Source organism: Ruicaihuangia caeni (assembly GCF_029952955.1).
Lineage (GTDB): Bacteria > Actinomycetota > Actinomycetes > Actinomycetales > Microbacteriaceae > Ruicaihuangia > Ruicaihuangia caeni.
Genome location: NZ_JASATX010000003.1, coordinates 341774 through 455769 on the forward strand (window position 1 = coordinate 341774; position 113996 = coordinate 455769).

Sequence of the window (113996 nt, forward strand, 5' to 3'; positions counted from 1 at the left end):
TGACAAGACTCCCGAAGACAACTACGGCGCGAATGCGATTCAGGTCCTCGAGGGTCTTGAAGCGGTACGCAAGCGCCCCGGAATGTACATCGGTTCCACCGGACCGCGTGGCCTGCATCACCTCGTATATGAGATCGTCGACAACTCCGTCGACGAAGCACTCGCCGGGTACTGCGACACCATCGATGTGACCATTCTCGCCGACGGGGGAGTGCGCGTCGATGACAACGGGCGCGGCATCCCGGTCGACATGCATCCCGTCGAGAAGAAGTCCACCGTCGAGGTGGTGCTCACCATCCTGCACGCCGGCGGAAAGTTCGGCGGCGGCGGATACGCCGTGTCGGGCGGCCTCCACGGCGTCGGCAGTTCCGTGGTGAACGCGCTGTCGCGTCAACTCGATGTGGAGGTGAAGCGGCAGGGATTCGTCTGGCGGCAGGAATTCCGAGACGGAGTGCCACAGGCGCCGCTCGCACAGGGCGAGCCCTCCGAGGAGACCGGCACCAGTATCACCTTCTGGCCGAACGGCGAGATCTTCGAGACGACCGAGTTCGACTACGAGACGCTCCGAACCCGCTTCCAGCAGATGGCCTTCCTGAACAAGGGGCTCCGCATCAACCTGACCGACAAGCGAGTCGAGTCGGATGCCGATGAGCCGCGCCGCGAGGAGTTCCTCTACGAAAACGGCCTCGTCGACTACGTCACCCACCTGAACTCGACCCGCAAGGTCGAGGTCGTGCACCCCGACATCATCTCGTTCGAGATGGAGGACAAGGAGCGCCGCATCGCACTGGAGGTCGCGATGCAGTGGACCACCTCATATCAGGAGAGCGTGCACACCTTCGCGAACACCATCAACACGCATGAGGGCGGCACGCACGAGGAGGGCTTCCGCGCGGCGCTCACCACGCTGGTGAACAAGTACGCGCGCGAGAAGGGCATCCTCAAGGAGAAGGACGAGAACCTCTCCGGCGACGACGTGCGTGAAGGACTCACCGCCGTGATCTCCGTCAAGCTCGGCGAACCGCAGTTCGAGGGCCAGACGAAGACCAAGCTCGGGAACACCGAAGCGAAGTCGTACGTGCAGCGCATCACCGGCGACCAGCTCGGCGACTGGTTCGATCGCAATCCGGTGCAGGCCAAGGAAGTGATCCGCAAGGCGTTGCAGGCCGCCGCCGCGCGAATCGCCGCCCGTAAGGCGCGCGAGCAGACCAGGCGAAAGGGCTTGCTCGAGGGCGGCGGCATGCCGGGCAAATTGAAGGACTGCCAGTCGAAGGATCCCTCGATCAGTGAGATCTTCATCGTGGAGGGCGACTCGGCCGGCGGTTCGGCCGTCCAGGGCCGCGACCCCGAGACCCAGGCGATCCTGCCGCTTCGCGGCAAGATCCTGAACGTCGAGAAGGCACGCCTCGACCGTGCCCTCAACAACGCTGAGATCCAAGCGATGATCACCGCCTTCGGAACGGGCATCGGCGAGGACTTCGACGGCAACAAGGTTCGCTACCACAAGATCGTGCTGATGGCCGATGCCGACGTCGATGGCCAGCACATCACGACCCTGCTGCTCACGCTGCTCTTCCGGTACATGCGCCCGCTCATCGAGCTCGGCTACGTCTACCTGGCGCAGCCTCCGCTGTACCGCTTGAAGTGGTCGAACTCCGATCACGAATACGTGTACAGCGACCGCGAGCGCGACGCGTTGCTCGCGGAGGGCCTCGCCTCCGGCAAGCGGATCCCGAAGGACAACGGCATCCAGCGGTACAAGGGTCTCGGTGAGATGGACTACCGCGAGCTGTGGGAGACCACGATGAACCCCGACACCCGCACGCTGCTGCAGGTGACGCTCGACGACGCGGCAGCGGCCGACGCGATCTTCGCCACCCTCATGGGCGAAGACGTCGAGTCGCGCCGCCAGTTCATCCAGCAGAACGCGAAGGACGTGCGCTTCCTCGACATCTGAGGCAGCCGATCCCAGACCTGCGTTCTGGGCGACTGAACAGCGCGACAACGAAGGAAAGCAATGGCAGAAGAGAACGAGTCGATCGGCGAGCAGCCCGCAGGCGGCCGCGTCAACCAGGTCGACCTCCAGCTCGAGATGCAGCGCAGCTACCTCGACTACGCCATGAGCGTGATCGTCGGCCGAGCGCTGCCCGAGGTTCGTGACGGCCTCAAGCCCGTGCACCGTCGCGTCATCTATGCCATGTATGACGGCGGGTACCGCCCCGACAAGGCCTTCTCGAAGTGCGCCCGCGTCGTCGGCGATGTCATGGGCCAGTTCCACCCGCACGGCGACAGTGCCATCTACGACGCGCTCGTGCGGCTCGTGCAGCCCTGGAGCCTTCGCTATCCGCTCGCGCTCGGGCAGGGCAACTTCGGTTCACCGGGCAACGACGGTGCCGCCGCTCCCCGGTACACCGAGACGAAGATGGCTCCGCTCGCGCTCGAGATGGTGCGCGACATCGACGAGGAGACCGTCGACTTCCAGGACAACTACGACGGTCGCACCCAGGAGCCGACGGTGCTGCCGGCGCGGTTCCCGAACCTCCTGGTGAACGGCTCGGTCGGCATCGCCGTCGGCATGGCGACGAACATTCCACCGCATAACCTGCGCGAAGTCGCTGACGGAGCGCTCTGGGCGCTCGCGAACCCCGAGGCGAGCCGTGAGGAACTGCTGGAAGCGCTCATGCAGCGCATCAAGGGCCCCGACTTCCCGACCGGCGCGCAGATCCTCGGCGTCAAGGGCATCCGAGACGCCTATGTGACCGGTCGCGGATCCATCACCATGCGAGCGGTCGTGACCGTCGAGGAGATCCAGGGACGCACGTGCCTGGTCGTCTCGGAACTGCCGTACCAGGTGAACCCCGACAACCTGGCCATCAAGATCGCCGACCTCGTGAAGGACGGCAAGCTCACCGGCATCGCCGACATCCGTGACGAGACGTCGGGACGCACCGGTCAGCGTCTCGTGATCGTGCTCAAGCGCGACGCGGTCGCGAAGGTCGTGCTGAACAACCTCTACAAGCACACCCAGCTGCAGGAGAACTTCGGCGCGAACATGCTCGCGATCGTCGACGGCGTGCCGCGCACGCTCTCGCTCGACGGCTTCATCAGCGCCTGGGTCGACCACCAGATCGACGTCATCGTGCGTCGCACCCGTTTCAGGCTCAACAAGGCCGAGGCCGAGGCGCACATCCAGCGCGGCTACCTGAAGGCGCTCGACCTGCTCGATGAGGTGATCGCGCTCATCCGCCGCTCCGCCGACGTCGAAGCGGCTCGTGAAGGCCTCAAGGACCTGCTCGACATCGACGATCTCCAGGCCAATGCGATCCTGTCGATGCAGCTGCGACGACTCGCAGCGCTCGAACGGCAGAAGATCATCGACTACGCGGCCGAGCTCGAGCGCCAGATCGCCGAATACCAGGCGATTCTCGCCGATCCCGCCCAGCAGCGCGCGATCGTGAGCGAAGAGCTCACCGAGATCGTCGACAAGTACGGCGACGACCGTCGCACCGAGATCATGTACGGCTACGACGGCGACATGGACATCGAAGATCTCATCCCCGAAGAGGAGATGGTGATCACCGTGACGCGTGACGGCTACGTCAAGCGCACGCGCAGTGACAACTACCGCAGCCAGCACCGCGGTGGAAGAGGCGTGCGCGGCGCCCAGCTGCGGGCGGATGACGTCGTCGAGCACTTCTTCGTGACCACGACGCACCACTGGTTGCTGTTCTTCACCACCAAGGGCCGCGTGTACCGCGCGAAGGCGTACGAACTGCAGGAAGGCGGTCGCGACGCGAAGGGCCAGCACGTCGCCAACCTGCTCGCGCTGCAACCCGATGAGGAGATCGCCCAGATCCTCGACATCCCGGACTACGAAGCGGCGAAGTACCTCGCGCTCGCGACCCGTCAGGGACTCGTCAAGAAGACAGCCCTCGCCGAGTACGACACCAACCGCTCCGGCGGCATCATCGCGATCAACCTGCGCGAAGGCGACGAGCTGGTGTCGGCCATGCTCATCGACGAGGACAGTGATGTGCTGCTCGTCTCGCGGAAGGGCATGTCGCTGCGCTTCACGGCGACCGATGAGGCGCTGCGGCCAATGGGTCGCGCCACCTCTGGCGTGATCGGCATGCACTTCCGAGCCGGCGACGAATTGCTCAGCGCCTCGGTCGTGACCGATGACGGGTTCGTCTTCGTCGTCACTGAAGGGGGCTACGCCAAGCGCACCGCCGTCGACCAGTACCGCGTGCAGAACCGTGGCGGGCTGGGCATCAAGGTCGCCAAACTCAGCGACGATCGCGGCGATCTCGCCGGCGCGTTGATCGTCGATGAGGACGACGAGACCCTGGTCGTGCTTGCCAGCGGCAAGGTGGTACGCTCTGCCGTGGCCGAGGTACCGGCCAAGGGTCGCGACACGATGGGCGTGGTGTTCGCGCGGTTCGCTGATGATGACAAGATCATTGCGATCGCGAAGAACAGCGAGCGCAACCTCGTGGACCGCGATGAGGAGAACGACACAGCATCCGATGGTGCTCCGGCATCCGCCGAAGAAGCGCCCGGGAAGGACACCGCGATAGATGAGTAGCGTCGCCGAAAAGCTCCAGCGGAAGGCGCCGCGTCAGGCCGGCACCAAGCAGGTGCGGTTGAAGCTCGTGTACGTCGACTTCTGGTCGGTCGTGAAGATCTCGTTCCTGGTGGCTGTCTGCGCCGGCATCGTGCTGGTCGTCGCCGCCGTGCTCGTGTGGATCGTGCTGCAGTCTACGCATGTGTTCGACAGCATCGACAGCCTGCTGCGCGATGTGCTCGGCAACAACGAGTTCACGGTGATGGAGATGTTCGGGCTCGGGCAGGTGGCGCTGTTCGCGATCATCATCGCCGCGCTCAACGTCGTCGTCGGTACGGCGCTCGGGGCGATCAGCGCGCTGCTGTACAACCTCATCGCGAGGGTCACCGGCGGCATCCTGGTCGGCTTCACCAACAGCTGACGCGATTACAGGAACGCGGCCCGCATACGGTACAGTTTTATGCGGTTCGGGGGTTATAGCTCAGGTGGTTAGAGCGCTTCGCTGATAACGAAGAGGTCCCAGGTTCGAGTCCTGGTAACCCCACAAATTTCCCTCAAGGGAGCGCAAGCTCTCCGCCCGAGGGGCCTTAGCTCAATTGGTAGAGCACCTGCTTTGCAAGCAGGGGGTTAGGGGTTCAAGTCCCCTAGGCTCCACATTTTCTTCGCCGGTCACGATGCCCCGATCGCCTCGATGTGACCGATGACGGTGCGTCGATCGTCGGTCACCCAGCCTTTCGTCGAGGCATAGTCGATCATGCGCTCGAACGCGGACCGCCATTCGGCGTCGTCTCGAGCATCGCCAACCGCGTGTCGGATGTATGCGATCTCGATGGCCGCGTGATCAGAGTCGGTACGATGGCCCGCGCGCGCGGCTCGCAATTGGTCATCGAGCGACTCACCGACGCTGGATTCGATCGAGAAGCGCTTCAAGTCGCCCACATCCTCGATGGCCACACCTTCGTGCGTCACAACTACTCTCAAGATGCCCGCCTTCATGAGTCAGTCGTCGCGATCTGGGCGGACACCGCCACCAAGGTCGCGTCAGATTGTTGCACTCTGTCCTTTACACCTTCAATTGTGCGGTATAGGTTCTCAATTGTTTAGCAATAACGGAATTGTTGAACACCAAGGTTCGCACCATTACCTGCACAACGGAGTCGAAAATGAAAGCATCCCTCGCACCCCTGCGGAGGCTAGGCACCGGCGCAGCAGCGCTGCTGGCCGCTGGTCTCCTCCTCGCAGGGTGCTCGACAACAGCGCCAGCCGCCCCGGAGGAGACTCCCGGGGACCAGACCGATCAGGACTTCGGTGAACTCTCGATCCAGCTCTCCTGGGTCAAGATCGTCGAGTTCGCCGGAGAGTATTTCGCAGACGATCGAGGCTATTTCGAGGACGCCGGCTTCTCGTCGGTGAACCTCATTGCCGGGCCCGCGCCCACAGCGGCCATCGTCGCGTCGGGCCAGGCCATGGTCGGCATCAGTGACCCCACGCGCATCGCTCCAGCGATTGCAAACGAGGGCGCGCCCGTGAAGATCATCGCAAACCAGTACCAGAAGAGCCCGTTCACGATCATGTCGCTCGCCGACAAGGCGAACATCACGAAGCCCGAAGACCTCATCGGGAAGCGTATCGGCATCCAGACGGGCAACGAACCGCTGTTCTACGCGCTGCTCGACGCGAATGACATCGACCATGACGATGTGACGATCGTCCCGGTGGAGTACGACCCTTCACCGCTCACCACCGGCGACGTGGACGGATTCTTGGCGTACGTCACCAACGAGGCGGTCATCCTCGAATCGCAGGGGTACGACGTGGCGAACCTTCTCTACGCGGACAACGGCCTGCCTGTGGTCGCGAAGAGCATCGTCGTGTCGCAGGATTCGATAGACAACAACCGCGATGCGCTCAAGGCGTTCTTGTACGCCTCGATCCTAGGGTGGAAGGACTCGATCGCCGACCCAGACGAATCGGCGCGCTTGTCAACGGACGTGTACGGTGCGGACCTCAATCTCGACTATGACCTCGAGCGCGAGCAGGCTGCGGTAGCCGCGCGCGATCTGTTGACCTCGGGCGAGGCGAAGGAGCTCGGACTGTTCAACATGAGCGAGAAGCGCATGAACGACGTGGTCAAGCTCATCAACGACATCGGGGTCTCGATCACCGCCGACGAGTTGTTCGACATGTCGCTGCTCAACGAGGTGTACCAGGAGCACCCGGAACTGCTCGACTGATCTGAAGGCGGATGAAGAGGTTTGGACACCATGAGAACCACCCGTGAAGGCGCTGTCGACAGCAGCGCCTTCACGGCATCCGGGCTCACTTTGAATGGCCTGGGAAAGACATTCACCACACGCAAGCGAGAGGTCACGGCACTCGCCGAGGTGAACCTCCATACGGATCAGGGAACGTTCCTCTCGTTGCTCGGACCCTCCGGGTGCGGAAAGTCAACGATCCTGCGGATCCTTGCCGGACTCGAGAAGCCTTCGGGCGGAACCGCCCTCGTCGACGGCAAGACGCCGACGCAGTTGCGGGCCGAGCATAAGCTCGGAGTCGCCTTTCAGGACTCCGCACTGCTTCCGTGGCGCACCGTCGAATCCAACATCAGATTGCCGTTTGAGGTGGCGGGGGTGCGGCCCGACACCGCCTACATTCATGAGCTCATTGAGCTCGTCGGTCTGAGTGGGTTCGAGAAAGCGCGCCCATCCCAGCTCTCTGGAGGAATGAGGCAGCGAGTCTCCATCGCTCGCTCGCTCGTCATGAGGCCGTCGGTTCTGCTGCTCGATGAACCGTTCGGTGCACTCGACGACATGACGAGACAGCGCCTCAACCTCGAACTGCTTCGCATCTGGGGCGAGAAACCGGCGACAACTCTCATGGTCACTCACGGGATCTCGGAGGCGATCTTCCTGTCGGATCGGGTCGCGGTCATGTCTGCGAGGCCCGGCCGCATCATCGAAGTGATCGACGTCGACTTGCCCTCGCCTCGCACCCCTGAGGTCATGCGAACGCCCGAGTTCCATGCGCTGCACGACCGCGCGTCAGACTTGCTGTTCGGGGCTCACGGCGCGGCTGTCGAGGAAGACCGTTGACACTCATTCAGCAGAAGCCGCAGCGTACTGACGCCCCGCGTCGTCCTCTGCTCGCTGGCGTGCTCGGCCTCGGCATCGTCATGGCGGTGTGGTGGATCGCTGCAGAGACGATCTTCGCAGGAGTCGGAGTGACTCCTCAGGGCACAGGAGGCAGCATCCCGAACCCGTATGAGGTCGTGATGGCCCTAGTCGAGGGTGGCTTCGGTTACTTCGGTCGCCACTTGTCGGTCACCATTACCGAGGCGCTCATCGGGTTCGCGTGGGGAGTCGGCATTGCGCTGGCGCTGGCCTCGCTTGTGGTGGTCTTCCCCCGACTCGAGCGATCGGTGATGCAAGTCGCGATCATCAGCTACTGCATTCCCATCGTGGCGATCGGACCGATCGTGCGCATCATCAGCGGCGCACCGGCACCGGGTGAACCGTCGGGCACTGCGGTCTTTCTCGGTGCCATGCTCGTCATCTTCACGACACTGATCGGCAGTCTTCTCGGGCTCCGCGCAGCCGATCGAGCGAGCCTCGAACTCGTATCCGTGTACGGAGGAGGCCGGTTCAAGCAGTTCGTGAAAGTTCGTGCGATCGCTGCGCTGCCCGGCATTCTCAATGCGCTCAAGATCGCGATGCCGCTTGCATTTCTCGGGGCCATCATCGGCGAGTATCTGGGCGGGGTGGACGTCGGCATCGGTCCTGCGCTCGTCAACGCACAGCAGGGGCTTCTTGCGCCGCGGGCGTGGGCTCTCGCCGTCGTCACCGGTGCGGTATCTGGCATCGGCTTCGCGATCATCGCGGTGCTGTCGAGGCTTGTGACCCCCTGGACGCGCGGAGAGACAGGAGCGAAGAGTTGACCACTACGCACAGCATCCTGGTGTCGCGTCCTCGCGCTCGACGCTCGAGTATGAGGCGCGTCGCCTCCGCGGTCGGCCGTTCGGTGCGCACCGCCATCGTCTCGATTGCGGCCGTGCTGCTGCTCTGGTGGGCCGCGCTTGTGGTTCTTCGCGTGCCACCATTCGTTGGAAAGGGCCCCATCGACGTCTGGAACTTCTTGTTCTCGGGAACCACTGCGGCGGCGAACCAGCAGCTCGTCTGGCGTGCGCTCGGTGAGACGATGCTCGATGCCCTTGTCGGCTTCTCTGTCGGTCTCGGCGCCGCACTGGTGTTGGCGTCGGTCTTCCTCGTGTTCAGACCGGTGGAGCAAGCGCTCATGCCGATCATGCTCATCCTGCAGTCGATTCCTCTCATCGCCCTGGCGCCCATCATCATCCTGATCTTCGGCCGGGAGATGCTGACGGTTGCTGTCATGGGCGGCCTGGTCGTGGTGTTCCCTGCCTTGGTGACGATCGTCTTCGGCCTGCGTTCGACGTCGAAGTACATGATCGAACTCATCGACGTGTATGGGGGAAGCACGCGTGACGTGCTCTTCAGAGTGGCGATTCCCAGTGCGGTCCCGGCTCTGTTCGCTGCGGTACGGATCGCGATCCCCGGCGCCATCACTGGAGCTCTCGTGACTGAATGGCTCGCGACCGGCAGTGGGATCGGCCGTGCCATCATCGCGGCCGTCGCTCAGGCCAAAATGAGCGAAGTGTGGACGCTCGCGGCCGTGATCACACTCGTGTCGATAGTCCTCTATATGACCGTCGCAACGATCGAGTCGGCTGTGCTCACACGGTTCGGCATCGAGCGCGTTGAGATGTAGCGCCCTTCGGCCCCAACACTTCGGCGTTAAACGGATGCCGCCGGCCCCGCGCAGTGCGAGCCGGCGGCATCCGTGTGGGTTTGGCCCGGACGGCGCTCAGTATGTCGGGGGCGCACTGGCGAAGAGGATGACGCACTCCGACCGGCTTCGGTTGGTGAAACGGTGCGGCACCGAGGGGTCGAACGACAGACAGTCGCCTTCCCACAACTGCATGATCTCTCCGTCGAGGTCGACCTCGATTGCGCCCTGCTCGATGATCATCGCGGTCTCGGCAGTCTCATACACGATGAGTTCGTCGCCGGTCGAGCCAGCCGGCGCGATCGTCGATCGAATCACCTGCAACTGGCTGAATTCCCGCGGTGTGAGGAGCGCCTCATCCCAGTCTCCGCCGGAGTGCACCAGTCGAGGGGCCTCGTTCTTGCGCACGAGACGGCTGCTTGTCTTGGGCTCCAGCAGGCTGCCTATCGTGCGGCCGAGCGCTTGTGCGATGCGCATCAGGCTCGCGATCGACGGACTGGTAGCACCGCGCTCGACCTGGGAGAGGAAGCTCACTGATACGCCGCTCGTCCCGGCGAGCTCGCGTAGCGAAAGACCTCGTTTCTTCCGGAGTTCACGGATCAGCCGGCCGAGCTCTTCTTCGTCGAACTGGGAGGCGACTGTAGCAGGAGCCTCCACCACCACCTGGGCGGTTGCGTCGTGCTTCACGATGTCTTGCTCCTATCCGTCGAGCGCGAAAGGGTGCGCTCCGGTGAGGGGCTTCCAGCTCGCGGTCACTTCGTCCACCCGGGCGGCGACACGCGAGGTGTCGGTGGTCAACACCTCACCATTCTTGACTACTTCCTTCCCTCCTACCACGACTGTGGCGATCGCCTCGGGAAGCATGGAGTAGACCACATTCTGTGTCACGGTTCGGCGAGGCCGCAGCGACAGCGCCTGCAAGTCGAGGCCGACAAGATCCGCGTAGTGCCCGGGAGCGAGCCGCCCGACCGGAAGTCGGAGGATTCGACCGCCGGCCGACGTCCCCATGCGGATCGCATCCACCGCAGTCACTGCCGTGGCATCGCGAGTCGAAGCCTTTGCGAGCAGGGCCGCCATGCGCATCTCCTCGAAGATCGATTGGCGGCTGTTCGCGCCGCCGGCATCCGTTCCGAGGCACACAGGGATTCCGAGTTCGATCATCCGCGTCAGCGGCGCGATGCCTCCCGCGAGGAACGCGTTCGTGGACGGGTTGTGTACGACAGCGGCGCCGGATTGCTGAAGCAGCTGCAGGTCGTCCTCGTCGATGCGTACGGCGTGAACCGCCAGCGTGTGCTCGGCCAGCGCTCCGACGTCTTGCAGACGGCCGATCGGCGAGAGACCGAATCGCTGATGCGAGACGTCGACCTCACCTTGGCTGTCAGCGGCGTGCACGTGCATGGGTGCGCCGAACTCGCGCGCCAAATCGATGCCGAGGCGCAGCATGTCAGCACTCGCACCCAGGACTGAGTGAGGTGCCGGCTGCACGTGCGTGTACGGATCAGACTCGGTCGCCGCACGCAGCTCCCTGAAATTCCGTTCGTAGAGCCCCGGGCTCTCGCGGTATCTCACCGGGCCCGGGTCGGCGTCGAACATGCACCTCGCGAACACGAGCCGCAGCCCGACGCGCTTGGCAGCCTCGATGACGGTCCACGCGTTGTCGTTGGCGCCGTCGTGCAGATAGAAGTACTCGACAGCGGTCGTGATGCCCATTCGCAGCATCTCGGACAGGTCATACTCGACGCCGACGGCGATGGCCTCGGAGGTCAGGCCCGCCGCGGTCGGGTGCACGAGCCTCCCCATCCAGTCACCGAATGGCAAGTCGTCGCCGAACCCACGCAGCAGGGCCTGGAATGTGTGTCCGTGACCGTTGACGCCCCCGGGCATGAGGATGCGGTCGCGCCAGTGCTCGACGTCGACGCCCGGGTTCCGCTCAATGAGCGGGCCGGCGGCTCCGGCATCCACGATGAGATCGCCGGCGATTGCGATGGCGCCGTCGGCGATCCAGTCGTCGTCGATGAATGCGAGATCGGCCCTGATGATCCGGGAAGCGCTCATGGTCAGCTCGAAGCGCCGGTCAGCAGCGCGTCGACAGCGTCCTGGTCTGACTCGAAGAACTGCAGTCGGGCGAACTTCCCCTCGACGATGTCGGTCATGATGACGCGCGTCCACTCCAGCCGCTTGCCGCCCGCCTCAGCCGACGCGGTCGCGTACGTGACGACCCGGTCATCGCTGGCGAAGAGGTCGATCGGGCTGAGTCGAAAGGTTCCGTCGGTGAGTCGGCGCATGGTTGCTCCGAACTGCCCGACACCGTCGAGACCGCGGTAGGTGCCGGATGCCTCGTGAGAGCCCGGCACGATGAGTTCTGCGTCATCGGCGTAGAACGGCATCGTCGCCGGCGGTCCCCCCTGCGTCATCGCGTCGAAGTACTCGCGCAGCACTGCGAGGTTCTGTTGGGCTCGTTCCGACATGATCATGCTCCTTCTGCGGGCGTGCGCCGCACATAGTTTCCTGTACCGGGCTCTGCCACGACCGCGTGGTCGCGGACGACCTCGATGCCGCGGACGAAGACGTGGCGCGCCCAGCCTCGAAGCGGCTCGTCACCGGGCAACGAGTAGTCGGAGTTGGTGCCCAGCCACTCGGGGTCGGCTGTGCGCTCCGAGCTGAGGTCGACCAGTGCGAGGTCGGCATCGAGCCCAGGTGCGATGTCGCCCTTGATACTGCTCAGCCCGAGCAGCTCGGCGGGGCGCCTGGACGTGAGCTCGGCGATGCGTTCGAGCGGCAGGCCTCGCTCAAGGTGTCCGTGCGTGATGAGGGAGGGCATGATCGTCGGCGACCCGGGGAATCCTGCGCTCGCGGTCCAGATCGTGCCTTCTTTCGTCGACCGCTTGCGGCTCACATGGTCTGAGGCAACCGTGTCGACGACACCGTCGCTGACCGCCTGCCACAGCGCATCGCGGTGCTCAGCCTTGCGCAGTGGTGGGTTGACCTTGCCGAGGATACGGCCGGCGTAGTCGCGCGTATGGGTCAGGTAGTGGGGGCAAGTCTCAACCGCGAGCGAGAGGTCGGGGAACTCGGCGCGACTGTGCTTGATCTGCTCGATCGAATCACTGGTGCTGATGTGCACCAGGTAGACCCGCGTGCCGAGCGATTGCGCGAAGTAGGCGACGCGTCGCACCGCCTCGGCCTCGGCGAACGGCGGACGTGCATCGTCCCAGGCTGCGAGATCGGTGCGGCCTTCGGCCTGCAGGCGGTCGCGGAGCGCCCACACGATCTCGGGGTTCTCCGCGTGCACGAACAGCAGCGCGTTGTTGGCTGCCACGGTGGCGAAGATCTCGAACATCTTGCCGTCGTCGGTGCCCTCCACGCCGAGGTACTTACCCTCGTCGCCACGGAAGCTCATGAAGTACTTATAGGCGTGGATGCCGAACTCCTCCTTGAGCTTCGGCAGTTCCTGCAGGTGCTCCTTGCTCATGAGCGTGAGGTGGAGTCCGAAGTCGATCTTCGCGGTTCGGCCCGCCGCTTCGAGGTGCTCGGCGACCGTCGGCGCGTACTCGCCGGCGTCGGCGAGGATGTTGAAGATCGTGGTCACCCCGCCGAGCGCTGCCGCGCCCGTCTCGGTCTCGTACTCCTGCAGGCCGTTTCCCGCTCCGAGATGGCTGTGAAGGTCGATCACCCCAGGGAAGATGTGGAGCCCAGTTGCGTCGACGGTCATGGCATCCTGGTCTGCCGGAGCCTGGTCGACGACCTCGCGGATCATCCCGTCATTGACGACGATGTCGGCGATTCTCGGCGGCTGACCGGGGCGCACAACGGTGCCTCCCCGGATCACGAGGTTCGCGGGCGTGCGCGTCGAGTTCATTCGTAGTGACCTTCCGTGCTGTCGTGGTGGACGCTCATTGCCAGTCGAAGAGCGAAAGCGGGCGATCGTCGATGATGGCTTCGACCACGTCGAGCCCGATCGAGTCAGCGCCGGTCTCATCGCCGTCGGCAGCGCCGCGCAACTGAGCGATGCATTCGCTCGGCCTGTAGATAGGGAAGTCGCTGCCGAAGAGCACTCGTGATTCCACGCCGTAGTCGATGAGCCCGCGAAGTATTGTGCGGAGCTGAGCCGGTCTGCCGTACCGGGCGGAGAGATCCGTCCAGACGTTGGGATTCTTGAACATGACCGCTGTCGTCTCGTGCGCCCATGGCTGACCCGCGTGCGCGATGATGATGCGGGTATCGCGGAACTCGCGCGCGACACGGTCGAGCAGCACCGGTTGTGCGAACTCGAGGTAGCCGCTGCGAAGGAATACCCCGCCCTGGTGAAATGTGATCGTCATGCCGTGGTCTGCGGCCTCGCGGTACACCCGCATCGCTTCGTCGCTGTGCGGGTGAAACCCCTGGTACGGGGGCGAGAGTTTGATGCCCTTGAGTCCGAGATCCGTCGCGGCGTATCGCACCTTGTCGACTGCCTTCGGATCGTTCGGATCGACACTGCCGAACCCGATCAGCCGGGAGGGGTCGGTGCTCACATGCTCAGCGATGAACTCGTTCGGGATGTCGAGATCGATCTCGCACGCGACCAGCCCGAGTACGACGGCAGCATCGACGCCGGCCTCGTCCATGGCGGCGAGGTGCGCTTCAGGGGAGCCGTCGGCGCTCGGGTGCGCGTGCACATTTTCGTCGAGCTCGGGACCCCATACCGGCCCCAAGTGCTCCGGCAGCCACACGTGGCTGTGCCAGTCGACTCTCATCGCTGTGCTCGAAGGCTGTTCAGGTAGGCGAGGGCGGCTGACTCGTCGAGCAGGTCAGCGTACTTGCTCCCCATGTCGAAGAGCGACGTGTTGTGCACCGTGTCAGTGCGGTCATAGACAGCGTCTTGCAACACCCCGACCTTGAAACCGTATGAGAACGCGTCGACCGCGGAGGCTCGGACGCAACCGCTCGTGGTGCAACCCGCCAGCAGCACGGTGTCGATCCGACGCTCGATGAGGTGCGTCACGAGCGGGGTGGCGAAGAACGAACTGGGGTGGTCTTTGGCGATCGGGATGTCGCCACCTTGCGGCGCTGCCTCGGCCACGAATTCGTAGGCCTCGGCGTTTGGCGAGGCCAGTGTCGGCGACTTGCCCTTGAACCCGCCGGCAGTAGTCTCGGTCTTCGGTGCGACATGCGGGAAGAAGATCGGAACGCCCGCCTCACGAGCGACGGGCAGGGTCGCCACAATACTGTCGATCGCGCGCCACCCTCGATCGCCCGCCGCGGTCGGGTACTCCTTCATAGCCTCTTCGATCGGCACTCTGCGGTGACCGACCGTTCGGTATTGCACGTCGATCACGAGGATCGCGGGGCGTTCCCCGAGCCCGGCCGTGCGACCGAAGCCCGCGCGCTCGTAGAGATCGACGTCTTCCTGCGGGACCGTGGCGCCCCACGCGTGACCGGATGTCGCAACCATAGTGGTGACGGTAGGGAAGCAGGGCGAGGTTGTCAACCAATACCGGCATAAATTACACCTCTACTGAACTATTGCTCCGTGAGTGCAGCAGGGTTCGCGCGACCCCATCCGAACGCGGTGATCGCCACCGGCGCCTCGTCGGCGGATGCGGGCAGCAGCACCGCCGACTGGGTCGCGGTGGCCACGGCGTCGCCGTTCGGCGTGCGCAGCTCGAGTATTGCGACGGCCCGGTCGCCGTGCACTCGCGCGGTGAGGCGTTGCTCGAGCCAGCCGTTCGGCGCGATTCCGCGCAGCGATAGTTGCAAGGAGATCGTCGCCACTCTGAACGGCCTGGAAGCAGCAGGCACGACCGCGGGGCCGATGAGGTCGGCCGCGATGGCGAACCAAGCGGCATCCAGTGTTCCGTCGTCGGCGACCCACTCGTCCGTGCGCGGCCTGATCCAGGAACGCAGGGGGCCCTCGGGTCCCGCCGCCTCGGCAGTGTTGTTCACGGGTGATCCGCCCGAACGCGGCATTATGTCGGCAGACCAGTCGCGCTCGGAGCGCCAGTCGACCACCGCACTGAGGTCGCCGGTCGAAGCGAGCGAGGGCTCTTGCTGCGGAGCGAAGGCCGAGGCGCCGGTCGACTCCGCGATCTTGAACGATGCCTTCGGTGACCAACTCACCAGCATGGTGACGCAGGGACGTGGCTGCAGCACGGTCGAGTAGGACGTCGCGCTGCGGCGACCTCGATGTACCAGCGCGTGGTCGAGGACTGCGGGGCCTTCGCTGAGCGGTCGCAGAAAGTTCGCCTGAATGGAGGCAGGGAGCCAGTCATCGCCGACGGTACGGCGCTGCAGCTCCCGCAATGCGGCGGCCACCACCGCGCCGCCGAAGACATGGCCGATGGTCCAGTCTGCGCTGAACTCGAGGTCGGACTCCATCGCTCCCCGTTCGTGAACTGTGACCGGTCGATGCTTGCGGTACACGGAATAGTGTGCAGTAATATTGGAAATCGATGAAGTAACACTTCACTGACTTCACCCCGCAAGGAGGCGGAAATGAAGTTCGACTACCTGTTCACCATGGATAACCCTGGCAACAAGTATCGCTACGGCGAGTTGCTCGACATGGCGACAGAGCAGATCGTTCATCTCGACGAGTCCGGGTTCGGCACGCTCTGGCAGGGCGAGCACCACTTCGGTGGCGAAGGCTTCGAGATCAATCCCAATCCGATCATCGCGGGCACGTGGGCCGCCGCGCTCACCAAGAACCTGCGGATCGGGACCGGCGCGGTGACACCGCCGTTCTGGCACCCGATCCGCCTCGCAGAGGACCTCGCCCTCCTTGACCAGCTCAGCAAGGGCCGGCTCGATGTCGGTGTTGCGCGGGGCATTCAGGCGCGCGAAGCCACCAACTTCAACGTCAACGGCGACAAGCGCAATGAAGAGCGCAACTGGCGGTTCTTCCTCGAGACGATGGACATCGTCAAGAAGGCCTGGACGATGGAGGGCTTCAAGCACGAGGGCGAGTTCTACAAGTTCCCGCATCCTGGCGTTCCTGACAGCGCCACCTGGTACCCGCGCAATCCGCTGTGGCGCAGCGAGGGCGGCGAGTACATCGGCATGTCGATCATCCCGAAGCCCTACCAGAAGCCGTACCCGGCCATGTGGAATCTGCTCGACAAGACACCCGGCTTCATCACCAGTGCGCACGAGCGCATGAACGTCATCACCTGGCTCCGCTCCCGCGAAGGGCTGCGAGAAGTCATGGACGCGTACCAGGGGGCGCTCTCGGAGACCCTGGGTAGGCCGGCGGGGCGCGGCGAGGGGATCTCGCTCATGCGAATGGTCTATGTCGCCGAGACCGACCAACAGGCTGAGGCCGAGGCCCGAGAGCACATCGAAGCGCTCTACAACTATGTCGGCGGCGTGCGTCCACGCGATATTTTCGCGAACCCGGGCGAGAAGCTCACCGACGAGGAGCAGACCGGTTCGTGGTGGGACTTCCTCTATCCACGAGAGCATCTCTTCATCGGCTCGCCCGAAACCGTGCGTGAGCAGATTCGGCACCTGCGTGATGAGTACGGGGTCGAGCGCGTGGTGCTGTGGTCCTGGATCCCCGGCCTCACACAGGACCAGGTCATGCGTTCGAACCGACTGTTCGCCTCCGAGGTGCTGCCGCACTTCCCGGAGCCGGTTCAGGATGCCGTGCGCCCCGTCACGCCTGAGGGTTTCGGCCCGCTGACCGGAGACTGACATGCGCCGAGTCATCAGGGTCGAGCAGGGGCCCCAATACGACGACAGCTACCCGCTGTCGCAGGGCATCGAGACCGAGAACTTCGTGTTTGCGAACGGCATGGCGTTCGACAACGAGACTCGCACGCGCATGGCCGAGGCTGAATCGATCGCAGATGAGACCCGCATCGTGCTCGAAAGCCTCTCGGCCGTTCTTGCCGACGCGGGCTGCACGATCGAAGACGTGGTGAAGACCACCGTCTACCTGTCAGAGCGCGAGTACTACGACGAGATGAATTCGGTCTACACGCAGTACTGGAAGCCCGGTGAGTTTCCCACTCGCGCCACCGTCTACGTGGGCATCGGCAGCCAGTGCCGCGTCGAGATCGACGCGATCGCAGTGAAGCGAGGACGCTCATGAAGACTGAAACACTGCTCGCGACCGACCTGATCGACGGCAGACTCGAGGCGGGTCACGGGGAACGGATGCCCGTCACCTCGCCCGAGACCGGGGCCACCATCGCCGAGGTGGCGCTCGCCGATGCGGCGCGGGTCGATGAAGCTGTCGCCGCGGCCGCGCGAGCCTTCGACAACTGGGCGGCCACACCCGCGACAGCAAGGGGTCGGCTGCTGTATCGCCTCTCCGTGCTGCTCGACCGCGACCGCGACGAGATCGCCCAGGTGATCTCACGCGACAATGGCAAGTCACTCGCAGATGCAGACGCTGAGATCTCTCGAGCCCGAGAGCACATCGAGGCGGCAGCAGCGGCGCCCGGGCACCTCGTCGGAGAGGCGGTCATCGACATCCTCCCGTCGCTCGACTCTCAACTGGTGCGCGAGCCGATCGGTCCCTGCGCAATCATCTCGCCATTCAACTTCCCGATCATGACGGGGTCGATCTACTGGTCGTGGGCGGTGGCGTGCGGGAATACTGTCGTGATCAAGCCCTCTGAGCAGGCTCCTCTCGCCGCAACAAGGCTCGGCGAACTCATCATCGAGGCCGGTTTTCCGCCTGGAGTCATCAACATCGTGCACGGGGGACGCGAAGCCGTCGAAGCCCTCTGTGACTCGCCTTCGATCGCCGCGCTCTCGCTCGTCGGCTCGTCAGCAACGGCGCAAGCCGTCTATGAGCGGGCGAGTCGCACCGGCAAACGGGTACAGGTCGCTGGCGGCGCTCGCAACCCCGTCGTCGTGATGGATGACGCGCCACTTGAGCAGACCGTCGATGCGCTCGTGAACGCCGCGTTCGTGATGGCGGGGCAACGCTGCCTCTCGGCGAGCATCGTCATCGCCGTCAAGGGCGTGCGCGAGAACCTGGTGCCCCTGCTGGCCGAGCGAGCAAAGGGCCTGGTCGTGGGTGGCGGCACCATGCCCGGAGTACAGGTGACACCGCTCATCTCGCGCGCGGCTGTGGAGGCGATGACGTCAGCGGTCGAACGCGCCGAGACCGACGGCAACGATGTGCTCGTCGATGGCCGTACCGAGATTCAGCCGGACGGCGCGTTCACCTTTGGACCCACGATCATCGACCGTGTCGACCCAGGCAGCGGACTTCTCTCGAACGAGTCGTTCGGCCCGATGATCTCGATCGTCGAGGCTGATGACCTCGACAGCGCCATCGAGATCGTGAACTCAAGCCCGTTCGGGAACGCAGCGTGCATCTTCACTTCCAGCGGCGCGGCGGCTCGCGAGTTCTCCAAGCGGGCGGATGTCGGGAACATCGGCGTCAACGTCGGCGTCGCCGCGCCGACGGCTCACGTTGGTTTCGGCGGCCGCCGCAAGTCATTCAGCGGCACCATCCACTCGCAAGGACGTCACGCGATCGAGTTCTTCACCGACATCAAGTCGGTGTCGACGAAGTGGTTCTGATGGAAGCGCTGACGGCTCGGGAGCGCGAACTGATCGAGACGCCGCTGCGCCTCGGTCCGGTCGAGGTGAAGAACCGCGTGTTCGTCGCCCCGCACACGACGAACTTCGGTGTCGCAGGTGAGAACCTCGTCACCGCGCGGCACTTGGATTACCACGGCGCGCGGGCGCGCGGGGGCGCAGGGCTGATCATCACCGAAGGCATCCGAGTGCATCCGACGAGCCTTCGCAAGCTCGGCATCCATGCCTATTCCGACGAAGCGCTACCCGGGCTCACGGCGCTCGCCGAGACCGTGCACAACGGTGGAGCACGCCTTTTCGGCCAGCTGCTGCACACGGGCCGTCACTCCGGTGATGAGCTCGCCGGGTCGTGGGGACCGGAACCGACGCCATGGACGCTCGGTGCGCCCGTGCCGCACGTGATGAACGAATTCGATATCGACGCGGTCATCGCCGGCTTCGCGGCCGCCGCCGACCGGCTGATCCGGGCGGGCTTCGACGGCATGGAAGTGCACCTGGGCCACGGGCACCTGCTGCACCAGTTCCTCTCGCCGATCACGAACCATCGCACCGACGGCTACGGCGGCAGTCTTGCGGCCCGCGTTCGGCTCGCACGTGAGGTGATCGCCGCGGTGCGTGAGACGGTCGCCGGCCGCGCCGCACTCGGAGTGCGCCTCAGCGCCGACGAGTTCATGGATGGCGGGCTCCACCCCGACGAGATGGTCGACATCGTGCGCGCACTGCAGGGCGACGGACCGTTCGATTTCCTTCACGTCAGTCATGCCGCGTACATCGGTACCTCGTCGCTGGCAACTCAGATGGCCGACATGAGCTATGGAGTGATGCCGTTTATCCACCTGCCTGAGCGCTTCAAGCGAGAGTTCCCTGACACGCCCGTGCTCGCGATCTGTCGTATCGACACACTGAAGAACGGTGCCGCCATCCTTGAGGCACAGGGTGCTGACATGGTCGGGTTCGCCCGCGGCCACATCGCGGAGCCGCGACTCACCGAGCTGTCGCTCTCGGCTGGCATGGCTGGTGCGGCGCCGCCCCGAAGCTGCATCGCCTGCAACCAGGGCTGCAATGCGAATCTCGAAGCGATTCAGCCGATCACCTGCACGGTGAATCCAGCGGTGGGCCGAGAACGCGAGTGGGCCGTCGCCTCTGCTGCAACGGCGACGCGCAAGCGAGTCTTGGTCATCGGTGCCGGCCCTGCCGGTATCGAGGCGACCGTCGCAATGGCATCCAAGGGACACGATGTGCAACTCGTCGATGAGCGGGACGAGGTCGGCGGTCAATTGCTGGACCTCGTGCGGCTGGATGGACGCGACGGCTTCCAAACCCTTCTCGCGGAGCTCAAGCAGTCGCTCGATGGGTCGGGCGTCGTGCCGGAACTCGGCGTGACGCTGTCTGCGTCGGACGTCGCTATACGCGATCCTGAGGCTGTCGTGCTCGCGACCGGCGCGCGTCATGAGCGGTCACCGATTGCGCTGAGGTCGGTGACGCCTGTGCTGGACCCCGAGCAGGCGCTGAGCGACCCCACGATCGCAGGCCGGAACGTCATCGTCTACGACGAGCTCGGACTCTGGGAGGCCAGTGGGCTCGCGATGCACCTCGCGCGGCGCGGAGCTGAGGTCGAACTCGTCACGCCGCTCGCCGGCTTTGCGCCTCGGGTCACTGTGTACTCGCGTCTTGCGCTCGGCGACCAGCTCGTCAACGCCGGCGTCGCGGTCATTGTGCAGCACATCCTCGAGTTCGACGACGGTGTTCCCGTGGTCGCATCGGCGACCGCGCGCACTCGCAGAGCGCGAACGGATGCCGATTCCATCGTGCATGTGCGACCCCGCCGATCGGCTGATGGGCTCATCGAGCGACTGGCGGCCGGCGGCTGGGGTGGCGAACTCTTCGTCGTGGGCGATGCCTTCGCGCCGCGCACGGCGCAGGAAGCGGTAGCCGAAGGACGCGGCGTCGGGCTGACCCTCGGTGTGATCGAGCCCGCTGTAGCAACCGGCATCAGGATGCGCCCCGCCTATCGCTACGGGCGCATCAGGGAGGCGGTGTGATCGTGATGAGCTCTTCGACAGCGACCTGGGCTGACGAGTCAGCACGCCCTGTGGCGCTCGTGACCGGGGGATCGGGTGGCATAGGGAGGGTCATCCTGCAAGAGCTGCTCGACGCCGACTGGAACGTCGCACTGGCGGGTACGGATCAGACCAAGATCACCGCAGCAGCCTTGGACGTCAGCGACGAGCACCGGGATCGCGTGAGTGCGCACGTCGTGAATGTGCGCGAGCAAGCGTCGTGCGAGACACTGGCCGCCGAGGTGGGCGAGCGGCACGGCAGACTCGACGCTCTTGTCAACAACGCCGGCGTGATGGTGAGAAAGAACGCGCTCGACACGTCGGTCGACGACTGGGATTACGTGCTCTCGACGAACCTCACCGGCGCGTTCCTCATGTCGAAGGCCTGCTATCCGCTGCTCAAAGAGTCGCGCAATGGCTCCATCGTCTCGATCTCTTCGACGCACGCCATTCTGGCGGCCCACGGATCGATCGCCTACTCAGTGAGCAAGGCGGGGATCTCGCATCTCACCCGGCTGCTCGCCCTCGAGTGGGCTGGTGTCGGTATCCGCGTCAATGCGGTGGGACCGACCGTCGTCCCCTCGCCCATGACCGACGATGTGCTGGCCGATCCGGCGTATCGTCAGCGCAAGTTCGCGGCGATCCCACTCGGCCGACCGATCGAGCCGGAGCACGTCGCCGCAGCGGTCTCCTATCTGATCTCGCCTGCTGCCGGATCGACGACCGGCCAGACACTCATCATCGACGGCGGCGAAAGTCTCGCCTGAATCGCCCAAGGAAGGACCACGGCAATGGCACATCTCTACACTGCACACGCGAACGTCTCGGGCGGTCGGGAAGGGCACGGCAGGACCGACGACGGTCGGCTCGACGTCAAACTCGCACGGCCCGGCGCTATGGGCGGTGAGAACGTTGGCACCAACCCGGAGCAGCTGTTCGCAGTCGGATACGGCGCGTGCTTCGAAGGTGCCCTCGCCACGGTCGCGCGCCGGCGGAAGGTGAAGCTGGGCCAGACCTCGGTCATCTCCATGGTGTCGCTGCATTCCGTGGAAGACGGCTCCTTCCGCATCGAGGCGGCGCTCGACATCGAGGTGCCCGACGTCGACGACGACAACCTCGTGATCGACCTCGTGCGTGAAGCCGACATGGTGTGCCCATACTCGAACGCGCTACGGGGCAATGTCGACGTCGCGATCAGCGCCAACGGTCTCTGGGTGAAGGGTCCCCGCGAGTTCGGCGAAAGGTCTGCGTGAAGGCGATGTCTGCCGAATTGACCGAGAGCCAAGCAGCTCTTCGGCGTGCGTTCACTTCGTACCCGCGGGGCGTGGTGGCGGTTGCAGCGAACGTGGATGGGGAGCCGACCGGCATGGCGGTGAGCGCTTTCCTCTCGCTCTCGCTCGACCCACCACTGATGGTCATCTGCATCGATCGCGGGTCATCGACGTGGCCGAAGCTTGCAACGGCATCCGAGCTCGGTATCTCAGTGCTCTCGGAGGAGCAGGCGTGGCTCGGTCGCCAGCTCGCGGGTCCAGCCAAAGAAAGGTTCGTCGGGGCCGACTTCCGAGAGGCGCCCAGCGGCGCACTGCTCGCGGGCGGTGCTGTGGCGTGCTTCACGGCGCGCATTCGCGAGACACACCCTGGCGGCGACCACACCATGGTGGTGCTCGATGTCGTCGACTACGACGCCGATCCCGAGATACCGCCCTTGCTCTGGCACCGGGGAAAGTTCGCCGCGGTGGCAGCGACCGCGCACCGTGCGAGCCCCGCCGCGGCTGCCTCCTAGCGTTCTGGAGTTACCGGTGGCCGGGACGGGAAGGCCAGCGTGGCATCATGGGCCGGTGGATATCCGAGTCGCGGCATACGGCGTGATCGTCGATGACGGCGGCCGTGTGCTGCTGTCGCACTGGAACGAGCACGGCCGGTCGGGGTGGAGCATGCCCGGCGGCGGACTCGAGCCGGGGGAGGACCCTGCGGCCGCGGCGGTGCGAGAGATATTCGAGGAGACCGGATACAACGCTGAGCTCGGCCACTTGCTGGGCATCGACTCGCATGTGGTGCCCGCCGCGAACCGCAGTAAGCGCACCGACGTGCCACTGCACGCGATCAGGATCGTCTACCGCGCCAGGGTCGTCGGCGGCAAGCTCACGAACGAGGTCGGCGGCAGCTCGGATGAGGCGAAGTGGTTCTCTCTGAAGGAGATCGGCTCGCTTCAGCGAGTAGGCCTTGTCGACATCGCGCTGAGGATGGCGGGACTCCGACCGTGACTCTCACGCGGGACTCCGCGTAGAGGCGGAGCTCGAAAGATCAGGACGCGCGCATCTCGTGAACGCGCAGCGTCGGCCGCGCGAACGCGTCAGACTGTCGCGGAAGCCTCGGTCGCCGTAGCACCCAGTTCTTCGGCCTCGACCCAGAGCTCGTCGTCAGCGCGCAGCGTCTGCCACACGGCGTAACCGACGCCGGCGGCGGCCAGGATGCCAAGGGCGATGCCGAAGAAGGCCAGCACACCCTTTCCGCGCTTCTGCTTGCCGCGGAGTGCGGCGGCCCGGAACTTCGGATCCTTCGCCACCTCGATCACCGCGAGCGCCGAACCGAGCGCACCTGACACAGCGGAGCCGAAGCCCTGCTTCGCGCCCCGGCGCGCACCGTCTGCCACAGTGCGGCCCGCGGCGATGCCCGTCGCGATCACCGGCCTGACGCGGTGATCGTACGCTTCGCGCACACGCGGAGTCACTTCTTCCTGCGTCAGCTTGCCGAGCTGGCGGCTCGCCTCACGAACGACGACGTTCGCGTGATCAAGCACCTCGCGTTGTTCGCGCCACAGCGACTCGGCCTTGCCCTGGAGCTTCTTGAGTTCGCGACTGCGCTTGCGGGAAATTGCCATGTCGACCTCCGTGGAACCGTGCCGTGGACTTACCCATCGTGGCACGATTCACTCTTCCGGCAAACAGTCCGCACTGGGCGCGGGCTGTGAGCTCCCAGTCGGCGCTATGGAACAATCGAGGCATGCATACCGCCGTTGCGACGATCCACACCAACCACGGTGACATCAAGGTCAACCTCTACGGGAACCATGCACCCAAGACGGTGCAGAACTTCGTGGGCCTCGCCACGGGCACCATCGAGTGGACGCACCCCGCCACGGGCGCCAAGACCACCGAACCGCTCTACAACGGCGTGATCTTCCACCGCATCATCAAGGACTTCATGCTGCAGGGCGGCGACCCGCTCGGGCAGGGCATCGGTGGGCCTGGGTACCAGTTCGATGACGAGATCCACCCCGAGCTCGACTTCAGCAAGCCGTATGTGCTCGCCATGGCGAACGCCGGCGTGCAGTTCGGGCGCGGCACCAACGGCTCGCAGTTCTTCATCACGACCGTTCCGACGCCGTGGCTGCAGGGCAAGCACACCATCTTCGGTGTGGTCGCCGACGACGAGTCGAAGAAGGTCGTCGACGAGATCGAGGGTGTTGCGACCGACGGTCGAGACAAGCCGCTCGAAGACGTCGTGATCTCGAGCATCACCGTCACCGAGGTCTGAGTGAGCGCGGCGACGCCTGAGGCGTCGGCGAACTACTGCTACCGGCATCCGGATCGGCAGAGCTGGATTCTCTGCCAGCGCTGCGGGCGCACCATCTGCACCGAGTGCCAGACACCCGCAGCCGTAGGGGTTCACTGCCCCGAGTGCATCGCGGAGGCTCGGCGCACGACACCCAAGCCGCGACGTCGGGTCTCGGTGCTGCTGCGGCCCGATTCGGGACGACCCGTCGTGACGTGGACCATCATGGCGATCACGGCACTGGTGTACCTGCTGCAGGCTGTGGTGCCCGCCGTCACCCAGTACCTCATCTACTACCCGCCGTTCACACCGTGGGCGCCGTGGACCATGCTGACCGCGATCATCGCGCACTCGAGCTTCGTGCACCTCGCGGTCAACATGCTCACGCTCTTCCTGTTCGGCCCGATGATCGAGCATCTGCTCGGCCGATGGCGCTTCCTTGTGCTCTACCTGCTCGCAGGGTTCGGTGGATCGGTGGCGGTGCTGTGGCTCGCACCGCACACCGGCGTGCTGGGAGCCTCAGGAGCGATCTTCGGATTGCTGGGCGCGTTCTTCGTGATTCAACGCGGCCTCGGAGGCAACACGGCACAGTTGGTGGTCGTGATCGCACTGAACCTGGGCCTCGGGTTCTTCGTGCCGCGCATCTCGTGGCAGGCGCACCTCGGCGGCCTCATCATCGGCGCACTCGTGGCGTTCATCTACATGCGCACGCGCGAGCGATCGAAGCGAGGAGTGCAACTCGCCCTGCTCGTGTCGACCGGGGCGCTGCTGGTCGCTGCCACGGTCGCACGGTTCGTGATGGCCATCTCGTTCGGGATCTGAGCGGGCCGAGCGGTTCAAAGAATTGCTCGAGCACTGCCGAGCCGCCTCGCGAAGTTATCCACAGGTGATTCCACAGTGGGGATAATTACAGGCGTGTAAGTCCGCCCCCATACTGGGCACAGCTGTCATCGCGGACGGCCGCCTCTGTGGAGAAGCGGGTGCGGAGCGGCTAGCGCCACCTCGTGGTCATGAGGAATCCGATGAACATGATTCCGAAGCCCACGAGGATGTTCCAGTTCCCGATCGCGTCGATGGGGAACCGCGTGTCGCTCACGTAGAAGACGATGATCCAGATCAGCCCCAGCAGCATGAAGCCGAACATGAGGGGCTTGAACCACACCGGATTGGGCGCGGGTTCGCCCGGCTGGCGGTCTTCGCGACGGTCGGCGTCAGAGCGAGCGTTGGAACGGGCCATGCGCGAGAGTCTAGCGTGACCGGCGCAAACGACTCTGGAACCCGAGCAGCCGTCGGTGCCCCTCGAGCACCGGTACGGCGCCTCACGCTTGGTGCACTCCCTACAATCGGAGGGTGAGCAGGCATCCGGGTTCGAGCGATCGCCTGCAGTCTCGGCAACCGCTCGAACAACGGGTGGGCGCCAGCGGCACCCGAGGCGGGAGCGGTGACCGCCGCACCACGCTCTTGGGCGTACTGGGCGAGCTTCTGGTGACGGCAGGGGTGCTGGTACTGCTGTTCATCGCTTGGCAGCTCTGGTTCAACGACGTGATCGCGACGTCGACGCAGACGGATGCCGCGGCATCCCTCAGCGAGACTTGGCTCGAGCGCACCGCCCCCGAGTCACCAGCGCCGGACGGGTCAGCAGGGGCGACCCCGCAGCTCACACACGAACCGGTCGTCATGGCCACCCCCGAACGCAACGAGACCTGGGGTGTGCTGTTCGTTCCGCGCTGGGGCGCTGACTACGCACGGCCCGTCGCCGAGGGCACAGCGCTCCGTCCCGTGCTGAACGAGATCGGCATCGGTCACTACGTGGAAACGCAGTTGCCCGGCGAGGTCGGCAATGTCGCGCTCGCGGCGCATCGCAACGCCTACGGCGCCCCCTTCGGCGGCGTGCCTGATCTTCGGGTCGGCGACGCGATCGTGCTGCAGACCGCCGACGGCTGGTACACCTACCGATTCCGGAACCTCGAGTATGTGAAGCCGAGTGGAGTCGGCGTACTGAATCCGGTACCGCAATCCCCACGAGCGGCCGGTGCGGATGAGCGGTACATCACCCTCACCACCTGCAACCCGCTGTACTCAGTCGCGGAGCGCGTGGCAGCCTACGGCGTCTTCGAATCGTTCCACCCGACGGCGGGCGGTCCTCCGGCATCCCTGGCCGCGCCAGAGGAGCCGGCGGCATCAGGCCCGAGCGCTGCGGCGTCGGCGGCATCCTTCTCGCCCGGTTCCGTCTCTGCTCACTCAGGAGGTCGCTGATGTACGCTGCGCTGTGGCGGTCGCTGCCCGGACCCGTCTGGTTGCGCCTGCTGATCCTGATTGTGCTCGTCGCCGCGGTGCTCACCGCGCTGGCGCTGTGGGTGTTCCCCTGGATCGATAGCCTCATCGCCCCCCTGGAAGTGACGGTCGAAGAATGACCCGAGTACTCGTCATCGACAACTACGACAGCTTCGTCTACACCCTGAACGGCTACCTGCTCGAACTGGGTGCGCAGACCGATGTCGTGCGCAATGACGACTTCGAAGCGGATGCCGCAGGCGATCGCATCGCCGAGTACGACGCCGTGCTGCTCTCACCCGGGCCGGGCACGCCCGCGGCTGCGGGAGTCTCAGTTCCGGTGGTGCATGCCGCTCTTGAGGCCGGAAAGCCGCTCCTGGGCGTGTGCTTGGGTCACCAGGCCATCGCCGAGGCGCTGGGTGCGACCGTGACGCACGCGGAGGAGCTCATGCACGGCAAGACCTCGACCGTCACGCACGAGGACAACTCGTTCTTCGAAGGTGTGCCCCAGCCGTTCACCGCCACCCGGTACCACTCCCTCGCGGTCGTGGACGGCACCGTGCCCGACGCGCTGCGCGTGACCGCGCGCACCGAGGGTGGCGTGATCATGGCGCTGGAGCACCGCCATGCTCCCGTATACGGCGTGCAGTTCCACCCTGAGTCGGTGCTGACCGAGGGCGGGTACCGCATGCTGGGCAACTGGCTCGAGATCGCCGGACTCGATGGCGCCAGCGCACGGGCTGAAGGCCTCAGCCCGTTGGTCAGTCACGAGGGCGAAGAAGACCGTAGAGCCTGAGCGATACTGCGGCTTCCTGAGCGGCGCAGATGCTGCCGTCAGCTCGGCCGGCGCAGTCGCTCAGCCGGCGCAGTACCGCAGCGCGACCTCGGACTTCTGAGGCTGGTCGCCCGGCGCGAGGCTCTGGCCCGACACGGTCTGCCCTGAGCATCCCATGTCGGGTTCGAGGCGCACGCGAAGCCCGAGCGAGTTCTGCAGCGTCCTGGTGGCCTCGCTGACATTCATGCCGGTGACGTCGGGCACCTTCACCATGCCGTTGCTCACCACGAGGTTCACGGTGTCGCCCTCACGCGCTCGCTGACCGCCGACCGGGTCGCTGCTGAGCACCACACCGGCGGGCACGGATGCCGAGTACTCCGACGTCGAGGTTCCAGGCACAAGCTTCGCCGCTTCGATCGCCTGGATCGCCGCTTCCTCACCGAGCCTCTCCACGTGGGGCACGTCAACCGGCGCCCGGCCGATCGAGACGTATACGCCCACGAGGGAGTCGGGTGCGACTCGGACATCGGCCTCGGGGTCGGTGCGGATGACCTCGCCCTCGGGAACGGTGTCGCTCACCTCGCCGAACCGTTGCGCGCGCAGGTGCTGCTCGTGCAGCACGTCGACGGCGTCGTCGTACTGCTGGCCGGTCACGTCGGGCACGGCCGCTGAGATCGCGCCGGTCAGGGAGGTGGGGGCGAGGTTGAACGTCCAGTACAGCACGGCGGCGATGATCACCGCCATGACGGTGATGCCGCCCCAGATCCATGCGACCGGCGGCCGCGATTGCGACCGCGGCGGGCGATCCTCGTTGACCGTGAGCTGCCGCAGCGTGCTCTCGGAGGCCGCCGTCGCGTTCGGGTGCACGCCGAAGAGCGTTGCGCCTGCATCGCCGGAGATATCGATGCGACGAGTCGGCACCTTGCCGGCCGCGACTGCTTCGACATCCTCGCGGAACTCGGCCGCGCTCTGGAAGCGGTCGAACCGGTCTTTCGCCAGCGCGTGTAACACGACCGAGTCGAGGGCGGGGGAGACGCTCGCGTTGTAGAGACTCGGGGCCTTCGGCGTCTCGCTCACGTGCTGGTACGCGACCGCGACAGCGCTCTCGCCCTGGAACGGCGGCCGGCCCGCGAGCATCTCGAACAGTACGACACCCGCCGAATACAGATCGGTGCGGGCGTCGACGTTCTCGCCTCGCGCCTGCTCGGGCGAGAAGTACTGCGCTGTGCCGACGATGGCGCTGGTCTGGGCGAGGGTCGATGACGTCTCGGTCACGGCGCGGGCGATGCCGAAGTCGGCGACCTTCACCTGGCCGCTCGGCGTCACCATGATGTTGCCGGGCTTGATGTCGCGGTGCACGACGCCGGCGCGGTGCGAGTACTCGAGCGCGGTCAGCACTCCCTTGATGATGCGCATTGCATCGTCGGGATGCATCGGCCCGTCGGCGATGATGTCCCGGAGCAGACGACCGTCGACGTACTCCATCACGATGAACGGCACATACCGTTCGATCCCGCGGTCGTCGGTTGTGGTCTCTTCGCCCGCGTCGTACACGCGCACGATCGTGGGGTGTGCCATGCGCGCCGCAGCCTGCGCCTCGCGCCGGAACCGCACCCGGAACGACGGGTCTTCGGCGAGTTCGGGCTTGAGCAGCTTGATGGCGACTTGCCGGCCGAGGCGTGTGTCGGTGCCGATGTGCACTTCGGCCATGCCGCCGCGACCGATGAGATCGCCGACCTGGTACCGTCCGGCGAGTTGGCGGATCACTGTGGTGTCGCCGTCCGCCATGCCTGTCCTGCCCCTACGTGATGCTCGGCGTGATCGCCTCGAATGCGTTGCAAGTGTAATCGAGGCGGGGCTTCGAACTCCTCAAGAGCCACTTCGGACGAGACGCGTCATCCGTGCCGCCAGATGTGGCGGTCAGCCGCCGGTGCCGGCGCCGGGCGTTCCCTCGGTCGGAGGGGCAGCCACGGTGAACGTGGTGGCTGGCGAGCTGGGCGAAGTCTGGTCGCCGCACTTCGCGATGTACGAGATCGAGATGTCGCCCGTGTAGTCCGAGGCGATCCGGAAGACCGTCTGGGTGGCGTCGGCGCCCGGAGTCCCATTCGCGAACGTTCCACCACTGGAGGCGGTCAGGATATAGCCCGATAGCGGGGCGCCCGCGGGGCAGCCATCATAGGTGGCCCACCGAACCGTGACCTCGTCTCCGGGGGCAGGTGCGTCCGGGCCGGACTCGACGGTTGGCGCAGCCGGCCGCTTGGTCGGCGCCGGGGGCGGCGGGATCTCGTCGTAGAACGTGACGTTGATGACCGTGCCGACCTGCACGTTGTTGCCGTATGGGCTGACCTCGTACGAGAGGCCGACTTCGCCCGGGCTCGGGGCGACTCGGCCGATGCTCGGCGCGAAGCCCATCCCCAGTTCATTGAGGCGCGCGGCGACCTGCTCCTGCGTCAGGCCGAGGAGTTCATCGCGCAGAACGGCCGCTGTCTGGCTCGTAGGCGGTGGGCTGCTCGGAGGCTCCGATGTCGTCGGCGGAGTGGTTGGCGCGCTGCTTGTTGTGGAAGGGCCAGGGTTTTCGTCCGCCCCCCGGTTCAGCAGCGCGAAGATCGTGCCCGCGAGCACGATCGCCAGCAGTGCGATGAGTGCGATGAGCGGCCAGGTCCATGGATTGCGCTTGCGCTGCTCCTCGACCGGCGTCGTGTCGGTGCGGTCGAGCACCTGGGTGGCGCCAAGCACCTGGGTCGGAGCATCGCCGCCCGCCGCGGTGGGAATGGCGCCGGTGCCGAGGATGCCGGGCACGGCCACTGCCGCGCCGGCTACGTCGCCGCGACGCAGGGCCTGCGCTGCTCGCGCGAGATGCGCAGCGGATGCGGGCCGGTCCTCGGGCTTCTTGGCAATGGACGAGTAGACCAGGTTGCGTACCGGTTCGGCGACCGTGGAGGGGAGCTCTGGCGGCGCTTCGTTGATCTGCGCCATCGCGATCGCGACCTGCGACTCGCCCGTGAAGGGCCGCCGGCCGGCGAGCGCCTCGTAAGCGACGATGCCCAGTGAGTAGATGTCGGTCGACGGCGTCGCCGGCTGCCCGCTCGCTTGCTCCGGCGCGAGGTACTGCACGGTGCCCATGACCTGGCCGGTCGCGGTGAGCGGAACCTGGTCGGCGATCCGCGCGATGCCGAAGTCGGTGATCTTCACTCGGCCTTCGGGCGTGATGAGCAGGTTTCCCGGCTTGATGTCGCGGTGCACGAGACCGGCGCTGTGCGCGGCGTGCAGGGCGTTGGCGGTCTGAGCGACGATGTCGAGCACGCGGTCGCTCGAGAGCACCCGTTCACGCTCGATGATGGCGCTGAGGGCTTCGCCGGGCACCAGCTCCATCACAAGGTAGGCGCTGCCCTCCTCTTCGCCGTAGTCGTAGACGTTGGCGATGCCCTCGTGGTTCACGAGCGCAGCGTGACGGGCTTCGGCGCGGAACCGCTCGAGGAAGCCGGGGTCGCCCATGTACTCGTCTTTGAGGATCTTGATGGCGACCGTTCGACCGATGATGAGGTCGGTTGCCTCCCACACCTCGCCCATGCCGCCGATGGCGACGCGTGACGACAGTTGGTACCTGCCACCGAACGTGAGCCCGCTCGTGGGTCTCATCTACTCAGCACCGCCTCAAGCACTCGCTTAGCGATCGGGGCGGCGATCTGGTTGCCGAACGCGTTCTGCCCGCGCCCCCCACCGTTCTCCACCACGACCGCGACCGCAACCTTCGGGTCGTCGGCCGGTGCGAATCCGGTGAACCACAGCGTGTAGGGTTCCCCCTCCCCGTTCTCTGCAGTCCCCGTCTTACCGGCCACGTCGACTCCGTCTATTCTGGCATTGCTCGCGGCTCCATTGCTGACGCCGGCGACCATCATCTGCTTCACCAGTTCCGCTGTCTGCGCGGTCACCGGCTGGCTGTACACCTCGGCGCTCGGTCCCTTGATCTCGCTCAGGTCGGGCGCGTTGATCGATTCGACGAGCGTCGGCACCATCAGTGTGCCGCCGTTTGCGATCGCAGCGCTGATCATGGCGATCTGGAGGGGTGTGACCCTGTCGTCGCCTTGACCGAACGACGACAGCATGAGGTGGGCCTGGTCCATGTCGCTCGGGTAGACGCTGGCGGTGGTCGACATGGGGATCTCGAGGCTCTCACCGAAGCCGAACGCCTTGGCGTAGTCCGAGATGGTGGCCTCGCCGAGTTGCGCCCCTACCTGGGCGAAGGGGATGTTGCAGCTGAGCCGCAACGCATCCGCAAGGCTCACGGTCTCGCCGCCACCGCACAGGCTTCCGCCGGCGTTCGTCACGATCGACGACGACTGCGGCAGCTGGAGCTGCGGCGGGTTCGGGATCTGCGTTTCGGGAGCGAATTCGCCGCTGTCGATCGCAGCCGCCGCCATGAGCACCTTGAAGACCGAACCCGGGTGGTAGAGGTTGCCGCCGATCGTGCGGTTGTACAGCGGGTTCGCCGGATCGGCGTTGAGGGCCTGATAGGTCTGAATGACGGCGGACGTGTCGTGCTGCGCCAGCGCGTTCGGGTCGTAGCTCGGCTTCGACACCATCGCGAGAATGGCGCCGCTGGACGGCTCGATCGCGATGATCGCACCGGACTGATCGCCCAGCGCATCCCAAGCCGCCTGTTGCACCACGGGATCGATGGTCGTCTCAACCGAGGCGCCCTTAGGGTTCTGTCCGGTGAAGATCGCGGTGATCTGGTCGAGGAACTGCGCGTTCGAGGTGCCCGTGAGGTAGTCGTTCAGGGCGCCTTCCAGACCGGAGTTGCCCTGGTTGAGCGTGAAGTAGCCGGTGATGGGCGCGTACAGCTCGGGCGATGGGTACACGCGCTGGAATTTGTACTGGCTGTCATCGGGCACCGACTGAGCGATGGGCGTGCCGTCGACGAGGATCGGCCCGCGTTCGGCCGAGTAGCTCGAGTAGAGCGTACGGGCGTTCCGAGGGTCGTTGCGGAGCTCGTCGGCCTGCACGACCTGGATGATCGTCGTCGATGTGAACAGTGCGAGGAACATGATGAGCACAGCGATGCTCAGGCGGCGCAGTTCACGGGTCATGGGCTCACCACCACTCTCGGTTGGTTTCGCACGGTGTCGGACAGCCGCAGCAGCAGAGCCGCGATCACCCAGTTCGCCAACAGCGACGAACCGCCGGCGGCGAGGAACGGCGTGGTCAACCCGGTCAGCGGAATCACTCGCGTGACGCCCCCGATCACGATGAATACCTGCAGCGCGATCACGAACGAGAGACCCACTGCGAGCAGCCGGCCGAAGTCGTCCTGCCCGTTGAACCCGATGCGGAAGCCTCGCGACACGAGAATCAGCATGAGGGCGAGAATCGCGAAGACGCCGGCGAGCCCGAGCTCCTCACCGAGCGCGGCGAAGATGTAGTCGCTCTTCGCCAGCGGCGTGAGGTCTGGTCGGCCGAGGCCCCAGCCGTTCCCGAGCAACCCGCCGGAGGCCATGCCAAAGAGCCCCTGAACGAGCTGGTAGCTGCCGCCGACCGAGTCGTACACCGCGGGGTTGAAGGCATCGAGCCAGGCGTTGAAGCGCCCGTTCACGTACCCGAGGGTCTGGCTGGCGACGACGGCGCCGCCGATGAAGAGCACGAGTCCGAGGATGATCCAGCCGACGCGCGCCGTCGCCACGTAGAGCATCACTAGGAACAGTCCGAAGTAGAGCAGCGACGTGCCGAGGTCTCGCTGGAAGACGAGCACCGCCATCGCGGCGGCCCAGATCACCAGGATCGGGCCGAGGTCACGCATCCTTGGGAATCGGATGCCGAGCACTTTCTTGCCGACGAGCGAGAGGGTGTCGCGTGCCGTGACGAGGTAGCCGGCGAAGAACACCGCGAGGGCGATCTTCGCCAGTTCGCCGGGCTGGAATGAGGCGACGCCGATGTTGATCCAGACCCGTGCGCCGTTCACTTCGCGACCGATTCCGGGCAGCAGCGGCAGCAGCAGCAGCACGATGCCGATGAACATCGCGATATAGCGATAGCGCTGCAGCACGCGGTGATTGCGGAACGCGATGACCACCGCGATGGCCGCCGCGATCGCGATCGCGGTCCAGACGATCTGCCTCACGCCGTCGCTCGCCCACCCGGTCGTGCCGCTATAGAGGTCGAGGCGGTAGATCATGCCGATGCCGATGCCGTTCAGCGTCGACACGATCGGCAGGATGAAGGGGTCGGCGTTCGGCGCCACCACCCGCAGCACGACGTGGAACGCGAGCACGAAGACACCGAGGATCGCGAACGACCAGAGGATGCCGGCATCCGTCTCGCCCGTCATTCCGAGCTGGCCGAGGGCCATCGCCCCGAGTCCGAGAGCGCCGGCGAGCACCAGCAGGAAGAGCTCGAGGTTGCGGAGGCGGGCTGGCGTGCGGAGCCTGATGCGGATGCTGCTTGTCAGCGTGCCGGCACCCGTGTCATTCGGGCCGGTTCGGCCCGCAGGGAGGCTAACGTTGGGCGGCATTGTCGATCCGTTCGATGATGGCTCGGGCATCGTCGAGGTTGCGGGCGTTGATGGTTGCTTCGACGCTGGTGCGCGTGTAGTACGGCAGGTCGTCGAGCCAGATCTCGGTCGGTTCGTAGACGTGTGAGAGCGAGATCGGCCCGACGCCCTGCTGCACGCCCTGGAAGATGGCGACCCGGCCCTCGGCCGCGCCGACGTAGTACTGCGATTGCGTCCAGTTGTAGGCGAGTGCAATACCCGTCACGATGGCCGCGATCGCCAGCAGCACCATCGTGAGCCAGGTGACCCTGCGGCGTCGGGCACGGCGGCGATCCTCGTCGATGAGCTCGTCGAGGTACTCCTCGCTCTCGGGCTCGAAGTGGGTGGGGTCGGGCTTGGTCGCTTTGAGCGGGTGAAGCAGGAGTGTTGGCAGGCGGGGGGCGGCGCGGTTGATCTCGCCCTCGTACGTCAAGGGGAGCGCGGCGGAGCCGACGATGCTCGGCGGTTGCGATGCGGAGTCGTCGCTGCCGTCGATGTTCACGACGACGACGGTGACGTTGTCGGGCGCGCCGTTGTCGAGGCTCTCGCGCACGAGCCGGCTCGCGGCATCCCGCGCCTGCGGCACATTGGCGAGCGTCGCGAGGATCTTCTCCTCGGAGACGTAGCTGCTGAGCCCGTCGGAGCAGATCATCCAGCGATCGCCCGGCAGGGTGGTCAGCACCATGGTGTCGATGTCGGGAGTGGCGTCGACATCGCCGAGCACGCGCATGAGCACCGAGCGGCGGGGGTGCACCGCGGCCTCCTCCTGCGTGATGCGTCCGCTGTCGACGAGGCGCTGAACGAAGGTGTGGTCGACGGTGATCTGGCTGAGCTCGCCGTCGCGGAAGAGGTAGATGCGGCTGTCGCCGATGTGGGCGATCGCGACTTCGCGCCCCACGCGCAGGACAGCGCTGACCGTCGTGCCCATGCCGGTGAGTTCGGGATGGTCGTAGACGGTCTCGGCGAGTTTCACGTTCGCGTCGGACAACGCCTTGTGCAGGGCGGCCTCGGCATCCTGCGCCGAATCGAACTCTCGATCGACCTGAATGATGTGCTGCAGCGCGATCGCGGATGCCACATCGCCCCCGGCGTGGCCGCCCATGCCGTCGGCGACCATGAAGAGATGCGTGCCCGCGTAGCCGGAATCCTGGTTGTTGGCCCGGATCTTTCCGACATGCGACAGCGCAGCGCTCTTCGAGATGACGACCACGCGATTACCGCCGCAATTCGAAGGTCGTCGTGCCGATCTTGACCGGGGTGTTCAGCGGAACGGCGGTCGGCGAGGTCACACGGTTGCCGCCGATGAAGGTGCCGTTGGTCGAGCCGAGGTCTTCGAGCATCCATTCGCCCTTCCAGCGCAGCAGTCGCGCGTGGTGGGTGGAGGTGTAGTCGTCTCTGATGACCAGGCCCGACTCGGAGGAGCGGCCGATTGTGAGCTGCTCGTCGGTGAGCGGAACTTCGAGGCCTTCTTTGGCGCCAGACGTGATGACCAGACGACTCGCGGTGGCCGGCTGGTCGGAGCCGATCGGCGCGGTGGGCAGTGATGCGGCGACGGGCGAGCCGGCAGCTACGGGGGCCGGCGCCGGTGCTGGTGCCGGCAGCGGCGGCGCGGGAGTCTCACTCGCCGGCAGGCGTCGCGCGCGCGGGCCGAACAGATCGGAGCGCAGGGCGTACACGATCATGAAGACGAACACCCACAGCAGGACCAGAAAGCCCAGCTTCAGAACGAGGAGCGTCAGCTCACTCATCGGCGGGCACCGGGCTCTCGGTTGCTGCCGTTGGCCGGGGCTGATTGCGCAAGCACCCTGAACACGATACGGGTTCTGCCGATGTCGATCACCGAATCGGGTTCGAGCGCGGCGCTTCGCAGGGGCTGCCCATTGAGCTTCGAGCCGTTCGTCGAGCCGAGATCGTTGACCTGTCCGCGCTTGCCGTCCCACAGCACTTCGATGTGCTTGCGCGAGATGCCGCCGTCGTTGACCGTGATATCTGCCTCGGACCCACGGCCGACTATGGTGCGACCCTTCGTGATGGGATGCCGTTGCCCGTTGACGTCGAGCACCGGCTGCCACGTCACTGCGGCCTCTGAGAGGTTCACCGACTCGACATGCACCATTCCCTCGGTGAGATCCTGCTGCTCGACGAGGTCGACGCTCACCGGGCCGGAGAACGAGTATCCCTGCGAGGACGCGTGGCGGTGCACCTGCTGCACGAGTTCGCTCTGCAGCGATGGTCCGATGCGGCGCATGCGCTCGTAGTCGCGCGGAGCGAGGGCGAGCGTGAACTGGTTCGGGACGAGGATGCGGTCTCGCGCCACAACGGCGGCGCGCGTGTCGAGCTCGCGCTTCAGGGCGCTCGTGAGCTCGAGCGGCTGCACGCCGCTCTTGAAGCTCTTCGCGAAGGCGCCGTTGACCACCCGCTCGAGCCCTCGCTCGAAGTTGTCAAGTAGTCCCAAGCGACCTCCTCGGTCGGGTGGTGCGTGCGTTCGCCGCGCGTACTCGTGCTTGTTGTGAGGCCGTTGAAAGCATCCTGGATGCCGTCGCGGCCGTGTCCGATGTTAGCCCGAACGATTCAAAGCGCGCTGTGCCGGTGTGATAATCTCGCTGGGTTGACACGGGCTCCGTGTCACACGCGCGAGTGGCGGAATAGGCAGACGCGCTGGCTTCAGGTGCCAGTGCCCGCAAGGGCGTGGGGGTTCAACTCCCCCCTCGCGCACACAGTGTGCTGAGTCGCGACAACGTTGAGAAACGGGTCGCGACTCAGTCGTTTCGGCGGGGATCGCTTCGCGCGGAGGACCTGCCGGAAGATTCAGGACTCGTCGCGTTACGGACCGATCGCCGGCGTTGTGTCATGCGAAGTGCGGCCACCGCCCTATGCGCTTGCAGGGCCTTCAGGCCCTTCATTGCAGCGGTGTCGGGCGATATCATCCGCGAACCGACAGAGACCAGTCGGCGGGCGGGCATCCGACCGGGCATCGGACGCCAGCCGACGTGTGCAGCCGAGCGTGGAAGGTCCGACATGAGCCGTCGTCCACTTCAGATCTACTTCGGAGCGCTGGTGCTCCTTGCGGGCGTGGTGCTGCTGCTCGAGGCGTCGGCGGTTCTGGATGGCCCCCGGGTCTTGTGGGCGATTCTGCTTGCTGCTGCGAGCGGGGGCTTCTGGTACTTGTTCGCTGTTGAGCGGCGAGAGTGGTGGGCTGCGATTCCCGGTGCTGCTCTCGCGGGCGCGGCGGTCGTCACCGTCATGGAGCTGGACCCGGTGTACTGGGGCCAGTGGACCGAGGTCCCGTTCTTGGGCGCTCTCGCGATCGGTTTCTTCGCGATCTATCTTCGTGACACGGGGCGCTGGTGGGCGCTGATCCCCGGCGGGGCGCTGCTCACCCTCTCGGTCGTGACTGCGGCGGCAGACGCTTCGGCCGGTCCGGTCACGGCAGCGATTCTGCTGTTCGGTCTTTCGCTCACCTTCGTGCTCGTAGCGACGCTTCCGGGCGGAGCTTCCCGTCGGTGGTGGGCATGGATTCCCGCTGGGGTGCTCGCTGTGGTCGCGGTGGTCGTACTACTGAACGTCGCCGAATGGTTCGTCGTCCTCAACTACCTCTGGCCGGCACTGGTGATCGGTGCGGGCGTCTTCCTGATCGGTCGCGCGGTGCGTCGCAGCCAACCGGGTCGACGGGATGGAGGCCGCAACTCGAGCCCGCCTGAGCACGCCTGAGCGAATGCCCTGCGGCTGCGGCGCGAGTGGTGAGGTTCACGGCTCGTGGCGGGCCTCGTGGCTCATCAGGCCGAGAGGGTTGCCCTCGCTGTCGCGAACCAGCGCGACCCACTCGTCGGCATCCGCTGGTCCGAAGAGGTCGGCGTCGTGGTCGAGGCCGTGACTGAACTGCAGGCGCGGTTCGGCCAGGATCTCGATGCCCTGTGCGCGCAGGTTCGAGACGGCGTCTCGAACGTTGTCGACCTGCAGGTAGAAGAGCGATGACGGCGCTGCTTCTTCAATCAGCAGCCGCAGCGGGCCGACGGTGAAGTACACCTGTTTTGGGTGATCGAACACGCGGATAGGCGCGTAGCCGAGCAGCGCTTGGTAGAACCGGCTCGCGCGGTCAACGTCTTCGGCGTGCTGAGTGACCTGCAGAACCTCCACCCGCGCCACCTTTCGTCTCGCTTCGCCGAGCTCGCCAGGTCAGCTCATCTCGACGAGGATCTTGACCTCGCTGTCCTTGTTCGTGATGAGGCGCTCGAAGCCCTTCTCGACGATCTCGTCGGGGCGGATGCGGCTGGTGATGAACGGTTGCAGGTCGATCTTGCCGCTGCGCACGAGTTCGATGGCCTCCGCGTGGTCGTTCGCGTAGCCGATGGAGCTGCCGATCTGACGGTCTTGCATGGTCAGCTGCGCGACGATGTTGAGCTCGATCGGCTTCGAGTGGATGGCGACGATCTCGAGACGCCCGTTGCCCCCAAGCACCTCGAGCAACTGATTGACGACGACGCCGACGCCAGCTGCATCGAAGGCCAGATCGGCGCCCGCGCCGTTCGTCTCGGCGAGGACGACCGACTTCAGGTCTTCGTTCGCAGGGTCTACCACGACATCCGCGACGCCGGTCGACGCGGCCGTCTCGCGACGGATCTTCGACACCTCGCTGACGATCGTCTTGACGCCGAATGCCTTCAGCACCGCGGCGACGAGCAATCCGATCGGCCCCGCGCCACCGACGACCGCCGTCTGGCCCGCCTTCGCTTGGGCGTGCTTGACCGAGTGAAGGGCAACCGACAAGGGCTCGATCATCGCGGCCTGGTCGAGCGGCATGTCGCCCACGGGGTGCACCCAACGCTCCTCGACCACGATGTGCTCGCTCAGCCCCCCGCCGCGCCCCGAGATGCCGATGAACCCCATCTGTTCGCAGAGGTTGTAGGCGCCCTTCTGACAAGCGGGGCAAGTCCCGTCGACCATCAAGGGCTCAACGACGACATGATCTCCGACTGCGAGACCCTCGACCCCGTCGCCGAGCTCTTCCACGACTCCTGAGAACTCGTGCCCGAGCACGACGGGAAGCGTTTCGCCCGACAGCGGATGCGGAGAGTCCGAGGTCGGAGCCGGAGGCATCGGCCCGTCGTGGTACAGGTGCAGATCGCTGCCGCAGATGCCGTTGAAGGCCGGCCTGATCTTCACCGTCCCGGGTCGCACCTGCGGCTCTTCGATGTCTTCGACGCGTACATCTTCTCTGCCGTAGAACCGGACTGCCTTCATGACTGACTCTCCTCCGTGGCGACGGTAGCTGCCGTGATTGCCCCACACGGTAGCCCTACTCGCGGAGCCTCGGCAGGGCGCCCTGGCGCTGCCCGCACGAAGCCCCGAACGGCCCGGGCACAGAACCTTCCGCTTCCACGCTTACTTCGCGCGGGAGTGGTTCACAGCGTCGCGGAATCGGAAGCGGCGAGGTTCAGCGTGCGCAGGAACTCGAGCACTCGGGCGTTGACGATTTCCGGTTGCTCCACCGACAGCCCGTGCCCGGCGCCGGGGATCACGTCCACCTCGAAGTCAGGACGCAACTCGCGAACCTTCCGCACGGCCTTCTCGGTGGAGTAGATCACTTCCTGGTCGCCGACGAGGAAGAGTCCCGGCGCAGAAACCGCTGCGAGCTCCTCGCGAGAGAAGCGGGAGGGCCTGACGATCTTGTGCTTCCATCCGAAGTGCATGATGCCTTGGTAGAACTGCTCGAACAGGTGGGGCTCGATCTCGTTCCCCTTGGCGAGCATCCACTTGCCGAAGAACTCGATGATCGTCTGTCGGGTACGGATCACGTTGATGGTGATCAATCGCACGGGGAACTGCCAACTGAAGTTGAGAAAGGATGCCGCGGGCGCGAGCAGCGCGAGTCCGGCGACCTTCTCTGGTCGTCGGATCGCGAAGTTGAGGGCATGCCAACCTCCGTTGGAATGGCCGACGAAGACAGCCTCCCTCACATCCAAGCCATCGAGCACCTGACTGAGCCACTCGACGTAGTGCTGTTTGGCGCCGAGCGATCTCGAGGTGATGGTTCGGTTGAACTCACCGACGACGTCGACTGCGATCACCCGGTGGTTCGCGCTCCACGCCTTCACGTTCGGGTACCACATGCCAGCACCGAAACCGAAGCCGTGGAGCAGCACGAGCGCCGGCGCGCTGGCCGGGCCGGCCTGCAGGACATGCGTTCGACCGAACTCCGTGTCGACGAAGGAAGAGGTATACGGGACATCCCACAGCGACAGCGTCTCCTCATACGCCTTCATGTAGGCGGCTTCGCCGGCTGCTGACTTGAACAGAGCGCTGGGCGCAAGGCTGTCGATGATCGCTCCTCGTTGATCTCGCTCGGGACTGCGCCGCACGGTCAGATGGACTCAGGAATCGGCACCGCTCCACATCTTCGCGCATCCGAATCCCATTTCGTGGTCACCGACTCACACGCCGGCAGGGCGCTTCGCGTGTTGACGAGTTCTGGGCGTCGGCCCTGTCGGCCGCAAGTCGGCACGCCATTTGCGCCCACCGAAGGGTGTTACTTTTTGAAGAGAGCTCACAGCGGTTGAGTGCCTGAGCGAGTTTGCCTTCCGGAACGGACTGTCTCGTGATCGAACCTCTCGAAACGCCACTTGAGCCCCAAAGTGAGCTTCGCGACCTTCTTGAGGCCGCACCCGACGCGATGGTCGTGGTGAACGACGCCGGCACGATCGTGCTGACGAACAGTCAGGCCGAACTGCTCTTCCAATACCAACCCGGCGAGCTCGAAGGTCAGCAGATCGAGGTGCTCGTGCCCGAGCGGCACCGGCACCGGCACGACGGTCACCGGCACGGGTACGGCCGGAACCCTCGGACGCGCCGCATGGGGTCCGGGCTTGAACTGCACGGTCGCCGGAGCGACGGCAGCGAATTCCCGGTCGAGATCTCGCTCTCTCCGATCGAGACGGAGCGCGGCGCCCTTGTGTGCAGTGCCATCCGCGACATCAGCGACCGGAAACTCGTCGAAGACGAGTTGCGCGGTCTTCGAGAAGCTGCCGAGGCCGACAGGGCGCGCCTCGCCGAGGCGCAGAGGCTCGCGCACGTCGGCAGCTTCGAGATCAATCTCGTGACCGGCGAGAGATGGTGGTCCGACGAGTACTGGCGACTGCTCGGGCTCGACAAGACGCTCGGCCCGTCGCGCGAGCTGTTGCTCAGCACCATTCACCCTGATGATCTCGCTGAGACCCAGGCGATCTGGCAGCGGGTCGACGGCGGCGAGTCGGTCGACGGCGTCACGTTCCGCATCGTCAGGCCGACCGGCGAGGTCAGGTGGACGCGCTCCCGGATGCGAGTGGAAACTGACGACCACGGCACGCCCGTCAAGATCGTCGGCACCACGATGGACGTGACGACGCTCCATCACGCGATGGCTCGCCAGCGCGAGGCGGAGATCAACTTCAGCCTCAGCTTCGAGCACTCGCATGTCGGCCTGGCGATGGCCGACCTCGAGGGGCGGCTCACACGCATCAACTCGGCAGTGTGCTCGATCCTTGCGCGGAGCGAGTCGGAGATTCTCGGCAAGCGGATGCTGGACTTCGTCTCGCCCGGCGAACGCGGCGACGAAGACCTGATGGCCAGGCTGATCGGCAATCACGGCCGGTATCGCACTTGCAGCGCAACGACTGAACGGGCGCTGGTCACTCCGAACGGTGACGTCGTCTGGGCCCAGGAGACGATCTCGCTGGTGCGCAACGAACAGGGCGACCCGTCGCACTTCTTCCTTCAGCTCCAGGATGTCTCCGACCGCAAGCAGGCGGAGGACGCGCTGATCCACCAGGCGACGCACGACCCGTTGACCGGCCTCGGTAACCGCGCCTTCCTGTCGGAGAAGATCGACCAGGTGCTCGCCCATCGGGCAGCCGATCGAGTCAGCGTGCTGTTCGTCGATGTCAACAAGTTCAAGGTCATCAACGACGCTCGCGGCCACGCCGCCGGCGACGCCTTGCTCGTGCAGATCGCCGATCGCCTCCGTTCGGCCGTGCGCCCGACCGACACGCTTGCTCGTTTCGGCGGAGACGAGTTCGTCATCGTCTGCGAAGACATCACTCCGGAGAACGCCGAGCGGCTGGCCGGTCGGATCGTCGACGCAACGCGGGCACCCTTTGATCTCGAGGGCCAGCAGGTGTACGTGACGCTGAGCGTCGGTGTCGTGATGGCCGAGGCCGGTGACGACGCGGAGACCCTGCTGCGAAAGTCCGACGTGGCGATGTACCAGGCGAAGGAGCGCGATCGCACCCACGTCGCGGTCTTCGACCACCAGATGCAGGCACTCGCGTCCTCACGTCTGGAAACGGAATCGCAGCTCGGTGGCGCTCTCGAACGCGATGAGCTTCGGCTCGTGTATCAGCCGATCGTCGACGTGCACACCGAGAGGACGATCGGGTTCGAGGCGCTGGTGCGATGGCAGCATCCGTCTCGTGGCCTCCTCGCTCCGGCCGAGTTCATGTCGATCGCCGAGGAGACCGGCATGATCCTCGCGATCGGCGAATGGGTGCTTCGGGAGGCGCTGATGCAACTTCAGCTGTGGCGCATGGACGTTCCCGGCGCCCGCGACCTCTTCGTCGCCGTGAATCTCTCGGCCCGGCAGGTGCAGGATCCGGAGTTTCCGGCCGCCGTCGCCAGAACGCTGGCTCAGACGAGGGCGGAGCCGGCGGCGCTCCATCTCGAGCTCACCGAATCGATGGTGATGAGTCGCAGCGATGTCGCGGTGCAGAACGTCACCGCCTTGCGAGAGCTCGGCGTGCGCGTTTCGCTCGACGACTTCGGCACCGGCTACTCCTCTCTCAGCTACCTTCACCAGATTCCGGCGCACACGGTCAAGATCGACCGCTCGTTCGTCGCTGCGATCGGGGAGGACAACGCGAGCGCCACCTCGATCATCGGCGCCATCGTCGGCCTCGGACGCGCCCTCGAACTCGATGTGGTCGGCGAAGGCGTCGAGACTCCGCAGCAAGTCGAGGAACTCCGCAGGCTAGGGGTCCGCTACGCGCAGGGATACTTGTGGTCTCCACCGATCGCTCCCGCAGCGGCCCAGGAGTGGATTCGCGAGAAGGCTGTGCGCGACTCGCCGAGCGCCTGAGTGCTACCCGTGTCGCGCTCGTGATCGCGTCACTGGCGTCATCCGTGCTGGGCTGGCGGAGGCCGTCGAGTCCGAGTCGGCGGGGAAGCCGCGAAGGATGAACTTGATCGCGAGTCCGGCGGCCAGTGACCCGAGGCCGCCGGCCGCGAGATCGCCGAGCGTGTCCTCATACCCAACGAGAGTCTCGGGGTCGATGTAGACCTTCACGAACCATTCGCAGAACTCCCACATCACACCGAGCGCCATACCGACGGCCGTGGCGATCACGGCTCCAGTCGCCACCGGGCGCGGCATCTCCAGCGGGTTCGCGATCAGGTTCAGCCTGATGAGCACCAGCAGTGCGCAGACGGCGAGAAGCCCGTTCAGCGAGAAGTGCATGGGCAGGTCCCACCACTTCATCGTGTGGTAGATGTCGAGCACCGCGCTCCATGCGGCGACGGTGATCACCACGGTCGCCGCGATATCGACGGCCGGCCGCACTCCCAGCATCCGCGGTATGAGGGTCGCCAGCGCCGCCCCGCCGATGCTCACCGCGTCTTTCGGTCCCCATCCGATGGCAGCGACGATGACACCTGCGACGCTCAATAGGCGTATGACGTCGGCGGCGATCTCTGCACCCTGCGGTGCCCGGAGCAGTGCGCGAATCATGAATCCAGGTTTGACCCTTCGCTCGGTGGTGTCTGCGGCTGAAGTAGCAATACAGCTTGTACCGGTTCGTGATCGGATGCCGCAGCTCCATCGAAACGGGCTGCGTTGATGCCCGCTCGCAGCACCCGCAGCCCCGGCCCGACGAGGATCACGTCGATCCTCCTGCCGTCTTGGCGCGGTCGCCGGTAGTGCGAGTACGTGCCCCATTGCGGCGTCAGCCGGTGCTCGGCCGCGGTCCAGCAGTCGCGCAGGAGTCCGCGTGCGGTCAGCCGCTGGTGGGCCGCGGATGCGGAGCCGGCGTTCACGTCGCCGGTGACGACGATGGCGGCATCCGGGTCGCGCTTGCGCGCTTCGGCCGCGAGCCGCGTGATCATCCTTGCGGAGTGCAGCTTCGAACGGCGAGAGATGTGATCGAAGTGCGTATTGAATGCGAAGACGCGGCGGCCGGTCGAACGGTCGGTGAAGTCCGCCGCGACGACCACCCGCGGGATCCTGTTGCCCCACGACCTCGACCCCGGGATGTCGGGAGTCGCTGAGAGCGCGCTTTGCTTCCACTCGTTCAGCTCGAGTCGGCGGGTGTCGAAGTAGATCGGGCAGCGTTCGCCGCCGCCGTCTGCATTCCGGCCGTGACCGACCGACCCGAAGTCGGAGCCGAGCACTTCGGCCACGAAGTGCGCCTGGTCGGCCAGGGCCTCCTGCGTGCCCAGCAGCGTCGGTCGCTCGGTGGTGAGCAACCGCTTCAAGAGGTGCTTCCGGGTGTTCCAGGCATCCGGGCTGCGGGGTCTCAAGGCCGGGAACCGACGGCGAATGTTGTACGTCATCACGTGCAGGCCCGGCGGGTCGACCGGGCCGATGAGCGCGGCATCCGTCACAAGCCCGAGACTACGTCGCGCGGGATGCCGCGCCCACTGTGCTCGGGGCTGACAAGCACTTGCGGGGGCGTTCGCCCGGTGGTGAGCTTGCAGAGAAGACACATGCCCGCAGCGTTTCGACGCGTTCAAGGAGGAGCGGAGCCATGCCGGACACCGGACTCGAACCGACCCTGGTAGATCTTCAGCCTCAGCCCTGTGTCGTGCTGCGAGAGAGGGTGCCGATGGGCGAGATGACCTCGTTCTTCTCTCGCGCGTTTCATCTCACGGGTGCCGCAGCGGGACCGCACATCGGGGGCCCGCCGCTGGGGATCTACTTCGGGATGCCGAGCGACACGGTCGATCTCGCCGCCGGCTTTCCAGTGCATTCCGCCGTCGAGCCGTCCGGCGAGGTGGTGGCGTACACGCTGCCCGGCGGCCGCGCGGCGCAGTACACGCACCTCGGCTCGTACGACTCGCTGGCTCAGTCGTACGACCGCCTCATGACGTGGATGCGGGAGCGTGACCTGACTCCGGCCGATGTGATGTGGGAGTCATATCTCAACGAGCCTCAACCGGACCACCCGGAATCGGCCCGCACCCTCATCACGTGGCCGGTCGCCTGACGCCTCATCGACCGACACCCGATCGCGACCCTGGTCGTCAGCGCTCGCCGGTCCAGCGCTCGCCGAGGTAGTCGAGCAGCACGCGAGCGTGGTTGACGTCTGGGTTCTTCGATGCGAACAGCAGGGTGACCGTACCGTGCTCAGCGATCAAGCGGCGCAACTCCTCGACTGCTGGGGCGTTCTGCTCCAGCTCTGCGTGATACCTGCCGACGAACTCATGTGAACGATCGGGATGCTTGTGCCACTCGGTGCGCAGTTCAGCGCTCGGGGCCACATCCTTCAGCCACACGTCGACCGCGGCCCGTTCCTTCGAGAGGCCTCGCGGCCAGAGCCGATCCACGAGCACCCGGAAGCCATCCGACCGTTCCGGATCCTCGTAGACGCGCTTGAACCGCACCGTCATGGCGTCATCCTGGCACTGGTACCTCTGCGTCGCACGGTTGGTCTCCTGATCAGCTCTGGCGCCGGATGACTACCCGCTAGCGCGCCGCGCTCGGCTGCGACCCATGAGCGCGTGCGCCGTACCGGCACAGGGCGCACCATGAGGCATGCCGAGGCGCTCGCCGATCGACACCACACAACAGGTCGCATATTGGGCCCGACCGGTCGACGAGGTGCTCGGGTCGGTGCGGAGCACGAGCGAAGGTCTCTCGCAGGCCGAGGCGACAGAGCGTCGGGCGACCGAGGCCGACCCGCTGGGCGAGCACCGGCGCCGACCTGCTCTTCGCATTCTGATCGGCCAGTACACCAACCCGATCTCGATCGTGCTCATCGGCGCGACGATCGTCTCCATGGCGCTCGGTGACGTGCTCGACGGGTCGATCATCATCGCCATCATCGCGGCGAGCGGGTTGCTCGGCTTCTGGCAGGAGAGTCGCGCCGACAACGCCGTCGCCGAGTTGCTCGCCAGCGTGCAGGTGAAGGCGAGGGTGCTCCGCGATGGCCGTGTTGCGGAGGTGCGCTTGGGCGACGTGGTGGTGGGTGACGTCGTCGAGCTGTCGGCCGGCGACCTGGTGCCCGCCGATGCCAGATTGCTGCAATCGCGTGAACTGCAGGTCGACGCCTCCGCGCTCACGGGAGAGTCGTTCCCACTCGAGAAGGATGCCGCGGCGATCGTCGAGGCCGACGCCACCGTCGCGGCTCGATCGAACGTCGTTCAGCTCGGCAGTCACGTGGTGAGCGGCACTGCCCGCGCGGTCGTCGTTGCGACAGGGCGCGACACTGAGTTCGGCGGCGTCGCCCACGCCGTCGCCGCGGCTGATGTGCGCACCGCATTCGAGTTCGGCATCGCGAGGTTCGGGTGGCTGCTCGCGCGGCTGGTGGCAGTGCTCACGGTGCTCATCTTCATCGTGAACTGGATCTACGGCCGTCCTGTGCTCGACTCCCTGCTCTTCGCCCTGTCGCTGGCCGTCGGCATCACGCCGCAGATGCTGCCGGCGATCGTCTCACTGAGCCTCTCGGTCGGCGCCAGACATCTCGCTCAACGGCGCGTCGTGGTCAAGCGGCTCGATGCGATCGAAGACCTCGGCGCCATCACGGTGTTGTGCACCGACAAGACCGGAACACTGACCACGGGCGCGGTCGAACTCAGTCGCGCGGTGACCGCTGACGGCGTCCGAAGCGATCGTGTGATGCAGTTGGCGGCGATCAACGCTTCGGCCCAGCGCGGGTTCCGCAACCCGCTCGACGCGATCATCCTCGCGGCGCACGCGGTCGACGCCACCGCGCTCGCCGAACTCCCGTACGACTTCCAGCGCAAGCGCCTGAGCGTCCTCGTACCCCGTGGAATGGTCGACACACCCGACAACGAACTGCTCGACGAAACGCCCAATCACTCGAGCGCGGGGTCATCGGCCCTCCTGGTCACCAAGGGCTCGGTCGGCACAGTGCTGCCGCTGTGCGTCACGGTGCGCGCGGCCGATGGCGGCGAGTCTCCGCTCACCACCAGCGAGGTGCAGGCCTTCGCCGATCAGCTCGCCGCGGAGGGCAATCGTGTGCTCGCGGTGGCGAGTCGCGCGATGCCGGCCCTGCACGCATTGAGCGTCGACGATGAGACCGACCTGACCTTCGAGGGACTGCTCGTCTTCAGGGATCCGGCGAAAGCCGGGGCCGCAGAGGCCGTCGCATCGCTGCAGCATGCCGGGGTTCGAGTGGTGCTGATCACCGGCGACTCGGCGGCTACGGCGCGCGCGACCGCGAAGGCCGTCGGAGTCCCCGCCGACACAGTCGTCACCGGGCAGGAACTGGGTGCCCTTGACACGGCTCGGCTCGCCGTCGCATTCCGTGATGTGCGAGTGTTCGCCGAGGTGGAGCCGATGCACAAGGCGCGCATCGTCTCGGCGCTACGAGCTTCGCGCGAGGTGGTCGGATTCCTCGGCGACGGCATCAACGACGCGGTCGCCCTTCACGCGGCTGACGTCGGCATCTCGGTCGACACGGCGGTCGACGTGGCCAAGCAGGCGGCGAGCGTGGTGCTGCTCGAGAAGGGCCTCGATGTGGTCGCCGATGGCGTGCGGCTCGGTCGCCGGACGTTCGCCAACACGTTGAAGTACATCCGGCTCACCACGAGCGCCAACTTCGGCAATATGGCCTCGCTCGCCGTGGCGAGTCTGGTGCTGCCGTTCCTGCCGTTGCTGCCTCGGCAGATTCTGCTGTTGAACTTCTTGAGCGACATCCCGGCCATGACCATCGCCGCAGACGAGGTCGACCGCGAGCAGTTGAAGAAGCCGATCCACTGGAACCTTCGGAGGCTCCAGGTGTTCATGCTCGTGTTCGGACTGCTCTCCACCGTGTTCGACCTGATCACGTTCGCGGTGCTGGTCTGGGGGTTCGGGGCGGGGTCGGTCGAGTTCCAGAGCGCCTGGTTCGTGATGTCCACGCTCACCGAGCTCGCCGTGCTCTTCTCCTTGCGCACGGCGCGACCCATCTGGAAGTCGCGACCGGCCGTGGCGCTGGTGCTCTCGAGCGTCGCCGTCGCCGTCGTCACCGTGGCGCTTCCCTACATCGGGCCGGCAGCCACGGTGATGGGGCTCGAGCCGCCGCCGGCGCTCTTGCTCGCTGCGCTGGGCGCCGTGCTCGTGCTCTACATCGCCGCCAATGAAGTGCTCAAGCGACGGATGCCGGGGCTCCTGCACTGACCGAGGCCTCGAGCCCCGCATCTCTCGCGCGAGTGGCTTGCTCAGCCCTTCGCAGGCCCCAGCAGGTACTCACTCTGGCCGTCCCACAGTTCGCCACCGACCATGCGAGCGGCGACATCCGTGAGCATCGTCACACCCGCGACCGAGTCGGACGCCTCGGTGTTCTCGGCCTCGTTGTGCGAGATGCCCTCGATGCTCGGCACGAACAGCATCACCGACGGCACGACATCCTTCATGTTCGTGGAGTCGTGGCCGGCCACCGTCATGATCTCCGTGTGCGAGAGGCCGAGCGCGCTCGCCGTGTCGCGCGAGAGCTCCACGCCCTCGGGCTGGTAGGCGAGCAGGCCCCAGTGGTGCGTGAGCTCGCGCTCGATCTGCACGCGAGCCCGCTGCTCGATCTCGGCGAACCGTTCGTCGAGCAGGCGGTTGGCTTCCGCGAGCACGTCTTCATCGGGCGAGCGCAGGTCGAGGTTCATCTCCACGAGCCGAGCGATGGTGACGGGGGAGTTCGGCAGCACTTCCATCTCCGACACCGAGGAGTGGAGCATCCCGTCGGGCAGCACCTCGGTGAGCTCGCGCGCCGCCGTGATCAGCAGCGCGGCGCCGAACAGCGCGTCGCGGCGGTCGGCCATCACGGTCGCGCCGGTGTGCGCCTGCGCTCCGTGCACGCGGATCTTGTACTTGCTGGCCGCCCAGGTGCGGTCGACCAACCCGATGGTGATGCCCTTGTTCTCGAGGATGCGACCTTGCTCGATGTGGATCTCGCCGTAGGTCGCGACACGCACCTGCTCGGGGCGCGTGTCGACCGGCTGCAGTGCCTCGGCGACGCTCACTCCGGCGTGGTCGCGCACGGCGAGGGCCGTCTCGAGGGCGAGCTTGCCGGTCGCGACGGCGCTGCCCATCATGCTGGGCGCGAAGCGGCTTCCCTCTTCGTTGAACCAGTTGACGACCGCGATATTGAGCTTCGGCTCCACCTCGCCGGCCGCGACACGACGCGCGACCTCTCGTGCCGCATGCCCTGCCGACAGCACGCCATACGCGCCATCGAAGCGCCCGGCGAGCGGCTGAGAGTCGAGGTGCGAGCCCAGCAGCACGTACGGCGCGCCTCGTACGAACTCGAGCAGGCCGAACATATTGCCGATGGAGTCGGTGACCACCTTGAAACCGTTGCCTGTGAGCCACTCGGCCCACCATGCACGAGTCGCGTGGTCCGCCTCGCTCGCGGCCTGACGGTCGACGCCGCCGCCGGGCGTGTGGCCGAACTCCGAGAGCGTCGTGAAGTCGTCGAGAAAGCCCGTGCTGTCACGCGGGGCCGTCTTCTGGGGTGCCTGTTCGATCGACATCGCTGCCGTCTCCTTCTTCTTCAGCGCGCGCACCTCCGCGTGCGCTCCTTCGTGCCGTGCGATCGTTGCCCGGCTCTCTGTCTCAAGCGGTATTACCGCCTCGTGTCTCGAGCGGCTCGCGCCGCTTCATGTCTGCCTCGGTCTGCCGGGGCATACCCAGCTCGATGGCGCGGGATGCCGTCGGTCACATCATGCGTCAGGCAGCTCGCCGTGGGTCGACGCACCGCCCACCCAGGTTGCGACCACGTCGATGTCGCCGATCGCGTCGACTGGCACGTCGCGAGGGTCGTCCGACAGCGCGACGAGGTCGGCCAGCATCCCGGGTGCCAACGTGCCCTTCTCTCCCGCCCACCCGGTCGCGCGCGCCGATCCGACGGTGTACGCGGTGAGCGCCTGCTCGACGCTGATGCGCTCGTCTGCGCCGTACAGCGCTCCGGTCTGCGTCTTGCGCTCGACGAACGCCTGAATGATCGGCAGTGGCGCGCCGGGCGCGACGGGGCGATCACTGCTGCCGGGGAGGTTGGCTCCTGCCTTCAGCAGCGACGCAGCCGGGTATGAGTGCAGTGTGCGATCCGGACCGAGGTTGGCGCCCATGCCATCGCCGTACTTGGCGATGAACAGCGGCTGCGGCACGAGGCTCACATCCAGCGCCGCGATGCGCGCGACCTGATCCGGGCGCACGACGCCACCGTGCTCGATGCGGTTCGGCATGTGCGGCGGTTGCGATCCGAGCTCCTGGGCTTCCTCGATGATGTCGAGCGCGAGGTCGACGGCGCGGTCGCCGATCGCGTGAAGGGCGAGCGCCCAGCCGCCGGCGGCGGCCTCGTGGGCGCGGCGGCGCATCGCCTCGACGTCATCCTGGAAGTAGCCGCTGCTGTGGCGGTGCGTGCAGTACGGCTCCGTCATCGCCGCGGTGGCTCCCAGCAGCGAGCCGTCGAGGAACATCTTCATCGGACCCAGCTGCAGGCGGGCGTCGCCGAGACCCGAGCGGATGCCCGCATCCAGGCCGAACACACCCGCCTCACTCGAGTGCCCGTTCAGCTCATGCAGCACGTCGGCGACCACCATCGGCTGCATGCGCGTCGCCAGCAGGCCCCGTTCGAGCGCGACCTGGTAGGCGGTGAACTCGCGCGGGCTGTGTCCGATCCAGCCACCGCCGATGCCGGCATCCGTCACAGAGGTCAGGCCTTCGCGCGCGTACTGCGCGGTAGCGCGACCCAGCGCATCGACGATCTCCGAGGTCGGATCGGGCAGCACAACGTCTTGCACGATGCGCATCGCATTCTCGTCGAGCACGCCGGTGGCCCGGCCCGACTCGTCGACCGCGATGACGCCGCCCTCGGGCTGGTGGTCAGGCTGATCGGGGATGCCGACAAGCCGAAGCGCGATGCCGTTCACCGTGTAGGCGTGGCCCGAGGAGTGCTTGATGAGCAAGGGGCGCCCGCCGCTCGCCCGGTCGAGCTCGTCGCGGTCGGGACGCTCACCGGTGAGACCCAGGGGGTCGTACGAGGAAGCGACCACCCACGCATCGGGCGCGAGGGAGGAATCGACTCCCGCGCGGATCGCGTCGTAGACGTCGCCGGCGGTCTTGGCGTTGGAGAGATCGATCTCGCCGAGCGTCTGCCCGAACCACACGCTGTGGGCGTGCACGTCGTTGAAGCCGGCCATGACGAACGCGCCGCCGGCGTCCACGCGCCGCGCGGCGGCGAAACCGTCGAGTTGCTCATCGATCCCCACGATGCGGCCGCGCCAGATGCCGATACGGGATCCGGCGGGGCGCTCGCCCAGGCCGGTACGGATTCGGGCGTTGTCGATCATCAGGTCGAGTTCCACAGTGCTCCTCGAGCGTTCTGCGACCTCGTCATTGGAGGTCGTGAGGGTGAGGCCTCCATTCCACCTGAGCGAATGCTCAACCGCAATGGCGGACCGCTGCATTTTCTTGCCGCTCAATTGTGCAATTGACTATCATCAGACAATGATGGCAAGCGAGCAGGGCGACCGCCGCAGCGAGGCCGAGATCTGGGACGAGCTCGTCGCGGCGCTGGAGCGCGAGATGCCCGAACTCGTCGAGGAGTTCATGACTGAGCTCACCGATCGCGGTCTGTACGAGCCCGACGCCATCACGGTGGAAGACCTCCGCCAGACCGCGCCGCAGACGCTCGGGATGCTCATCTCGCGGTTGGGCGGGCGGGCGCCTGAGCCGAAGGATGCTGAACTCGCGGAATCGCTCGGGGCGCGCCGAGCGCGTCAGGGCATCCCGCTCGACGCGCTCACCGAGGCGGTGCGCATCGACCTCGTGATCATGTGGCGTCGCCTTCGCCGTCTGGCTGGTCCCGAGCACGTGGCGTTGCTCGCCGACCGCTTCGATCTGATGATGGCCGTGCTCGACGAGTACGTGTTCGACGTGCAGTCGTCGTTCCTCCGCGAGCAGGCGGCGCTGCAGCGGGATTCGCGGCTCGCGACGGAGCGCGACCTCTCGAGGCTCTTCAATGCGCGCGAGATCACCCAGTCGGTGCTCGATCGCACAGCGATGACGCTCGGAGTCGACGTCGACACGGTGTTCGACCTGGCAGCATTCGACAGCGATCATGCCGAACGTGTCGCGGCCGTCGCGGAACGCGCTCTGCTCGCAGGCAGGGTGTTCTCGTACGCCTACCGAGACATCACCTGCGTGTTCTGGGTGCGCGGGCTGTCGGACCCCGAACCGGCGGAACGGCTTGCGCAGATCCCCGGCGTGCACCTCAACGATGTGGCGCTCGCCGAGCTGCCTCGTGCCGCGCGATCGGCGCATGAGCTGCTCAACACCGCCGGATCGCTCGAGCGGCTCTCTGGCCTCGATGCCATGTGGGCGCCGATCAGCGCTGCCCACCTCGACACCATTGCTCCGGGGTTCACATCGAATCTGCTCGCCGGCCTCGACGATCTCGGAGATTACGAGCACGACCGGGTCGTGGAGACGGTGCGGGCGTATCTCGACAGCGGCTCGGTGAAGCGGGCTTCAGAGACGGTCTATTGCCATAGGAACACCGTCGTGAATCGCCTCGCCACCTTCCGCTCGTGGACGGGACTCGACGTCACCGTGCCGGCTCAAGCGGCCCTCGCGTACGTGGCGCTCAGCCGGCATCCTCGCTGAACAGCACGTCGTATCGCGAGGCGAGCCTCTCTCTCTCTCTCTCTCTCTAGCGGCGGGGGATGCTGTCAGCCGCTGTGTATTCGCACAAGTGACGCCCGAAAACCGCGTCAGTTCGACATTGCACGTGTGCAACTGGCGAATCAGGATTACGGGATGAGCCTGCCACCGAGGCGGGTCGCAGTGCGCAAGTGCTGCCGAGACTTCAACCGGGCGATCGAACTCGACGCTGCCGAGTTGAACGCACAGCAAGCCCACGACATCGAGTCCAACAACACAAAGGAGTAACAGTGAGCGACGCCATGACGGAGCCGTCTGGCCGGGCGGGATCGCCCGAGAGCGGACCGGTGCTAGTCAGCCCGAAGGAAGTGCGTCGCATCGCGAACGCTGCTTTCGTCGGTACTGCGCTCGAGTGGTACGACTACTACCTCTTCGGAACCGCGGCGGCCATCGTCTTCAACCGCCTCTTCTTCAGCGACCTCGACCCGACTGCGGCCGTGCTCGCCTCCCTCGCGACCTTCGGTGTCGGCTTCGCCGCGCGCCCGATCGGTGCGTTCTTCTTCGGCGTGCTCGGCGACCGCATCGGCCGCCGCCCGACGCTGATCATCACGATCATCCTGATCGGTACCGCGACCGGACTGATCGGTCTGCTGCCGACCTTCGCCGACGTCGGCCTGCTCGCGCCGGTGTTCCTCGTCATTCTGCGCCTGCTGCAGGGTCTCGCGGTCGGCGGCGAATGGGGTGGCGCGACCACGATCGCCATCGAGCACGCACCGGTGAAGCAGCGCGCGCGCTACGCCGCGCTCGTGCAGGTCGGCTCGCCCGTCGGTACGCTCCTCTCCTCGGGTGCGTTCGCACTCGTGCTGCTCTTCCCGTCGGAGACCTTCGATGCGTGGGCGTGGCGTCTGCCCTTCCTCGCCGCGTTCCCGATGCTCATCGTCGCCCTGTGGATCCGGGTCAAGGTCGAGGAGTCGCCGATCTTCGAAGAGCTGCTCCGCGAGGACCAGCGCGCCAAGGTGCCCGCCCTCCAGGTGTTCACCAAGGCCGGCGGCCGTCTCGTCGTCGCGATCATGGCTGCCTTCCTCGGCGTCGGCGGCTTCTACGTGATGAACACCTTCGTGGTCAGCTACGTCACCAACAACCTCGGCGGTGACCGTCAGGTCGTGGTGAACGCGACCCTGATCGCCGCAGTGGCCCAGATCGTCGTGATCCTGATCTTCGGCCGCCTGGCCGAGAAGATCGGCCCGGGCCGAGTCACCTTCTGGGGCGGCATCGCGACCGCTGCCGCAGCGTGGCCCTTGTTCCTGCTCATCGACACCAACCAGGCATGGGCGATCACGCTCGCTGTGGCCGGCGGTATCGCGCTGCTGACGATCACGTACGCGGTCACCGGTGCGCTGCTCACCGAGCTGTTCCCGCCGCAACTCCGCTACAGCGGTGTCTCGCTCGGCTACAACATCGCGGGCGCGCTCTCGGGCTTCCTCCCGTTCATCGCGACCTGGATGATCTCGGCAACCGGCACCACCGCCTCGTGGCCTGCTGTCGTGATCCTCGCCCTGGTCGCTCTGATCACCGCCTTCGGTGGTCTCATCGGTGAGCGGCTGCGCGTTCAGGACAAGGAGATCGTGCAGACGGTCACCACTCCGACGCGGTAGTCGTCACACGGGCGCGATCGCGCGACACCACGGATGCCGGGGCCAATCGCCCCGGCATCCGGCGTCTGTGCGGGTGTCCGGGCGGCGATGGGTGCTGTGCCGCAACGACGCGTGCTGCGCGGCGGTGACGCGGGCTGTTTGCTGCTGACCGCGCGAGACGGGCGGTGAGGCGTATGTCCTGCGGCTCGATTCGGGCTCGCGCTACGAGGCGTCGGCGTCGGCGTTGGCGGCGGCGACCTGGTACCTGATGCGGTGCACGCTCTGGTGATACCGCTCATGCGGAACCCGCGCGTGGAGCCACTGCTCCGCGACGCGCACGGAGGGAACCGCGCGCACGCTCGCGAGGAACTCGTTGAAGTCGCGCAGGTTCGCGAAGGTGATCGTGGCCACGATGTCGAAGCGTCCGATGGTGCGGCCGAGGAACTCCACCCCGTCTTGGCTCTTGATCAGCTCGATGAGCTGCTGATCGTCGCCGGAGAGGCTGATGCCGAACCCGAAGGGCAGGCCGGTGCCGCTGCTGTCGCGGCTGAGGATCGCGCCGATCTTCATGACGCCGGCTGTGATGAGACGGTTCACCCGCGTGCGGCATCCGCTGATGGAGAGCTGCGCGTGCTCGGCCAGTTCGGCGAAGCCGAGGCGACCGTCGCCCTGCAGCAGCTCCATGATGCGCAGGTCTGCTTCGTCGAGCGTGTGCGCGAAGAGCGTCGGCTCCTCGCCGAGGAAGAAGCTCTTGAGCATCCGTTCGTAGAGCAGCATCTGGATCTCGAGCACCCCGGGCATCGCGCGGATGTGCTGCAGGTCTTCCTGCAGTTCCGTGAGGGAGGCTCGGTGCACTTCGACAACGAGCTGCGATGGACCGGAGATCTCAGAGATGAACACGGGCGACTCGAGCTTTGCGATCTCGGCCGCCAGCGCGCTGATGTCGCCCTCTGCGCGCACCGTGAGGTGCGCGAGCGTGTCGAGGCCGAGCAGGCGAGGATGCACGGCTGCCACGACTCTCAGTTGCCCTGACTCCAGCATCGGGGCGATGCGGCGAGCGATGTTCGCCCGCGTCGTTCCCAGCCGGCGGGCCATATCGCTGAACGAGGCGCGCCCGTCTTCTCGCAGCAGTGCGATCGCGCGTTCGGTGAGCGAGTCCATGGCAGCACGCTAGCGCACCCGCTCGCTATCAGATACAAGTTTTTCGTTGAATGGCTGGGTCATCGGGGAATTGCCTGCAAATCCGCCACTAGATGTAACGGTTTTGCGACAGTGCCCGCTCGGGCATGCAAAACTGAATTGACAACCGCGCAGGAACGGCGCACAATCATTCGCACGCACCGTCCCCTTTCGCATTTCAACGGAGAAGGCAATATGAACAAGCGATTCGCTGGAGTCCTCGCCGCGGCCTCTGCCGCGCTCTTGCTGGCAGGCTGTGCCAGCGGTGGCGAGACCGACACCAACAACCAGGGCGACAAGGGCACCGACTCGTCGGCGCCCGCGGGCCTCGTCAACGACGGCTTCGCCACCGCCTGCATCGACCCCGAGTACCCGCCCCTCGAGTACTACGAAGACGGATCGGGCGGCGACATCATCGGCTTCGACGCCGATGCCGTCCGCGCCCTCGCCGAGCACTGGGGCGTCGAGCCCAAGTTCGAGGTCACCTCGTTCGACGGGCTCATGCCCGGCCTGCAGTCCAGCCGCTGCGACTTCATCTTCGGCGGTCTGTACATGAGCGAAGAGCGTCTGCAGATCGCGGATGCCGCGCCCATCATGAACGCCGGACCGGCCGCCCTCGCGGCGCCCGAGCTCGCAGCGAAGCTGAAGAGCCCCGAAGACCTCTGCGGGCTGAAGGTCACCAGCCAGGCCGCATCGAGCAACGCCGCGAGCGTCGACAAGCTCTCGGAGGAGTGCGTCGCCGACGGCAAGGCGCCGATCCAGCACACCCAGTACCCGAAGACGGCAGAGACCGTGCTCGCGGTGCTGAACGGCAAGTCCGACGTACTGGTCGAGACCAACGTCGCTGCGGCGTACATGGCCACTCAGAACCAGGGCAAGCTCGAGGTCGCCGGCGTGTTCGACCCCGACACTACCTTCGGTGTGTTCACTCGCAAGGACGACCAGCTCAGCCCGGCCGTCGCCGATGGTCTCAAGGCCCTCTACGAAGACGGCACCTGGGCCAAGATCGCCGAGAAGTACAACCTCGACGCCGAGATCCTCGACGTCTACTGACGACGTCTGATCGTCGTTCGATCGATCCCGTGACGGGGGGCCGGTGACGCCGGCCCCCCGAAAGGAACCCCAATGCTGTTCGACCCGGAAATCTTCTTCCAGCAACTCATCAACCCCGCCTACCTCTGGGGTGCGCTCCTCTCGATCGCGGTCGCCGCGGTGTCGTTGATCATCGCCACGGTGATCGGCTTCTTCATCGCACTCGGCAACACCTCGAAGAAGCCGTACTACCGGGGCCCTGCCGCGATCTACACCTGGTTCTTCCGGGCGATCCCTGCACTGCTGCTGCTGCTCATCATGTGGAACGCGCTGCCGCAGTTGATCCCCGCGCTCAAGGCCGACTGGTACACCCCGTTCATCGCCGCCTCCGTGGGCCTCGGCCTCGTCGAGTCGGCGTTCATGGCCGAGATCATCCGCTCTGCACTCAACAGCGTCGACGACGGCCAGGCGCTCGCCGGCCGTGCGCTCGGCATGAAGCCCGCGGCCGTCATGATCAAGGTGGTGCTGCCGCAAGCGATTCGCACCGCGCTGCCGCCCACCGGCAACGAGTTCATCGGCCTCATCAAGTACTCATCACTCGCCTCGGTGATCTCGCTGCGCGAGCTGCTCACTACCGCGCAGATCGGCGTGAACATCACGTTCCGCTACGCCGAGTACTACGCGGTCGCCATCATCTACTACCTCGTCATCGTCACGCTGGTGACGCTGCTGCAGAGCAAGGTCGAGAAGCGCTTCGCCTGGAGCTCGCGCAATGCGCCGAAGCGCAGCGTGCGCACCCTCGGCACGCAGACCGTCGCGGTCGCCACCGCCGCCTCGCGCCGCCGTGCAGCGGACGAGCCCGACGAGACGGCCGAGACCGATGACGAGCTCGCTGCCCGTGAAGCCGCAGAAGCGGCTGAGGCTCGACTCGAGAAGAAAGGGGCGACGGAATGACCGACATCCGTGACGCCGTGGCGACACCCGCCGCCAAGCCGGGTACGCCCACCCTCGAGGTGCGCGACCTGCACAAGACCTACGCCGGCATCGAGGTGCTGAAGGGCGTCGAGTTCGCCATCGACAAGGGCCAGGTGAAGGCCGTGCTGGGCCCTTCGGGCTCCGGCAAGTCGACCATGCTCCGCCTGATGGCGCTGCTCGAGCCGGCCGACCGCGGTGCGATCCTGCTCAACGGCAAGCGCATCGGCGCTGAAGACCGGGGCGGGCGAATGCACCACTACCCCGAGCGTCGGCTCGCAGTGGAGCGCCGAGACATCGGCATGGTGTTCCAGCGCTTCAACCTGTTCCCGCACCTCAACGCCCTCGAGAACGTGGCGCTCGGCCTCACCTCCGTGCAAGACGTCGCCCGCGAGGAGGCGAAGGAGCGCGCCTACAAGATGCTCTCGCGTGTCGGCCTTGGCGACCGCGACCACCACTACCCGTCGGAACTGTCGGGCGGCCAGCAGCAGCGCGTCGCCATTGCACGAGCGCTTGTGCTCAACCCGCAGGTCATGCTCTTCGATGAGCCGACATCCGCGCTCGACCCCGAACTCGTGGGCGAAGTGCTCGATGTGATGGAGCAACTCGCCGACGAGGGCATGACGATGATCGTGGTGACCCACGAGGTGCGCTTCGCACGTCGCGCGGCCGACCAGGTCACGCTGTTCGACTCGGGCATCATCGTCGAGCAGGCGGAGCCCGAGGAGTTCTTCGAGAACCCCCAGCACGAGCGCACGAAGCAGTTCCTTCGCCATGTCCATTGATCAGGCACACCACGCACTCGGGGAGGCGGGCGCGGATGCCGCTGCCCGCACGCTCCGGGCCGTCTACACCGACATGGACGACACCGACATCTCACCCGGTGTCGCGGCTCTCGAGGAGCTCGGCTTCGCCGTAGAGCACCTCGACTCGCGCGATCCCGACCGGATCGTCGAGGCCGGCCGCGACGCCGACGCGCTGCTCGTCGGCTATGCGCCGATCACCCGCGAGATGATCGAGAAGATGCCGCGGGTTCGCATCATCGCGCTGATGTCGATGGGCACCGACAATGTCGATCTCGAGGCCGCGACAGAGCACGGCGTCTGGGTCACGAACATCCTGGGCGCGGCCACCGATGAGGTGGCGGCGCACGCGCTCGGGCTCCTGCTGGCGGCGACTCGTGGCTTCCCCTTCTTCAGCGAGTCGGCTGTCAGCGACTGGAACGCCCGCGACACCGTGACGCCGCCCCGGCTCAGCGAGCACACGCTCGGCATCGTCGGCCTCGGCCGCATCGGGCTGAAGTTCGCCGAGTACGCCAGGCCGCTGTTCGCAGAGGTGATCGGCACCGACCCGTTCCTGCCCGACACCGCTGAGACGCGTGCCCGGCTCGAAGCGGCCGGCGTGCGCAGGGTCGAGCTCGACGAACTGCGCTCCAAGGCCAAGGCGATCTCACTGCATGTGCCGCTGTCGCCCGACACGGTTGATCTCATCGATGACGAGTTCATCGCGGGGATGCCGGAGGGCTCCTACCTCGTCAATGTGAGCCGCGGCGCCCTGATCGACGAGGACGCCCTGCTGCGGGGCCTCGAGAGCGGCAGGATCGCCGGAGCCGGCCTCGACGTGCTGCGCGAGGAGCCCGCCGATCCGCGGCATCCGCTGCTCAGGCATCCGCGAGTCATCGTCACCCCGCACGTGGCGTACTTCTCCGATTACACCAACGTCGAATACGTACGCCAGCAGGCCGGCAATGTGATCGACCTCTGGGAGCACGGGCGACCCACCACGCCCGTCAACACCATCCCCGCTCGCTGAGCCTCGCTCGCCGAGCCCGTACCACCGCCTTTTCATAGCTTTCCGAGGAGCACCATGCGCAAACTCGCCACGTTCGAGCGTCCGCTCGACGCGCTCGTCCCCCAGATCGTCACCGCCGCCCGCATCCACGTGCTCGACGATGCCGACACCGCCGTCACCGCCATGCTCATCATCGACGGACGCATCGCCGCGACCGGCACCGTCGATGAGTGCCGCGCCCGCGCGAGCGAGTTCTCATCGGCCACGCCGGTGGAGCACGATCTCGGCGACGCAGTCGTCGTGCCGGGCTTCATCGACGCGCACGCCCACCCGCTCATGCTCGGTCAGATGATGAGCTGGGTCGACTGCGGACCCGAGAAGGCCGCCAGCATTCCTGAGATCGTCGCCCTTCTGAAGGCGGCCGCCGAGCGCACGCCCGCCGGACTGCCCGTGCGCGGCTACGGCTACGAGCAGCGCAACCTGGCCGAGCGCCGTCACCCCACTCGCTTCGAGCTCGACGAGGTCGCCACCGACCGCGAGGTGTACCTCATGAACGCCTCCGGACACGGCGGCGTTGTGAACAGCTACACCTTCGAGCTCCACGGCGTGACGCGCGACACCCCGAACCCTCAGGGCGGCGAGTTCTTCCGCGACGCCGAGGGCGAGCTCACGGGCGAGTTGTCGGATGCCGCGTGCAACATCCTCACCGGCGTCTCCGGCGTGAAGATCGGCCACCACGGCCCGAACTTCCACCTCGCAGACGCCCCCGAGGAGCACGTGCGCCAGTTGCTCGCGGCACAGGAGAACTTCTTGCAGGGCGGCGTGACCGCCGTCGGCGACTGCCAGGTCACCAAGCGCGAGTTCGACACCTACCTGCGCGCCGCCGAGCAGGGCGGCCTCTCGGTGCGGATCGCGATGTACGCGCTGTCGCACCTGCTCGATGAGGTGACCGAGCTCGGCATGAACGGCCAGTTCGGCAACAACACCTTGAGCTTCGCCGGCATCAAGTTCTACGCCGATGGCACGCTCGGCGGCTGGACCGCCTACTTCCCCGACGGCTATGTCGGTGACCCCTGCCGTACCGGTCAGCTCTACCACGACCCGGCCGACTACAAGGGCCTCATCGCCAAGGCGCACGCCGCAGGACTGCAGACCGCGACCCACGCGCAGTCGCCCACCGCCCTCGAGATGGTGATCGACGCGATCGAGTCGGCGCAGGCCGAGACGCCGCGAGCCGACGCGCGCCACCGCATCGAGCACTGCGGCCTGCCGACGCCCGAGCAGATCGAGCGCATGGCGGCCGCCGGCATCCGCCCGGTGAACCAGCCGCAGCACTACTACAACTGGGGCGAGGGCGTCGAGCAGGCGATCGGCACGCCTGGTGAGCGCTTCAACCCGCTCGGCGAGTTCGTGCGCGCCGGCGTTCCCGTGACCATCAGCTCGGACGCGCCCGTCGCCGACCCTCGCCCGCTCGAGGCGATCCAGGCGGCCGTCACCCGCATCACGCGTCGCGGCCACAAGCTCGGACCGGACGACCTCGCGATCGACCGTCGCGTCGCACTCCGCGCCCACACGATCGACGCCGCGCGCACGATCGGCCGTGAAGACGACCTGGGCAGCCTCGAGATCGGCAAGCGCGCCGACTTCGCGGTGCTCGGCGCCGACCTCTTCGAGGTGGAAGCCGAGAGCATCGCGCAGATCGAGGTGCGCGAGACGTGGGTCGACGGTGTGCGCCGCCACGCCGTCGGCGCTGACGCGACGGCGTCGACCCTCGAGTCGGTGACAGCATGACCGACCTCTCTCAGAGTGTCGCCGACGTGAGCGCCGCAGAGCGCGAGGCCGCAGAGGCGGCAGGCGTCTCGACGAAGAATGCCGGTCTGGCCGTGCTCACGGCGCTGCGCAACTACGGTGTCGACACGGTGTTCGGCATCCCCGGCACCCACAACCTCGAGTTCTACCGCCACCTGCGGCGACTCGGCATCCATGCCGTGACCTCGCGTCATGAGCAGGGAGCGGGTTACGGGGCTGACGGGTGGGCGCAGCAGCGCGGGTTGCCCGGTGTGGTCATCACGACCTCGGGTCCGGGCCTGCTCAACGCGCTGTCGGCCGCCGGCACCGCGTACTGCGAGTCGCGGCCGTTCATCCTGCTCTCACCCGGCGTGCCCGAGGGGGAGGAGTTCGCCGACATCGGTGCCCTGCACGAGACGAAGGACGCCACAGGCGCGGTCGGCTCGATCGTCGAGTGGAGCCGCCGGGTCACCTCGGCCGAGGAAGCCGTGCAGAGCGTGCACGACGCGTTCGAGCTGTTCCGCACCGGACGCCCTCGCCCCGTGCACATCGAGATCCCGCTCAACGTGCTCGAGAGCGAGGCCGCGATCGATGAGTCGCTGCTCGCAGCGCGCCCGCATCCGGGGCACCGCGAAGCGGACGCCGACCGTCTCGCGGCAGCTGCGCGTCTGCTCGCCGGTGCCGAACGACCCGCGATCATCGCCGGTGGCGGCTCGACGAGCGTCGCCGCCGAGCTCACAGCGCTTGCGGAACTGCTCGGCGCGCCGGTCGCCACCACGCTCAACGGCAAGGCGGCTGTGTCGGAGCATCACCCGCTCTCACTGCGTGCCGAGCTTCGCCTGGCTGCGGTGCGAGACGTGATCAACGCCTCCGACGTGCTGCTCGTCGTCGGCTCGAAGCTCGGCGAGGCAGAGCTCTGGGGCGGCGTGATCGACCCGGCCGGCAAGGTCATCCGTGTCGACGTGCTCGAGACGCAGCTCGACAAGAACCTACGGGTCGACGTCGGCCTTCAGGGTCACGCGGAGGCCGTCGTGCCGGCGCTGCTCGAGGCGTTGCGAGGAACGGATGCCGCGGCATCCGACCCCGCTGCATCTTCAACCCGCGAGGCGAAGCCGACGTGGGCCGACATCGAGTCGGTGCGCGCCGCGAGCGAGGTCGAGGCCCGCTCGTACGCACCGCTCGCCATGGCGGCCGCGGTCGACATCGCCTCGGCGATCGATCCCGACGCCATCGTCGCCGGCGACTCGTCGCAGATCACCTACATGGGCATGGCCAGTGCCATGCTGCAGCAGCGCCCGCACTCCTTCCTCTACACCGCCGCCTACGCGACACTCGGCTACGGCCTGCCAGCCGCGATCGGCGCACGGGTCGGCGCGCCGGAGTCGCGAGACGTGGTGTGCGTCGTCGGCGATGGCGCGCTCATGTTCGCGGTGCAGGAGTTCGCGACCGCGATCGAGCAGGGACTCAATCTCACCGTCGTGTGCGTCAACAACGGCGGGTACGCCGAGATCAAGCAGAACGAGCTCGATCGCGGCATCAGCCCCATCGGCGTCGATCTCGCCCAGCCCGACTGGGCGGCGCTCGCCGAGGCGTTCGGCGGCACCGGACTGCGAGTCACCGACCGATCGCGCACGGCTGAGACGGTGCGCGAGGCGATCGCGCGCCCGGGTCTCACGCTCGTGCACATCCCGCTCGGCATCTACGCCGAGTGACCATCCACGCCGAGTGACCGCCGGGGAGCGCTGCTCGACCGCGGCGCTCCCGGCATCCGACCCGATCAACTCATTCGAGGAAGCACCAATGACCGAAATCCTGAACACCGAGGCGAAGGCGACCGCTGAGCGCTGGGTCGAGGAGAACCTGCCGAGGCTCTCGGAGTGGCACACGCACATCTGGCGGCTGGCTGAGCCCGCGTGGCGCGAATATCAGTCGGCGGAGTGGTACGTCGAGCGGCTGCGCGCCGAGGGGTTCGAGGTCGAGGCCGGGTCGGCGGGCATGCCCACCGCCTTCGCCGCCGAGTGGTCGAACGGTGACGGTCCGACGCTGCTCACCTACGCCGAGTACGACGCGGTGCCGGCCAACAGCCAGGAGGCGTCGACCGAGCGCAAGCCCATCGAGGGTGTGAGCGAGCACGCGCCGGGGCACACCGACCCGCACTCCGTGCTCGGCATCTCGACGCTCGCCGGTCTGCTTGCGACGAAGCACGCCATGGAGCAGCACGGCATCACCGGCACGCTGAAGTACACGGGCGAGCCGGCCGAGAAGATGCACGGCTCCAAGGTCGTGCACGGGCTGCGCGGCTACTACGACAACGTCGACGCCATCGTCAGCTTCCACCCCTTCTACATGCTGCCGCTGTGCAACACCGCGCGCTGGGACACCCAGTGCGGCGCGTACTACAGCAAGGTGTACACCTTCATCTGCGACGAGCCCGAGACGTGGCAGCTCTCGGCGAACCCCAACTCGCCGATCCCGGCCTCGCACTCGGCGGCGCGCGCCCCGGGCGCGAACGTGGCGCTCATGCAGATGTACACCGCATCCCGCGTGATGCACGACGCCATGCTGCCGAGCGTCGGCGGATGGAGCCTCTCGGACGCCATCTTGACCGACGGCCAGGCGACGGCTGACAACCTGCCCGCGCGCACCGCGCGCATCCAGTACTCGTGGCGTACGCCGAACATCGAGATGGCGGAGCATGTGCTCGCGGTGCTCGACCGCAATGCCGAGCACGCGGCGGCGATGGCGCACGCCCGCATCGAGGAGACCTGGATCGCGCGCAGCCGTCCGGGCCGCACCAACCACGTCATGGCCGAGGTGCTGTTCTCGAACCTCGAGCGGGTCGGGGCGCCGCAGTACGGCGATGAGGCGATCAGCATCGCGCAGGAGATCCAGCGGAACCTCGGCATCGAGCCGATGGAGAAGCCGTTCCTCACCGAGACGGAGCAGCTCATCACCCCGCAGGAAGCCGAGCGGTTGCTGCGCGAGGAGATGCCCGCGTGGCAGCGCAACTGGACGAGCGACGACTACGTGGAGATGACGCACTACGCGCCGACCGTGCGCTTCTACGTGTCGCGCCCGGCGCTCAAGCCGGCACCGGGCCGGGGCGCCTACCCCGCGTGGGTCATGAATGCACTCGGCGGCATCCCTGAGACGATCGACCCGACCATCGATGTGACGGGAAAGACGATCGCGGGCACCTTCATCGACCTGCTGACGAAGCCTGAGCTGGTCTCGGCGGCGAAGGAGGAGTTCGACCGCCGCGTGGCCGAGGAGCCCATGCCCGCGCTGCTCGACCCGTCGTTCGAGCCGCCGATCGACCTGCCCTGGCCTGACTACCGCCACGACGGCGGCAAGCGCGTCTGGTGACCTCGGGTACCTCGATCACCGGCGTCGGCTGACGCGTGCGGATGCCGGGGCTCGGCGACTTCGGGCCCCAGCATCCCGCGGCATCCGCTTCTGCGAGGGTTTGCTGCACCTGCGCGGGTCACATCCCTCGCGCCTGCACCAAACCCTCGCGCGGCGTGTGTGGGCCTGGGTGCTTGTGCGTCTGCGGACTGGGCGGGAGCGTGTGCGCGTGGCGCGAGCCGGCCAGCCACCGGGCGCGTGCGAACCCGAGCCGTTCTGCATCCGTTTCTGCGAGGCTTTGCTGCAGGCGCGCGGGTTGAATCCCTCGCGACTGCACGAAACCCTCGCGCGGGCGCGGGTGTGCGACCGGCCGGGGACGCGGGTGCACGTGGGCGGCTCTGCTTGCGCGTCTGCGGACTTGGCGCACCAGGCGAGCGGTCGCACCAGCCGGCGTCCGGTCCTGCGAGGGTTTGCTGCATGTGCGCGGGTCACATCCCTCGCGACTGCACGAAACCCTCGCGCGGGCGCGGGCGCGGGTGTGCGCATGCGAGCGGCCTTGGGCGCGGCCGCGGGTGCGGTCGCGGGTATGGCGCGGGGTTGGCGCGCTGGGCGCAAGCCACGCGGCTCCGGCATCCGCGCACTGACTGGGAGATCCCTGCGCTTGTGTGGCTGATGCTTCCGCAGCGGGCCATCGTGGACTCGAGTCGCTCGGTGTCGCGTCGTGCGAGGAGGAGGTCTGCCATGAAGCTCAGAGTCGCCGCCGGTGCGGTCGCAATCGCGTCGATACTCGCCCTGACCGGATGCGGGGGCATTGGCGAGCCGGGCAATGACATGACGGCGCCCACCGGAACGCCCTCACCGCAGGACACGAACCGCAACTACGAGTCGGTCGACCGCGAGCCCATCACCGAGTTGAAGACCACCGACTCGTCGCATGGCGAGGTCGTCGTCGACAACAACGGCATGGTGGTCTACATGACCGACCTCGACGAGGCAGGCAGCAGCGACAGCAACTGCGACGACAAGTGCCTCGTCGAATGGATCCCCGTGCCGGAAGGCGACACCCCTCCTGAGCTGAATGGTGTGAGCGGAGAGCTCGGCACGATCGAGTCGAACGCCGACGTGACGCAGGTCACGCTCAACGGCATGCCGCTCTACTACTACGTGCGCGACACGCAGCCCGGCGACACCGCTGGCCAGGGCAACGCCGGGGTCTGGTGGCTGGTCGGTCCCGACGGCGAGAAGGTCAAGGGCTGAGCGAAGCCGGAGGGCAGACGCTTCGGCTCTCCCGGGGCGATGGGGCGCGCATCAGCCGAGCGCATCAGCCGAGCACATCGCGCCGTCGGAGCGCGACCGCCGCGACGGCGACGAGAGCCGCGCTGATGCCCCAGAGGAGTGCAAGGCGCGGCCAGTCGAACCCCTCTGCGAGGGGAGCGCTCTCGAACGCCCATGAGTACGGCGAAGCGTTCCGCAACCAGTCGAGCCGCTCGGACTGGTTGGCGATGGCGTTCAGCGCGTACCCGTAGACCGCGATGGCGGCACCGGCCGCGGTCGCGAACGCACGCCTGCCGGTCAGCGCCCCGACCGCCAGCGCCGCCGTGGCGCCGATGAGCGTCAGCCCCATGAGCGAGACGGATGCCGCGAGCACCCCCTCCGCATCGAGCCCTAGCTCTGCGGGCCCGTTGAGGGTCCAGACCATCACGCCCGCGACCGTGACGAGCGCTGCGAGCTTCACCACCAGCGTGAGCGCCGATTCCAGTGCGTACTGGGTCCTGCCGACCCCGTGCGCCAGGTCGAGTTCGAGCCGCCCCGACTCCTCCGCTCCGGCGATCGCCGCGCCGCCCCAGGAGATCGACGCGATGCTCAGCAAGAGGAACCCCATGAGCCCGTAGAAGGTCGCCTGCGCATAGCCCGCGCCCGTGCCGATCGAGGCATAGCCGAGGGCGTTGACGAGGCCCTGCGGCAGCCCCTCGATGATCTGCGCCAGCTGCCCGTTGCCACCGATGTCGGGGTAGAGCGGCAGGTACAGCGCGAGCACCGCGACGATTGCGATGGCCCATGCGATCAGCGGTCGCCAGCTGTCAGCGAGCGACCGGCGGAAGACAGGAAGGGCCCTCACTGGGGGCCCCCTTCGGTGTCGCCCGACCGCCTCGGCCCCGCATGGCCGTCGCCGGCGTGTCTCGGCCGGCGAATGAAACGAGAACCGGTGCCGAGAGACGTCTCCTGACCCTGCCGGCCCTCGTCGCCGTACAGGCTCAGCACGCTCTCCTCCAGGTCGGGCTCCTCCACCGTCAGGTCGACCACCAGATGCCGCGCGAGCGCCTTGATCACCGGGTCGACGGGTCCATCGATCGTCGCTGCGACCCGCACAGGGTCACGCGCTTCGCCGCCTGGCGTCAAGGTGAGGTCGCGCAGTTCGGAGATCGATCCGAGCGTCCCTCCGACAGCATCCGCAGTGGTGCCGGCGATCGTCGCCCGCAGTCTGCGGATGCTGGCGAGCCGGAGCGATTCGACATCGCCCTCCGCGACGAGTCTGCCGGCGCTGAGCACCGCCACCCGGTCAGCGGCCTGCTGGATCTCACTGAGCACGTGGGAGCTGAGCAGCAACGTCTGTCCGCGGTCGCGCGCCTCCCGCACGAGGTCGATGAACTCGCGCTGCATCAACGGGTCGAGGCCTCCGGTCGGCTCGTCGAGCACGATCAGTTCGGGTTCATGCATGAACGCCTGGACGATACCGAGCTTCTGGCGGTTCCCCTTCGAGAGCGCGCGAACCGGGCGGTCGAGGTCGAGGTCGAACCGCTCGGCCAGCGCATCGATCGCACCGGGAGCGACCGGGCCGCTGATGCGCGCGAAGTGATCGAGCAGAGCGCGGCCGCGCATGCGGGTCGAGAGCCGGAGGTCGCCGGGAAGGTAGCCGATGCGCCGACGGAGGGCAGGCCCGCCTCGACGCGGATCGACACCCAGCACGCGCATCGTTCCCGAACTCGGCCGGATGATGTCGACGAGCATTCGGAGCGTGGTGGTCTTCCCTGCACCGTTCGGGCCGATGAGCCCGTAGACGGTGCCGCGCTCGACAGAGAAGCGGATGCCGCGCACCGCCTCGTGCGGGCCGTAGTGCTTCGTGAGGCCGTGCACCTCGATGGCGCGCCCGCGCGAGGCGCTTCCGGCATCCGGGTCGACGTCTCGCTGCTGACCCGCGGAGAGGCGGTCTGCCATGGCTGCAGCGTATTCCCGCCACAGCGTCGTGACAATTGATATCGATCTCAAGTTGTCGGACAATAAGGGTGGAGTGTCGGGCAGACACGGACGGCGCGGCCGATCCATGCGGCGTTCCATCCATCGACGACGATAAGGATGCAAGTGCGATCAACGAAGATGTTCATTGCGGCGCTCGGTGCGACTGCGCTCGTACTGACCGGTTGCGCTTCCGGCGCGAGTGACCCTGCCGAGAGCGACGGGGGAGGCGACATCACCGTCGCGTTCATCCCTGGCATCGCCTCGGACCCGTTCTTCCGTGCGATGGAGATCGCGGCCAAGGACGAGGCTGAGAAGCTCGGCATCACGCTGATCTGGCAGGGCGCCTCCGACCAGTACTCGCCGCAGACTCAGCTGCCCTTCGTCGACGCTGCGCTCGCCCAGGACATCGATGCGCTCGTGCTGGTGCCGACGGATGCTGACGCGCTGCAGCCGAGCGTGACCAAGGCCGAGTCGATGGGCATCCCGGTGATCACGGTCGACACGACGGTCAGTGATCAGAGCACGCTTGTCTCGCACATCACAGGGGACAACAAGGACGGCGGCGAGCGGGCGGCCGCCGAGATGAACGAGCAGATCGGCGGCAAGGGCACAGTGCTCGTCATCTCTGCCTCGCCGACGAACACCACGGGCACGCAGCGTGTCGCAGGCTTCGAAGAGACGATGAAGGCGGAGTACAGCGGCATCGAGCTTCTGCCGGTGCAGTTCGCGTACAGCCAGCCGTCCGAGGCGACCACCATCCTCAACACCACGCTGCTCGAGCACCCCGACCTCGCTGGCGTATTCGCCGTCGATGGCACATCGTGCACGGGCGCGATCGCCGCCCTCAACAACTCGAACAAGGTGGGCGAGGTCTCGCTCATCTGCTACGACGCGTACTCGAGTCAGGTCGCTGAACTGGAAGAGGGCTCGGTGTCGGCCTTGATCGCACAGGACCCGGCGCAAGAGGCACGGCTCGCGCTGCAGTACGCGTACGCGAAGATCACCGGCGAGGGCGAAGACCAGATCGAGAAGTCGGTCGTGATCGAGAACGTCGTGATGAACCGTCAGAATCTCGCCGAGACCCGCAAGTACACCTATGCCGAGTGAGGTTCGGGCAGCGGATGCCGGGGGCGCGCGCGACGGCGCCCCTGGCATCCGGGCCGGTTCTACTGCGCCGTCTTCCACTGCGCCGTCGCCGGCTTCCACTGCGCCGTCGCGGCTGGAGCTGGCCGTCGATGCCCTCATCGACGAGCACGCCGCCGACGCCGAGCAGCTGCTGACCGAACTGGTTGCCGTGCCGAGCGTCAACCCCAAGCAGCCTGGTGTCAACGGCGACCAGTACGCGGGAGGAGAGACCCGCGCCAACGAGCTGCTGGCCGAGTGGCTCGGCCGCACAGCGATGGAGACGCACTGGGTCGAGCAGGAGGCGGGCCGCGCGAACCTCGTCGCGATCCGCCGCGGCGGGGGAGGCGGGCGCTCGCTCGCGCTGAACGGCCACATCGACACGGTTGCTCCACAGCAGGGCCGCTTCGCGGACCCGTTCAAGGCGGAGCGGATCGGACGCACCCTGTTCGGCCTCGGCGCGACCGACATGAAGGCCGGGCACGCGGCGATGTGGCTTGCCCTGCAGGCGATCGAACGCGCCGGGGCGACCCTGGCCGGTGATGTGCACGTGCACTCGGTCGTCGGCGAAGAGACGATGAGCCACGAAGCCGGCACGACCGCGGTGCTGAACGCGGGATACCGCACGGATGCCGCCCTCATCCCGGAGCCGACATCGTCACCGTCGGCGCTGTTCAACCTCTCGAACACCGCGCCCGGCAACTACCTGTTCTCGGTCACCGTGCGTGGCAAGTCGACCCACTGGGCATCGCGGAACCTCGCGATCCGTGCGGGCGGCGGGGGAGACGAAGTCGGCGTCAATGCGATCGACAAGGCGGTGTACATCTACAACGCCATGCGGCAGCTCGAAGAGCAGTGGGCGTTCACGAAGAAGCATCCGCAGTTCGCGCCGGGATCGTTCATCATCCATCCCGGTGTGCTGCACGCTGATATCGGCGTCGCAGCCGCGCCCTACTTCCCCGACCGGGCACGGTTCGACTACCTGCTGTCATTCCCGCCGGGCGAGACGTCGGAGCAGATCCGCGCCGAGGTCGAGGCCCACCTCAACGGGGCCGCCGCGCTCGATCCGTGGCTGCGACAGCATCCGCTCGAGTTCGAATGGATCGATACCTGGCCGCCCGCATACACCGACCCGCAGTCGGAGTTCGCCCGGGTCGCGCTGGAGGCACGGAATGAGACGGTTGCTGCGCTTGGCGTTGAGTCGCTGGCGGCGCCAGTGCCGGCCGGCGCGCAATCGGATGCCTCGTTCTACGAGGCTCAGGGCATCCCGGCCATCGTGTGCGGACCCGGCGACCTGCTGGTCGCTCACGCGGCCGACGAAGCCGTGAATCTCGACATGATTCCAGTGGCGGCGAAGATGATGGCCCGCGTCGCACTGCGCTGGTGCGCCTGACGTAGGGCTCTCGCCCAAAGAGGCGCGGCCGCGCTCCTTTCGAAGGAGTCGCGGCCGCGCCTCTTTGCCGTTCGCCCGCGCTCTCGAGGCTGACGCTGGGCACACAGGGCGATCTCGGCCCCGGTTGTTCACGCCCGGCCAGAGCTGCGACACCCGCCGGAGTGGGCAAGTCTCTCCCGCGCTGGCAAGTCTCTCCCGCGCGCTGAAAGTCTCTCGCGCGCTGAAAGTCTCTCGCGCGCTGAAAGTCTCTCGCGCGCTGGGAAGTCTCTCCACACGCGCTCTCCGGCGCGCCGGTCTCTCCCGTGGGGGTCCCTGCATGGGCAAGGCTCTGCGGCGCTGGCGGTTCGCGCCACTGTTTACTGTCAGCGCCCGCGGATGCGCCCGGCGCGGGAATACTGCAGGTGGCGCGGATGCCGCGCGTGCCGATCAGCCGGCGAGCTGGTCGAGTCCGGTGATCGACTTCACGAGGCTGTCGGGCGTGAACGTGCTGGTCGGTGCGTCCGCGGCGATGCGGCCGAGCCGCATGACCACGATGCGGTCGGTGACTTCGAGCACGTGCGGGAGCGTGTGCGAGATGAAGATAACCGCCAGGCCTTTCTCGCGCGCCTGCTTGATCACCTCGAGCACCTCAGCCGACTGCCGGGCACCGAGGTGGTTCGTCGGCTCGTCGAGGATGATGACCTTGTTCGCCCACGCCACCGCGCGGCCGATGCCCACCGCCTGGCGCTGACCGCCCGACAGCTTCGCCACCGATCGCGATGACGAGGGCACCGCGATGCCGACCTTCTCGAGCTCGAGGCGCGCGGCCTCGTCCATGCGCTTGTTGGCGAGGAATCCGAGCTTGCCCCAGAAGCCGGGCGCGAGCAGCTCGCGGCCGAGGTAGAGGTTCGCGCTCACCGTGAGGTCGGGGGCCAGGCTCGAGTCCTGGTACAGCGTCTCGATGCCGCCCTCGAGCGCGTCGTGGGGCGAGTCCCACTCGACGCGTTCGCCGTCGAGGAGCAGCTCGCCGGCATCCGGCTTATGGGCTCCTGAGAGCACCTTCACGAGCGTCGACTTTCCGGCACCGTTGTCGCCGACGAGGCCCACGACCTCGCCCGCGGAGACCTGGAAGTCGACGTTGTCGAGGGCGACGACGTTCCCGTACTTCTTCGTGATGCCGCGTGCTTGGTAGACCGGCTGCGTGTTCATGTGCTTCCTTGCTTCGTCTGTGCTGCTGGTGCGAGTCGCGACTTCGAACGCGGTCAGTTGCGGTTGCGGCCGATGGACTGCACGGCGACCGCGAACGCGATGAGCGCGCCCACCACGATCTGTTGAGCGTTGGGCTCGACCCCGATGAGGATCAGGCCGCTCAGCACGCTGGCGGTGATGAGGGCGCCGAGCATGACGCCGGTCACTCGTCCGACACCGCCCATGAGGCTGATGCCGCCGATCACGGCTGCCGCGATCGACTGCAGCTCACCACCACGACCGGATGCCGGCGAGCCGGAGCCGAGCCTGAAGTACACGAACAGTCCGGCGATCGCGGCGAGCAGGCCCGTGAGCGCGTACACCTTCATGAGGTGCTTGTTCACGTTGATGCCCGCAACCCGCGCTGCGAAACCGTTCGAACCGATCGCGTAGGTCCACCGTCCGAATCGCGTGCGTGACAGTGCGAGCCAGGCGATGATGAGCGCGACGAACACCACGATGAGCGGAATGGTGATGATGTCGAAGAACCGCGTGTTGCCGATGAGCACGACCTCGCGCGGTGCACCGGCGATCTGCACCCCGCCGGTGACCACGAGCGTCGTGCCCATGCACGCGCCCATGGTCGCCAGCGTTGCGATGAACGGCGCCAGTTTCACCCGGGTGATGAGCAGCCCGTTGATGATGCCGACGAGCACGCCGACGGCGAGGGCGGTTGCGACGCCGACGGTGATGCTCAGCATCGGGTCCATGCCGCTCTCGGTGGTCGCCCGGATCGCCAACGCGGCCGACACACCGGAGAGCCCCAGCACGGCACCCACCGAGAGGTCGATGCCGCCGGTGATGATGACGAACGTCTGCCCGATCGCCATGAGCATCACCGGACCGAAGTCCTGAAGGATGTTCCCGAACGCCGCTGTCGAGAAATATCTCGGGTTGATGAGCGAGAAGATCAGCACCATGACGGCGAACACTGCGAGCAGCAGCGTCTCCTGCCTGGTGGCGATCTCCTTCCAGCGCTCGCCGCGCGAGGTCTGGATGGGGCTCGTCTGCAGCGGCATCCGTGACTCTTTGAGGTCGGTCATGGGGCTCCTCGGTGGTGCGACTTCAGTGGTGCCAGGGGGGCAGCGCCAGGGCTACTTCTCGGCGTAGGTGTACTTGCGGGTCTCGCCGAGGTTGTCGGCGGTCATGACGACGTTCGGGATGACGACGAGCTTCTCGATGTCACTCTCGCGACCCTCGATGGCGGCGACGGCGGCGCGAAGGGCGATGCGGGCCTCCTCAGCCGGGTCTTGAGCGATGAGCGCGCTGTAGATCCCCTGCTCGAGCTCCTCGACCTGGTTCGAGTACGCGTCGTACCCGATCAGGGCGACCTCGCCGATCAGGTTGCTGTTGCGCAGGGCGGCCACGGCGCCCACGCCGCTGTTGCCCTCTGCGGCGAAGATGCCCTTGATGTCGGGGTTGTTGAGCAGCGCGGCGTTGACCTTCGTGGTCGCCTCAGACGGCTGGCTGTACGCGTAGTCGACGCCCACGAGCTCGACGTCGGGGAAGTTCTCCTCGATCTCCTTGGTGAAGCCCTCGACGCGCTGGCTGTCGGTCGTGATCGTGGGCGAACCGGAGATGACGAACACCTTGCCCGAGCCGCCGATCAGCTCGGCCATGGTCTGTGCCGCCTTGCGCCCGCCGTCCTCGTTGTCGCCGGTGACGTGTGCCGTGAGTTCGCTCTGGTCGGTCACGGTGGTGTCGACCGTGATGACGGGGACACCCTGCGCGACGGCCTTCGTGACGCTGGTCAACAGGGCATCGCCATCGGTGGGGGCCATGATCAGCGCGTCGATGTCCTGGGCGAGCACACCGTCGACGAACGGCAGTTGAGTCTGCGGCGAGTAGTCGCTCGCACTGCCCTGGTAGATCAACTCGATGCCGAGCTTCTTCGCCTCTTCCTGCGCAGCGAGCTCCATCGCGACGAAGAACGGGTCGGAGGAGATGCCCGGGATGAAGGCGATGCGGTAGTTCTTGTCGCCGTTGTCGCCGTCGCCGTTCTGGCCGTCGGTGCCCGTGCCGCCGTTGTTCGCGCAGCCGCTCAGGGCCAGCGTGCCGGCCGCCGCCACGGCGGCGAGGGTCCACAAGCGCTTGCTGAATCGTCGGTTCATGTTGAGCTCCTTTGCTCGAAACGCGTCGGGTCACCCGCGGGACGCGTCACTGCCTGCTGTGCTTGCTGTGTCGCCCGGTGCCGGAACGACGCCGTGCTTGGTTGAGAACGATATCAGTCGCTGCTCGTCTCACCAACCAGACCTCCGCACCGCGGCACATTCGCCGGGCGAATCGGCTCGGTCATAGGGCGCACGGCGGCCAACTGCATCCGTGCCCGGGTGGGCTCGAAGGGCCCGGAGGGTCATCGTGGGGACAGGCGGAACCAGCCACCGGAAGGAGCGCCGATGCGCGCGGTCACCTGGCAGGGGAACGAGAAGATGTCGGTCGAGACCGTTCCCGATCCGTCGCTGCGTGCGCCGACCGACGCGATCATCCGCGTGACGTCGACCGCGATCTGCGGCTCGGACCTCCACCTGTACTCGGTGCTCGGCACGTTCATGGAGCGCGGCGACATCGTCGGGCACGAGGCCATGGGGATCGTCGAGGAAGTCGGCAGTGGGGTGAGGAAGCTCAAACGCGGCGATCGGGTGGTGATTCCGTTCGTCGTCGCCTGCGGCGAGTGCTGGATGTGCCGTCGTGGTCTGCAGTCGCAATGCGAGACGACCCAGGTGCACGCGCACGACACCGGCGCGACGCTGTTCGGCTACAGCAAGCTGTATGGCCAGCTCGCCGGTGGCCAGGCGCAGTATCTGCGGGTCCCATTGGCGGATGCCGGGGCGATCGTTGTGCCCGATGACGGCCGCCCCGACGAGCGCTATCTCTTCATGTCCGACGTCTTGCCGACCGCCTGGCAGGCCGTCGACTACGCCGGCGTCGAGGCAGGATCCACTGTGGTCGTGCTGGGCCTCGGTCCGATCGGTCAGATGTCCGCGCGCATCGCGAAGTACCGCGGGGCGCGGACGGTGCTCGCGATCGATCTTGTGCCAGAGCGCTTGGCCCTCGCCGAGCGCCACGGCATCGAGACGCTGAACCGGGCGGATGTCGCAGACCTTGCCGACGTGGTGCGCGACCGGATCGATGGGCGCGGCCCCGACGCGGTCATCGACGCCGTCGGCATGGAGGCGCACGGCAACCCGATCGTCGGGGCCGTGCACAAGGTGACCTCGTGGCTGCCGGATGCCGTGGCGGAGCCGATGCTGCTGAAGGCCGGCGTCGACCGGCTGCGAGCCCTGCATGACGCCATCGGGATCGTTCGAAGGGGCGGCACGATCTCGATCTCCGGCGTGTACGGCGGGATGGCCGACCCCATGCCGATGCTGCAGATCTTCGATAAGCAGCTCACGATTCGCGCCGGTCAGGCGAACGTGCACCGGTGGATCTCCGACATCCACCCGGTCGTGGCCGACCCGGGAGACCCGCTCGGGGTGCTCGATCTCGCGAGCCATCGGCTGTCGCTCGACGATGCTCCGATGGCGTACGAGAAGTTCCAGAAGAAGCAGGACGGATTCATCAAGGTCGTGCTCGACCCGTGGCAGGCACCGCCAGCAAGCAGCGGGGCGAGCGAGCGGGCGGCAGAGTTCGCTCGGCCGGTCCAGTAGGGTTCCCACGATCGGGTGCGCGACAGGCGCGCCCGCGCTGGCATCAGCGACGACGGGGAGAAGACCGCGTCACGCCGTCAGCGCGATCTCGAAAGGAACCACTCATGGAACGCACTATCGTCGCGCCCGCCAAAGCCCCCGCGCTGAGCCCCCAGTACTCTGCCGCCGTCATCGCCGGTGACACGGTCTACTTCGCCGGCCAGGTCGGCATCGATCCGGCAACGCGGGAGCTCGCCTCGGGCATCGAGGCGCAGACTCGGCAGGCCCTCACGAACCTGACGGCCGTGCTCGAGGAGGCCGGCTCCTCGCGCGATCAGGTCGTGAAGACCCTGTGCTTCCTCAACGACCTCGCCGACTTTGACGGCTTCAACAAGGTGTACGCCGAGTTCTTCCCGGACGCGCCGCCGGCGCGATCGACCGTCGGGGTGGCGCTCCCGGATGGCATGCTCGTCGAGATCGAAGGCATCGCGATCAAGGGCGCCTGACATCACGAGCGCTCGATCAGGGGCGCCTGACACCACGAGCGCTCGATCGAGGGCGCTCGAACGCGCTGAGTGACGCACGTCTGCCGTCACCTGGAGAATCTCCCCGGTGCTTCGGAGCATCGGGGAGATTCTTCGTTCAGTCACCCTCGCCGGCGCTCCGTCAAGGGACGGTCGTCGGAGCTCAGCCGATCGCGAACATCACCGCTGCCGCCAGCGCCAGCACGAGTCCGATCATCTGCACGCGCAGGATGCGCTCCCTCAGCAGCACCGCGGCCAAGATGATCGTTCCCGCGGGGTACAGGCCGGTCAGCACCGACATCACCGTGAGGTCGCCCATCCGGATGCCGGCGAGCAGCGCGATGTTGCCAGCACCATCGATGACGCCCGTGGCCAGACCGAGAGCGATGGGGCCCCGAAAGAACGCGGCGCCCCTGCCCGGACCTTCAGCAGCGCGCAGCAGCGGAAGGCTCCCGGTAGTGACCAGCGCCTGCTGCCGCCGGCTTCTCGTCCACCGCGGCACGAGCACGATCGCGACGATCAGTGCCGTCATTGTGAGCGCGTTGCCGATGCGATTCGCGACCAGCGGGATGAGACCTGAATCCGCCGGGGCGAAGTCGAGGGCGATCAGGAACGCTCCGAGCGACACGCCGGCCCCGATCGCCATCAGTAGCCCTCGCAGACTGGCGCGCGCGGCATCCTTCTCTGGCGTGAATGCGACCAGCGCAATGGCGACGAGCGCGACGAACAGCGCCACATAGCCGACCGGACCAAGTCGTTCTCCGGCAAGCATGCCGCCGAACATGGGCACGGCGGCGCCGATCACCGCTGCGATGGGCGACAGCACGCTCATCGGGCCGATGGCGAGGCATCCGTACAGCAGTGCGAGCCCGACGGCCGCGCAGGCTCCGGAGACGGCGCCCCACAGCACCGCGTCAGTCGAGAACGTGCCCGCGACGAAGAGCGAAGCGACCAGCAGTACGGCGAGGCCGCCGAGTGCTGCGAGCAGCGTGACGACCATCGAGTTGATGCGCTTGGAGGCGATTCCGCCGAGGAAGTCAGCCGCGCCTCCGCAGAACGCGCTCGTCAGGCCGAGGATTACTGTCAGCATGACGAGCGCGTAGCGGAGTGCTCAGGGCTCAGTAGCCGGCCGCGGTGTACGCGGTCGTGACGATCGTGAAGAAGTCACGGGCGTGCGGACCCTGCTCACGCGGCCCGAAGCTCGAGGCCTTCGTGCCGCCGAAGGGCACGTGGTGCTCAGTGGCCGCGGTGGGCCGGTTGATCGCCACGATGCCCGACTGCGCGCGCCGACGGAAGTCGGCCGCCTTCGCCAGCGAAGTCGTGATGATGCCCGAGGAGAGGCCGTAGTCGGTGTCGTTGGCGACCGCGAGGGCCTCCTCGTAGTCGTCGACCTTGATCACCGAGGTGATGGGTCCGAAGATCTCCTCGCGGTTGATGCGCATGTCGTTCCGCGTGCCGACGAACAGCGCAGGAGTGAGGAAGTACCCCTCGGTCGAGCGGGTGACGCGCTCGCCGCCCACGAGCAGCTCGGCGCCTTCCTCCTGTCCGATCCGCAGGTAGTCGAGGTCCTGCTGCAACTGCGATTCGCTCGCGACCGGCCCGATCTGGATGCCGTCTTCGAGCGCGTGGCCGACCGTCAGCGCCTCGGTGGCGGCACGCATCCGCTCGACGAACTCGTCGTGGATGCCGCTCTCGACGACCAGGCGGCTCGACGCCGTGCAGCGCTGGCCCGTGCTGTAGAAGCTGCCGTTGATCGCCGCGCCCACAGCGACGTCGAGGTCGGCGTCGTTGAGCACGATGAGCGGGTTCTTGCCGCCCATCTCGAGCTGGAAGCGCTTGGCGCCGTGCTTCAGCGACTCGGCGGCGATGTGCATACCGGTCTGGGTCGAGCCGGTGAACGTCACGGCGTTGACCAGTGGCGACTCGACGATGCGCGCCCCGATCATGCGCCCGCTTCCCATCGTGAGGTTCAGCACACCGCGAGGAAGGCCTGCCTCGTGCGCGATCGAGACAAGGGCCCAGGCGGATGCCGGCACGAGGTCGGCCGGCTTGAACACGACCGTGTTGCCGTAAGCAAGTGCCGGCGCGATCTTCCATGCGGGGATCGCAATGGGGAAGTTCCATGGGGTGATGATGCCGATGACCCCGACCGGCTTGCGCTCGACGTCGATGGTCATGCCGGGCCAGGTGCTCGCGAAGCGCTCGCCGGTGGCCTGCAGGATCTGCTGCGAGTAGTAGCGGAACGTGTGGCCGGCGCGCGTGGCCTCGGCGATGCCCTCGGGCTTGGTCTTGCCCTCTTCGCGTGAGAGCAGTTCGCCCAGCTCGTCGGCGCGAGCGAGGATGCGCGTGGCGATGCCCTCGAGTATCGCCGACCGCTCGCCGACGGTCATCGCCGCCCACTTCGGCTGTGCCTCGGCCGCGGCGGCGATCGCGCGGTCGACATCGCTCTCGGCGGCGCGCGCGTAGAGGCCGATCGTGTCACCCAGGTCGGACGGGTTCACGTTCGGCTTGAAGTCGTCGCCGATCCATTCGCCGTCGATGTAGTTCTTGTGCTCGTTCATGCTGCATCCCTGGTTCGTGGTCGGCGGTCGCTGGTGGGCGCGCTGGAGTTCGGCTCGGAGGCTGTTTCTGGCCTTCTTCGCGACACCAGCGCGGTGCCCGTCACGGGCACGCGTACCGAGAGTGAATTGCGAAAAGACTACAAAGCGGGCAGTGCCCGGGCGCCGAGGCGCCACGCCGCACTGCCCGCTGAGTAGTATGCTACTTGCCCGCCTCGCGGACTCGGTCGAGCAGGTCGCCGTACGAGTCGTAGAAGCCGGCAGTGGCCTTCTGGTAGGCGGCGAGGTTCGCCTCGTGCACGGTCACCCCTTCTTCGGAGGTGATGCGGTCGAGCGTCTCCTTCTCCGCTTCTGCGAAGCGCTCGGTCGCAACCTCGCCTCCGGCGGTGAACTCGTCGATCAGCAGCTCCTGGAGCTCAGGAGTGAGCTTCTTCCAGGTCGCCTCGCCGATGGCGTAGCCCAGGAAGGTGCGGAAGTGCGCGGTGAGGGTCAGCTGCGGAGCGACCTCGTGCCACTTCTGGGCAACGGTGCCGTTGACCGGGCCTTCCGCGGCCTCCACGACGCCCTGCTCGAGCGCGCTGTAGGCCTCGGTGTTCTCGATGGTCGTGGTCACAGCGCCCAGCGGCTTGAAGGTGCGGTCCCAGGTCTCGATCGGTGGGGTGCGAACCTTCACGCCCTCGAGGTCGGTCGGCTCGGGGTACGCGTTCTTTCCCCACATGTGGCGGGGGCCGTCAAGCCAGTTGAGCGCGAGCACGCGGAGGTTGCCCTCTTCCGCGAGCGTCTCGGTCATCTCCTTGAAGACGTCCGACTGGGCGAACTTCAGGGCCTGGTCGTTGTTCTCGAACAGGAACGGTCCGCCGAGGATCGCCATGTCGGGGTTGCCCAGCGAGGAGGCGGTGCCGGCGTCGATGAAGGTGATGATGTCTTCACCCGAAGCCGCCTGCTGAGCGGTGTCGGACGTGGTGCCGATCTGACCCGCGTGGAAGACCTCGAGCTTCAGCGCTCCATCGCTCTTCTCGTTGACGCTTGCGGCGACCTCGTCGATGGTCTTGCCGTAGATGCTGTCGGCGGGGTTGACGCTCGAGACGCGGATGGTGATCGTCTCGGCAGGGGCGTCGTCGCCATTACCGGCGTCGTTGCTCGCTGTGCTGCAGCCCGAGACCACGAGGCCTGCGGCCGCAAGTCCCACCACGGCGGTGAGAGCGCGGGACTTCAACTTCATTGTTGCCTCCATAGATGGATTGCGAAGGTTCACTCCGGCCGCTCGAACCGCAGCCGTGATGATGGTTTGAGAACGATATCATCGAGTAGCACGCTACGTAAGCGCGCCTTCCGGTCGCAACCAGAACCAACTATTTCAGTTCGATAACGCCGACCGGTCCCGAGAAACGGAGCACCGCCAATGACGGCAAGGTCCCATGTCGGTTCGGCCATCGTCGAGACCCTGGTCGCACAGAGCGTACGGATGGTCACCTGTGTGCCCGGCGAAAGCTTCCTCCCGGTGCTCGACGCGCTTCGCGACCATCGCGACGATGTGCAGCTCATCGTCGCGCGGCATGAGGCCTCGGCCGGGCAAGCCGCTGTCGCGCACGCCATGCGCACCGGACGGGTCGGGGTCTGCGCGGTGTCGCGCGGCCCGGGAGCGCTGCACGCGGCGATCGCTGTTCACACGGCCCAGCAGGATGCCGTTCCGCTCCTGCTCCTCGTCGGGCAGGTGCCGATGGCAGACCTCGGCCGGGGCGCGTTCCAAGAGATCTCATGCGAGGCGGTCTTCGGTTCCATGTCGAAGTGGGTGACCCGCATCGAGCGGCCCGAACGTGCGGCTGAGACCATCGCGCGGGCCGTGCGCATCGCCGAGGCCGGGCGGCCCGGTCCGGTCGTCGTCGAGCTCCCGGAAGACGTGCTCTACGAGACGGTCGCCTCGGTCGAGGAGAACGCCGATGCAGGTGGACGCGCATCTGTGTCGTTCGATGTTGCCAAGCTCACGGCTCTCGCGCCTCTCGCGCCTCTCGCGGGTGAGTTGTCGAGCACGACGCTCGAACGCATTCGCGAGGCCCTGTCGCGATCGGCGCGACCGCTCGTGCTGCTCGGCCGTGGTGGCTGGGGTGGGGAGCAGCACGACGGCATCCGTCGGTTCGCTGAGCGCAACACGCTGCCGGTGGCCGCGAGCTTCCGCTGCCAAGACGCCATCGACAACCGTTCATCGAGCTACGTCGGCCACTTCGGGTTCGGGGCAGACCCGGAACTGGTGCGGATGCTGGCCGAGGCCGATTGCGTCATCGCCATTGGTGGCCACTTCGGCGACGTCGAGACCGACGGCTACACGCGGCGGATCGGCGCCCCGGATGCCGAGATCATTCACCTCGCGGCTTCGGAGGAGGATCTCGACCGCACCGTGCGCCCGACCGCTGCAGAACTCGTCGCTTCCGGTGCCGCTGTTCGAGCGCTCGAGTCGCTCGATCTCGACGGCACCGAGCGGTGGGCCGAGTGGACGAGCGCCGGCCGGGCCGCGTACCTCGCGCACTCGACGCCTCCGGCTTCCGATCGCCTCGGCGCCATGATCGCGGCGGCGAGCGAACTGCTCGGCGACGACGCGGTCATCTGCAACGGTGCAGGCAACTACACCGGGTGGCTGCACCGGTTCTATCGCTATCGCAACGCCGGCACGCAGCTCGCGCCCGCGAACGGGGCGATGGCATTCGGCCTTCCCGCGGGAGTGGCGGCTGCGGCCGCCGGATGCCGCGACGTGGTCGTGTTCGCGGGCGACGGCTGCTTCATGATGTCGGCGCCCGAGCTCGTGACGGCGGCATCCGCTGGGCTGCGCCTCGTCGTCGTGGTGATCAATAACAACCTGTTCGGCACCATCCGCATGCATCAGGACCGAGAGTTTCCGCAGCGCGACTACGGCACGGAGCTGGGCAACCCTGACTTCGTGCAGCTCGGTAACGCGCACGGTTTTGTGAGCGAGCGGGTGCGCGAAGTGAGTGAATTCGAGGCGGCTCTGCAGGCAGCGCTCGGTCGGGCCGAGTCGACTCTGATCGAGATCGACGCCGTCGGCTGGCCGCTCACACCTGCCGCCGCGGCCGGGGCGCGTTCAGTCTCCGCCTCCGGGTAACTCGCCCGACTAAGTCGCTGGCATGCCATGCGTGCCAGCGGTTTCGTTGCGCCCGAAGGTGCAGCGCGGGGTCGATCCTGCCTGATGCGCGAGTTCTGCAGCCGACAACGCGCAACTCATGCTTGTGCAATCACTGTTGTGTCGTCCAAACTCAGTATGGAGTTCAGACAACCGTGGTTCGAGCGCATGGGAGGTCGTCGATGCCGACGCCGTTGTTGGAGGCCAGGGGGCTTGTCAAGCACTTCGGTCACGTAGAAGCTCTCCGAGGCGCCGACTTCGACGTCCACGCCGGCGAGATCGTGGCCCTTGTCGGAGATAACGGCGCGGGGAAGAGCACGCTCGTGAAGGCGCTGTCGGGAGTGCAAAGTCCCGACTCCGGTTCGATCACCCTCGAAGGGCAGCGCATCGACCATTTGAATGCCGAGCGAACGCGCGCCATGGGCATCGAGACCGTGTATCAGGATCTCGCGCTCGCCCCAACCTTGAGCGCCGTGGAGAACCTCTATCTTGGCCGCGAGCGTCGCCGCGCCGGCGTGCTCGGCGCGCTTGGTTTCATCGACAAGGGCGCGATGCGGCGCGGCAGCAAGGAGATCTTCAGCGAACTGGGAGTCGCGATTCAAGATGCGGCATCCCCCATCGCCGGCATGTCTGGCGGACAACGACAAGGCGTGGCCGTCTGCCGTGCGGCCGCGTGGGCGAGCAAGGTCATCTTCCTCGACGAGCCGACCGCCGCGCTCGGAGTCGTGCAGACCCGCAATGTGCTCGATCTCGTGCGAAGGATCCGCGACCGCGGTGTGGGTGTCGTTCTGATCAGCCACAACATGCCCGACGTGCTGGAAGTCGCCGATCGCGTTCAAGTGCTTCGGCTGGGGAGGCGCGTGGCGACATTCGAGCGGGCCGGACTGACCATGGAGCGGATCGTAGCCGCCATGACGGGCGCGTTGAGCGCCAGTGAGGAGCGGTAATGGCAGCGCTGTCACAGACTGCGGAGGACCGACCGGCTCGGTTGACCGACGCGCGCCCGGCTCAGACGATTCGCAATCTGTTCGCGAGACAGACCACCTGGATTGTCGTGATCTTCATCGCGCTCATCGTGACGTTCGGCGTCATCGCCGGTCCGGCCTTCGCGTCCCTCAGCAATGCAAGGAACATCCTCGCGAGCGTGGCGATCCTGCTCGTGCTCTCCCTGGGTCAGATGCTCGTCGTCCTCACGGCCGGTATCGACCTCTCAGGCGGGGGCATCCTCGTATTCTCGGGCGTCGTCGCCACCATGACGATGAACGCCATGGGCGGGCTGAACGGAATCCTCACCGGGCTGGTGGTGGGCATTGCAGCGGGTGCCGGGTGGGGGCTCGTGAACGGCCTGCTCGTCACGCGAGCGAAGATCCCTCCGATCATCGCCACGCTCGGCACCCTCGGGATGACCATGGGGCTCGCGCTCGTGATCACAGATGGCATCGATCTCCGAGCGCCCCTTGAGCTCGTGCAGACGCTCGGGGTAGGTGACATCGCCGGAGCGGTCCCCTGGATTGCGGTCATCGCGCTTCTGCTCGCGCTCGTCGCCGCGGTCGTCTTGAACGAGACCGTGTTCGGACGGCGCACCTACGCCGTCGGTGCCAGCAGCGCCGCCGCTGAGCGGGCCGGCATCCGAGTGAGCAGACACCTCGTGGTCATTTACACCATCGCCGGTGCGCTCGCCGGTATCGCCGGATTCCTCGCGCTGGCCCGATTCGGCACCACAACGTTGGCCGGCCACTCGGAGGACAGCCTCAAGGCCATCACGGCAGTGGTGCTTGGCGGCACCAGCCTGTTCGGAGGCAGCGGAAAGGTGGTCGGCACCGTGATCGGTGCGTTCATCCCCGTGATCCTTCTCAACGGTTTCGTGATCACCGGAGTGCAGGCGTTCTGGCAGCAGTTCGCAATCGGGCTCGTGCTGGTCGTCGCCGTGTTCATCGATCGCATTCGCCATTCGCCTGACCGCATGTGAAGCGGGGCGCCGTCGAAGGAGCCCTGTCACTGCTCACCGCTCAACGAAGAGAGGAACAACCATGCACCACTCACCGATCACAATCCGCAGCCGACGCCTCCGCGGAGCCTCGGCCGCGATCGCGGGAATCGCGGCGCTCGGCGTCGCCCTGGCGGGGTGCTCCAGCACGGCCGGACCTGACCCTGATACTGGAGACCCCGCAGCTGAGGAACGGGGGAGCCTGACGTTCGTCGCAGGCGTCAAGGGCGATCCGTTCTACATCACGATGTCGTGCGGTGCTCAAGCGGCTGCCGAAGAAGCGGGCCTGAGCTTCGACTTCCAAGCGCCGAATTCATTCAGTCCGACCGACCAGATCCCAATCGTCGATGGAGTCGCGGCGGCGGCGCCCAGCGCGCTTCTGATCGCACCGACCGATGGAGCAGCGATGTTCGCTCCGATCCAGCGCGTTGTCGACGCAGGCACGAACGTGGTGCTCGTCGACACAGCACTCGATGACTCGTCCACTGTGCGATCGTCTGTCCGTACTGACGACTATGCCGGGGGAGTGGAGGCGGCCAAGCTGCTGGCTGAACTCATCGGTGGCTCCGGAGAAGTGCTGTTGCTCAACTTCCAGGCCGGAGTCTCGACGACCGAGGCCCGAGGCAAGGGGTTCGTCGACACCGCGGAGCAGCTTGGGCTCACTGTCGTGGGCCAGGAGTACGGCGGCACGGACATCGAGAAGGGCGCGCAGATCGTCGATGCGACCTTGCAGCGGCATCCGAATCTCGCGGGCGTCTTCACGACGACCGACTACGGCGCGCAGGGCACGGTCGCATCGCTCAGGAACGCAGGCGAGCTCGGGTCGGTGAAGGTGGTCGGGTTCGATGCATCACCCGTGATGGTCGAGCAGCTGCGTGCCGGCGACATCCAGGGGATCGTGAGCCAGCAGGCGCGCACGATCGGAGAGCTCGGCGTCGAGCAAGCGCTCGCCGCGATGAACGGCGAAGCGACTTCTGAGAGCGTCATCGAGGTACCCACCGTGACGATCCGCGCGGAGGATCTCGAGTCGGAGTCCGCAAAGGCCGGTCTGCAGGTGGAACGCTGCAACTGAACTCGGTCGGCTTCCATATGGAAGGGCCGCTCGGATGCTGTCCGAGCGGCCCTTCTTCATTTCGCGTCGAGTCAGACACCGATGACGTGCACGATGAACTCGCGGTACAGCGGTCCATCGAACTCGGCGAAGTAGATCGTCTGCCGGCCGCCCATCACGAGTTCGCCATCCTGCACGGGAAACGCCACCTGCATGCCCGTGAGGTGGCTGCGCTGGTGCGAGCACGAGTTGACAGCCATCTGGCCGTCGCTCGGCAGGAAGCGCTGGTGCCGGTGATCATCGCGCAGTTCGGGTGCCGTGCGCTGCAGCATCGAGATGATGTCGTCTTCCACGTCGGGCAGGCCTTCATTCACCATGATGCCGCTCGTAGTGTGCATGGTCGTCGCATAGCAGACGCCGTTCTGCACACCAGTGCTTCGGGCCGCTTCTTTGACGCGATCGGTGATGTCGATGACCTGCGTGTCGTGGTCGGTCTGGATGCCGAGCCGGATGACCTCAGATTTCACAGCGAACCCTTCTTGCTCTCGGTGGTGCTCACGTTCTTGGCGGCTTTCTTGCCGAGCAGGCGCTCGGCATTGCCGCCCAAGATTTGCTGCTCCGTGACAGGACGGAACTCGAGCATCTGCATGGCCCTCACGAAGCGCTTGGGGTCCACCCGCGGGTAGTCGGAGGCGAAGACGAGCTTCTCGCGCAGGCTCGCCTCGCAGACGTCGAGCCCGACCTGATCGGCGAGCACGCGACGCAGTGAGGATTCGGGGCGTCCGCCGTAGAGCACTGACGTGTCGAGGTGCACGTTCGGGTACTTGATGGCGAGCGCGAGTGCTTCCTGCACATATGGCCAGCCGACGTGCGGGATGACGAAGTCGAGTTCGGGGAACGCGCTGATCGCCGGCTCGAGCGACATCGGCGTGAATGCGGAGGTGGGCGCAATGGGCGCCCAGTTGTGCCCGACGGCGATCGAAACCGGGATGCCGAGGTCTTGTGCCGCTTCGAACACTGGGAACGCAGTGCCCTCGTCGGCCGGCTCGAACTGCTGCAGGGCAGGGTCGAGGTTGAGCCCGCTGAGGCCGAGGTCGTCCACCGCGGTGCGAAGCTTCTGTGGGGCGCCCGCGTCGCTGGGGTCCACCGAGGCGAAGCCGATGATGCGCTCGCTGAGCTTCATGAGGTCGGCCAGTTGCTCATTGGTGGCGACGCTGCTCTTGTGCGCCGTCGTGCAGTCGAGTGCGACCATCACGGCGCTGTCGAGTCCCGCTTCATCGAGCTGCGCGAGATACGTTGCGAGGGGCTGAGTCGAGCAATAGAAGCCGAATACGTCTACTACCGGTTCTCGCAGCCCCGGCTCGAGGTCGAAGAACTCCTGAACCTGCACGGGGTAGGTCCGGAAGTCGATTCTGGTCATTGGTGTGCTCCGGTTTCGGTCGAATGGTTTCTGGCGTGTCCGCTCACCTGGTCGGCGGTCGGATAGCGGTCGCGGGGGCGCGACACGTAGAGGGAGGCGGTCGCGTGGGCGTGGCGCAGTGCTTCCTCGATCGGCATCTCTCGCTCAAGCGCTGCCAGCAGCCCGGCGTCGAAGACGTCGCCGGCTCCCACAGCGTCGATGGCCGTCGTTGCGATTGCCGGATGCCGCAGGGTTCGCCCCTCGTGCCAGCTGATGCTGCCTTCAGCGCCGCACTTGATCACGACCGTGCCGGGGCAGACATCGCTCAGCGCTGCGAGCGCGTGCTCAGCAGTGCGTTGCCCCGTGATGGCCTGAGCTTCATCGAGGTTGGGAAGGAACAGATCGACCTCGCGCAGCATCCGTCGCAGTGCGATCAGCGTCGTCTCCGGCCAGTCGGCGGGATCCCAGCCCGTGTCGAGCATGGTGGACTGCCCGCGGCGACGGCACTGGGCGAGAAAGCGATGTGCCGCATCGAAGCCGAGATTCGACACCATGAAGAGGCCGACGAGGGCGACTGTGCGATGCCGTTCCACGACGTGCATCGCATCGCGGAGCAGCTCGTCGGTGAGGCGGCCCGAGCATCCGATGTTCGAGGCGAAGGCGCGCTCCCCATCGGGCCGCACCAGCGCCACGGTGAGACCGGTCTGCTCGCCCGTCAAGCGGCTCACTCCGGCGCTGCAGGCGCCCGCATCCCGCAACGCTTCAACGATGAGCGTGCCTTCGGGGTCGTCACCCACCACGCCGACCACTGAGACGGGCGTGCCGAGTGCTGCGAGACCAAGCGCAAGGTAGCCGGCTTGCCCGGCCGGGAAGAACTGGTGCTCATGACCGACAACCTCTTGGCCCCATTCGGGGAGCTGCGGGACTCCGCGGATGAGGAGGTCCATATTGAGGTTGCCGACCACGCAGATGCCCTCGCGGGCGGTTATCGCGTCGTTGCGATGGTTGACCATGTGTGGAATCCGTTCCGATGTTTGTTTTCAAAGCCTATTGTATGAACTCAAAACTCGAGACGCCGATTTCATCACTGTTCTGTTGTCATTCGCGAAGAAGAGGCGCCTCTGGCGCGCCCGGCTGGGGGCGCCCGGAGATCAGCGCCGACGGAGGACGCTGAAGGCGATCTCGCCCCCGCGGAAGTACTCCTCCGCATAGATGGTGCGGAGGCCGGAGCGCGACAGGCATGTCTCTTCGACCAGCATCCATGGCCCGAGGCCGCCGAGGCTGTATCGGTCCTCGACGTCGCGCGGCAGCTCGGCCGCCGTGATGCGCGCCGCCGACGACACGATGTGGTGGCCGTGCGCTTCGAGCGCCCTGCTGAGCGAGCCGCTCCAGTCCCGGTGGTTCAGCGGACCCGGCAGTGCGCTGCGAAGAACCACGTTGAGGCTCATGGCCATGGGCTCATCGTTGCCGTACCGGATCCGGGTGAGCCGGATCACCGGCGTGCCCTCATCGACCGCGAGCGCGGCAGCTTCCTTTGCCGAAGCCGCGGATTCCTGCACGTCGAGCACAGCGCTGGTGACCGAATAGCCTCGTGATTCGAGCATCTCTGTCACGCTCTCGTACCGCGTGACTGGGCGCTCGACGTGGAGAGAGCCGATGGCCGAGACGAACCAGCCGTGACCGTGCACCACGCCGATGGTGCCATCTTGTTCCAGGCTCTTCAGCGCGTCTCGCACGGTCGAACGCGAAGCGCCCGTTCGCTGGGTCAATTGGGCCTCAGTGTCGAGTCGATCGCCGGCTTGCAGACCTTGTTCTTTGATCATCGCGAGGATCGCTTCACGCACGGCGCCCACAGTTGAGCGCTTGCGCCGTGGTGCTTGATCGGAAGCGCCTGCTCTTATCGAGTCGGTCGTTGGATCCTGCATCGTCATTCCGGCTTCGTCCCTTTCGGTTTACGGCACGTCACGGCTGTTCTTGAGACGTTGTGCGGTCGGATGCCGGCGAGAGTCGGCTGCCCGCTGACAACCGTGGCAGGTGGCTGGCTCCGATTCAACACAGTCATGGGTTCTAACGGTATTGAAGTCACACAAAAGCCGCTGTCGTGTGATCTCCGCACAGGAGGGCGCCGCCCAGGCATGTGCTTGGCCCTCCTCCTTGCCGGTTCCTCCCAAGACGCAAGGTAGCCTCGAATGGGCCGCGATCGGGCCCGAACAGAGAAGAACTGAGGCAGATGCACATACTGACCGGGGTCGCGCGCCGGTATGCGTGGGGATCGACGAGCCAGATCCAAGCGGTGCTCGGCACGCCGAACGATGCTGATCCGCTCGCGGAACTTTGGTTCGGGGCGCACCCCACGGCGCCTTCACCGACCCGCGGTCGCGACGGCGCCGTGTCGAGCCTTGATGCTCTGCTCGAAGCCGAACCTGCCCTGCTCGGAGCAGACGTCGCTGAGCGATTCGGCGAACTGCCGTTCCTGATGAAGTTTCTGGCGCCTGCCCAGCCCGTGTCGCTGCAAGTGCATCCGACGCCCGAGAACGCCCGTGCCGGGTTCGAGCGCGAGGAGGCGCTCGGCATCCCGATCGACGCCTTCAACCGCAGTTTCAAAGACGTGCACCACAAGCCGGAGATGGTCTTCGCCGTCACCGACTTCGAAGGGCTGGTCGGCTTCCGCGACCGGACGCAACTCGAACGCGTGCTCGGTGACTACCGCCACCCGGCGATCCGCGACGCGCAGCGTCTGCTCGAGGCAGATCGCTCGCCCGATGGATTGCGGTCGTGCCTGCGCGCGCTCGTCTCGCTGAAGCCGGAGCAGGTCGACCAGATCGTCGACGAGGCTCGCGAGCTGGCTGAGGGCGAGCGGGCAGCGAAAGCGGGAAGGCTCGCGCCGCACTCGACCGTGGTCGAGCTCGCCTCGTACTATCCAGCCGATGCCGGGGCGGTTGCATCGCTGATGCTCAACCGCATCGCGTTCGCGCCGGGGGAGTGCGTGTACGTGTCGTCTGGCACACCCCATGCCTATCTCGACGGCCTGGCCGTCGAACTGATGGCCAACTCCGACAATGTGTTCCGGGCGGGCCTCACGTCGAAGTACGTCGACGTCGAAGGCTTGCTCGAGAACGTCGACGTCGCCTCGGGGCCGATCTCGTTGCTGTCAGCCGAGGAGGCTGCGTCGGGCGTTCGAGTGCTTCGACCTGGCGCGGAGGAGTTCGAGCTCACCGCCGTCGAGCTCGACGGATCCGTTGTGGAACTCGCGGGATCCGGTCCCCGCATCGCGGTCGGCGTGCGCGGTTCGATCACGCTGCATACGGATGCCGACAACGCCCCCCTCGAGCTCCTGCCGGGCGGCGCGGTGTTCGTGTCGGACGCGGAGCGGATGCTCACGGCATCCGGCCGCGGTCACTTCGTGATCGGCTCAGTGCCAATTCGCTGAGCGTCGCGCTTTCGGAGTGGCCGCCTGCGAGCGTTGACCGCCCGTGCGCCTGTGCGCCCGTTCACCGTGTGCTCGTCGACGAGCGACGCCTTCGAGCACCATCGACTGCGAGCCCGCGCGTCAGCTGCGGCGCAGCACGCTGAACGAGATCTCGCTGCCGAGGTGGTAGTCGAGCGCGTACAGCACGCGCCGGCCGGTGGCCGTCAGGCCGACCTCGAACACTCGCAACCAGGGTCCGAGTCCGCCGAGGGAGTACCGCGCTTGCCACTCCTCCGGCAACTCGACCGCCGAGATGGTTGCGAGGGCCGAGGTGACCCGATTGCCGTGAGCGGCGAGGGCCGCGGTCAGTGAACCGCTCCAGTCGCGGTGATCGATGGGCCCCGGGAGCGTTTCGCGAGGCATGGTGTTCGCGCTCACCACGAGCGGTTTGTCGTCGCCGTACCGGATGCGCAGCAGCCGGATGACCGGCGCGTCGGACTCGAGTTCGAGCGCCTCGGCCTCCTCGGGAGTGGCCGTGCCCTCCTCGATGCTCAGCACGGCGCTGGTGACGGCGTAGCCGCGCCCGGTCAGTACCTCTGTGATGCTCTCGTACTTGGTCATGGGGCGTTCGACGCGCAGCGAACCCGACGCCGAGATGAAGCGGCCCTGGCCCTGAACCGCGTTCACCACCCCTTGCTGCTCGAGCAGCCTGAGGGCCTCGCGCACCGTGGATCGAGAGACGCCGAACAGCTCTGACAGCTCCGACTCGGTGTGGAGGCGATCGCCGGGCTTCAGCCCGAGCTGCGCGATGAGCGCGCTGATCTGCTGATGCACGCGCTCCACGGCACTGCCGCGTCCGCCCGTCGTCCCCGACGACTTGTCGGCCGTCGCGACATTGGTCGTGTCGTTGTCAGACAGGATGCCGCTCCTTGCGCTCTTGTCGTTCGCTGTCGGCCGCGATACCGCGGATGTCCGATCTGGCTGACCATACCAGGCCCCGTTGGAACCGGGGCATCCGACCATCGGTCCGCGCCGTGGATATCGTTATCAGCCCGACAAGTGCTAGGTTTGTCCGACAACCTATCCAATCAACAGACAAAGGATCAGCATGCTGAACTTCGACGAGAAGCGCTACGTCGACATCCAGACCGGCGCCGTGCAGCTCGCCGGCCCGATCCGCGAGGCCCTCAAGGCTGAGCTCGCCAACGGAGCCGAGAACATCTTCTTCATGGGTGCCGGGGGCGTGAACTTCCTCATGCAGCCCGCCGCTCGCATGCTCCAGACGAAGTCGACGTTCCCGACGTTCATCGAGATGTCGGCGGAGATCGTCAACACGGGGCACGCCAACCTCGGACCGAATTCGATCGCCGTCTTCCCCTCGGTCTCGGGCACCACCAAGGAGGCTGTGGCCGCCATCGAGTTCGCCAAGTCGAAGGGCGCCCGGGTGCTCTCGCTCACGGCGAAGGCCGACACTCCGATCGGCGAGATGGCCGACATCAACTTCGCCAACTTCGTCGCCGACGACACCTCGAGCGAGAACTTCTACCTGCAGTCGCTGCTCATCGCGCTGGCGATCATGGATCTGCGCGGCGAGATCGACGACTACGACTCGGTGGTCGCGGAGCTGCAGACCCTGCCTGAGCTGCTCGTCGGCGTGAAGAGCGCCTTCGAGGACCGCGCCAAGTCGTTCGCCGAAGAGATCAAGGACGAGCAGAACCACATCATCACCGGCGCCGGCGGCGTCTGGTACGAGGCGTGGTACTACGGCATGTGCATCCTCGAGGAGATGCAGTGGATCTGGACTCGCCCCGTGCACGCCTCAGACTTCTTCCACGGCACGCTCGAGCTCATCGAGAAGGACACGAGCGTCATCCTGCTCAAGGGTGAGGACGAGGGCCGCTCGCTGAGCGACCGCGTCGAGCGCTTCGCTCCGACCGTCACCTCGAAGCTGCGCGTCTTCGACAGCAAGGACTTCGAACTGCCCGGCATCTCGGACCGTGTGCGCGCGCTCATCTCGCCGGTCGTGCTGGCCGCCGCGTTCGAGCGCCTCAGCGCTCACCTCGAAGTGGTTCGCGACCACCCGCTGACCACTCGCCGCTACTACAAGAAGGGCGACTTCTGATTCTTCGGAATCGCCTGTAGTCAGCGAAAATTTCTCGAGCCCGGAAGGTCCATCCTTCCGGGCTCGAGTGCATTTACGGCGCCGTCTGCGAAGGCGATTTCTCGCCTTCGCACGCCGCAAGTGCGGGCGCGGTCTCCGCGCCCGGCGAAGCCCAACGTCTACCGACCGTTGGTGGCCTTCGCGCGACGTAACGGGGGCGCCGTCCTGGCGCCCGGCGAAGCCCAACGGTTGCGGCCATTTCTGGCCTTCTCCACAGCATCCGCGCCACCTGCAGGCGTCTGCGCCACGAGGAACTGGCGCGAATGCCTGTAAGTGGCGCGGATGTCGGCGATGCCAGCGCTGGGCGCCCGTCTCGGCGCCCACGACCGCGTTCGGTCCGAAGCTCTCCGCTTCGCACCCCGTCGGTCCACGACATCCGCGCCACCTTCAGGCGTCTGCGCCACGAGGAACTGGCGCGAACACCTGTAAGTGGCGCGGATGTCGGCGACGCCACCGCTGCGCGCCCGTCTCGGCGCCCAGCGCGGGGCCGCCGCGACGCCCAGGGCCGCGTTCGGCCCGGAGCTCTCCGCTTCGCACCCCGTCGGTCCACGACATCCGCGCCGCCTGCAGGCGTCTGCGCCACGAGGAACTGGCGCGAACACCTGTAAGTGGCGCGGATGTCGGCGACGCCAGCCCTGAGTGCCGCCTCGACGCCCAGCGCTGGGCCGCCGCGACCCTCAGCCCTTCGCGGAGAAGAAGTCGACCAGGTTCTGCAGCGCGATGATGAACAGCCGCTCCGAGGCATCCGTGGTGTTGAACGCGACGTGCGGAGTGACGATCGCGCGCTCGTGATCGCGCAGGCGGCTGTCGCCCGCAAGCGGCTCGCTGCCGAACACGTCGAGCGCCGCCGCGCGGATCGCTCCGTCGTCGAGCACGCGAAGCAGCGCCTCTTCGTCGACGACCGCACCCCGCGCCGTGTTCACGAGCACCGCGTCGGGCTTCATCGAGCGCAGCAATTGCTCGCCGACAAGTCCGCGCGTGTGCTCGTTCAGGGGCACGTGCAGCGACACTGCGTCGCTCGTGGCGAAGAGCTCGCTCATGGGCAGCAATGGGATGCCGTCGATCTCCGTCGCGCCGCTCTCCGCCGAACGGTTCCAGGCAACGACATCCATGCCGAGTCCACGGCCGATCTCGACCATGCGTCGGCCGATGCCGCCGAGGCCGACCACCCCGAGGCGACGCCCACGGATCTGCCACGAGCTCGCCGACGGCCACTCACCCGCTCGCACCGCCCGGTCGAGTTGCGGCACGCTGCGCACCGCCGCCATCATCAGCGCCGCGGCGTGCTCCGCCACCGCGTCGTCGCCGTAGCCCGACACAGTGAGCACCTCCATCCCGCGGTCTGCGGCGAGGCCGAGGTTGACGTGATCGCTCGCGCCCGTGCCGAGGTACGAAATGACCTTCAGCCGGTCGGTGCTCGCGAGCGCCGCGTCGGGAACATGCCAGCCGAGCAGCATGCCGTCGGCGCCGGCCGTGCGCTCGATCCACTCGTCGTCGCTTGCGGGCACACCCATGTGGATGCGCAGCTCGAGGCCCGAGAGGTCGATCTTGCCCTCGATTCGCTCCAGGATCGCGATCGACTCGTCGTCGGCGTCGGGAACCGTGATGATCGGCGTTGACGGGGATGAGGCGGTCGCCATTGATGCTCCTGGATTTCGAGTGGTGAGCGGGCATGAACGCCCGAGATGAGGTGGGGATGCCGAAGCTCCGGCATCCGCTCAGAGTACTTGCGCCCCGAAGGCGAACTCTCAGTGGTAACGTTATCAACCGCGCAGCGAGCCGATCCGCGGAACGCTCCCGGCGCGTGCCCGAAAGCAAGGGAGCTTCTCAAGTGACACCAGCGACCAACGCCACGACAAAGCGTGTGTGGATGCGCGTTCTGAGCGCGGTGGATGAGGGCTTGCCCGCGCTGCTGATGGCGGTCATCGTGGTCGCCCTCACCGCCGATGTGGTGGGCCGTTACGTCTTCAGTCACCCTCTGCAGAGCGCCTCCGAGGTCTCGCTCATCGCGTTCATCTGGCTCATCTACCTCGCGGTCACCGCGGTGTCGCGCAAGGGTCAGCACATCGCGATCGACGTGCTCACCCAACTGTTCTCGCAGCGGTGGCAGGCGATCGTCGAGATCTTCGTGCAGGTCATTGCGATGCTCGTGATGATCTACCTCATCATCAACGGCCTCGACTACTTCCTGAACGGCAACTTCGTGCCCTTGACCGGCACCGGGCTCTCGAAGAAGTATCTGGAGCTCGCGATTCCGGTCTCGGCGGCGTTCATGATCGTGTACGCGGCCCGCGACCTCGTGCGCGCGGTGATCGGCGCCATCACCGGCCGGTTCGAACGGCCCCAAGTCGTCGATGAGGAGATCGAGCGGATCGACGACTCGTATCGGCCCGACGTGCTCCGAACCGGCAACTTCAATGCCTCAGGCCTAGACAACACCGACCACCTCAAGTAAGCGGACGCCCTCATGATCTGGCTACTCATCCTGCTCGTCGTCGCGCTCATCTTCCTGCGCGTACCGATCTTCCTGTCGTTGCTCGCGGTGTCGGTGCTGTACATCCAGTTCGAGCAGACCGCCGGCACGATCATCGTGCAGCGCATGTCCAGCGGCCTCGAGTCGTTCCCGCTGCTCGCCGTGCCGCTGTTCATCCTCGCGGGCACCATCATGGCCCGAGGGGGTATCGCCGAGCGGCTGATGGGCTTCGCGACCGTGCTGGTTGGCCACTTCCGCGGCGGCCTCGCCCAGGTGAATGTGCTGAACAGCCTCATGATCGGCGGAATGTCGGGCTCGTCGAACGCCGACGCCGCGATCGACTCGAAGATCCTCGTGCCGATCATGCGGCGCCAGGGGTATCCCAACGGGTTCGCCTCGGCGATCACCGCGGCATCCGGCTCGATCTCTCCGATCCTGCCGCCGAGCATCGGGCTCATCCTCTACGGTGTGCTGGCCAATGTGTCGATCGGCGCACTGTTCATCGGTGGCGTGATCCCCGGCATCCTGATCGCCGTCGCGTTGAGTGCGACCGTCTGGATCATCTCCCGCCGTCGCGGGTACCCGAAGGTGCGCGACAACATGGCGCGATTCGCCGAGATCTGGGCGAGCTTCGTGCGTTCGCTGCCCGCGTTGCTCATGCCCGTGCTGCTCATCGTCGGCCTGCGCATCGGCATCTTCACCCCGACGGAGCTCGGCGCGATCGCGGTGGTCTACGCACTCGTCGTGGCCTTCGCCTTCCGCGAGCTCTCGATCAAGGACATCCCGTCGCTGCTCAAGGAGGCCGCGTTCACCTCGGCCATCGTGATGATCATCATCGCCGCAGCGGCCGTGTTCGGCATCATCGTCGCCTACGAGCAGATCCCGGCGCAGGTGCTCGGTCTGCTCACCGCGGTGAGCGACAACCCTGTCGTGCTCCTGCTCATGATCAACCTGCTGCTGCTCGTGCTGGGCATCTTCATGGAGTCGATGAGCCTCATGATCATCCTGGTCCCGGTGCTCGCGCCGGTCGCGGCGAGCATCGGCGTCGACCCGGTGCAGTTCGGCGTCATCATCGTGCTGAACCTCACGATCGGCTCGATCACCCCGCCCGTGGGCAGCGTGCTCTACACCGTGGCGGCCATCACCAAGGTGAAGATCGGCGAGTTCACCAAGGCGTTCCTGCCGTTCTTCATGGCCCTTGTCGTGGTGCTGCTCCTCATCACGTACATCCCGCCGCTCGTCACCTGGCTTCCGGAGCTCACTCGCGGCGGCTGACCGCCTTCACGCTGACGGATGCCGCGGCTGCGCGCCGCGGCATCCTGCGCGCCCTCGTGCGCCCGCGTGCGCCCTCGAGATTGCAATAAGTGCTGCGAGCTTCGCCGATTGGCAGCAGATCTTGTCATCTCGCGAGCTCGGGCGGGGGTAGGCGAGCCTCGCGGGAGCGGGAGCGGGAGCGGGAGCGGGAGCGGGAGCGCGAGCGGGAGCGCGAGGAGTGCGGGAGCGGGGGAGGATTGCGGGCGCGGCTGGGCGCGACTGCGCGCGGCTGACCCTCGCCGCGGCGCACGGGCGCGGAGCCGCAGCTGCGCCGGGCGCTAGGCGGCGTCGGAGGCGGGCGGAGCCTCGACCGAGCCTCGGATGATGAGCTCCGCGAGCAGATTGACGTTGTGCGGCTCGTCTTCCGCCCCCTCGAGCCGGCGCAGGATCAGCCGACCCGCCTCCTGCCCGAGTTCCGCGATCGGCTGCGCCACCACGGTGACGGCGGGGTCGACGAAGGTGGTGAGGTCGAAGTCGTCGAACCCGACGATCGACACATCCGCCGGCATCCGCAGTCCCAGGTCACGAAGGGCACGCAGCGCGCCCTCGGTCATGAAGTTGTCAGTGGCGAAGAGCGCGGTGGGGCGGTGGCCGAGCGTGAGCACCCGGTGCGCCGCTTCGTACGCGCCCTCACGTGAAGCGCCTCCCACGCCGATGTAGGTCGGTTCGAGACGGATGCCGTGGGCGTCGAGCGCCTTCTGGTAACCGGCGAAGCGCTCTGCCGACGAGGCGATCTGCAGGTCGTCGACCAGGATCGCGATGTCGCGGTGCCCGTGCTCGATCAGGTGCAGCACAGCCTGGAACCCAGCACCCTCGTTGTTGACCGTCACCGAGTCGGCGCGCAGGCCCTCGACGCGACGGTCGATCAGCACCAGCGGCACACCGTCTTCGACCAGTTGCGCGAGGTGGGGGGCGTCGTCTTGCGCGGTCGGGGCGACGACGAACCCGGAGACCATGTGCTGCCGTAGCGTCTCGACGACCTTGCGCTCGCGGTCGGGGCGCTCGTCAGAGCTCGAGAGCAGCAGGGTGTAGCCGGATGCCTCGAGGGTGTCGCCCAGGTGACGCGCGATCTTTGCGAAGAACGGGTTCTCGATGTCTCCCGGCACGAAGCCGATCGCGCGCGTCTGCCCGAGCCGCAACGCCTGGGCGATCATGTTCGTCTTGTAGCCGAGCCGCGCTGCCGACTCGGTCACGCGCTCGAGCGCTCGCGCGCTCACCGAGCCGTAGCCGTTCAGCGCTCGCGCCGCCGTGGCCTGAGAGACGCCAGCCGCCTCCGCCACTTCGCGGATCGTGACCACGCCGAGCCTCCTTGCCTAAGATCTCAGACTCTCCCCGGGGCATGCCCCTTCGGAAACTCTAGGGGCCGCGGACTCACGTCGCTCCATCCGGCATCCGAATGACGCACGCGGTCGCCCCGACGGGCTGGTGTCCTCTTCAATGATATCGTTATCAATCACAAGTGGGCCTTCTGGGATCTCGAAGGGGAGAACGCCATGCGAGTCGCGGCGATCGGGGACAACTGTCTCGATGTGTACGTCGAGCAGGATCTGCTCACCGTCGGCGGCAACGCGCTCAACGTCGCGGTCAACTGGGCCCGCGCAGGATTGGACTCCCAGTACTTCGGAGCCGTCGGTGACGATGACGCAGCCGACGCGGTTCGCAACGGCGCCAAGGATGTCGGGCTCGACCCCGCTTCGATCGTGGGTCTCGAGGGTCGCACGGGCGTCACGCTGATCCGGCTCGTCGAGAGCAACCGCGAGTTCCTGCACGAGGAATTCGGTGTCGGTGTCGACTGGCGTCCCGGCGACGATGTGCTCGACTCGGTCGAGGGCGTCGACTGGGTGCACCATGCCGGCGTCTCGCGGGATGCCCGCCTCACCAGCCGCCTGGCCGAGCGCGGGCACCGCTTCAGCGTGGACCTGTCGACGTACCACGATTTCGATCGCCTCGACGGCGTCGAGATCGCGTTCGCCTCGATCGACGGCGAAGCCGACAACCCCGCCCACGACCTTGCCGCTCGCATCTGCGATGCGGGGGCCGCCGTGGCCGTCATCATGCGCGGCGAGCACGGCTCGCTGGTCCGCGCGGGACACGAGACGACCACGACCAAGGCGCAGCCGATCAAGCCGGTGGACACCTGCGGGGCCGGTGACAGCTTCATCGCGGCCTATGTGAAGAGCCACCTGCAGGGCAACGCCCCGCAGCTGTCGCTCGTGCAGGCCACCGCAAGCGCAACGGCGACGTGCCTGCACATCGGTGGCTTCCCGCAGCCGACGCTCTCCGTGCCCGATTGGCTGAAGGCGGCGTACTACCAGTTCGCCGCTTCCTCGCCGGCCTGATTCGCATACCCGCACCACACACGCCCCTCTGAGGAAGCGAGCACACCCCGATGACCTCCACGCTCAAGTTCAGCCAGCCGGTGCCGGCGCGGCCCCACGAGCGCTCGTTCTGGATCCAGTCGACCGACCCGACGGGGCCCGAGACGAGTGCGCCGCTGCGGGGCAACATCTCGACCCCGATCGCAATCGTCGGCGGGGGATTGACCGGGCTGTGGACCGCGTGGCGCATCCTCGAGCAGCGTCCTGAGCAGCAACTGGTGATCCTCGAAGCGGACTTCTGCGGTTCTGGTGCCTCCGGACGGAATGGCGGCCAGGTTCACACCTGGTACGGCAGCCTCGGCTACCTCCGGGCGCTCGTCGGCAAGAAGGAGGCGATCGAGCTCGCTCGCGCCACCGCCGACGCGATCGACGAATTCGAAGAACTGCAGCAGTCGGGCGAGATCGACATGGACCTTCGGCTCGACGGATGGATTCGCGGTGCGAGCGCCAAGGCCCACGAGGGCATCTGGGAGGGCGCGGCCGCCGACTTGGCGCAGCACGGCGACACGCCCTACCGCCCGCTCGATGCCGAGGAACTGAAGGAGCGCACCGGCTCGGCCTCGTCGTACGAGGGGCTCATCGAAGACCGCGCCGGGTCGATGAACCCGTACAAGCTCGCCCGGGGTCTGCGGAAGCGCCTGATGGAGAAGGGCGTGACGATCTATGAGGGAACGCCGGTCGAGGCGATCGCGCCGGGCCGCCCGGCCAGATTGAAGACGCCTCGCGGAGTCGTGACGGCCGACCAGGTGCTCATCGCCACGAACGCCTGGGCCGGATCGATTCCCGAGATCAACCGCTACATGTACTCCGTCGATGGGCAGGTGATCGTCACCGAGCCGATCCCTGAGCGCCTGGATGCGCTGGGCTGGAAGAGCGGCGCCTCGATCGCCGACTCGCAGATGCAGGTGCTCTACTGGCAGCGCACCGTCGACGGGCGTGTGCTGCTCGGCCAGGGCAGCGGCCTGCCGATCTATAAGGCGAAGCTCGGCCCGAAGAACAACCGCAACCCGAAGCTGGTGCCGCCGGTCGTTCGGGAACTGCATCGGCTGTACCCGTCGTTGAGCGATGTGAAGATCGACTACGACTGGGTCGGTCCGATCGACATCGTCGCTACGCACATCCCCATGCTCGGCACGCTCGAGCAGCAGCCGAATGTGCTCTACGCCGTGGGCTGGAGTGGCACCGCACTGGCACAGATCCCCGCTGTCGCCCGCATTCTGGCGAGCCGCCTGCTGGGCATCGACGACAAGTGGGGCCGCAGCAAGCTCTTCAATCAGAACCGTCGCACCCGCATCTTCCCCGAGCCCTTGCGCTTCATCGGCGCGAACCTCGTGCGGCTCGCGGTGATCAACCGGGTTCGGCGCGAGATCCAGAACAAGCGCGTCGACCCGATCACGAAGTTCCTCGTCTCGCTCATGCCGCGCTACCGCGCGCCGGGCGAGGTAGCGCCAGATTGATCGGCTGACGCGCCACGATCCGACGGGCAGCGGTGCACGAGTCACCGCTGCCCGTCGTCGTCTCCGGGACCGTCCGGCACGAACACCGCAACGAAAACGAAGGGGTAACCATGGCTGCACTGTCCATCGAACAGATCACGGGAACGAACTTCTCGTACCAGCACATGACGTTCGAGCGATTCCTCGACGACATGGTCGCGCTCGAGCGGCGGCACCTCGAGCTCTGGGGCATCGCGAACCACCTCTACATCCCCGAGTTCTCGTTCGCCGACGCGCGACGCATGAAGGCGCAACTCGATGAGCGCGATCAGGATGTCGTCTGCATCACCCCCGAGTCGGTGATGTATCCGGTGAACCTCGCCTCCAGCATCCCCTGGATCCGTGAGTCGGCCATCGCCACGCTGAAGAAGGCTGCTGACATCTGCGTGGACCTCGGCTCGCCCCTGCTCTTCCTCACCCCGGGCCGCGGCTTCGAAGACGAGTCGCGCGACGAAGCGTGGAAGCGCTCGGTCGACGGCATCGCGCAAGTGGCGCAGTACGCGGCATCGCTCGGCGTCGACTGCGTGCTCGAACCGCTGCAGCGGCACGAGTCGAACCTCGTGAACAACTCCGAGCAGCTCGCGCAGATGCTCGCCGAGGTCGGCGAGGGGAACGTCGGTGTGGCTCTCGACACTGTGGCTATGGCGACGGCCGAAGAGACGGTAGCATGCTACGTGAAGCGGTTCGGCGATGGGATCCGCCACGTGCACCTCATCGACGGTCGTCCCGCCGGTCACATGGCCTGGGGCGACGGTGAACTGCCGCTGGACCAGTACCTCGACGACCTCGCGGATGCCGGCTACAGCGGTTACATGACGTTCGAGATCTTCGGAGCGAAGAACACGTTCGAACCCTTCGACGCGCACCGGCGCAGCCTCGCGGCAGTGGAGTCGGCGCTCGCCGCGGCCTGAGCCCGCGGCATCCTTCACTCTCGATGGATCAGGAGACGACATGAGCTTTGTCGAACAGTGGGAACTCCGCGCCCGTTTCGCAAGGAGCCTCTCAGAGCTTTACGGCACCGAGGTGCCGGCATACACGACCCTTGTCGAGGTGTCGTCGGAGGTGAACCGCGACTTCCAGGCCAAGCACCCCGAACTCGCCGAGCGCCTCGGCAGCATCGAGCGTGTGACCGCCGAGCGCCACGGAGCGATCCGCGTCGGCGACATTCGCGAGCTGGCGCAGGCCGCGCGCGTCTTCGGTGCGGCCGGCATGCACCCGGTCGGGTTCTACGACCTGCGCGACGCCAACCCGCCGATTCCGGTCGTGTCGACCGCGTTCCGCCCGATCGATCGCGACGAGCTCGCCAAGAACCCCTTCCGGGTGTTCACCTCGATGCTCGTCGCAGAGGACCGTCGTTTCTTCAACGCCGAGCTCGAGCAGCAGCTCAAGGAGTTCATCGGCTCACGCACGCTGTTCCCTGAGGAACTGCTGCAGCTCGCCGACAAGTCGATCGAGCAGAGCGGCCTGGCGCAAGCGGATGCCGACCGCTACCTCGAGCTCGCGACCGCAGCGTTCGCGCTCTCGCCCGAGCCGGTCGACCGCCAGTGGTACGAGCGGCTCGAGGCGATCTCGAGCGTCGCCTCCGACATCGGTGGCGTTGCCTCGACCCACATCAACCACCTCACGCCCCGCGTGCTCGACATCGACGACCTCTACCAGCGCATGCAGGCTCGCGGGATCACCATGATCGACGCGATCCAGGGTCCCCCGCGCTGGGAGGGCCCCGATGTGCTGCTGCGTCAGACCTCGTTCCGCGCGCTCGCCGAGCCGAGGAACTTCAAGGAGGCCGACGGCAGCATCGGCACAGGCGACCTGCGCGTGCGCTTCGGCGAGGTCGAAGCGCGCGGGATCGCGCTGACCGAAGCGGGTCGCAACGATTACGACCGGATGCTGCGCGTCGTCGACGAGCGCCAGAAGGAGTCGGGCCGGCCGCGGCCCGAGGTCGCCCTCGAGGTGTGGCGGGAGCAGTGCCCCGCGAGCGAGCGCGAGCTCATCGAGCGCGACTACGGCTTCTTCAACTTCGCGGCCACCGGTAAGAGCGTCGATGGCGAGAACCTCCCGACCGACCTGCTCGCGCTGCTCGACGGCGGCTGGATCGTCGCCGAGCCGATCGTCTACGAAGACTTCCTGCCCCGCTCGGCGGCCGGCATCTTCGCCTCGAACCTCTCGGGCGAGGGCACGGTCGACGACTCGCAGGACGAGACCGCGCGTGATCAGTCGTGGATGGCCCGCCACATCGGCGTGACCATGCACAACCCCTACGAGCTCTACGCAGCCGAGCGCGATGTGTCGTTCCGTGAGGCGATCGCGAGTCTCGGGCTTGCACCCGACGCGGTGGCCACCCCGTGGACCGTGGCAGTGGCCGCGTGAGCGACGCGCGTCAGGCGGCGGCCGCGGCATCCGGACCCCTCGGGGGAACGGATGCCAGGACTCGCCCCGTCGTCGTCGTGCTCGAGCCGATCCACCCCTCGGGCATCGAGGTGCTAGAACGCTCCTGCGAGGTGCGTCAGCTCGCCAACCCGCAGGACCCCGCGCGCGGCGAGGCCCTCGCCACCGCTGACGCGATGGTCGTGCGCAGCACGAAGGTCGGCGGGGAGCTCATGGACCTCGGCCCGAACCTGCGGGTGATCGGACGCCACGGCGCGGGCACCGACAACATCGACCTGGCGGCGGCGGAGGCTCGCGGCATCCGCGTCGTCAACACGCCCCGCAGCAACACCGACTCGGTCGCCGAGTATGTGATCACGGTCGCGCTCATGCTGCTGAAGCGCATTCCCGAGGTCGAGCAGCGGCTGCGTTCAGGCGCGTTCTCGCCCGAGCACGGCTCGCTGCCGGGCCAGGTCTCACGCGGGGGACTCAGTGGTCGCGAGGCGGCCGGTACCCGGCTCGGTCTGGTCGGCGCAGGTGCGATCGGTCGCGCGGTGGCGGTGCGGGCTCAGGCGCTCGGCATGAAGGTGAGCGCGTTCGACGCGTTCATGGATGCCGAGACCATCGCGGGCTTCGGCATCACCCCGGTCGCGGAGCTCGACGACCTGCTGGCGTCGGCCGACATCGTGAGCCTGCACATCCCGGGTGGCGGCGAGAACACCGCGCTGCTGAACGCCGAACGCATCGCGCGCATGCAACCCGGTTCGCTGCTCATCAACGCGGCTCGCGGCGACCTGGTCGAAGCGCACGCGCTCTCCGACGCGCTGACGAGCGGCCACCTCGCCGGTGCGGCCGTCGACGTGTTCGACCCTGAGCCGCCGGCCGTCGACCACGTGCTTTTCAGCGCGCCGAACCTCGTGTTGACGCCGCATGCGGCTGCCATGACCCACGAAGCCCTGGAGCGCATGGCTCAGGATGTCGCCGCCAACGTCGTCGAGGCACTCGGCCGCTGAGGCCCGCGCCTCGGCCACCCGTCGCGTGCCCCTTGCCCGCGTCGAGATGACAGTAGTTGCATGTTCTCCCGCCGCTGGGCAGCAGATTCTGTCATCTCGACGACAGGGCGCAGACGGCGCGGGGGTGGTCGGCCACCTCCGACGTCGAGCTAGGTCGATGCGTGGCTTCCACGCGGAGCCTGGGCATCGGACGCACCTTGGCGAAGTGCGTCGCGGGCCTGCTCATAGGCGTGACCAGCGCGGAGCACGAGCGCGTCCTGCGCCCGGCGTCCCACCAGCATGAGTCCGACGGGGAGCCCGTCGACGGTTCCGCAGGGCACCGACAAGGCGGGGTGCCCGGAGACGTTGAACGGCGCCGCGTTCTGATAGCTGCCTGCTGCCAGCGCGAGCGTCTCTCGAATGCCGCGCTCGGCGGGTTCGGCGCGGAAGGGCAGCTGCGGCGTGGTCGGCATCACCAGCAGGTCGAATTGCTCGAACGCGTCATCATAGGCGCGACGCAGCTGATGCCCCAGCTCGATCGCCAGGCTGTAGCGACGCTGTTCCGGGCGCTCCAAGAGATACCGCCCCAGCAGGAACGCGGCCTTTCTCGTGTACGGGAACGCGCCGGCGTGTTCATGCAGCGCGCGGGCATAGGCATCCATGTAGGTGCCTGACGATTCGGCGGCACGGCGAAGCCGACCCGCGGCGTTGTCGACGAGTTGAATGGTGCTTCCTTCGGTCGCGATCCCAGACCAGATCGGAACACCGAATTCGTGCCAGGGGACCGAAACGGGAGCGGTGTGAGCACCGCAGCGCTCGAGAACTGCGATGGCTTCGCGAACAGTGGCGTCGACGACTGGGTCGGAGTGCCCGGCGATGCCGAACCCCTGTTCGAGCGCGCCGATGCGGATGCCGGATACTCCGGCATCCAGCCCTTGGACGTAGTCTTGCTGTCCGTCTGCGATCGCGCTCAGCACCTGCGCGCAGACCTCGACCGTTCGCGCCATCGGACCGAGAGCGGTCAGGGACGGCTCGAAGATCGGTGTGCCATCGAGGGGAACAAGCCCTGTGGTGGGTTTGAGGCCCACGACTCCAGTCCACGACGCGGGCTCGCGAATCGAACCACCCGTGTCAGAGCCGATCGCGAAATCGACCTCGCCTGCTGCGACAACTGTCGCACTGCCGCTGGACGAGCCCCCAGGAACGAATCCTGGACTCGCGGGATTGTCGGGGAGGGGGCGCGGATGGCCCGTGATCCCTGCTCCGTCGTGCTCGAACTCCGAAAGACGGGTGGTTCCGACGATCCTGGCCCCGGCGCGCAGCAAGCGCTCTACAACGCTCGAGTTCCGGGTCGGCACGTGCTGCACGAGAGTGTTGCCTGCGGAGACGGGCACGCCCGCGACCTCGATGCTCGCCTTGACCGCGGCCGTGCGACCTTGCAAGGGGCCCGACGTTGCGCCGCCCAGATCGAACTGCAGATCCCAGGCGTGGAACGCGTCTTCAGATTCTGACGGCTCGTGCACCGCCATGGCCGGGGCGCCACCCAACGTCTTGGACGCGACTTCGTCGAGTACGCCCAAGGCGTTGAGCTGCTCAGTGAGCACCGAGGCCAGTTCTGAAGCTTCAGTGTCGGAGACGTGCATTCCGAGGGTGCCCCCGAGGTGGACCACTTCGGTGGGCGATATTGAGAGGTTCATACACTTCCGTAGACGGGGCGGGGTGGCGAACCACGAAGGGCTCGCCACCCCGTCAGATCGGACGCAGCGGAACTATGGCCTAGTAGAAGTACTTGCTGATGGCCTCGTCGTCGGCGTTCTCGGTCGTCGCCACGACGTTGTCGAGCAGTTGCATCTTCTCGACCGACTCGCCCTTGACCAGCGCGACGGCGGCCTTCACCGCGAGCTCGCCCTCGAGTGCCGGCTGCTGCAGGATCAGCGCGATGACTGTTCCGTCTTTGAGCAGCTGCACCTGTCGCTCCGAGGAGTCGTAGCCGACGATCGGAATGCCCTGCTTACCCTGTGCCTTGAGCGCGTTCGCCGCCCCTTCAGAAGCGGGCTGGTTCGGTGCGAAGATCGCGACGATGTCGGGGTGCGCGAGCAGCAGCGCCTCGGTCTTGGTCTGCGCGTCGCCGATATCACTGCCCGACATGTACTCGGTCGGAAGCACGTTCAGGCCTGGATACTCTTCTGCCGCACGCTGCGTGAATCCATCGACCCGGGCGTTGATGGTCGTCGCGGCGGGGCTCAGTCCGAGCACGGCGACCGTCCCTTCTCCTCCGACGGCTGCGGCGATCTCGTCTGCGGCCAAGGCGCCGCCCTGTTCGTTCGAGGCGGTGACGGCTGCCGAGACGATGCTGTCGTCGGCGAGCTGGGTGTCGACCGTGACGATGTACGCGCCGCCATCCGCGAGAGCCTTCAGCGGCGCGAACATCGAGTCAGCGTCGGTGGGCGCCACGACCACTGCGTCAGGACTCGTCGCCGCGAGCGCGTTGAGGATCGGTGTCTGTGCGGCCGGGCTGAAGTCGGCCGCTCCCTGGTAGACGAGGTTCACACCCAGCTCATCAGCGGCCTTCTCCGCCCCTTCTTTCATCGCCACATAGAACTGCGATGACGTCGAGCCGGGCACGAACGCGATGGTGATCTGCTCACCGTCGCCCGTGGGTTCGGTCGGCTCATTCTGTGCGTTCGTGCAGCCTGCCGCGCCGAGAGCGAGCATTGCTGCTACGGGGAGGGCGAAGAGCAGTCTCTTCTTCTGTGATCTCATGGTTCATTCCTTCATTGGACGGGACTGTGTTCTTGTTGCGGGTTCTTGCTAGGGGAGCGCTGGTTCCGTAGGTCATCGTTTTCGTGCGAGCAGTTTCGAGCGCTGCTGGTCAGCCCAAACTGCGACGATGAGCACGACTCCGATCGCGACGTACTGCCAGAAGGGATCGACAGCGGCCACGACGAGTCCCGTCTGCAGCACGGCGATGATGACCGCGCCGATCACTGTGCCGGCGATGGAAGCGCGGCCACCGAACAGGCTGGTCCCGCCGATCACCACTGCAGCGATCGAGTGGAGCTCGGAGCCATCGCCCGCGGTCGGTGACGCGGCCGACAGCCGGGCGACGAGCAGCATCCCGGCCACACCCGCCAGGCCGCCGGCAAGGGCGTAGATGCGGATCAGATGTGCGTCGGTGTTGATGCCGGCTCGCTTCGCCGACTCGGCGCTGCTGCCGATCGCGAGGGCCCGACGACCGAAGCGCGTCTTGGTCAGGTAGTACCACGCGATCACCGCGAGGACTGCCGCGACCAGGACCGGTAGCGGGATCCACCCGAACAGGTTGGTGAATCCGATCGTGGTGATGTCTGAGGGGATGGTGGCGATCTGCTGCCCGCCGCCGATCAGGTAGCCCACACCCGTTGCGATGCCGAGCATCCCGAGGGTAGTGATGAGGGGCGTGACCTTCATCTTCGTGATCACCAGGCCGTTGATCACCCCTGCTGCGGTGCCCGCTGCGATGCCGGCCGCGAACCCGATCGCGATCGTCGCACCCGACGGCAAGCCGGCCGCCATCAGGGTCGCCATGGTGAGGCCCCCGACCATTCCCGACATTCCCAGCACAGCGCCGACCGAGAGGTCGATACCGCCTGTGGCGATCACGAAGGTTTGGCCCAGTGCGAGGATCAAGATCTGCGTCGTCGCAACCGTGGTCGCGATCCAGGCGCCCTGCGAGAGGAAGTTAGGAGTCACGACTCCGAAGATCGCAATGATCAGCACGAGCACTCCGAGGGTCCAGAACGGACCCACCCGGTCAGCGATCGTAGCTGCGCGCACTCGTCCGGGCGTGTTCGACACGTTGCTCACCGCCTCGGATGTCTTGATCGGCTGTCCCTTGAGGTTCATTCCTCGTCTCCCTCAGTCAGCCCGGTGATCGCGGCTACCAGCGAAGAAGACGTGGCTTCGTCGCGGTCGAACACTCGGACGATGCGGCCCTGCCGGAGAACGGCGATGCGATCCGCGACCTCGAGCACGTGTGAAAGCTGATGACTGACCAGCACGATCGCAAGATCGAGTCTTTCGCGAATGCTGGTGATGAGGTTCAGCACCTCTTGTTGCTGCTCGACACCGAGGGCGGCGGTGGGCTCGTCGAGCAGAAGCACCTTGTCGCACCAGGTGACGGCGCGCGCGATCGCGACTGCCTGTCGCTGACCGCCCGAAAGATCCACGCATCGTGCCTCGATGTCTGGGATCCGGATGTGCACTCGATCGAGTGCTTCGCGAGTCCTCTTCGCCATCAGTGCCCGGTCGAGATGGCCGGTCAGTCTCCCTGCCCCGCGCACCGAGACTTCCCGACCGAGGAACATGTTCTCGACGACATCGAGGTCGAGTGCGAGGGCCAGGTCCTGGTAGACGGTTGCGATACCAGCCGCGCTCGCTTCGGCAGGATTCTTGAACTCATGCGCGCGACCTTCGACAAGTACTTCGCCGCTCGTCGGGCGATTGTTCCCAGACAAGATCTTCAGCAATGTCGACTTTCCGGCACCGTTGTCGCCGACGAGCGCCAACACCTCGCCTGGAAAGAGTTCGAGGTCGATGCCGCGAAGCGCGTGGACCCCTCCGAAGCGCTGGTGAATACCGCGTGCGGCGAGCACTGGCTGACGTTGAGCGACAGGGGAAGGTGGGCTCATGGTCCTGGTTGTCTCCGCTGACTCTCGTGACCGCAGGGTCAATGTACGAACTAGTGAGTTATGAAACCATGCGATCGCGAGCAGCGCAATACCGAGACTCGTAACGGTTGGGTATTGATTGTGAGAAGGGAAAGTGTCGCTAAGCCTTGGCGGGCGCGCGAGTGCCCTCGGTCAGCCACTGCACGATGAGATCGCCGATGATCGACCGCATCCTGATGAGCGATTCCGACGACAGCAGGTCGATGTCGAACAGATGTCCGAAGGTGCGGCCGCTCGCCACAGGGAACACGCAATAGGCGCTGATCGCGAGGTGGACGTCCAGCGCTGTGACATCGCGGCGGAACACACCGGCCTGCCAACCCCGTTCCAGAATCTGAGTGACGAAATCGAGGGCGGGTGTTCCGAGACTCGACAGCGACTCGATCTTGCTCAGAAAGCGCGCGTCATTGACGTTCTCGAGCGCGACGAGCTTCACGAATTCCTGGTGCGCCATGTGGTGGTCAAAGCTGCGCTCAGCGAGAAGCCGGATCGACGTTACGGGGTCGCTGTGCGCCACGTCGATCTCGCGTTCAGCATCGCGCACCTCTTGGTACGCCCGCTCGAGCACCGCGACGTACAAACCTTCCTTCCCACCGAAGTAGTAGTAGATCATCCGCTTGGTGCTGCTGGTGCGTGCCGCGATCTCGTCGATTCGTGCACCCGAGTAACCGCGCTCGGCGAACTCTTCCGACGCGACCGCCAGGATGTCGTTCTTGGTGCGCTCGGGGTCCCGCGTTCGAATCGTCCGTGCCTTCGTCATCCGCGAAACCTCCTGGTTATATCTCACCAGTACGTTACAAAGGATGCGCGACTCAAGGCGCCGGCGCAGTGAGCGGGTCGACACCCGCGCCGTACATTGCCGGCGTTTATGGGGCCGGCGGAGCCCTCCGTTGCCTGCGCCGCCGAGATGACAGAAGTTGCACGTTCTCCCGCGGCTGAGCAGCAGATTCTGTCATCTCGGCGGAAGGGTCGCGAAGGTGTGAGGGCGAGGGCTCAGCTGCCGAGTTCTTCGCTCACGTCGGCCGGGCTCTCGTAGGTGCGGTCGTCCAGGCCGTCGAGCAGGTCGATGATGTCGTCATCCGCGCCATTCACCTCGGCGGCGCGGAGCAACTCGTCCTTGGTCGCCGGGTAGTCGACTCCGCTCAGGTGCTTCTGCACCTCGATGGGGCTCGGGGTGTCGTTCATCTCGGTTCCTCCTTCTCGTCGGTCCCTCTTAGGGTCCGCTCCTGTGCATGGTGTTCCCATTGCGCGCCGCTGCGAAGACCACATCGAAGGTCGCGCGGCGCTCACTCCTCGGTTCTGAATCGCATGAGCTTGTGCGTGCCGTCGCAGAACGGTTTGACGGCCGAGGCGCCGCAACGGCAGAGCGCGATCGTCGGCCGAGTGCGAGGCACGGGGTGCCCGTCGCCGTCGAGGAGTTCGACGTCTCCTCTGACGAGCAGCGGACCGTTCGGGCAGGCGACGATGCTCGCGGCGCCGAAGCCTTTGATCTCGTCGTCGCCGTCTCGAGCATCCGCGGTCATGCGGCCTCCAGCGTGAACGCGTGCCGGAGCGAGGTCTCCCCGGCCTCCCACCGCGAACGGATGTGGTCGGCGGCTCGCCCATCGATCGTCAGGCACGCAGCCGCCCCGAACATGACGTCAGCCAGCAGTTCGGGCTGCGCCTCCACGAGCCCTCCCGCCAGATCGCGCGCCGCGATCTGCTCGTGCACGGCATCCGCTTCGACGTGCTCATCGAAGTAGTCGGTCACCTGGTCGCCGTAGCCGTTTCGCCGGAAGCCTTCGGCGATCATGCGGGAAGGCAGAGAGGAGGTCATCTCGAACGCGGCGAGGTGCCCGACGCTCGCTCCCCGGAGGCGGCGGTGCAGGCCGAACATCGTGGTTATGTTCAGTGAGGCGAGCGTGATCGCGGGCACCAGGTCGAGATAGGCGCCGTAGCTGTCGTCGAGCCCCGCCCCGCGCATCGTGCGCGCGTAGAGGTTCGCGTGAATCCGCTCCTGTCGGCCTCCTCCGTACTCGTCGGTCTGGATCTCGATCAACGCAGCCTTCGCGCGTCCCCGCAGGCGAGGGATCATCCAGGTGTCGGGGTCAGCCTCTTTCAAGGTGTAGATCGAGCGCTGGATGAGGAACTCGTGCAGCTGCTCCCGGGTCGCATTCTTCGCGATGTACCGGGCGAGGCTCGGACCGGGCGTCGGCGCTGTGAGCTCGAACAAGGCCTCGGCGACTTGCTCGGCGATCGGAAGGGGAAGCTCCGGCATCGTGACCGCGTCGCGCAAGCCCGCCTCGAAGCCGCGCTCGAGCTCCCCGCGCGCGGCGATGAGCGACGACGACCACTCCAACTCGTCGCGCACCCCGTCGATGCCGGTGTAGTGCAACTCATACATGAGGAACAGCGCGAGCTGCAGATCATCGTCGGTCAGGATGTCGGGGCTCGCGGCGACGGCTGCGCTCACCTCGTTGTGAAGCGCGTCGTCGTCGAGTCGTGTCGTCCCGTGGTCCTCGAGCCTCAGGTACTCGGTGAGGGCGGCACTAGCAGGGCCCCGCGGGGCAGGCATCTTCACGGCGTTCTTCTTTCACTCGACTTGGGTTCGCGACCTGCGGCACCGCCCTCCGTGGCTAGCGACGGGCACCGCCTGAGACGACGAAACGCTCGTGGCGTACCGTTTTCCGAACTATGGCCCGCAGGCCATGGCCCGACAAGGTGAAGCAGAGCACCGACGTCGGCGGTCTTCTGTGAAGTTCCCGAGTCGTCCGCAGCCAAGATCCCCAATTCCTGTGACGCACAGCGAGGGCCTCGTTCCTAGCGTGAAGAGTCAGCACCCCTGACCGGGGCGCTCTTGAGCAAGGAGGAGAAACGGATGTGGGAGCACAGCGAGTTCGAGCAGAACACCGGCCGCGGCGCAGTGGACCAGGCGACCAGGCACGAAATCGCCGACCTCGTGGCCGAGTTCAACTGGAAGTTGGACGCGGGCCGGCCTGAAGGATTCGCAGCGTTGTTCACTGAGGACGGCGTGTTCGCAGCCGCGGGGAAAGAGCACCGAGGAGGGGAAGCGCTGCAGGCCTTCGCCGATGCGCGCACCGCACAGGACAAGCTCTCGCGCACGTTCTTCGGCCAGCATCAGTTGCGCCGGGTGAGCGATGACGAGATCGAGGGCGTGCTGCCCAACATTCTCTTCATGGGCCCCGGGCAAGCACCGCGCACGCCTGACGTGTTCGCGGTCGCGGAGTACCACGACACCTACCGTCGCGTGGACGGGCGCTGGCTCATCGCGGAGCGCCGATCGGTGCAGGTCTTCAGTCGCCCGAAACCGTGAGCTGCTGCGGCTGAGCGTGGAGGCCGTGCCGGATGGCGTACGCGGTCGCTTCCGCCCGCCCTCGGGCACCGATCTTCCTGTACAGGTTGGTGATGTGACGACCGACGGTGTCGATGCTGATCACAAGGCGGTTTGCGATCGCGCGGCTCGTCATGCCGGCCGCCACGAGTGAGAGGATCTCGATCTCACGGGCCGTGAGACCGTCGGGCCGGGGTCCCGGGTGGAGCGGCTCTGCTCGTGCTCCGCGCTCGGCCAGCTCTGACAAGACGAGCGGGACTTTCTGCAGCACTGGCGTCGGAGGCCAGGCGGCTGCCCCGGTGATCGCCATGCTGATCGCGCGCGGCAGTTCCGACTCGCTGTCAGGGACGCGATTCGGCGAGCACGCTTCCACCCAGCCGCGAAGGTCCAGTTGCTCGCGCAGTTCCACCGCGTAGGCCGAGCAGAGCCGTGCGGTCTCCGGCGCACTCAGCGCCCGCATGGTGTCGCGCAGGCCCTCGAGGCACCACACGGCCCGCGCCTTGAGGCCGAGATCCACCGCGATCCTGAGACTGTCCAGGAATCGATGCGTGGCCTTCGCTGCATTTCCGAGAGACAGCTGGCTTAGCCCGAGCAGATTCAGATACGCCGACTCATGGAACCGATCGCCGACGGCCCGGATCTCTGCCAACCCCCGCTCCAGCACGAGGCGGGCCTGCTCGTACTCCCCATCGTCGAGGAGCATGCGCCCCAGATGTTCGAGCGGCAGGCTCGCGAACCCGACATCGCCAAGCGCTTGCAACGCGGATGACGCGGCGTTGAGATTCGCCCGTGCGAACTCTGTCTGGCCGGGTACGTCTGCCGCCAACGCACCGAGCTGTGCTTGAGCGCGGGCGAGCGACCACTCGTCACCCAACTCCGCGTAGATCTCGATCGCCTCGGTCAGTGCCGCGCGCGCGGCATCCCAGCCGTCCACTTCGAACGCCGCGGGGGAGAACGCGACGAGCGCCTCCGCGAGGCGGTCACGGTGGTCCGTCTTTCGCCATGCCTGGATGGCTTGGACGAACCGCTCGTGAGCGTTCGTGTATGAGGTGAGTTGCGCCTTGAAGATGGCAGCCGCGATCGCGAGACGAGCCGCGGATGCGTGTGCAAGCGCCCCCCGTTGTTCGATCTCCTCGATGTACGACAGCGCTTCGGTGTGGTGATTCCGGTGCACCCAGAATCGTTGCAGCAGGTCCACGATTTCAGCCGCGTCGTCGACCCGCCCGCCGTCGCGGTCGCTCTCGATGAAGCTGATGAGGTTGGCATGCTCAGCTTCGAGCAACTCGGCAGTGCGGTCCCATGCGGGGCCGCGAAGCGCCGAAAGTTCGCGACAGTTCTCGATCGTCGACTCGCGCAGGGTCTCGACGAGCGCCCGTGACGGCTGAGGAGAGCGCGGCTCAATGAAGAACTCTCGGTAGAACGGAGGGAGCTCGAAGCGAGTCAAGGTGCCGCTGGAGTTCGTCCGGGCGTTGAGCAGCCCGGCACCGACGAGCGACGACAGCAGCGGCATGGGGTTCGTGCCATGGCTTCCCAGCCCGGGCAGCCCACGCGCTCGGAGGGTGCGCAACGAGCACCCCGCAGGGAACTGCGCAATGGCGCGAAGCAGTTCGAGCTCGTCGGCGGCAATAACCGCGAGTCCCGACGATATGCTCGCCCGCAACGACGTGGACGGATCGTCCGACTCGACGAACCCCGCATCAAGGAAGTCGAGCGGGAAGCGCAGCTCGTCGAGCATGGCAGGCACGGGCAGTAGCGACGTCTGCAATGCGGCGATATGGAGTGCGAGCGGCAGCCCCTTCAATCGAGCGCAGAGTTCCCCCACGGCCGACAAGGTGGCCCGGTCGGGCTCGAAAGCTCGGGCCACCGTGGTGGCGCGGTCGACGAACATCGCAGCAGCAGGGTTGCTGTCGAGCCACTCCTCGGCGGATTGCGTCGCCGAGAGGGCGCAAGGAACCGCGAGCGGGTGCAGAGCCACGGGCCGTTCCGCAGGGAGCCCGATCAGCGTGCGCGATGCGGCGATGATTGAGAGGTTGGGCTCGCGGTCGAGCAATCGACGCACTGTGGATGCCGCCGCGCTACTGCCCGGTTCGACGTCCAGCACGATCACGCTCGGTGAGGCTTCAGCCTTCGGCAGCAGTCGCGCCGGCTCTGTCGAGTCGGCGCCGGAATCGGCAGCCAGCACGATGACTGCTTGGGGCTCGACGCCGAGCGCCTGGAGCGCTGCTCGAGCGAGTGCCGACTTGCCGACACCGGCCGAGCCGGTCACGGTCACCAACCGAACTCCGTCCCGCACGTGCCCGAGCACCCGTTCGAGCTCCTGCTGCCTGCCTCGGAACGGCCAATCCATGCGTTCGCCCTTTCCACCGACTCCGTAGTCCCTGTGATGCCCAGTGTCACACGCCGTTTCGCGATACCGGGGGGTGGCGGGGCCAAGATGCGGAGTTCCTGTGATTCCGCGGTGGCCGAGGCCCAGCGACGCTGAATGACAGCGACTTCAGTGATGAAAGTGAGGAGCGCATATGACCACCGCCACAGCGCAGCCGGCGACTCGCTGGCCGGCCCAGCGGGAGCAGCGTCGTGAGCACGCGCTCGCCCAGGTTGAACGCATCAAGGACCGAATCGAGGCCGGTGTTGCCGAAGGGCAGCGCGAGGGACGGCTCGCGCCTGACGCGGTTGAGGCGCTGCGCGAGTCGGGCGTCTTCGGCATCATGACCCCGGACGATCTCGGGGGAAATGTCGTCGACCCCGTGACCGCGTTCGAGATCATCGAGGCGATCGGGCGACTCGACCCGAGCACTGCCTGGACGACGACGATCCTGCTCGAGGGCGCAGGCCAGCTCGCGACCCAGCTCGACCCCGAGCGCGCGAAGGAAGTGTTCAGCGGCCGGTTGCCGCTGAAGGCTGGCTCGCTTCGCCCAGGTGAGGCCGAACGCGTGGACGGCGGATATCTCGTCACCGGTCAATGGGACTTCGTCAGCGGTGTGCACTACGCCGACTTCGTCTCCGCGACGTTCCTTGTCGAGGGTGACGGCGGTACGGAACGACGCGCGGCACTTATTCCGACATCCGAGGTCGAGATCCTCGACTCCTGGCACGTGCTCGGCATGAAGGCGACCGGCTCCACCACCTTCCGCGTCGAGCGCACGTTCGTACCCGACGACATGATCTACAACCCCATGGGCCCAGTTCGGCGCGATGACACCCCCCTCGCAAAGCTCACCATGGTGCCTTACGTGCTGCAGATGCACCCAGGCATGGTCCTCGGTGCCGCGCGGCGTGCGCTCGACGAGATCTCTCGCATGGCCCCCACGAAGCGCCGGGGGAGCCGCATCAACCTCGGAGCGTCGACGAGCCTCGCCGAATCGAGCTGGTTCCAGCGGGAGCTCGGTCAGCTCGATGCGAGTGTGCTGGCGGCACGGGCGCTCGTGATGACCAC

The 113996-nt window shown here is 66.6% G+C and carries 103 protein-coding genes and 3 tRNA genes (2 of these 106 running past the window's edge); 56 read left to right on the forward strand and 50 right to left on the reverse strand.

Going from position 1 to position 113996, the window contains the following annotated elements; all coding sequences use genetic code 11:
* From gyrB to QF206_RS09155, 5 genes are all read left to right on the forward strand, one after another.
* Positions 1 to 1957, forward strand: partial view of a DNA topoisomerase (ATP-hydrolyzing) subunit B gene (gene gyrB / locus QF206_RS09135; RefSeq protein WP_281488907.1) — the 3' portion only. 5 nt of this gene lie to the left of the window's left edge; 1957 of the gene's 1962 nt are visible here — the last part of the coding sequence; its start codon lies off the left edge, out of view; it ends in the stop codon at positions 1955 to 1957.
* A gap of 60 nt (positions 1958 to 2017) precedes the next feature.
* The gene (gyrA, locus tag QF206_RS09140) at positions 2018 to 4585 is read left to right on the forward strand and encodes a DNA gyrase subunit A (RefSeq protein ID WP_281488908.1); all 2568 of its coding nucleotides are present in this window, start codon (positions 2018 to 2020) and stop codon (positions 4583 to 4585) included.
* On the forward strand, positions 4578 to 4985 hold the full coding sequence (locus QF206_RS09145; RefSeq protein WP_281488909.1) for a DUF3566 domain-containing protein: 408 nt from the start codon (positions 4578 to 4580) through the stop codon (positions 4983 to 4985). Before gyrA ends, QF206_RS09145 begins: the two co-directional genes overlap by 8 nt.
* A gap of 49 nt (positions 4986 to 5034) precedes the next feature.
* A tRNA-Ile gene (locus QF206_RS09150) sits at positions 5035 to 5108 on the forward strand.
* Between the two features lie 37 nt (positions 5109 to 5145).
* Positions 5146 to 5218 (forward strand) — tRNA-Ala (locus QF206_RS09155).
* A gap of 15 nt (positions 5219 to 5233) precedes the next feature.
* On the opposite strand, the gene QF206_RS09160 is transcribed toward QF206_RS09155, so the two are convergent.
* A complete protein-coding gene (locus QF206_RS09160; RefSeq protein WP_281488910.1) occupies positions 5234 to 5545 on the reverse strand; it encodes a hypothetical protein in 312 nt (103 codons plus the stop codon).
* 182 nt (positions 5546 to 5727) lie between these two features.
* Between QF206_RS09160 and QF206_RS09165 the strand changes: the two genes are divergently transcribed.
* Genes QF206_RS09165 through QF206_RS09180 form a run of 4 tightly spaced genes read left to right on the forward strand, consistent with a single transcriptional unit; the run spans position 5728 to position 9346 of the window.
* Complete coding sequence (locus QF206_RS09165) at positions 5728 to 6798, forward strand: ABC transporter substrate-binding protein (protein ID WP_281488911.1); 1071 nt, start codon at positions 5728 to 5730, stop codon at positions 6796 to 6798.
* 30 nt (positions 6799 to 6828) lie between these two features.
* Positions 6829 to 7656, forward strand: a complete 828-nt coding sequence (locus tag QF206_RS09170) for an ABC transporter ATP-binding protein (RefSeq protein ID WP_281488912.1) — start codon at positions 6829 to 6831, stop codon at positions 7654 to 7656.
* Positions 7653 to 8498 carry an ABC transporter permease gene (locus QF206_RS09175; RefSeq protein WP_281488913.1) on the forward strand — a complete coding sequence of 282 codons (846 nt, stop codon included), beginning with the start codon at positions 7653 to 7655 and terminating at the stop codon, positions 8496 to 8498. Before QF206_RS09170 ends, QF206_RS09175 begins: the two co-directional genes overlap by 4 nt.
* Positions 8495 to 9346: an ABC transporter permease gene (locus tag QF206_RS09180; protein ID WP_281488914.1), complete on the forward strand. Its 852-nt coding sequence runs from the start codon at positions 8495 to 8497 to the stop codon at positions 9344 to 9346. Before QF206_RS09175 ends, QF206_RS09180 begins: the two co-directional genes overlap by 4 nt.
* Positions 9347 to 9442: 96 nt before the next feature.
* On the opposite strand, the gene QF206_RS09185 is transcribed toward QF206_RS09180, so the two are convergent.
* The 7 genes from QF206_RS09185 to QF206_RS09215 form a co-directional block, all read right to left on the reverse strand.
* Positions 9443 to 10051 (reverse strand): helix-turn-helix domain-containing protein, encoded by a 609-nt coding sequence (locus tag QF206_RS09185; RefSeq protein ID WP_281488915.1) that lies wholly within the window; start codon positions 10049 to 10051, stop codon positions 9443 to 9445.
* 12 nt (positions 10052 to 10063) lie between these two features.
* On the reverse strand, positions 10064 to 11419 hold the full coding sequence (locus tag QF206_RS09190) for an amidohydrolase family protein (RefSeq protein WP_281488916.1): 1356 nt from the start codon (positions 11417 to 11419) through the stop codon (positions 10064 to 10066).
* 2 nt (positions 11420 to 11421) lie between these two features.
* Entirely contained in the window at positions 11422 to 11832 is a 411-nt protein-coding gene (locus tag QF206_RS09195) for a nuclear transport factor 2 family protein (RefSeq protein ID WP_281488917.1), read from the reverse strand.
* Between the two features lie 2 nt (positions 11833 to 11834).
* Positions 11835 to 13223, reverse strand: a complete 1389-nt coding sequence (locus tag QF206_RS09200; protein WP_281488918.1) for a dihydroorotase — start codon at positions 13221 to 13223, stop codon at positions 11835 to 11837.
* A gap of 34 nt (positions 13224 to 13257) precedes the next feature.
* Entirely contained in the window at positions 13258 to 14100 is an 843-nt protein-coding gene (locus QF206_RS09205) for an amidohydrolase family protein (RefSeq protein WP_281488919.1), read from the reverse strand.
* A complete protein-coding gene (locus QF206_RS09210; RefSeq protein WP_281488920.1) occupies positions 14097 to 14798 on the reverse strand; it encodes an isochorismatase family protein in 702 nt (233 codons plus the stop codon). Before QF206_RS09210 ends, QF206_RS09205 begins: the two co-directional genes overlap by 4 nt.
* Before the next feature lie 68 nt (positions 14799 to 14866).
* Positions 14867 to 15766, reverse strand: a complete 900-nt coding sequence (locus QF206_RS09215) for an acyl-CoA thioesterase domain-containing protein (protein ID WP_281488921.1) — start codon at positions 15764 to 15766, stop codon at positions 14867 to 14869.
* Positions 15767 to 15838: 72 nt separating this feature from the next.
* Between QF206_RS09215 and QF206_RS09220 the strand changes: the two genes are divergently transcribed.
* The 8 genes from QF206_RS09220 to QF206_RS09255 are packed head-to-tail and all read left to right on the forward strand — an operon-like array spanning position 15839 to position 23225.
* Positions 15839 to 17035 (forward strand): LLM class flavin-dependent oxidoreductase, encoded by a 1197-nt coding sequence (locus tag QF206_RS09220; protein ID WP_281488922.1) that lies wholly within the window; start codon positions 15839 to 15841, stop codon positions 17033 to 17035.
* Position 17036: 1 nt separating this feature from the next.
* Complete coding sequence (locus tag QF206_RS09225) at positions 17037 to 17435, forward strand: RidA family protein (RefSeq protein WP_281488923.1); 399 nt, start codon at positions 17037 to 17039, stop codon at positions 17433 to 17435.
* The gene (mmsA, locus tag QF206_RS09230; RefSeq protein WP_281488924.1) at positions 17432 to 18883 is read left to right on the forward strand and encodes a CoA-acylating methylmalonate-semialdehyde dehydrogenase; all 1452 of its coding nucleotides are present in this window, start codon (positions 17432 to 17434) and stop codon (positions 18881 to 18883) included. The genes QF206_RS09225 and mmsA overlap by 4 nt, the downstream gene beginning before the upstream one ends.
* Entirely contained in the window at positions 18883 to 20943 is a 2061-nt protein-coding gene (locus QF206_RS09235; protein ID WP_281488925.1) for an oxidoreductase, read from the forward strand. Before mmsA ends, QF206_RS09235 begins: the two co-directional genes overlap by 1 nt.
* 5 nt (positions 20944 to 20948) lie before the next feature.
* On the forward strand, positions 20949 to 21728 hold the full coding sequence (locus tag QF206_RS09240) for an SDR family NAD(P)-dependent oxidoreductase (RefSeq protein ID WP_281488926.1): 780 nt from the start codon (positions 20949 to 20951) through the stop codon (positions 21726 to 21728).
* Between the two features lie 24 nt (positions 21729 to 21752).
* Entirely contained in the window at positions 21753 to 22214 is a 462-nt protein-coding gene (locus tag QF206_RS09245) for an organic hydroperoxide resistance protein (protein WP_281488927.1), read from the forward strand.
* Between the two features lie 5 nt (positions 22215 to 22219).
* Positions 22220 to 22744, forward strand: a complete 525-nt coding sequence (locus tag QF206_RS09250; RefSeq protein ID WP_281488928.1) for a flavin reductase family protein — start codon at positions 22220 to 22222, stop codon at positions 22742 to 22744.
* Between the two features lie 55 nt (positions 22745 to 22799).
* A complete protein-coding gene (locus tag QF206_RS09255) occupies positions 22800 to 23225 on the forward strand; it encodes an NUDIX hydrolase (protein WP_281488929.1) in 426 nt (141 codons plus the stop codon).
* A gap of 89 nt (positions 23226 to 23314) precedes the next feature.
* Here QF206_RS09255 and QF206_RS09260 read toward each other — a convergent pair whose 3' ends face one another.
* A complete protein-coding gene (locus QF206_RS09260; RefSeq protein WP_281488930.1) occupies positions 23315 to 23842 on the reverse strand; it encodes a DNA helicase in 528 nt (175 codons plus the stop codon).
* A gap of 122 nt (positions 23843 to 23964) precedes the next feature.
* Here QF206_RS09260 and QF206_RS09265 point away from each other — a divergent pair, with 122 nt between their 5' ends.
* On the forward strand, positions 23965 to 24498 hold the full coding sequence (locus tag QF206_RS09265) for a peptidylprolyl isomerase (protein ID WP_281488931.1): 534 nt from the start codon (positions 23965 to 23967) through the stop codon (positions 24496 to 24498).
* 228 nt (positions 24499 to 24726) lie between these two features.
* Positions 24727 to 25338, forward strand: a complete 612-nt coding sequence (locus QF206_RS09270; protein WP_340309596.1) for a rhomboid family intramembrane serine protease — start codon at positions 24727 to 24729, stop codon at positions 25336 to 25338.
* Positions 25339 to 25507: 169 nt separating this feature from the next.
* Here QF206_RS09270 and QF206_RS09275 read toward each other — a convergent pair whose 3' ends face one another.
* Positions 25508 to 25753 (reverse strand): cell division protein CrgA, encoded by a 246-nt coding sequence (locus QF206_RS09275; RefSeq protein WP_281488933.1) that lies wholly within the window; start codon positions 25751 to 25753, stop codon positions 25508 to 25510.
* Positions 25754 to 25866: 113 nt separating this feature from the next.
* Between QF206_RS09275 and QF206_RS09280 the strand changes: the two genes are divergently transcribed.
* The 3 genes from QF206_RS09280 to QF206_RS09290 are packed head-to-tail and all read left to right on the forward strand — an operon-like array spanning position 25867 to position 27586.
* Complete coding sequence (locus QF206_RS09280) at positions 25867 to 26772, forward strand: class E sortase (RefSeq protein ID WP_281488934.1); 906 nt, start codon at positions 25867 to 25869, stop codon at positions 26770 to 26772.
* Entirely contained in the window at positions 26772 to 26930 is a 159-nt protein-coding gene (locus tag QF206_RS09285) for a hypothetical protein (RefSeq protein WP_281488935.1), read from the forward strand. Before QF206_RS09280 ends, QF206_RS09285 begins: the two co-directional genes overlap by 1 nt.
* A complete protein-coding gene (locus tag QF206_RS09290; RefSeq protein WP_281488936.1) occupies positions 26927 to 27586 on the forward strand; it encodes an anthranilate synthase component II in 660 nt (219 codons plus the stop codon). The genes QF206_RS09285 and QF206_RS09290 overlap by 4 nt, the downstream gene beginning before the upstream one ends.
* A 60-nt stretch (positions 27587 to 27646) precedes the next feature.
* On the opposite strand, the gene pknB is transcribed toward QF206_RS09290, so the two are convergent.
* The 7 genes from pknB to QF206_RS09325 all read right to left on the reverse strand — a co-directional run bounded on the left by pknB (position 27647) and on the right by QF206_RS09325 (position 36546).
* Positions 27647 to 29353 (reverse strand): Stk1 family PASTA domain-containing Ser/Thr kinase, encoded by a 1707-nt coding sequence (pknB, locus tag QF206_RS09295; RefSeq protein ID WP_281488937.1) that lies wholly within the window; start codon positions 29351 to 29353, stop codon positions 27647 to 27649.
* Between the two features lie 132 nt (positions 29354 to 29485).
* Positions 29486 to 31204 carry a serine/threonine-protein kinase gene (locus tag QF206_RS09300; protein WP_281488938.1) on the reverse strand — a complete coding sequence of 573 codons (1719 nt, stop codon included), beginning with the start codon at positions 31202 to 31204 and terminating at the stop codon, positions 29486 to 29488.
* Complete coding sequence (locus QF206_RS09305) at positions 31201 to 32655, reverse strand: peptidoglycan D,D-transpeptidase FtsI family protein (protein ID WP_281488939.1); 1455 nt, start codon at positions 32653 to 32655, stop codon at positions 31201 to 31203. The genes QF206_RS09300 and QF206_RS09305 overlap by 4 nt, the downstream gene beginning before the upstream one ends.
* Positions 32652 to 34073 carry an FtsW/RodA/SpoVE family cell cycle protein gene (locus QF206_RS09310; protein WP_281488940.1) on the reverse strand — a complete coding sequence of 474 codons (1422 nt, stop codon included), beginning with the start codon at positions 34071 to 34073 and terminating at the stop codon, positions 32652 to 32654. The genes QF206_RS09305 and QF206_RS09310 overlap by 4 nt, the downstream gene beginning before the upstream one ends.
* Positions 34057 to 35301 (reverse strand): Stp1/IreP family PP2C-type Ser/Thr phosphatase, encoded by a 1245-nt coding sequence (locus QF206_RS09315; protein ID WP_281488941.1) that lies wholly within the window; start codon positions 35299 to 35301, stop codon positions 34057 to 34059. Before QF206_RS09315 ends, QF206_RS09310 begins: the two co-directional genes overlap by 17 nt.
* A 4-nt stretch (positions 35302 to 35305) precedes the next feature.
* The gene (locus tag QF206_RS09320; RefSeq protein ID WP_281488942.1) at positions 35306 to 35839 is read right to left on the reverse strand and encodes an FHA domain-containing protein FhaB/FipA; all 534 of its coding nucleotides are present in this window, start codon (positions 35837 to 35839) and stop codon (positions 35306 to 35308) included.
* The gene (locus QF206_RS09325; RefSeq protein ID WP_281488943.1) at positions 35836 to 36546 is read right to left on the reverse strand and encodes an FhaA domain-containing protein; all 711 of its coding nucleotides are present in this window, start codon (positions 36544 to 36546) and stop codon (positions 35836 to 35838) included. Before QF206_RS09325 ends, QF206_RS09320 begins: the two co-directional genes overlap by 4 nt.
* 176 nt (positions 36547 to 36722) lie before the next feature.
* Here QF206_RS09325 and QF206_RS09330 point away from each other — a divergent pair.
* Both QF206_RS09330 and QF206_RS09335 read left to right on the forward strand, forming a co-directional pair.
* Positions 36723 to 36806 (forward strand) — tRNA-Leu (locus QF206_RS09330).
* A 303-nt stretch (positions 36807 to 37109) separates the two neighbouring features.
* Complete coding sequence (locus QF206_RS09335) at positions 37110 to 37802, forward strand: hypothetical protein (protein ID WP_281488944.1); 693 nt, start codon at positions 37110 to 37112, stop codon at positions 37800 to 37802.
* A gap of 36 nt (positions 37803 to 37838) precedes the next feature.
* Here QF206_RS09335 and QF206_RS09340 read toward each other — a convergent pair whose 3' ends face one another.
* The 3 genes from QF206_RS09340 to QF206_RS09350 all read right to left on the reverse strand — a co-directional run bounded on the left by QF206_RS09340 (position 37839) and on the right by QF206_RS09350 (position 40450).
* Positions 37839 to 38228 (reverse strand): VOC family protein, encoded by a 390-nt coding sequence (locus QF206_RS09340; RefSeq protein ID WP_281488945.1) that lies wholly within the window; start codon positions 38226 to 38228, stop codon positions 37839 to 37841.
* Positions 38229 to 38267: 39 nt separating this feature from the next.
* Positions 38268 to 39332 (reverse strand): 2,3-butanediol dehydrogenase, encoded by a 1065-nt coding sequence (locus tag QF206_RS09345; protein WP_281488946.1) that lies wholly within the window; start codon positions 39330 to 39332, stop codon positions 38268 to 38270.
* Between the two features lie 161 nt (positions 39333 to 39493).
* Positions 39494 to 40450 (reverse strand): alpha/beta fold hydrolase, encoded by a 957-nt coding sequence (locus tag QF206_RS09350; RefSeq protein ID WP_281488947.1) that lies wholly within the window; start codon positions 40448 to 40450, stop codon positions 39494 to 39496.
* A 236-nt stretch (positions 40451 to 40686) separates the two neighbouring features.
* Between QF206_RS09350 and QF206_RS09355 the strand changes: the two genes are divergently transcribed.
* Positions 40687 to 43197, forward strand: a complete 2511-nt coding sequence (locus tag QF206_RS09355) for a sensor domain-containing protein (RefSeq protein WP_281488948.1) — start codon at positions 40687 to 40689, stop codon at positions 43195 to 43197.
* Positions 43198 to 43200: 3 nt separating this feature from the next.
* Here QF206_RS09355 and QF206_RS09360 read toward each other — a convergent pair whose 3' ends face one another.
* Entirely contained in the window at positions 43201 to 43845 is a 645-nt protein-coding gene (locus QF206_RS09360; protein WP_281488949.1) for a DUF2238 domain-containing protein, read from the reverse strand.
* Entirely contained in the window at positions 43842 to 44717 is an 876-nt protein-coding gene (locus QF206_RS09365) for an endonuclease/exonuclease/phosphatase family protein (RefSeq protein WP_281488950.1), read from the reverse strand. Before QF206_RS09365 ends, QF206_RS09360 begins: the two co-directional genes overlap by 4 nt.
* Positions 44718 to 44860: 143 nt before the next feature.
* On the opposite strand from QF206_RS09365, the gene QF206_RS09370 reads away from it, so the two are divergent.
* The gene (locus tag QF206_RS09370; RefSeq protein ID WP_281488951.1) at positions 44861 to 45319 is read left to right on the forward strand and encodes a GyrI-like domain-containing protein; all 459 of its coding nucleotides are present in this window, start codon (positions 44861 to 44863) and stop codon (positions 45317 to 45319) included.
* A 37-nt stretch (positions 45320 to 45356) separates the two neighbouring features.
* Here QF206_RS09370 and QF206_RS09375 read toward each other — a convergent pair whose 3' ends face one another.
* Positions 45357 to 45722: a DUF488 domain-containing protein gene (locus QF206_RS09375; RefSeq protein WP_281488952.1), complete on the reverse strand. Its 366-nt coding sequence runs from the start codon at positions 45720 to 45722 to the stop codon at positions 45357 to 45359.
* A gap of 145 nt (positions 45723 to 45867) precedes the next feature.
* Between QF206_RS09375 and mgtA the strand changes: the two genes are divergently transcribed.
* Positions 45868 to 48456 (forward strand): magnesium-translocating P-type ATPase, encoded by a 2589-nt coding sequence (mgtA, locus tag QF206_RS09380; RefSeq protein WP_281488953.1) that lies wholly within the window; start codon positions 45868 to 45870, stop codon positions 48454 to 48456.
* 41 nt (positions 48457 to 48497) lie between these two features.
* On the opposite strand, the gene QF206_RS09385 is transcribed toward mgtA, so the two are convergent.
* Positions 48498 to 49799: a M20 family metallo-hydrolase gene (locus QF206_RS09385; protein WP_281489044.1), complete on the reverse strand. Its 1302-nt coding sequence runs from the start codon at positions 49797 to 49799 to the stop codon at positions 48498 to 48500.
* A 189-nt stretch (positions 49800 to 49988) separates the two neighbouring features.
* Entirely contained in the window at positions 49989 to 51632 is a 1644-nt protein-coding gene (locus tag QF206_RS09390; RefSeq protein ID WP_281488954.1) for an amidohydrolase, read from the reverse strand.
* 145 nt (positions 51633 to 51777) lie between these two features.
* Here QF206_RS09390 and QF206_RS09395 point away from each other — a divergent pair, with 145 nt between their 5' ends.
* The gene (locus QF206_RS09395; RefSeq protein WP_281488955.1) at positions 51778 to 52932 is read left to right on the forward strand and encodes an RsbRD N-terminal domain-containing protein; all 1155 of its coding nucleotides are present in this window, start codon (positions 51778 to 51780) and stop codon (positions 52930 to 52932) included.
* Between the two features lie 287 nt (positions 52933 to 53219).
* On the forward strand, positions 53220 to 54584 hold the full coding sequence (locus QF206_RS09400) for an MFS transporter (protein ID WP_340309597.1): 1365 nt from the start codon (positions 53220 to 53222) through the stop codon (positions 54582 to 54584).
* Positions 54585 to 54785: 201 nt separating this feature from the next.
* Here QF206_RS09400 and QF206_RS09405 read toward each other — a convergent pair whose 3' ends face one another.
* Positions 54786 to 55724 carry an Lrp/AsnC family transcriptional regulator gene (locus QF206_RS09405; protein WP_281488956.1) on the reverse strand — a complete coding sequence of 313 codons (939 nt, stop codon included), beginning with the start codon at positions 55722 to 55724 and terminating at the stop codon, positions 54786 to 54788.
* A gap of 213 nt (positions 55725 to 55937) precedes the next feature.
* Here QF206_RS09405 and QF206_RS09410 point away from each other — a divergent pair, with 213 nt between their 5' ends.
* The 8 genes from QF206_RS09410 (at position 55938) to QF206_RS09445 (ending at position 65927) form a co-directional block, all read left to right on the forward strand.
* The gene (locus QF206_RS09410) at positions 55938 to 56795 is read left to right on the forward strand and encodes an ABC transporter substrate-binding protein (RefSeq protein ID WP_281488957.1); all 858 of its coding nucleotides are present in this window, start codon (positions 55938 to 55940) and stop codon (positions 56793 to 56795) included.
* Between the two features lie 72 nt (positions 56796 to 56867).
* The gene (locus QF206_RS09415) at positions 56868 to 57728 is read left to right on the forward strand and encodes an amino acid ABC transporter permease (protein WP_281488958.1); all 861 of its coding nucleotides are present in this window, start codon (positions 56868 to 56870) and stop codon (positions 57726 to 57728) included.
* Positions 57725 to 58531: an amino acid ABC transporter ATP-binding protein gene (locus tag QF206_RS09420; RefSeq protein WP_281488959.1), complete on the forward strand. Its 807-nt coding sequence runs from the start codon at positions 57725 to 57727 to the stop codon at positions 58529 to 58531. The genes QF206_RS09415 and QF206_RS09420 overlap by 4 nt, the downstream gene beginning before the upstream one ends.
* Positions 58521 to 59558: a C-terminal binding protein gene (locus tag QF206_RS09425; RefSeq protein WP_281488960.1), complete on the forward strand. Its 1038-nt coding sequence runs from the start codon at positions 58521 to 58523 to the stop codon at positions 59556 to 59558. The genes QF206_RS09420 and QF206_RS09425 overlap by 11 nt, the downstream gene beginning before the upstream one ends.
* A 54-nt stretch (positions 59559 to 59612) precedes the next feature.
* On the forward strand, positions 59613 to 61328 hold the full coding sequence (locus QF206_RS09430) for an amidohydrolase (RefSeq protein ID WP_281488961.1): 1716 nt from the start codon (positions 59613 to 59615) through the stop codon (positions 61326 to 61328).
* Positions 61325 to 63037 (forward strand): thiamine pyrophosphate-binding protein, encoded by a 1713-nt coding sequence (locus QF206_RS09435; protein ID WP_281488962.1) that lies wholly within the window; start codon positions 61325 to 61327, stop codon positions 63035 to 63037. Before QF206_RS09430 ends, QF206_RS09435 begins: the two co-directional genes overlap by 4 nt.
* A gap of 88 nt (positions 63038 to 63125) precedes the next feature.
* The gene (locus tag QF206_RS09440; RefSeq protein WP_281488963.1) at positions 63126 to 64691 is read left to right on the forward strand and encodes a zinc-binding metallopeptidase family protein; all 1566 of its coding nucleotides are present in this window, start codon (positions 63126 to 63128) and stop codon (positions 64689 to 64691) included.
* Positions 64692 to 65411: 720 nt separating this feature from the next.
* Positions 65412 to 65927, forward strand: a complete 516-nt coding sequence (locus QF206_RS09445) for a COG4315 family predicted lipoprotein (protein ID WP_281488964.1) — start codon at positions 65412 to 65414, stop codon at positions 65925 to 65927.
* Between the two features lie 64 nt (positions 65928 to 65991).
* Here the strand turns inward: QF206_RS09445 and QF206_RS09450 are convergent, their stop codons facing one another.
* Together QF206_RS09450 and QF206_RS09455 are read right to left on the reverse strand one after the other, a co-directional pair.
* The gene (locus tag QF206_RS09450; protein ID WP_281488965.1) at positions 65992 to 66789 is read right to left on the reverse strand and encodes an ABC transporter permease subunit; all 798 of its coding nucleotides are present in this window, start codon (positions 66787 to 66789) and stop codon (positions 65992 to 65994) included.
* A complete protein-coding gene (locus tag QF206_RS09455) occupies positions 66786 to 67886 on the reverse strand; it encodes an ABC transporter ATP-binding protein (RefSeq protein WP_281488966.1) in 1101 nt (366 codons plus the stop codon). The genes QF206_RS09450 and QF206_RS09455 overlap by 4 nt, the downstream gene beginning before the upstream one ends.
* A 144-nt stretch (positions 67887 to 68030) precedes the next feature.
* On the opposite strand from QF206_RS09455, the gene QF206_RS09460 reads away from it, so the two are divergent.
* Together QF206_RS09460 and QF206_RS09465 are read left to right on the forward strand one after the other, a co-directional pair.
* The gene (locus QF206_RS09460; RefSeq protein WP_281488967.1) at positions 68031 to 69014 is read left to right on the forward strand and encodes an ABC transporter substrate-binding protein; all 984 of its coding nucleotides are present in this window, start codon (positions 68031 to 68033) and stop codon (positions 69012 to 69014) included.
* Positions 69004 to 70422, forward strand: coding sequence for a M20 family metallopeptidase (locus tag QF206_RS09465; protein WP_281488968.1), 1419 nt, complete (start codon positions 69004 to 69006; stop codon positions 70420 to 70422). The genes QF206_RS09460 and QF206_RS09465 overlap by 11 nt, the downstream gene beginning before the upstream one ends.
* A gap of 426 nt (positions 70423 to 70848) precedes the next feature.
* On the opposite strand, the gene QF206_RS09470 is transcribed toward QF206_RS09465, so the two are convergent.
* Genes QF206_RS09470 through QF206_RS09480 form a run of 3 tightly spaced genes read right to left on the reverse strand, consistent with a single transcriptional unit; the run spans position 70849 to position 73760 of the window.
* Positions 70849 to 71610 (reverse strand): ATP-binding cassette domain-containing protein, encoded by a 762-nt coding sequence (locus QF206_RS09470; protein WP_281488969.1) that lies wholly within the window; start codon positions 71608 to 71610, stop codon positions 70849 to 70851.
* Positions 71611 to 71663: 53 nt separating this feature from the next.
* Positions 71664 to 72692, reverse strand: a complete 1029-nt coding sequence (locus QF206_RS09475; protein WP_281488970.1) for an ABC transporter permease — start codon at positions 72690 to 72692, stop codon at positions 71664 to 71666.
* Positions 72693 to 72743: 51 nt separating this feature from the next.
* On the reverse strand, positions 72744 to 73760 hold the full coding sequence (locus tag QF206_RS09480; RefSeq protein ID WP_281488971.1) for an ABC transporter substrate-binding protein: 1017 nt from the start codon (positions 73758 to 73760) through the stop codon (positions 72744 to 72746).
* Positions 73761 to 74045: 285 nt separating this feature from the next.
* On the opposite strand from QF206_RS09480, the gene QF206_RS09485 reads away from it, so the two are divergent.
* The gene (locus QF206_RS09485; protein ID WP_281488972.1) at positions 74046 to 75299 is read left to right on the forward strand and encodes a zinc-dependent alcohol dehydrogenase; all 1254 of its coding nucleotides are present in this window, start codon (positions 74046 to 74048) and stop codon (positions 75297 to 75299) included.
* Between the two features lie 104 nt (positions 75300 to 75403).
* The gene (locus tag QF206_RS09490) at positions 75404 to 75784 is read left to right on the forward strand and encodes a RidA family protein (RefSeq protein ID WP_281488973.1); all 381 of its coding nucleotides are present in this window, start codon (positions 75404 to 75406) and stop codon (positions 75782 to 75784) included.
* 181 nt (positions 75785 to 75965) lie between these two features.
* Here the strand turns inward: QF206_RS09490 and QF206_RS09495 are convergent, their stop codons facing one another.
* The 3 genes from QF206_RS09495 to dctP form a co-directional block, all read right to left on the reverse strand.
* Positions 75966 to 76892: an EamA family transporter gene (locus QF206_RS09495; RefSeq protein WP_281488974.1), complete on the reverse strand. Its 927-nt coding sequence runs from the start codon at positions 76890 to 76892 to the stop codon at positions 75966 to 75968.
* A 28-nt stretch (positions 76893 to 76920) separates the two neighbouring features.
* On the reverse strand, positions 76921 to 78363 hold the full coding sequence (locus tag QF206_RS09500) for an aldehyde dehydrogenase family protein (protein WP_281488975.1): 1443 nt from the start codon (positions 78361 to 78363) through the stop codon (positions 76921 to 76923).
* Between the two features lie 199 nt (positions 78364 to 78562).
* The gene (dctP, locus tag QF206_RS09505; protein ID WP_281488976.1) at positions 78563 to 79582 is read right to left on the reverse strand and encodes a TRAP transporter substrate-binding protein DctP; all 1020 of its coding nucleotides are present in this window, start codon (positions 79580 to 79582) and stop codon (positions 78563 to 78565) included.
* Positions 79583 to 79762: 180 nt separating this feature from the next.
* Between dctP and QF206_RS09510 the strand changes: the two genes are divergently transcribed.
* The 4 genes from QF206_RS09510 (at position 79763) to QF206_RS09525 (ending at position 84552) form a co-directional block, all read left to right on the forward strand.
* Entirely contained in the window at positions 79763 to 81475 is a 1713-nt protein-coding gene (locus tag QF206_RS09510) for a thiamine pyrophosphate-dependent enzyme (RefSeq protein WP_281488977.1), read from the forward strand.
* 200 nt (positions 81476 to 81675) lie between these two features.
* On the forward strand, positions 81676 to 82440 hold the full coding sequence (locus QF206_RS09515; protein ID WP_281488978.1) for an ATP-binding cassette domain-containing protein: 765 nt from the start codon (positions 81676 to 81678) through the stop codon (positions 82438 to 82440).
* Positions 82440 to 83462, forward strand: a complete 1023-nt coding sequence (locus QF206_RS09520) for an ABC transporter permease (RefSeq protein WP_281488979.1) — start codon at positions 82440 to 82442, stop codon at positions 83460 to 83462. Before QF206_RS09515 ends, QF206_RS09520 begins: the two co-directional genes overlap by 1 nt.
* A 61-nt stretch (positions 83463 to 83523) precedes the next feature.
* Entirely contained in the window at positions 83524 to 84552 is a 1029-nt protein-coding gene (locus QF206_RS09525) for an ABC transporter substrate-binding protein (protein ID WP_281488980.1), read from the forward strand.
* Positions 84553 to 84623: 71 nt separating this feature from the next.
* Here QF206_RS09525 and QF206_RS09530 read toward each other — a convergent pair whose 3' ends face one another.
* The 4 genes from QF206_RS09530 to QF206_RS09545 all read right to left on the reverse strand — a co-directional run bounded on the left by QF206_RS09530 (position 84624) and on the right by QF206_RS09545 (position 87774).
* On the reverse strand, positions 84624 to 85058 hold the full coding sequence (locus QF206_RS09530; RefSeq protein ID WP_281488981.1) for a secondary thiamine-phosphate synthase enzyme YjbQ: 435 nt from the start codon (positions 85056 to 85058) through the stop codon (positions 84624 to 84626).
* Positions 85055 to 85951, reverse strand: a complete 897-nt coding sequence (locus QF206_RS09535) for an amidohydrolase family protein (protein ID WP_281488982.1) — start codon at positions 85949 to 85951, stop codon at positions 85055 to 85057. Before QF206_RS09535 ends, QF206_RS09530 begins: the two co-directional genes overlap by 4 nt.
* A complete protein-coding gene (locus tag QF206_RS09540; RefSeq protein WP_281488983.1) occupies positions 85948 to 86943 on the reverse strand; it encodes a carbohydrate kinase family protein in 996 nt (331 codons plus the stop codon). The genes QF206_RS09535 and QF206_RS09540 overlap by 4 nt, the downstream gene beginning before the upstream one ends.
* Positions 86944 to 87081: 138 nt before the next feature.
* Positions 87082 to 87774 carry a GntR family transcriptional regulator gene (locus tag QF206_RS09545; RefSeq protein ID WP_281488984.1) on the reverse strand — a complete coding sequence of 231 codons (693 nt, stop codon included), beginning with the start codon at positions 87772 to 87774 and terminating at the stop codon, positions 87082 to 87084.
* Between the two features lie 386 nt (positions 87775 to 88160).
* Between QF206_RS09545 and manA the strand changes: the two genes are divergently transcribed.
* Complete coding sequence (manA, locus tag QF206_RS09550) at positions 88161 to 89360, forward strand: mannose-6-phosphate isomerase, class I (RefSeq protein WP_281488985.1); 1200 nt, start codon at positions 88161 to 88163, stop codon at positions 89358 to 89360.
* 120 nt (positions 89361 to 89480) lie between these two features.
* Here manA and QF206_RS09555 read toward each other — a convergent pair whose 3' ends face one another.
* Positions 89481 to 90173 carry a GntR family transcriptional regulator gene (locus QF206_RS09555; RefSeq protein WP_281488986.1) on the reverse strand — a complete coding sequence of 231 codons (693 nt, stop codon included), beginning with the start codon at positions 90171 to 90173 and terminating at the stop codon, positions 89481 to 89483.
* Between the two features lie 274 nt (positions 90174 to 90447).
* Between QF206_RS09555 and QF206_RS09560 the strand changes: the two genes are divergently transcribed.
* Positions 90448 to 91461 carry an SIS domain-containing protein gene (locus QF206_RS09560; protein WP_281488987.1) on the forward strand — a complete coding sequence of 338 codons (1014 nt, stop codon included), beginning with the start codon at positions 90448 to 90450 and terminating at the stop codon, positions 91459 to 91461.
* Positions 91462 to 92177: 716 nt separating this feature from the next.
* On the opposite strand, the gene QF206_RS09565 is transcribed toward QF206_RS09560, so the two are convergent.
* Positions 92178 to 93140 carry a 2-hydroxyacid dehydrogenase gene (locus QF206_RS09565; protein ID WP_281488988.1) on the reverse strand — a complete coding sequence of 321 codons (963 nt, stop codon included), beginning with the start codon at positions 93138 to 93140 and terminating at the stop codon, positions 92178 to 92180.
* Positions 93141 to 93370: 230 nt separating this feature from the next.
* On the opposite strand from QF206_RS09565, the gene QF206_RS09570 reads away from it, so the two are divergent.
* Together QF206_RS09570 and QF206_RS09575 are read left to right on the forward strand one after the other, a co-directional pair.
* Complete coding sequence (locus QF206_RS09570; protein WP_281488989.1) at positions 93371 to 93955, forward strand: TRAP transporter small permease; 585 nt, start codon at positions 93371 to 93373, stop codon at positions 93953 to 93955.
* A 12-nt stretch (positions 93956 to 93967) separates the two neighbouring features.
* Positions 93968 to 95248 carry a TRAP transporter large permease gene (locus tag QF206_RS09575; protein WP_281488990.1) on the forward strand — a complete coding sequence of 427 codons (1281 nt, stop codon included), beginning with the start codon at positions 93968 to 93970 and terminating at the stop codon, positions 95246 to 95248.
* 317 nt (positions 95249 to 95565) lie between these two features.
* Here the strand turns inward: QF206_RS09575 and QF206_RS09580 are convergent, their stop codons facing one another.
* Positions 95566 to 96585 carry a LacI family DNA-binding transcriptional regulator gene (locus QF206_RS09580; RefSeq protein WP_281488991.1) on the reverse strand — a complete coding sequence of 340 codons (1020 nt, stop codon included), beginning with the start codon at positions 96583 to 96585 and terminating at the stop codon, positions 95566 to 95568.
* Positions 96586 to 96780: 195 nt separating this feature from the next.
* On the opposite strand from QF206_RS09580, the gene QF206_RS09585 reads away from it, so the two are divergent.
* From QF206_RS09585 to QF206_RS09605, 5 genes are all read left to right on the forward strand, one after another.
* A complete protein-coding gene (locus QF206_RS09585; RefSeq protein WP_281488992.1) occupies positions 96781 to 97626 on the forward strand; it encodes a PfkB family carbohydrate kinase in 846 nt (281 codons plus the stop codon).
* Positions 97627 to 97676: 50 nt separating this feature from the next.
* Positions 97677 to 99122: an NAD(P)/FAD-dependent oxidoreductase gene (locus QF206_RS09590; RefSeq protein ID WP_281488993.1), complete on the forward strand. Its 1446-nt coding sequence runs from the start codon at positions 97677 to 97679 to the stop codon at positions 99120 to 99122.
* A 110-nt stretch (positions 99123 to 99232) separates the two neighbouring features.
* On the forward strand, positions 99233 to 100072 hold the full coding sequence (locus QF206_RS09595) for a sugar phosphate isomerase/epimerase family protein (protein WP_281488994.1): 840 nt from the start codon (positions 99233 to 99235) through the stop codon (positions 100070 to 100072).
* Positions 100073 to 100112: 40 nt separating this feature from the next.
* Positions 100113 to 101531 carry a 2-oxoadipate dioxygenase/decarboxylase gene (gene hglS, locus QF206_RS09600; RefSeq protein WP_281488995.1) on the forward strand — a complete coding sequence of 473 codons (1419 nt, stop codon included), beginning with the start codon at positions 100113 to 100115 and terminating at the stop codon, positions 101529 to 101531.
* The gene (locus tag QF206_RS09605; protein ID WP_281488996.1) at positions 101528 to 102541 is read left to right on the forward strand and encodes a hydroxyacid dehydrogenase; all 1014 of its coding nucleotides are present in this window, start codon (positions 101528 to 101530) and stop codon (positions 102539 to 102541) included. The genes hglS and QF206_RS09605 overlap by 4 nt, the downstream gene beginning before the upstream one ends.
* A 149-nt stretch (positions 102542 to 102690) precedes the next feature.
* On the opposite strand, the gene QF206_RS09610 is transcribed toward QF206_RS09605, so the two are convergent.
* From QF206_RS09610 to QF206_RS09645, 8 genes are all read right to left on the reverse strand, one after another.
* A complete protein-coding gene (locus tag QF206_RS09610) occupies positions 102691 to 104217 on the reverse strand; it encodes an amidase family protein (RefSeq protein ID WP_281488997.1) in 1527 nt (508 codons plus the stop codon).
* 79 nt (positions 104218 to 104296) lie between these two features.
* Positions 104297 to 105283 (reverse strand): ABC transporter substrate-binding protein, encoded by a 987-nt coding sequence (locus QF206_RS09615; RefSeq protein WP_281488998.1) that lies wholly within the window; start codon positions 105281 to 105283, stop codon positions 104297 to 104299.
* A 72-nt stretch (positions 105284 to 105355) separates the two neighbouring features.
* Positions 105356 to 106405: an ABC transporter permease gene (locus QF206_RS09620; RefSeq protein ID WP_281488999.1), complete on the reverse strand. Its 1050-nt coding sequence runs from the start codon at positions 106403 to 106405 to the stop codon at positions 105356 to 105358.
* Complete coding sequence (locus tag QF206_RS09625) at positions 106402 to 107190, reverse strand: ATP-binding cassette domain-containing protein (protein ID WP_281489000.1); 789 nt, start codon at positions 107188 to 107190, stop codon at positions 106402 to 106404. The genes QF206_RS09620 and QF206_RS09625 overlap by 4 nt, the downstream gene beginning before the upstream one ends.
* 139 nt (positions 107191 to 107329) lie before the next feature.
* The gene (locus QF206_RS09630; protein WP_281489001.1) at positions 107330 to 107989 is read right to left on the reverse strand and encodes a TetR family transcriptional regulator; all 660 of its coding nucleotides are present in this window, start codon (positions 107987 to 107989) and stop codon (positions 107330 to 107332) included.
* Positions 107990 to 108222: 233 nt separating this feature from the next.
* The gene (locus tag QF206_RS09635) at positions 108223 to 108414 is read right to left on the reverse strand and encodes a DUF2795 domain-containing protein (protein ID WP_281489002.1); all 192 of its coding nucleotides are present in this window, start codon (positions 108412 to 108414) and stop codon (positions 108223 to 108225) included.
* 101 nt (positions 108415 to 108515) lie between these two features.
* Positions 108516 to 108752, reverse strand: a complete 237-nt coding sequence (locus tag QF206_RS09640) for a CDGSH iron-sulfur domain-containing protein (protein ID WP_281489003.1) — start codon at positions 108750 to 108752, stop codon at positions 108516 to 108518.
* Complete coding sequence (locus QF206_RS09645) at positions 108749 to 109783, reverse strand: iron-containing redox enzyme family protein (RefSeq protein WP_422785380.1); 1035 nt, start codon at positions 109781 to 109783, stop codon at positions 108749 to 108751. The genes QF206_RS09640 and QF206_RS09645 overlap by 4 nt, the downstream gene beginning before the upstream one ends.
* A gap of 303 nt (positions 109784 to 110086) precedes the next feature.
* On the opposite strand from QF206_RS09645, the gene QF206_RS09650 reads away from it, so the two are divergent.
* Positions 110087 to 110542 (forward strand): nuclear transport factor 2 family protein, encoded by a 456-nt coding sequence (locus QF206_RS09650; protein WP_281489005.1) that lies wholly within the window; start codon positions 110087 to 110089, stop codon positions 110540 to 110542.
* On the opposite strand, the gene QF206_RS09655 is transcribed toward QF206_RS09650, so the two are convergent.
* Positions 110523 to 112907 carry a LuxR C-terminal-related transcriptional regulator gene (locus QF206_RS09655; protein WP_281489006.1) on the reverse strand — a complete coding sequence of 795 codons (2385 nt, stop codon included), beginning with the start codon at positions 112905 to 112907 and terminating at the stop codon, positions 110523 to 110525. The genes QF206_RS09650 and QF206_RS09655 overlap by 20 nt on opposite strands.
* Positions 112908 to 113079: 172 nt before the next feature.
* On the opposite strand from QF206_RS09655, the gene QF206_RS09660 reads away from it, so the two are divergent.
* Positions 113080 to 113996, forward strand: partial view of an acyl-CoA dehydrogenase family protein gene (locus QF206_RS09660; protein WP_281489007.1) — the 5' portion only. The gene runs 289 nt beyond the window's last position; only the first 917 of its 1206 coding nucleotides appear in the window; its start codon is at positions 113080 to 113082; its stop codon lies off the right edge, out of view.

What these genes read in the sequence shown, in the direction of transcription:
- gyrA (WP_281488908.1), top strand. Translation starts at nt 2,018, where the DNA reads ATGGCAGAAGAGAACGAGTCGATCGGCGAGCAGCCCGCAGGCGGCCGC.
- QF206_RS09145 (WP_281488909.1), top strand. Translation starts at nt 4,578, where the DNA reads ATGAGTAGCGTCGCCGAAAAGCTCCAGCGGAAGGCGCCGCGTCAGGCC.
- QF206_RS09165 (WP_281488911.1), top strand. Translation starts at nt 5,728, where the DNA reads ATGAAAGCATCCCTCGCACCCCTGCGGAGGCTAGGCACCGGCGCAGCA.
- QF206_RS09170 (WP_281488912.1), top strand. Translation starts at nt 6,829, where the DNA reads ATGAGAACCACCCGTGAAGGCGCTGTCGACAGCAGCGCCTTCACGGCA.
- QF206_RS09190 (WP_281488916.1), bottom strand. Translation starts at nt 11,419, where the DNA reads ATGAGCGCTTCCCGGATCATCAGGGCCGATCTCGCATTCATCGACGAC.
- QF206_RS09195 (WP_281488917.1), bottom strand. Translation starts at nt 11,832, where the DNA reads ATGTCGGAACGAGCCCAACAGAACCTCGCAGTGCTGCGCGAGTACTTC.
- QF206_RS09200 (WP_281488918.1), bottom strand. Translation starts at nt 13,223, where the DNA reads ATGAACTCGACGCGCACGCCCGCGAACCTCGTGATCCGGGGAGGCACC.
- QF206_RS09205 (WP_281488919.1), bottom strand. Translation starts at nt 14,100, where the DNA reads ATGAGAGTCGACTGGCACAGCCACGTGTGGCTGCCGGAGCACTTGGGG.
- QF206_RS09210 (WP_281488920.1), bottom strand. Translation starts at nt 14,798, where the DNA reads ATGGTTGCGACATCCGGTCACGCGTGGGGCGCCACGGTCCCGCAGGAA.
- QF206_RS09220 (WP_281488922.1), top strand. Translation starts at nt 15,839, where the DNA reads ATGAAGTTCGACTACCTGTTCACCATGGATAACCCTGGCAACAAGTAT.
- QF206_RS09225 (WP_281488923.1), top strand. Translation starts at nt 17,037, where the DNA reads ATGCGCCGAGTCATCAGGGTCGAGCAGGGGCCCCAATACGACGACAGC.
- mmsA (WP_281488924.1), top strand. Translation starts at nt 17,432, where the DNA reads ATGAAGACTGAAACACTGCTCGCGACCGACCTGATCGACGGCAGACTC.
- QF206_RS09235 (WP_281488925.1), top strand. Translation starts at nt 18,883, where the DNA reads ATGGAAGCGCTGACGGCTCGGGAGCGCGAACTGATCGAGACGCCGCTG.
- QF206_RS09240 (WP_281488926.1), top strand. Translation starts at nt 20,949, where the DNA reads ATGAGCTCTTCGACAGCGACCTGGGCTGACGAGTCAGCACGCCCTGTG.
- QF206_RS09245 (WP_281488927.1), top strand. Translation starts at nt 21,753, where the DNA reads ATGGCACATCTCTACACTGCACACGCGAACGTCTCGGGCGGTCGGGAA.
- QF206_RS09250 (WP_281488928.1), top strand. Translation starts at nt 22,220, where the DNA reads ATGTCTGCCGAATTGACCGAGAGCCAAGCAGCTCTTCGGCGTGCGTTC.
- QF206_RS09260 (WP_281488930.1), bottom strand. Translation starts at nt 23,842, where the DNA reads ATGGCAATTTCCCGCAAGCGCAGTCGCGAACTCAAGAAGCTCCAGGGC.
- QF206_RS09265 (WP_281488931.1), top strand. Translation starts at nt 23,965, where the DNA reads ATGCATACCGCCGTTGCGACGATCCACACCAACCACGGTGACATCAAG.
- QF206_RS09275 (WP_281488933.1), bottom strand. Translation starts at nt 25,753, where the DNA reads ATGGCCCGTTCCAACGCTCGCTCTGACGCCGACCGTCGCGAAGACCGC.
- QF206_RS09285 (WP_281488935.1), top strand. Translation starts at nt 26,772, where the DNA reads ATGTACGCTGCGCTGTGGCGGTCGCTGCCCGGACCCGTCTGGTTGCGC.
- QF206_RS09290 (WP_281488936.1), top strand. Translation starts at nt 26,927, where the DNA reads ATGACCCGAGTACTCGTCATCGACAACTACGACAGCTTCGTCTACACC.
- pknB (WP_281488937.1), bottom strand. Translation starts at nt 29,353, where the DNA reads ATGGCGGACGGCGACACCACAGTGATCCGCCAACTCGCCGGACGGTAC.
- QF206_RS09300 (WP_281488938.1), bottom strand. Translation starts at nt 31,204, where the DNA reads ATGAGACCCACGAGCGGGCTCACGTTCGGTGGCAGGTACCAACTGTCG.
- QF206_RS09305 (WP_281488939.1), bottom strand. Translation starts at nt 32,655, where the DNA reads ATGACCCGTGAACTGCGCCGCCTGAGCATCGCTGTGCTCATCATGTTC.
- QF206_RS09310 (WP_281488940.1), bottom strand. Translation starts at nt 34,073, where the DNA reads ATGCCGCCCAACGTTAGCCTCCCTGCGGGCCGAACCGGCCCGAATGAC.
- QF206_RS09320 (WP_281488942.1), bottom strand. Translation starts at nt 35,839, where the DNA reads ATGAGTGAGCTGACGCTCCTCGTTCTGAAGCTGGGCTTTCTGGTCCTG.
- QF206_RS09335 (WP_281488944.1), top strand. Translation starts at nt 37,110, where the DNA reads ATGAGCCGTCGTCCACTTCAGATCTACTTCGGAGCGCTGGTGCTCCTT.
- QF206_RS09345 (WP_281488946.1), bottom strand. Translation starts at nt 39,332, where the DNA reads ATGAAGGCAGTCCGGTTCTACGGCAGAGAAGATGTACGCGTCGAAGAC.
- QF206_RS09360 (WP_281488949.1), bottom strand. Translation starts at nt 43,845, where the DNA reads ATGATTCGCGCACTGCTCCGGGCACCGCAGGGTGCAGAGATCGCCGCC.
- QF206_RS09370 (WP_281488951.1), top strand. Translation starts at nt 44,861, where the DNA reads ATGCCGGACACCGGACTCGAACCGACCCTGGTAGATCTTCAGCCTCAG.
- QF206_RS09375 (WP_281488952.1), bottom strand. Translation starts at nt 45,722, where the DNA reads ATGACGGTGCGGTTCAAGCGCGTCTACGAGGATCCGGAACGGTCGGAT.
- mgtA (WP_281488953.1), top strand. Translation starts at nt 45,868, where the DNA reads ATGCCGAGGCGCTCGCCGATCGACACCACACAACAGGTCGCATATTGG.
- QF206_RS09385 (WP_281489044.1), bottom strand. Translation starts at nt 49,799, where the DNA reads ATGTCGATCGAACAGGCACCCCAGAAGACGGCCCCGCGTGACAGCACG.
- QF206_RS09395 (WP_281488955.1), top strand. Translation starts at nt 51,778, where the DNA reads ATGGCAAGCGAGCAGGGCGACCGCCGCAGCGAGGCCGAGATCTGGGAC.
- QF206_RS09405 (WP_281488956.1), bottom strand. Translation starts at nt 55,724, where the DNA reads ATGGACTCGCTCACCGAACGCGCGATCGCACTGCTGCGAGAAGACGGG.
- QF206_RS09410 (WP_281488957.1), top strand. Translation starts at nt 55,938, where the DNA reads ATGAACAAGCGATTCGCTGGAGTCCTCGCCGCGGCCTCTGCCGCGCTC.
- QF206_RS09415 (WP_281488958.1), top strand. Translation starts at nt 56,868, where the DNA reads ATGCTGTTCGACCCGGAAATCTTCTTCCAGCAACTCATCAACCCCGCC.
- QF206_RS09420 (WP_281488959.1), top strand. Translation starts at nt 57,725, where the DNA reads ATGACCGACATCCGTGACGCCGTGGCGACACCCGCCGCCAAGCCGGGT.
- QF206_RS09425 (WP_281488960.1), top strand. Translation starts at nt 58,521, where the DNA reads ATGTCCATTGATCAGGCACACCACGCACTCGGGGAGGCGGGCGCGGAT.
- QF206_RS09430 (WP_281488961.1), top strand. Translation starts at nt 59,613, where the DNA reads ATGCGCAAACTCGCCACGTTCGAGCGTCCGCTCGACGCGCTCGTCCCC.
- QF206_RS09435 (WP_281488962.1), top strand. Translation starts at nt 61,325, where the DNA reads ATGACCGACCTCTCTCAGAGTGTCGCCGACGTGAGCGCCGCAGAGCGC.
- QF206_RS09440 (WP_281488963.1), top strand. Translation starts at nt 63,126, where the DNA reads ATGACCGAAATCCTGAACACCGAGGCGAAGGCGACCGCTGAGCGCTGG.
- QF206_RS09445 (WP_281488964.1), top strand. Translation starts at nt 65,412, where the DNA reads ATGAAGCTCAGAGTCGCCGCCGGTGCGGTCGCAATCGCGTCGATACTC.
- QF206_RS09455 (WP_281488966.1), bottom strand. Translation starts at nt 67,886, where the DNA reads ATGGCAGACCGCCTCTCCGCGGGTCAGCAGCGAGACGTCGACCCGGAT.
- QF206_RS09465 (WP_281488968.1), top strand. Translation starts at nt 69,004, where the DNA reads ATGCCGAGTGAGGTTCGGGCAGCGGATGCCGGGGGCGCGCGCGACGGC.
- QF206_RS09470 (WP_281488969.1), bottom strand. Translation starts at nt 71,610, where the DNA reads ATGAACACGCAGCCGGTCTACCAAGCACGCGGCATCACGAAGAAGTAC.
- QF206_RS09475 (WP_281488970.1), bottom strand. Translation starts at nt 72,692, where the DNA reads ATGACCGACCTCAAAGAGTCACGGATGCCGCTGCAGACGAGCCCCATC.
- QF206_RS09480 (WP_281488971.1), bottom strand. Translation starts at nt 73,760, where the DNA reads ATGAACCGACGATTCAGCAAGCGCTTGTGGACCCTCGCCGCCGTGGCG.
- QF206_RS09485 (WP_281488972.1), top strand. Translation starts at nt 74,046, where the DNA reads ATGCGCGCGGTCACCTGGCAGGGGAACGAGAAGATGTCGGTCGAGACC.
- QF206_RS09490 (WP_281488973.1), top strand. Translation starts at nt 75,404, where the DNA reads ATGGAACGCACTATCGTCGCGCCCGCCAAAGCCCCCGCGCTGAGCCCC.
- QF206_RS09495 (WP_281488974.1), bottom strand. Translation starts at nt 76,892, where the DNA reads ATGCTGACAGTAATCCTCGGCCTGACGAGCGCGTTCTGCGGAGGCGCG.
- QF206_RS09500 (WP_281488975.1), bottom strand. Translation starts at nt 78,363, where the DNA reads ATGAACGAGCACAAGAACTACATCGACGGCGAATGGATCGGCGACGAC.
- dctP (WP_281488976.1), bottom strand. Translation starts at nt 79,582, where the DNA reads ATGAAGTTGAAGTCCCGCGCTCTCACCGCCGTGGTGGGACTTGCGGCC.
- QF206_RS09510 (WP_281488977.1), top strand. Translation starts at nt 79,763, where the DNA reads ATGACGGCAAGGTCCCATGTCGGTTCGGCCATCGTCGAGACCCTGGTC.
- QF206_RS09515 (WP_281488978.1), top strand. Translation starts at nt 81,676, where the DNA reads ATGCCGACGCCGTTGTTGGAGGCCAGGGGGCTTGTCAAGCACTTCGGT.
- QF206_RS09520 (WP_281488979.1), top strand. Translation starts at nt 82,440, where the DNA reads ATGGCAGCGCTGTCACAGACTGCGGAGGACCGACCGGCTCGGTTGACC.
- QF206_RS09525 (WP_281488980.1), top strand. Translation starts at nt 83,524, where the DNA reads ATGCACCACTCACCGATCACAATCCGCAGCCGACGCCTCCGCGGAGCC.
- QF206_RS09535 (WP_281488982.1), bottom strand. Translation starts at nt 85,951, where the DNA reads ATGACCAGAATCGACTTCCGGACCTACCCCGTGCAGGTTCAGGAGTTC.
- QF206_RS09540 (WP_281488983.1), bottom strand. Translation starts at nt 86,943, where the DNA reads ATGGTCAACCATCGCAACGACGCGATAACCGCCCGCGAGGGCATCTGC.
- manA (WP_281488985.1), top strand. Translation starts at nt 88,161, where the DNA reads ATGCACATACTGACCGGGGTCGCGCGCCGGTATGCGTGGGGATCGACG.
- QF206_RS09560 (WP_281488987.1), top strand. Translation starts at nt 90,448, where the DNA reads ATGCTGAACTTCGACGAGAAGCGCTACGTCGACATCCAGACCGGCGCC.
- QF206_RS09565 (WP_281488988.1), bottom strand. Translation starts at nt 93,140, where the DNA reads ATGGCGACCGCCTCATCCCCGTCAACGCCGATCATCACGGTTCCCGAC.
- QF206_RS09570 (WP_281488989.1), top strand. Translation starts at nt 93,371, where the DNA reads ATGCGCGTTCTGAGCGCGGTGGATGAGGGCTTGCCCGCGCTGCTGATG.
- QF206_RS09575 (WP_281488990.1), top strand. Translation starts at nt 93,968, where the DNA reads ATGATCTGGCTACTCATCCTGCTCGTCGTCGCGCTCATCTTCCTGCGC.
- QF206_RS09585 (WP_281488992.1), top strand. Translation starts at nt 96,781, where the DNA reads ATGCGAGTCGCGGCGATCGGGGACAACTGTCTCGATGTGTACGTCGAG.
- QF206_RS09590 (WP_281488993.1), top strand. Translation starts at nt 97,677, where the DNA reads ATGACCTCCACGCTCAAGTTCAGCCAGCCGGTGCCGGCGCGGCCCCAC.
- QF206_RS09595 (WP_281488994.1), top strand. Translation starts at nt 99,233, where the DNA reads ATGGCTGCACTGTCCATCGAACAGATCACGGGAACGAACTTCTCGTAC.
- hglS (WP_281488995.1), top strand. Translation starts at nt 100,113, where the DNA reads ATGAGCTTTGTCGAACAGTGGGAACTCCGCGCCCGTTTCGCAAGGAGC.
- QF206_RS09610 (WP_281488997.1), bottom strand. Translation starts at nt 104,217, where the DNA reads ATGAACCTCTCAATATCGCCCACCGAAGTGGTCCACCTCGGGGGCACC.
- QF206_RS09615 (WP_281488998.1), bottom strand. Translation starts at nt 105,283, where the DNA reads ATGAGATCACAGAAGAAGAGACTGCTCTTCGCCCTCCCCGTAGCAGCA.
- QF206_RS09620 (WP_281488999.1), bottom strand. Translation starts at nt 106,405, where the DNA reads ATGAACCTCAAGGGACAGCCGATCAAGACATCCGAGGCGGTGAGCAAC.
- QF206_RS09625 (WP_281489000.1), bottom strand. Translation starts at nt 107,190, where the DNA reads ATGAGCCCACCTTCCCCTGTCGCTCAACGTCAGCCAGTGCTCGCCGCA.
- QF206_RS09630 (WP_281489001.1), bottom strand. Translation starts at nt 107,989, where the DNA reads ATGACGAAGGCACGGACGATTCGAACGCGGGACCCCGAGCGCACCAAG.
- QF206_RS09635 (WP_281489002.1), bottom strand. Translation starts at nt 108,414, where the DNA reads ATGAACGACACCCCGAGCCCCATCGAGGTGCAGAAGCACCTGAGCGGA.
- QF206_RS09640 (WP_281489003.1), bottom strand. Translation starts at nt 108,752, where the DNA reads ATGACCGCGGATGCTCGAGACGGCGACGACGAGATCAAAGGCTTCGGC.
- QF206_RS09645 (WP_422785380.1), bottom strand. Translation starts at nt 109,783, where the DNA reads ATGCCTGCCCCGCGGGGCCCTGCTAGTGCCGCCCTCACCGAGTACCTG.
- QF206_RS09650 (WP_281489005.1), top strand. Translation starts at nt 110,087, where the DNA reads ATGTGGGAGCACAGCGAGTTCGAGCAGAACACCGGCCGCGGCGCAGTG.
- QF206_RS09655 (WP_281489006.1), bottom strand. Translation starts at nt 112,907, where the DNA reads ATGGATTGGCCGTTCCGAGGCAGGCAGCAGGAGCTCGAACGGGTGCTC.